The 115,343-nt window shown below is 71.6% G+C and carries 63 protein-coding genes and 1 pseudogene; 31 read left to right on the plus strand and 33 right to left on the minus strand.

The window, feature by feature from the left end:
* Nucleotides 1-176: 176 nt before the first annotated feature.
* Entirely contained in the window at nt 177-1,787 is a 1,611-nt protein-coding gene (locus tag BM362_RS23135) for an amidohydrolase (protein WP_208865307.1), read from the minus strand.
* Nucleotides 1,788-2,034: 247 nt separating this feature from the next.
* Here BM362_RS23135 and BM362_RS50000 point away from each other — a divergent pair, with 247 nt between their 5' ends.
* The 3 genes from BM362_RS50000 to BM362_RS23150 all read left to right on the plus strand — a co-directional run bounded on the left by BM362_RS50000 (nt 2,035) and on the right by BM362_RS23150 (nt 4,671).
* Nucleotides 2,035-2,952, plus strand: a complete 918-nt coding sequence (locus BM362_RS50000; protein WP_093574515.1) for a hypothetical protein — start codon at nt 2,035-2,037, stop codon at nt 2,950-2,952.
* A 96-nt stretch (nt 2,953-3,048) separates the two neighbouring features.
* Complete coding sequence (locus BM362_RS23145) at nt 3,049-3,654, plus strand: MBL fold metallo-hydrolase (RefSeq protein WP_208865308.1); 606 nt, start codon at nt 3,049-3,051, stop codon at nt 3,652-3,654.
* Nucleotides 3,655-3,864: 210 nt separating this feature from the next.
* Complete coding sequence (locus BM362_RS23150; RefSeq protein ID WP_093574516.1) at nt 3,865-4,671, plus strand: M15 family metallopeptidase; 807 nt, start codon at nt 3,865-3,867, stop codon at nt 4,669-4,671.
* Here BM362_RS23150 and BM362_RS23155 read toward each other — a convergent pair.
* The 4 genes from BM362_RS23155 to BM362_RS50325 all read right to left on the minus strand — a co-directional run bounded on the left by BM362_RS23155 (nt 4,668) and on the right by BM362_RS50325 (nt 9,132).
* Nucleotides 4,668-6,452, minus strand: a complete 1,785-nt coding sequence (locus BM362_RS23155) for a serine/threonine-protein kinase (protein WP_093574517.1) — start codon at nt 6,450-6,452, stop codon at nt 4,668-4,670. The genes BM362_RS23150 and BM362_RS23155 overlap by 4 nt on opposite strands.
* A gap of 167 nt (nt 6,453-6,619) precedes the next feature.
* Entirely contained in the window at nt 6,620-7,951 is a 1,332-nt protein-coding gene (locus tag BM362_RS23160) for an amino acid permease (protein WP_244287269.1), read from the minus strand.
* 510 nt (nt 7,952-8,461) lie between these two features.
* Nucleotides 8,462-8,905, minus strand: a complete 444-nt coding sequence (locus BM362_RS23165) for a phosphotransferase (protein ID WP_342029814.1) — start codon at nt 8,903-8,905, stop codon at nt 8,462-8,464.
* On the minus strand, nt 8,830-9,132 hold the full coding sequence (locus BM362_RS50325) for a phosphotransferase (protein WP_342029810.1): 303 nt from the start codon (nt 9,130-9,132) through the stop codon (nt 8,830-8,832). Before BM362_RS50325 ends, BM362_RS23165 begins: the two co-directional genes overlap by 76 nt.
* Nucleotides 9,133-9,167: 35 nt before the next feature.
* On the opposite strand from BM362_RS50325, the gene BM362_RS23170 reads away from it, so the two are divergent.
* On the plus strand, nt 9,168-9,941 hold the full coding sequence (locus BM362_RS23170; protein WP_093574519.1) for a type 2 periplasmic-binding domain-containing protein: 774 nt from the start codon (nt 9,168-9,170) through the stop codon (nt 9,939-9,941).
* On the opposite strand, the gene BM362_RS23175 is transcribed toward BM362_RS23170, so the two are convergent.
* The 3 genes from BM362_RS23175 to BM362_RS23185 form a co-directional block, all read right to left on the minus strand.
* Entirely contained in the window at nt 9,895-12,144 is a 2,250-nt protein-coding gene (locus BM362_RS23175) for a protein kinase domain-containing protein (protein ID WP_093574520.1), read from the minus strand. The two genes, BM362_RS23170 and BM362_RS23175, sit on opposite strands and share 47 nt — an antisense overlap.
* Before the next feature lie 81 nt (nt 12,145-12,225).
* Nucleotides 12,226-13,266, minus strand: coding sequence for an ArsR/SmtB family transcription factor (locus BM362_RS23180; RefSeq protein WP_093574521.1), 1,041 nt, complete (start codon nt 13,264-13,266; stop codon nt 12,226-12,228).
* Between the two features lie 508 nt (nt 13,267-13,774).
* Nucleotides 13,775-15,187 carry an FAD-dependent monooxygenase gene (locus BM362_RS23185; protein WP_093574522.1) on the minus strand — a complete coding sequence of 471 codons (1,413 nt, stop codon included), beginning with the start codon at nt 15,185-15,187 and terminating at the stop codon, nt 13,775-13,777.
* Between the two features lie 342 nt (nt 15,188-15,529).
* On the opposite strand from BM362_RS23185, the gene BM362_RS23195 reads away from it, so the two are divergent.
* The 7 genes from BM362_RS23195 to BM362_RS23225 all read left to right on the plus strand — a co-directional run bounded on the left by BM362_RS23195 (nt 15,530) and on the right by BM362_RS23225 (nt 53,880).
* A complete protein-coding gene (locus BM362_RS23195; protein WP_167545400.1) occupies nt 15,530-16,081 on the plus strand; it encodes a hypothetical protein in 552 nt (183 codons plus the stop codon).
* A gap of 52 nt (nt 16,082-16,133) precedes the next feature.
* Entirely contained in the window at nt 16,134-17,354 is a 1,221-nt protein-coding gene (locus tag BM362_RS23200) for an MFS transporter (RefSeq protein WP_208865309.1), read from the plus strand.
* A 993-nt stretch (nt 17,355-18,347) separates the two neighbouring features.
* Complete coding sequence (locus BM362_RS23205; RefSeq protein WP_244287245.1) at nt 18,348-19,592, plus strand: serine hydrolase domain-containing protein; 1,245 nt, start codon at nt 18,348-18,350, stop codon at nt 19,590-19,592.
* A 76-nt stretch (nt 19,593-19,668) separates the two neighbouring features.
* Nucleotides 19,669-37,212 (plus strand): non-ribosomal peptide synthetase, encoded by a 17,544-nt coding sequence (locus BM362_RS23210; protein ID WP_093574525.1) that lies wholly within the window; start codon nt 19,669-19,671, stop codon nt 37,210-37,212.
* Between the two features lie 8 nt (nt 37,213-37,220).
* A complete protein-coding gene (locus BM362_RS23215) occupies nt 37,221-52,019 on the plus strand; it encodes a non-ribosomal peptide synthetase (protein WP_093574526.1) in 14,799 nt (4,932 codons plus the stop codon).
* A gap of 402 nt (nt 52,020-52,421) precedes the next feature.
* Complete coding sequence (locus tag BM362_RS23220; RefSeq protein WP_067584138.1) at nt 52,422-53,663, plus strand: MFS transporter; 1,242 nt, start codon at nt 52,422-52,424, stop codon at nt 53,661-53,663.
* Nucleotides 53,664-53,682: 19 nt separating this feature from the next.
* The gene (locus BM362_RS23225; protein WP_067584135.1) at nt 53,683-53,880 is read left to right on the plus strand and encodes an MbtH family protein; all 198 of its coding nucleotides are present in this window, start codon (nt 53,683-53,685) and stop codon (nt 53,878-53,880) included.
* A 318-nt stretch (nt 53,881-54,198) separates the two neighbouring features.
* On the opposite strand, the gene BM362_RS49205 is transcribed toward BM362_RS23225, so the two are convergent.
* Nucleotides 54,199-54,558 (minus strand): trypsin-like peptidase domain-containing protein, encoded by a 360-nt coding sequence (locus BM362_RS49205; RefSeq protein ID WP_244287246.1) that lies wholly within the window; start codon nt 54,556-54,558, stop codon nt 54,199-54,201.
* A 322-nt stretch (nt 54,559-54,880) separates the two neighbouring features.
* A complete protein-coding gene (locus tag BM362_RS49210) occupies nt 54,881-55,138 on the minus strand; it encodes a hypothetical protein (protein WP_244287247.1) in 258 nt (85 codons plus the stop codon).
* 439 nt (nt 55,139-55,577) lie between these two features.
* On the opposite strand from BM362_RS49210, the gene BM362_RS23235 reads away from it, so the two are divergent.
* Nucleotides 55,578-56,273, plus strand: coding sequence for a S1 family peptidase (locus tag BM362_RS23235; RefSeq protein ID WP_067592133.1), 696 nt, complete (start codon nt 55,578-55,580; stop codon nt 56,271-56,273).
* Nucleotides 56,274-56,311: 38 nt separating this feature from the next.
* A complete protein-coding gene (locus BM362_RS23240; RefSeq protein ID WP_067591865.1) occupies nt 56,312-56,845 on the plus strand; it encodes a snapalysin family zinc-dependent metalloprotease in 534 nt (177 codons plus the stop codon).
* Between the two features lie 188 nt (nt 56,846-57,033).
* On the opposite strand, the gene BM362_RS23245 is transcribed toward BM362_RS23240, so the two are convergent.
* The 5 genes from BM362_RS23245 to BM362_RS23265 form a co-directional block, all read right to left on the minus strand.
* Nucleotides 57,034-58,428 carry a family 2B encapsulin nanocompartment shell protein gene (locus BM362_RS23245; RefSeq protein WP_425285729.1) on the minus strand — a complete coding sequence of 465 codons (1,395 nt, stop codon included), beginning with the start codon at nt 58,426-58,428 and terminating at the stop codon, nt 57,034-57,036.
* On the minus strand, nt 58,425-59,840 hold the full coding sequence (locus BM362_RS23250; RefSeq protein ID WP_067591871.1) for a family 2B encapsulin nanocompartment shell protein: 1,416 nt from the start codon (nt 59,838-59,840) through the stop codon (nt 58,425-58,427). The genes BM362_RS23245 and BM362_RS23250 overlap by 4 nt, the downstream gene beginning before the upstream one ends.
* Before the next feature lie 51 nt (nt 59,841-59,891).
* Nucleotides 59,892-61,004: a family 2 encapsulin nanocompartment cargo protein terpene cyclase gene (locus BM362_RS23255; RefSeq protein ID WP_093574529.1), complete on the minus strand. Its 1,113-nt coding sequence runs from the start codon at nt 61,002-61,004 to the stop codon at nt 59,892-59,894.
* Between the two features lie 10 nt (nt 61,005-61,014).
* Nucleotides 61,015-61,866 (minus strand): geranyl diphosphate 2-C-methyltransferase, encoded by an 852-nt coding sequence (locus tag BM362_RS23260; protein WP_093574530.1) that lies wholly within the window; start codon nt 61,864-61,866, stop codon nt 61,015-61,017.
* A gap of 371 nt (nt 61,867-62,237) precedes the next feature.
* Complete coding sequence (locus BM362_RS23265) at nt 62,238-62,420, minus strand: DMT family transporter (RefSeq protein WP_208865311.1); 183 nt, start codon at nt 62,418-62,420, stop codon at nt 62,238-62,240.
* An 89-nt stretch (nt 62,421-62,509) separates the two neighbouring features.
* Between BM362_RS23265 and BM362_RS47575 the strand changes: the two genes are divergently transcribed.
* Both BM362_RS47575 and BM362_RS23270 read left to right on the plus strand, forming a co-directional pair.
* Nucleotides 62,510-62,665, plus strand: a complete 156-nt coding sequence (locus BM362_RS47575) for a hypothetical protein (RefSeq protein ID WP_157905093.1) — start codon at nt 62,510-62,512, stop codon at nt 62,663-62,665.
* 93 nt (nt 62,666-62,758) lie between these two features.
* Nucleotides 62,759-64,582, plus strand: a complete 1,824-nt coding sequence (locus tag BM362_RS23270; protein ID WP_093574531.1) for a non-ribosomal peptide synthetase — start codon at nt 62,759-62,761, stop codon at nt 64,580-64,582.
* 417 nt (nt 64,583-64,999) lie between these two features.
* Here BM362_RS23270 and BM362_RS23275 read toward each other — a convergent pair whose 3' ends face one another.
* A complete protein-coding gene (locus tag BM362_RS23275; RefSeq protein ID WP_093574532.1) occupies nt 65,000-68,104 on the minus strand; it encodes a non-ribosomal peptide synthetase in 3,105 nt (1,034 codons plus the stop codon).
* Nucleotides 68,105-68,256: 152 nt separating this feature from the next.
* On the opposite strand from BM362_RS23275, the gene BM362_RS23280 reads away from it, so the two are divergent.
* The 3 genes from BM362_RS23280 to BM362_RS49215 all read left to right on the plus strand — a co-directional run bounded on the left by BM362_RS23280 (nt 68,257) and on the right by BM362_RS49215 (nt 73,376).
* Nucleotides 68,257-68,466 (plus strand): MbtH family protein, encoded by a 210-nt coding sequence (locus BM362_RS23280; RefSeq protein WP_067591886.1) that lies wholly within the window; start codon nt 68,257-68,259, stop codon nt 68,464-68,466.
* A 349-nt stretch (nt 68,467-68,815) separates the two neighbouring features.
* Nucleotides 68,816-73,138: a non-ribosomal peptide synthetase gene (locus BM362_RS23285; protein ID WP_167545401.1), complete on the plus strand. Its 4,323-nt coding sequence runs from the start codon at nt 68,816-68,818 to the stop codon at nt 73,136-73,138.
* 22 nt (nt 73,139-73,160) lie between these two features.
* Nucleotides 73,161-73,376 (plus strand): response regulator transcription factor, encoded by a 216-nt coding sequence (locus BM362_RS49215; RefSeq protein ID WP_009077456.1) that lies wholly within the window; start codon nt 73,161-73,163, stop codon nt 73,374-73,376.
* 193 nt (nt 73,377-73,569) lie between these two features.
* Here the strand turns inward: BM362_RS49215 and BM362_RS23295 are convergent, their stop codons facing one another.
* The 6 genes from BM362_RS23295 to BM362_RS23320 are packed head-to-tail and all read right to left on the minus strand — an operon-like array spanning nt 73,570 to nt 85,066.
* Nucleotides 73,570-74,157, minus strand: a complete 588-nt coding sequence (locus BM362_RS23295; protein WP_067591890.1) for a response regulator transcription factor — start codon at nt 74,155-74,157, stop codon at nt 73,570-73,572.
* Entirely contained in the window at nt 74,154-75,479 is a 1,326-nt protein-coding gene (locus tag BM362_RS23300; protein ID WP_093574534.1) for an MFS transporter, read from the minus strand. The genes BM362_RS23295 and BM362_RS23300 overlap by 4 nt, the downstream gene beginning before the upstream one ends.
* Nucleotides 75,480-75,484: 5 nt before the next feature.
* The gene (locus tag BM362_RS23305) at nt 75,485-79,834 is read right to left on the minus strand and encodes a non-ribosomal peptide synthetase (RefSeq protein WP_093574535.1); all 4,350 of its coding nucleotides are present in this window, start codon (nt 79,832-79,834) and stop codon (nt 75,485-75,487) included.
* Nucleotides 79,831-82,995: a non-ribosomal peptide synthetase gene (locus BM362_RS23310; protein WP_093574536.1), complete on the minus strand. Its 3,165-nt coding sequence runs from the start codon at nt 82,993-82,995 to the stop codon at nt 79,831-79,833. Before BM362_RS23310 ends, BM362_RS23305 begins: the two co-directional genes overlap by 4 nt.
* Nucleotides 82,992-83,702, minus strand: a complete 711-nt coding sequence (locus BM362_RS23315) for a DUF6875 domain-containing protein (RefSeq protein ID WP_067591902.1) — start codon at nt 83,700-83,702, stop codon at nt 82,992-82,994. The genes BM362_RS23310 and BM362_RS23315 overlap by 4 nt, the downstream gene beginning before the upstream one ends.
* Nucleotides 83,702-85,066, minus strand: coding sequence for an FAD-dependent oxidoreductase (locus BM362_RS23320; protein WP_208865312.1), 1,365 nt, complete (start codon nt 85,064-85,066; stop codon nt 83,702-83,704). The genes BM362_RS23315 and BM362_RS23320 overlap by 1 nt, the downstream gene beginning before the upstream one ends.
* Before the next feature lie 514 nt (nt 85,067-85,580).
* Here BM362_RS23320 and BM362_RS23325 point away from each other — a divergent pair.
* The 4 genes from BM362_RS23325 (at nt 85,581) to BM362_RS23340 (ending at nt 91,589) form a co-directional block, all read left to right on the plus strand.
* The gene (locus tag BM362_RS23325) at nt 85,581-88,136 is read left to right on the plus strand and encodes a helix-turn-helix transcriptional regulator (RefSeq protein WP_093574538.1); all 2,556 of its coding nucleotides are present in this window, start codon (nt 85,581-85,583) and stop codon (nt 88,134-88,136) included.
* Between the two features lie 133 nt (nt 88,137-88,269).
* On the plus strand, nt 88,270-89,013 hold the full coding sequence (locus BM362_RS23330) for an HAD family hydrolase (protein WP_167545402.1): 744 nt from the start codon (nt 88,270-88,272) through the stop codon (nt 89,011-89,013).
* A gap of 1,038 nt (nt 89,014-90,051) precedes the next feature.
* The gene (locus BM362_RS23335) at nt 90,052-90,873 is read left to right on the plus strand and encodes an IclR family transcriptional regulator (protein ID WP_167545403.1); all 822 of its coding nucleotides are present in this window, start codon (nt 90,052-90,054) and stop codon (nt 90,871-90,873) included.
* A 380-nt stretch (nt 90,874-91,253) separates the two neighbouring features.
* On the plus strand, nt 91,254-91,589 hold the full coding sequence (locus tag BM362_RS23340; RefSeq protein ID WP_280142739.1) for a sensor histidine kinase: 336 nt from the start codon (nt 91,254-91,256) through the stop codon (nt 91,587-91,589).
* An 81-nt stretch (nt 91,590-91,670) separates the two neighbouring features.
* On the opposite strand, the pseudogene BM362_RS50655 reads toward BM362_RS23340, so the two are convergent.
* Both BM362_RS50655 and BM362_RS46905 read right to left on the minus strand, forming a co-directional pair.
* Nucleotides 91,671-91,811, minus strand: a pseudogene (locus BM362_RS50655) (dsRBD fold-containing protein); the annotation flags it as partial.
* Between the two features lie 782 nt (nt 91,812-92,593).
* Nucleotides 92,594-93,103, minus strand: a complete 510-nt coding sequence (locus BM362_RS46905) for a hypothetical protein (protein ID WP_143132465.1) — start codon at nt 93,101-93,103, stop codon at nt 92,594-92,596.
* Nucleotides 93,104-93,632: 529 nt separating this feature from the next.
* Between BM362_RS46905 and BM362_RS23355 the strand changes: the two genes are divergently transcribed.
* On the plus strand, nt 93,633-95,255 hold the full coding sequence (locus BM362_RS23355) for a carboxylesterase/lipase family protein (protein ID WP_093574541.1): 1,623 nt from the start codon (nt 93,633-93,635) through the stop codon (nt 95,253-95,255).
* A gap of 49 nt (nt 95,256-95,304) precedes the next feature.
* Here BM362_RS23355 and BM362_RS23360 read toward each other — a convergent pair whose 3' ends face one another.
* On the minus strand, nt 95,305-95,949 hold the full coding sequence (locus tag BM362_RS23360; RefSeq protein WP_093574542.1) for an SDR family oxidoreductase: 645 nt from the start codon (nt 95,947-95,949) through the stop codon (nt 95,305-95,307).
* A gap of 93 nt (nt 95,950-96,042) precedes the next feature.
* On the opposite strand from BM362_RS23360, the gene BM362_RS23365 reads away from it, so the two are divergent.
* The 4 genes from BM362_RS23365 (at nt 96,043) to ligA (ending at nt 99,559) form a co-directional block, all read left to right on the plus strand.
* Entirely contained in the window at nt 96,043-96,405 is a 363-nt protein-coding gene (locus BM362_RS23365) for a winged helix-turn-helix transcriptional regulator (protein ID WP_338080426.1), read from the plus strand.
* 138 nt (nt 96,406-96,543) lie between these two features.
* Nucleotides 96,544-96,693 carry a hypothetical protein gene (locus BM362_RS47580; protein WP_157905099.1) on the plus strand — a complete coding sequence of 50 codons (150 nt, stop codon included), beginning with the start codon at nt 96,544-96,546 and terminating at the stop codon, nt 96,691-96,693.
* Nucleotides 96,694-96,724: 31 nt separating this feature from the next.
* On the plus strand, nt 96,725-97,234 hold the full coding sequence (locus BM362_RS23370; protein WP_093574543.1) for a hypothetical protein: 510 nt from the start codon (nt 96,725-96,727) through the stop codon (nt 97,232-97,234).
* A 333-nt stretch (nt 97,235-97,567) separates the two neighbouring features.
* Nucleotides 97,568-99,559 carry an NAD-dependent DNA ligase LigA gene (gene ligA / locus BM362_RS23375; RefSeq protein ID WP_093574544.1) on the plus strand — a complete coding sequence of 664 codons (1,992 nt, stop codon included), beginning with the start codon at nt 97,568-97,570 and terminating at the stop codon, nt 99,557-99,559.
* A 527-nt stretch (nt 99,560-100,086) separates the two neighbouring features.
* Here ligA and BM362_RS23380 read toward each other — a convergent pair.
* Entirely contained in the window at nt 100,087-101,037 is a 951-nt protein-coding gene (locus BM362_RS23380) for a ketopantoate reductase family protein (protein ID WP_093574545.1), read from the minus strand.
* Between the two features lie 213 nt (nt 101,038-101,250).
* On the opposite strand from BM362_RS23380, the gene BM362_RS23385 reads away from it, so the two are divergent.
* Nucleotides 101,251-101,772 carry a hypothetical protein gene (locus BM362_RS23385; RefSeq protein WP_093574546.1) on the plus strand — a complete coding sequence of 174 codons (522 nt, stop codon included), beginning with the start codon at nt 101,251-101,253 and terminating at the stop codon, nt 101,770-101,772.
* A 310-nt stretch (nt 101,773-102,082) separates the two neighbouring features.
* On the opposite strand, the gene BM362_RS23390 is transcribed toward BM362_RS23385, so the two are convergent.
* From BM362_RS23390 to BM362_RS23410, 5 genes are all read right to left on the minus strand, one after another.
* A complete protein-coding gene (locus tag BM362_RS23390) occupies nt 102,083-103,798 on the minus strand; it encodes an ATP-binding cassette domain-containing protein (protein ID WP_093574547.1) in 1,716 nt (571 codons plus the stop codon).
* Between the two features lie 262 nt (nt 103,799-104,060).
* Nucleotides 104,061-105,713, minus strand: coding sequence for an ABC transporter ATP-binding protein (locus tag BM362_RS23395; protein WP_093574548.1), 1,653 nt, complete (start codon nt 105,711-105,713; stop codon nt 104,061-104,063).
* A 282-nt stretch (nt 105,714-105,995) separates the two neighbouring features.
* Nucleotides 105,996-106,130, minus strand: coding sequence for a class III lanthipeptide (locus tag BM362_RS23400; protein WP_167545404.1), 135 nt, complete (start codon nt 106,128-106,130; stop codon nt 105,996-105,998).
* 32 nt (nt 106,131-106,162) lie between these two features.
* Nucleotides 106,163-108,697 (minus strand): class III lanthionine synthetase LanKC, encoded by a 2,535-nt coding sequence (gene lanKC, locus BM362_RS23405; protein WP_093574549.1) that lies wholly within the window; start codon nt 108,695-108,697, stop codon nt 106,163-106,165.
* Nucleotides 108,698-109,205: 508 nt separating this feature from the next.
* Nucleotides 109,206-110,099, minus strand: coding sequence for a LysR family transcriptional regulator (locus BM362_RS23410; RefSeq protein ID WP_093574550.1), 894 nt, complete (start codon nt 110,097-110,099; stop codon nt 109,206-109,208).
* 82 nt (nt 110,100-110,181) lie between these two features.
* Between BM362_RS23410 and BM362_RS23415 the strand changes: the two genes are divergently transcribed.
* A complete protein-coding gene (locus BM362_RS23415; RefSeq protein ID WP_093574551.1) occupies nt 110,182-111,078 on the plus strand; it encodes a DMT family transporter in 897 nt (298 codons plus the stop codon).
* 531 nt (nt 111,079-111,609) lie between these two features.
* Here the strand turns inward: BM362_RS23415 and BM362_RS47585 are convergent.
* The gene (locus BM362_RS47585) at nt 111,610-111,756 is read right to left on the minus strand and encodes a hypothetical protein (RefSeq protein WP_157905100.1); all 147 of its coding nucleotides are present in this window, start codon (nt 111,754-111,756) and stop codon (nt 111,610-111,612) included.
* Here BM362_RS47585 and BM362_RS23425 point away from each other — a divergent pair.
* Both BM362_RS23425 and BM362_RS23430 read left to right on the plus strand, forming a co-directional pair.
* Nucleotides 111,697-112,218 (plus strand): class II fructose-bisphosphate aldolase, encoded by a 522-nt coding sequence (locus tag BM362_RS23425; protein WP_244287270.1) that lies wholly within the window; start codon nt 111,697-111,699, stop codon nt 112,216-112,218. The two genes, BM362_RS47585 and BM362_RS23425, sit on opposite strands and share 60 nt — an antisense overlap.
* A 335-nt stretch (nt 112,219-112,553) precedes the next feature.
* Nucleotides 112,554-113,762, plus strand: a complete 1,209-nt coding sequence (locus BM362_RS23430) for an amidohydrolase family protein (RefSeq protein WP_093574775.1) — start codon at nt 112,554-112,556, stop codon at nt 113,760-113,762.
* Nucleotides 113,763-113,996: 234 nt separating this feature from the next.
* Here the strand turns inward: BM362_RS23430 and BM362_RS49220 are convergent, their stop codons facing one another.
* Nucleotides 113,997-115,145 carry a GntR family transcriptional regulator gene (locus BM362_RS49220; protein ID WP_244287248.1) on the minus strand — a complete coding sequence of 383 codons (1,149 nt, stop codon included), beginning with the start codon at nt 115,143-115,145 and terminating at the stop codon, nt 113,997-113,999.
* Nucleotides 115,146-115,343: the final 198 nt, after the last annotated feature.

A 115,343-nucleotide genomic window follows, 5' to 3' on the forward strand; every position in this document is an offset into this window, starting at 1 on the left:
GGATCAAGGAATGGAACGAAAACCCCAGGCCCTTCATCTGGACCAAGACCGCCGCAGAGATCCTTGAGTCACTGGCGAACTTCTGCCGACGAATTAACGACGCAGGACACTAGCTCGGTGCGCCGTGAGGGGAACCCTGCGGGAATCAGAGTCGCTGAGGGTTCCCCTCACGCGCGCTACGCCGACCAGACCCGCTCCCCGCCGACCCACGTTTCCCGTACCCGCACCCGGTCCAGCGCCTCCGGATCGGCCGCGAACGGATCCTCCGCCAGCACCGCGAAATCGGCCAGGAACCCGGGCGCGAGCTGTCCCTTGGTCGCCTCCTCCCCGGACGCATACGCCGACCCTGTCGTGTAAACCCCGAGCGCGGCCTCGACGCTGATCCGCTGCGAAGGCCCGAACAACTCCCCGTCCGGGGCTCGGCGCGTCACGCAGCTGCGCAGTGCGTACAGCGGCGGGAACGGGCCGCACGGATGGTCGGACGAACCGGCCACGGCGACCCCGGCGTCGAGCATCGAGCGGTGGGCGAACATGCGCTCGACGCGTTCCGGCCCGTAGTACTGGGTCAGTTTGTCCCCGTGCGCGGCGGCGTAGTTCGCGAACGGCACTGCGACCATCCCGTGGTCGCGCATGCGTTTCAGGATCTCGTCGTCAATGATGGAACAGTGTTCGATGCGGTGCCGGGGGTCCTCCCGCGGAGTGGCGGCTTGGGCCTGGTCGACGGCGTCGAGGACGCGGCGGATCGCGCGGTCGCCGTTGGCGTGCACGCAGACCCGCCAGCCGGCGTCGTGCACGTGGCGCACGGTGTCGGCCAGTTGGGCGGCGCTGACGCGCTCCAATCCGTAGCTGTCGGTGCCTTCGATGGGCTGTTCGACCAGGCAGGTCCCGCCGTTGACGGCACCGTCGGCGAAGGTCTTGACGCCGCCAAGGCGCAGCCGGGTTTCGGGAGTGAGCGGAGTGCCGGGGAGGGCGCGGAAGTAGTCGAAGTGGTCGTAGGCGGCCAGTGCGTTGACCCGGAGGGTGAGCTGGTTCTGGTCGGCCAGGTGACGGAGGACCTGCCATTCGGTGCGGCCGACGAGGGCGTCGCCGACCGAGGTGATGCCCGCGGCGTGCAGGGCGGCGGCGTGCCGGGTGAAGGCGGCGGCCAAGACCTCGGTGGAGGGGTCCTGCACGATCGTCGGGCGCGGGGTGAAAGCGGGAAATGCCAGGTCGTAGAGGGCTTGGTCGTGGATGACGCCGTCGAGACGGCCGGCGGCGTCGCGGCCGAGGTGACCGCCGGGCGGGGGTTCGCTCCAGTCGGTGAGGCCGGCGAGGGCGAGACCGGGGGAGTTGACGACGCCGGCGTGCAGCGTCACGTGCACGACCAGGACCGGGTGGTCCGGGCAGGCTTCGTCCAGTTCGGCGCGGGTGAGTTCGCGGCCGCCGTTGCTGCGGAACGAGTCGTAGCCGCAGCCGATGACCCATTCGCCGGGCGGCGTCGCGGCGGCTCGTTCGCGCAGCGCGGCGGTGAGATCGGCGGTCGAGCTGATCCGGGACGGCGAGAGGTCGACCTGCAAGGACTGCGCGGCGACGACGGTCGGGTGCTGGTGGGCGTCGTTGAAGCCGGGGATGACGGTGGCGTCGCCGAAATCGTGCAGCCGCGCGGCCGGGAACTCGCCGCGCAGGTCGGCGACGGCGCCGTGCGCGACGATCCGTTCGCCGCGCATCGCGAAGGCCGGGGGTTCGGCGCCGGCCATGGTCACGATGCGCCGGGCGGTGACGATCTGCACGGATTCCGGTGCGGACACGAGGTTCCCTCCAGGGTCGACGGCTGACCGCGCGGCGCTGTGTCCACAAAGGATGGTGTGGCCGCGGTGCCGCACCGCCGATTCTAGGGGCGCGGCGGGCGCGGGCGCATCGTCGAAGCGGGTTGCGGCAATCGGGTGATCTGGGTCCCGCCGGGGCGGACTCCGGAATGAGAACCGGCCCCGCGGCGGTGTATACGCTGGAAGCACCGGGCGCCCGGCCCGGCTCCCGCGGCGGCAGGAGGCTCGCATGTCCGGCATCGGTGGGGCGCGGGCCGCGCTCGGTGCCGCCGCCGAGCCGTGGGAGATCCAGATCGGCCGCGACCTCGCCGACCGGCTCGACACCAAACCGCCTTCCCACTGGTCCCGGCCGGGCGCGGCGGCGGACGACCTCGCGGACCTGGTCGGGCCGGGCGAGGTGGTCCTGGCCCCGTCGGCGACCCGGCCGTCGAGCGACGGCGTGGTGTGGACGCCGGAGCAGGCGCTGGGCGCGGGCGCGCGCGGGGCGGCGCTGTGGGTCGACGACCTGCCCTACCCGCGCATTATCGGTGCGATCCCGTACCCGGAGCTGATCGCGGTCGAGCACGCGATGGCGGGGAAGCACTCGTGCCTGGTGCTGACCGGCGTCCGGACGACACTGGTCTTCCGCTACCGCTCGTGGGCGTGGCCCGCGGTGGCCGACCTCTTGACGCACGTGCGGTCGCGCGCGCATCGCCCCGGCGCGGCGGAACCGGCGCACGCGGGCCCGCCTTCCCTCGGCTGGGAGCGGCTCCCGGCGTCGCCGTTGGTGGCACTCGGACATACCCGGCATACGCGCTACCTCGGCGCGGAACCGGAACTCCCGCGGCGGTGGCTGTGGCAGCAATCCCGGCCGGCGGCGTTCGTCGCGCTGACGCGGCAGGAGCTGGTGGCGGTCCGGCATGTGCTGGGCCGGCGCCCGCTGAGGCATGGTGTGCAGTTGCTGGCAGTGGCGCGGAACCGGATCACCGGTCTCGGCACGCGGGGCGATCGGTTGCGGATCGCAGTGCCGGCGGGGCGGTACGAGGTGGACCTCGGCGCCGAGCTGGCGGCGGAGGCGCGGTCGCGGTTCGAGCCGATGCTGCGCGCGGACGGGCGGCGGCGCGTGGTGCGGAAGGCCCCGCAAGCCCCGAAAGCCCCGCAAACCTGACTGCCGCGGAACCGGATCCTGGGCGAGTTGTCACAAACCGGGCGGCCGTCCGGTCTCAGCCGGCTATCTGGCCGCGCTGCTCCCGAGGAGAACCCCATGGGCTTGGCCCCTTCCGCCCGTCTCGACGAGGCGGTCCCTTCGCGGTCCGCGCTGAAGGTCGGCGACATCGCCATGCTGCCGATCACCGCCGTAACGCTGGCCGCCAACGCCGACCTGCCGGCCTGGCCGCGCGAAATGTTCCTGCCGCCGGAGACGATCGACTGGCCGCTGAACGTGGCCGCGGTGCGCAGCGGCGGCCGGACGGGCCTGGCCGATTCCGGGCTGGCCGCCGAATTCCCGGGCTTCCCGCGCGCCGGGCAGCTGGCGACGCGGCTCGTCGCGGCCGGGACCGACCCGTCGTCGGTGACCGACGTCGTGCTCACCCACCTGCACACGGACCACATCGGCGGGCTGCTCGTCGAGGGGCTCCGCGGTCGGCCGCGCGAGGATCCGCGGTTCACCTCGCCTCGGCGGAGGCGGAGTTCTGGCAGGCGCCCGGCTTTTCCCGCACTGTCCTGCCGGAGCCGATCCCGGAGGTGCTGCGCACGACGGCCACGCGGTTCCTTGACGTGTACTGCGGCCGTCCGAAACCGGGCACGAGGTGACGCCGGGCGTGCGGATCTGCCGGACCGGCGGGCACACTCCGCAGCATCGTCCGGCTGACTTTCGCCGGGGACGCGGTGTTCCAGCCCGGGTTCGAGCACGACCCCGGGGGAACCGGCCCGCGTCCGGGTCCGCCTTCTGACGGAGCTGGTGGCGACCTGCCGTTCCCGTCCGTCTGCCATGTGGCGGTCACGGGCACCGTGCTGGCGGTGTGGGACCACTTGATCGGCCCGGGGACTTCGGCGCGATCTTGTGGTAAGCAATCCGGCTATGCGCGGAAAGACGATGCGCGGCCTGACGATCGCCGCGATGAGCCTGCTGACCTGTCTCGTCGCCGCACCGCCGGCGCCGGCCGCACCGGAGCCGAAGGCACCGCCCGGATTCGTCGCCCTGCGCGACGTCGATCGGACCATCGTGCAGGAGATCCGGTACATCACGCCGCACAACTTCACCGGCGCGCGGGTCGACGGATACCGGCAGCCGATGTGCATCCTGACCAGGGACGCCGCTGTCGCCCTGCACAGGGCGCAACTGTCGTTCCTGCGCCAGGGCTACACGCTGAAGGTCTACGACTGCTACCGCCCCCAGCGCGCGGTCGACGACTTCGTGCGCTGGGCGGAGGACCTGTCCGACCTGCGGATGAAAGCCGAGTTCTACCCGCGCGTGGAGAAGGCCCGGCTTTTCGCGGACGGCTACATCGCGGCGAAATCCGGCCACAGCCGGGGAAGCACGGTCGACCTGACGCTCGTCCGTCTCCCGGCGTTCCCGACGCGGCCGTACCGCCCCGGTGAGCCGCTGACGCCGTGCTACGGCCGGAAAGCCGAACGATTCCCGGACAACTCGCTCGACATGGGCACCGGCTTCGACTGCTTCGACACCCTCGCGCACACGCTCGACCCGCGGATCGCCGGGAAACAGCGGGAGAACCGGATGCTCCTGCTGCACGGACTGGAGCGCGCCGGGTTCAAGAACCTGCCCGAGGAATGGTGGCATTACACGTTCCAGCCGGAGACGTTCCCGGACACCTACTTCGACTTCCCGGTCTCGCGGCGGTCGCTGAACTGCCGTCCGTTCTAGGGCAGGCGGGTCGCGACGACCGCGGCGACCGATTTCGCTGTGTCGCAGATGGCGGTGAGGTTTCCTTTGCTCGCTTCGTCGGTGATTTCGACCAGCACGACTTCGTCTCGCTGCTCCGGCGTGCCTTCGAGCGAGGGGAGTGCCGGCGAGTAGGTGCGATGGACGAGGGTGACGTCGCACGTGTCGCCTTCGCTGTCGTGCGGATCGACGTACGCGAGGCGTCCGCCGGCGGTCGTGCGCGTCTGGCCGTCCGGCGGATCCTCGGCCAGCGGCCACTGCCGGTCGTAGTAGAGGTCGACCGACTTCGCGTCGTGCCCCCACGAGCAGGCCCAGTCCGCGAAATGCCGGTCGACCGGGTAGTCCGGGCCGGCGGTCCGGCGGAGCGTGGCATCGTCGACCAGCGTGCAGGCGTCCGTCCGCGCCAGCGAACCCGGCTGGAACGGCTGGGCCCGGCGGGCGATCGGGCCGCGGGCGACGCGCGCGTAGGCGTCCCCGACGACGGCGTCCGCCATCGCGCACAGTTGCGGAGCGGCCGCGCCGTCGGAGCGGACCGAGCTCACCGTGACGACCGAGAGATCCGGCAGGGTGAAGGAGCGACGGCATTTCCCGGCGTCGGGGTTCGGCCGCCGGATCTCGCCGAGTTTTCCCCGGACCGGCGGCACCTGCGGATACTGCTCCGGTTCGGACAGTTCCAGGCTGGTCACGATCGTGCCGCTGCGGTCGGGCAGGCTCGTGTTGAGGTCGCAGCGCGCGAACGTGCCGAGGTTCGGTTCGAGGAACACTTTGCCGTACTGGCTCAGGGAATTCACCGACAGCAGCGAGCACGGATCAGCGGTGTGCGGGTCGCCTGACAGCTCTTGCGACGGCGGCGCGGCAGTCGCGTTCGCGGGCGGGGCGTCGTCGCGAGTGAAGACGAGAAACCCGGCGGCCAGAAGGACAACCGCGCCGAGCGCCGCGCCGATGATCATGGGCCGCTTGGGCCTCTTCGCCGTTTGCGGCACGGGCGCACCGCGCAGGAAGGCCTCGGCCTCGACCGCGGTCGGGCGCCTTTCCGGCTGACGGCTGAGCATCGCCCGCAACGCGGGCCCGAGCTCACGAGCGTTGCGCGGCGGTTCGGGAGTTCCTTCCGCGGCCCGGCGCAGTTGCGCGAACGGCCCGTTTTCCCCGCTGCCCCAAGGAGAACCGCCCTCGACAGCCGCGAACAGCGTCGCCCCGAGCGAGAAGACGTCCGACGCCGCGGTGGCCGCCTCGCCGTTCGCGACTTCCGGCGCGAGGTACCCGGCGGTGCCGCCGACCCGGGCTCCGTCGGTGAGCGTGGCCTCGTGGCCGCGGGAGATGCCGAGGTCGGCGAGTTTGGCGGTGCCGTCGTCGGCGACCAGGACGTTGCCCGGGGCGAGGTCGCGATGCACCATGCCGCGGGCGTGCATCGCGGCGAGCGCGGACGCGATCTGCCCGCCGATTTCCGCGGCTCGTCCGGGAGCGAGGACACCGTCGGCGTGCACGATCTCGGCCAAGCTGCGCGCCGGGAGGTACTCCATGACGAGCCATCGGTCGGTGCCGTCGGAAACGGAGTCGTACACCGCGACGATGTGCGGATGCTGCAGCGCCGCGCCGAGCCGGGCTTCGCGGCGGATCTGCGGTTCGTCGCCGTCGAGCGAGCGCTTGAGCGCGACCGTCCGGCGCAGTTCCAGGTCGCTCGCCCGCCAGACGACACCCATCCCGCCGGCTCCGAGGCGTTCTTCGAGTCGGTAACGTCCGGCGATCACCTGCGGAGCGGTCACCGCGACAGCCTAGAGCGCGCTTTCCCCGACTGTCCTCCGACCGCTCCCTCCGGCTCCCGATCGTGACGACCGGCCTGGGGTTCGGCTGCTCGTGCCGCGGTCGCCGCCACGACGGACTCCCGCTGGCCGACGACGCTGAACCACAAGACCAGCCCGCGCGGCAGGCCTCAGCTCTCCTTCGCCGCGCCCTTGCGCAGCTGCCTGCGCACCAGCGGCCAGAACGCCGCGATCACGGCCAGCGACACGATGCTCGTCCACACCTGGGTGCGGGCGGAGTCGTCGGTCAGCAGCATGACCACGATGATCGCCACGACGCCGACGACGGTCAGGATGCCGAGCCACGGGTGCAGCCACATCTTGAGCTTCAGCCCGGCGCGTTCCTCCGGCGTCATGTTGTGCCGCATCCGCATCTGGGTGAACGCGATGAACGAGTACACGAACAGCGCGACCAGGCCCGCGGAGTTCATGATGAAGTCGAAAATGCCGGAGCCGGGCGCGACGAAGTTGACGAAGACCGCGATGTACCCGCCGATCGTGCAAGCGACCACCGCGACGGCGGGCACGCCGGACTTGCTCTTCTTCGCCACTGCGCGCGGGGCCAGTCGCTTCTCGGCGAGCGCGGAGAACATCCGCCCGGCGGAATAGAGGCCGGAATTGAGCACCGAACACGCGGCGGTGAGCACGACCGCGTTCATCACCAGCCCGGCGCCGGGGAGCCCGAACAACGTGAAGGCGTGCGCGAACGGCCCTTCCTGCTTGGGATCCGGCAGCTGGTTCCACGGGACGATGGTGACGATCAGCAGCACCCCGCCGACGAAGAACAGCAGGATCCGCCAGATCACCGTGACGACGGCCCGCCGCACGCCCTTGGCCGGATCCTCGGACTCGGCCGCGGCCATCACCGCGATCTCGGTGCCGAAGTAGGAGAAAATCACGATCGCGACGCCGCTGAGCACCGGCCACCAGCCCTGCGGCGCGAACCCGCCGTGCTGCCAGAGGTTCGGGATCGAGAAACTCGCCTTCGGCCAGAGCCCGAACGCGAACAGCGCGCCGACCGCGAGGAACACGATGATCGCGGCGACCTTGATGCTCGCCAGCCAGTACTCGACCTCGCCGAACGACCGCGCCGACACCAGGTTCGTGGTGGTGAAGAACAGCAGCAGCACCACCGAAAACACCCACTGCGGCACGTCCGGGAACCACCCGCCGAGCACCGACCCGCCGACGACCGCCTCGAAGGCGATCACACCGATCCAGTAGTACCAGTACAGCCACCCGACGAGATACCCCGCCCACTCGCCGAGCCCGACCCGGGCGTACTCCATGAACGACCCGATCGCGGGCCGTGCGGCGGCCATCTCGCCGAGCATGCGCATCGCGAGGAAGACGAGCAGGCCGCCGATGAGGTAGGAGATGACAGCGGCGGGACCGACTGCGCGGACTACGTTGCCGGAACCGACGAAGAGGCTGGCTCCGATGATTCCGCCGAGGGCGATCATGGTGATGTGGCGGGAGCGAAGCTTTGCGGGGTCGCCGGCGGGGGTCGCCGCTGTTTCGGCCTGGGTCGCGTTGTGCGGGCTTGCTCCGGCTGGAGTTGCCGTGCGTTGGGCGGTCTCGGCTGCGGCAGTCTTGCCTGAGGTCGCCGCGCTCGCGGCCGCCTTGCCCCGGGCGGTTTCGGACGGGGTCGCCGTGCGCTCGGCAGCCTCCGCCGGAGCCGCCTTCTCCGCGGCCGCCTCGCCCGGAGTGTCCGGGCCGCCCTGGCCCTGCTCGGTGATCCGATCAGCCATCGATCGATCTTCCTCTCGTCCAGCCGTGCTGCCCCGGCCGGCGACGACGTCGGAACCGGCCGCGGAGCCGGGCCTCGCTGCCGGGGGACAGTCCGCGGCCGCCGGGTCCGTCGAGGCTAGGTGCGACAGGGGGCGGATGCCGGGCGAGAAAGTTGTCGATCATCCGAATGGAGCAACAGTGTGCGCCGGATTTGTCGGGTATCGGCGAGCTGGGGTGCGGAATCAGGCGCGCTGGAAGTTCGCCAGCGTCTCCGTGATCTGGTGCCTCGTGCTCGCCGCCACCCGGGGATTCGTTGCCGCATAAGCGGTGTACGCGCTGAGTCCGGTGTTCAGCGCGTATCCGCGTCCGCGTGTCCAGGTGTCGTCGTCGAGACCGGACACGGCGCGGAAGGTCGCCCGCGCGCAAGGCGGGAGGGGCCGCGCGATCAGTGCGTCGCACGCCGGATCGCCGACTCCGAGCCCGCCGAAGCCGAGGACGGCGCTGACCTGTCCGGCTGCCAGCAGGAGGTTGCCGGGATGAAGGTCGCCGTGCACCCACGCCGGCGGATGCGGCCACGGCGGTGCGGCGAGTGCGGCGTCCCAGACCGCAGTCAGCGCGGCTCGGTCGAAGACGTCGGCGATCGCTGCGCGGGTTTCGGCGCCGCGGCGAGCGAGCGGCGTGCCGATGAACCCGTTTGTGCGCGTCGTCGGCGAGCGGGGAGCTGGTGGAGAGCCGCGACGAACCGGGTCAGCTCGGCCGCGGTCGGGCCCGGCAGCCAGCGGGACACCGGCCAGTGCCACGGATAGCCTTCGCCCGGCGATCCGAGCGCGACCGGCCCGGGAATCGCCAACGGCAGATGCGGCGCGAGCCGGAGGAGCCACCGGGGCTCCTTCTCCGGCCACCCGCCGCCCACTCGCCGCGCGCCAGGCGCTGGGGCGGCGGCTCGGCGTGCAGCTGGTCACCCGCAGCACGCGTCGGCTGAACCTCGTCGACGAGGTGGAGCGCTACGCCGCCGGCACCGCGCGGCTGCTGCCCGAGATCACCGACTTGGAGGACGAGGCCGGCCGCCTCCGCCACGGCGTGCGCGGGCGAGTCGCGGTGCGTTCGACCATCGGGCTCGGCCGGGCGCACATCGCGCCGGTGCTGGGGCAGTTCCAGCGGCGGCATCCCGGTGTCGAGATCGATCCGGAGCTGTCGCACTTGCCGCCCCACATCGCGGGCACGCCGTTCGACTTCGCGATCCGGGTCGGCAGGCGAGGGATTCCAGCCTGCGCGCCCGGAGCATCGCCGGGACCGGGAGCCGCCGCGGTCCATTCAGGACGAGTGCATCGTCCTCCGCGAAACGGCTCGGACTACGCGATCTGGCGCTTTGGCACGGACGGCGACGAGGCCGCGGTCAAGGTCCCCGGCGCGATGATCAGCAACGACGGCGGGATCGCGACGCACTGGTGTCTGGCCGGGCACGGGCTGTTGACGCGGTCGCGGTGGAAGGTCGCGCCGATGCCGCGGTGCGGCGAATTGATCCAAGTCTCGCTGACATTCCCGCTCCGGACGCGCCGATCTACGCGGTTTACCCTTCCGCGCATTCGGTTCCGCGCCGGGCGCGGATGGCTGTCGGCTGTCTCGCCGGGAAACTCGCGGGCCGTCTCGGCGGCGGTACGGCGAATTCCTGAGATCAGTGCGGCTGGGACAGGTCGCCCGGACGGAAGGCTTCCACGGTAGTGCTCACCGGCGTGTCGAGTTCGGCTTTGTGCTCGCGCGGATAGACCCAGCGCAGCGAGGCCGTCGACCCGGCTCCGGAGAAACCTCGCTCGTAGAAGATCTTTCCGTCGCTTTGGTAGCCGGAAATCGAGTAGTGGCCGCCCTCGTCCTTGCGATAGGTCACCCGGCCGCCGTTCGCCTCTGCCGCGGCGGCCGCGTCGGCCAAGGCCGCCGCGGTGGTGCGGCCGCCGGAGTTGGTGCCCCAGACGGTCAAAGTCGCGTCGAGGGAGGTGTCGGTGAACGTCATTCCGTCGCCGTTGTCCGGGCTGTAGGGCGCTGCGGTGTAGCCCTGGGGAACGCGCGTGGTGAAGCCGAACCGGGGGTTGGTGTAGGTGTTGCTGACCGCCGGGGAAGACGAGGCCGGCGGTGTGGGGGCCGAAGAAGGCGCGGTGACGCCGAGCATTGTCACGAGCTTCGGCCGCAGCAGGTCGGCGATCTCGGCGTACGGAACGGTCGCTGTTTCTTTTCCGGAAGCCATGTCGCAGCCCAGGTCGTACCAGAGGATTTCGAATTCGGCCCCGGTCTTGGTGAAGCCGACCGACGCTCCCGGGACGTGGTCGCGGGCGGGGACCCGGTCCGCGGCGTCGATGGTGGCTGTGCGGCCCTCGTCGTCGACGGAGACTATCCGGCAGAAACCGTTCCTGGTGTGCGGTTCGATGCGCTCGGTCAGCGTTTTCATCCCGGCCGCGGTCAGAATTTCCGGCCGGAACATGTCCTGGGGGCCGAGCGGGTTCCCCGTGGCGAGATCGACGGTCACGGTTTCCGGGAAGCGCCACGTCGTGTGGGACAGGACGTTCGAATCGAGATCATGGTCGTAGCGAACGGAAAGCAGGGTGGGGGTCTGCACCAGGATCCGGGCGGTCGATCGGGCGGCTGGTGTTTCCCCGGCTTCGGCGAACTGCGGCTGCCAGCCGGGATTGGCGCGTGCGTCGCGGATGGCCTTCAGCCGCTTGTCGACCGGGGCGCGCAAGGCGTCGTTGACGCGTTTTCGCACCGCGGCGTCCGGTCCGCCGGACACTTGTGGATACTGCAGGTCGTAGGTGATCGGAAGGGCCTGATCGCGGCCGGAATCGGTTTGGATCGCGACGGTGAGCGCTGCGGGCGGCGGCGGATCGTCCTGGCGATTGAAGACCAGTATTCCACCGGTGACGAGCGCGCCGACGACCACCAGCACCGCGACGGCCTTGCCGACGATCACCGCGGTCGCCCCGGCCCCGGTGCCCGTCGCAGTCGGCACCCCGGCCGCGACCGCGCCTGCTCCGATCGGCGCGGCGGCGGTGCCGGCGGTGGCCAGAAGGGCCAGCGGGGTGAGCGCGGTCAGTGCGGCGGACGCGACGGCCAGGCGCTTCCAGCCGCGTTTCTCCCAGTCCTTTCCGTAAGCCGTGCGGGCGATGGTTTCCAGTTCGGACACGAAAGCGTCCGCTGTGGACGGTCGCCACGCCGGGTCCTTGGCCATCCCGCGCGCGATCAGCGGACGGAGTTTCTCGGGCACCCCGTCCAGCGGCACGGGCGCCATCTGGTGCAGCGAGCGCAGTTCGTCGGCGGTGGTCGCCTCGAACGGCTGATGCCCGGTGATGCATTGGTAGAACACGCAGGTGGCGGCATACACGTCGGTGGCGGGCTGGCCCGGTTGCCCGGCCCACTGCTCGGGTGCCAGGTACGACGGGGAACCGGCGGTCAGCCCGTTGCGGCCGTCCAAAGTGGCCAGTCCGAAGTCGACCAGTTTCGACTGGCCTTCCCGCGACACCAGCACGTTTCCCGGCTTGTAGTCGCGGTGGACGACCCCGGCGGCGTGTGCGTCGGCGAGACCGAGCAGCGAGCCCTTGAGGACGGCCAGCGCGGATTCCGGGGCGAGGACGTTCTCCGCCGCCAGCAGCGCGCGCAGGGACACGCCGGGCACGGCCTCCATCACCAGCGCGGCGCCCTGCGGCGTTTCGATGAAGTCGAACAGCTGGACGACGTGCGGGCTTCGGACCCCGGACAGCAGCCACGCCTCGCGACGGAACCCGGCCGCGATGTCCGGGTCGGCGAGGTACTCCGCGAGCAAGTACTTGATCGCCGCCATCCGGCCGGATTCCTGGTGCTTGGCCAGCACGACGCGCCCGAAGCCGCCCACGCCGAGCACGTCGACCTCAGTGAACCCGGGCACCCGCCAGTCGCTCATCCCCGCCGCTTCCCCTCTCCGCGAGGCCGGTCGCGGTCGGCGAGATCGTACTCCGGAAATGTGGCACCCGGAGTGGAGTTGTCACAGTTGTGCCTCGGTCGTGGGATCGGAGCCCGGCTGCGCGTCATGGCGCCGAGATATCGGCGAGCCGGGGCTCAGAAGACGGATTCCTTGCTCGGTGGTGCGGTAGAGGACCGCGCGGCCGGACCGTTGCCCGGTGACCAGGCCGCTGTCGCGCAGAACCCGGAGGTGTTGCGAAACCGCGCTTGGCGAGACGTGCAGGGCTTCGGCGAGGCCGGTGGTCGTGGCGGGGGAGCGCAGTGTCTCCAGCAGTTCGGCGCGACGTCGGCCTAGGAGGCGGATGGCGTGTCCGGCGGGGCGACGCCCGGCGGCTGTCCACAGTGCACCGCTGCCTCGCGCTGGGTAGCGGATCGTGGTCTGGGTGGTGGTGTGCAGTTTGATCATCACCCACGGCGGGCCGAGCACGACGGGGGAAAGCACCAGCCCGCCGGCGGGGCGTCCGGGCGAGGAGCGATGGTCGCCGTCGAGGGTCAGGCGGCCGTTGTGCCAGTTCAGTCCGGCGTGCAGGTCGGTGAACAGACGGCGCGCGCCGCCGTCTGCCCATTGTTTGGCGCGGTAGGCGATGTCGGCGTCGAGGACGGCGCGCAGCCGGGTCCAATGCGGTGCGATCAGACGGTCGTGCGCTCGCCGCAGTTCGGCGGCGATGGCGCGAAGCCCGGAGGCGGGGTCGTCGGCGAGCGCGCGGGCCGGGGCGGGCAAGCGGTCGCCGAACACGCCGTGCAGGCTTCGCCGGACCTCGCGCGCGGTGGTCCGGCACATCGCGGCGAGCGCCTCGTCGATCGTGCTCGCCGCGCGGGCCGGGGCGGGCAGCAGGAACTGCGGCCAGCTGGTCCGGCCGGTGACGAGCAGCGGCCAGGTCCGCGACAGGTCCAGCGGCCGGACGGCGAGTTCGCCGGCGGCCCAGCGGGTCCAGTGCCCGTGCCGCGTCCGGCCCCAGCACCCGGCCAGAGTCTGCAGGCCGGAGACGGTTTCGGACAGCGGCGAGACGGCGAGCCTGGTGCCTGCCAGGTCGCCGGTGCTCAGTTCGAGGGTGAGCGGCACGTCGCGATTATGCGGCAGACGGCGGGTGTTCCAGGGCAGCGGCAGGCGAGTGAGGGTGAGCTGGTGCCCTCGCCGGTCCGGTGGCGGTTTTCGGCGGGCGGGCGAGGTTTTGCGTTCGTCGGTCTGGTGGCGGTTTTCGGCGGGCGGGCGAGGTCTTGCCTTCGCCGGTCCGGTGGCGGTTTTCGGCGGCCGAGGTTGTGCGTTCGTCGGTCTGGTGGCGGGTTTCGGCGGGCGGGCGAGGTCTTGCCTTCGCCGGTCCCGGCGGCAGGTTTTTCGGCGGCCGGGGCGGTTGAGGTCCTGCGTTGTCGGTCTGGCGGCAGTTTCGGGCGGGCGGGGGCTTGCCTTCGCCGGTCCCGGCGGCAGGGTTTTCCGCGGCCGGGGCGGTTGAGGTTTTGCTGCTTCTCGTCGGTTCGAGCGGGTGCGCGGCAGTGCGGTTGCCCAGGGGAGCAGCGGCTTGCCGAACCGGCGGGCGCGACTCCCGGGTCCCGCTGGTTCGGCGAGGTCCTGGTTATCCGGCACTCGGGCCGAACCAGCGGGCGAGCTGGCGGTTCAGCTCTTGCTGGTCCTCGCCGATCCAGGCGACGTATCCGTCGGGGCGGAGCAGGACGGCCGGGGCGTCCAGGGCGGCGGCGGGGTCGGTGCGGAGGTCGACCCGGTCCGCCCAGCCTTCGGCGGTCAGCTCTCCGGTGCGGTCGAGCACCAGGCCGCGGCCCTGACGCAGGCGGTCGTAGAGGCGGCCTTGCTTGAGGTCGAGGTCGGGCAGGCGGCGGCCGAGCAGGCCGGGGCCTTCGCCGAGGTCGTAGCGGAGGTCGATCGCGGTGATTTTCCCGATCAGGCGGCGGTTGACCTCGTCGACGTCCATCAGTTCGGCGAGCAGCCTGCGCACGGCCCGCGGTCCCGCTTCGGCGGACGACAGTTCCATCTGGGCGCGGGTGTTGTCGAGGACGTCCGCGGCGACCGGGTGGCGTTCGGCCTGGTAGGTGTCCAGCAGGGTCTCGGGGGCCCAGCCGCGGACCTGTGCGGCCAGCTTCCAGCCGAGGTTGAACGCGTCCTGCACGCCCAGGTTGAGGCCTTGGCCGCCGGTGGGCGGGTGGATGTGCGCGGCGTCGCCTGCCAGCAGCACCCGGCCGACGCGGTACCGGTCGGCCAGCCGGGTGGCGTCGCCGAAGCGGGACAGCCAGCGCGGGGAGTGCACGCCGAAATCGGTTCCGGCGAGGGCGCGCAGTTGTTCTCGGAAGTCCTCGATAACGGGCGGTTCGGAGCTGAGTCCCGCGGCGGGGACCACGACGCGATAGACGCCCTCCTCGACCGGCCCCAGCATGAAACGCTTGGTGGCCTGCCGGACCTCGGCCACCTTGGCGGCGATCTCCTCCCGCGGCGCGGCCGCGGCCATCTCGCCCATGAGGGTCTCGGTCCGCGAGGGTTCGCCCGGGAAGCCGACGCCGAGCAGTTTGCGCACAGTGCTGCGCGCACCGTCGCAGCCTACGAGGTACTTCGCTCGCAGCCGTTCGCCGTCGGCCAGCTCGACGGTCACTCCGTCCTCGTCCTGCTCGAAACCGGCGATCGCGCAGCCGTGCCGGACTTCCGCGCCCAGCCCGGCCGCGTGCTCTTCGAGCAGGCGGACGACGACCGGCTGGGGGATGCCCAGCAGGTACGCGGTGGCGAGGTCCTCGGGCGCGGGTTTGGCGATGCCGGCGAAGACGCCGCCGACCGGACGTCGCCGTCCGCGCTGGAGGAGCGGCTCCAGCAGCCCGCGCATCGCGAATTGTTCGAGGCTGCGGATATGCAGGCTGACGATGCGGGCGAGCGGGACCGGCTCGGTTTCCTTCTCCAGGACGAGAACCCGCACGCCGTGCAGCCGGAGTTCGGCGGCCAGCGTCGCGCCGGTCGGACCGCAGCCGGCGATGATTACGTCGATCATGAAGCATCCGTTCGTTCAGGTGTGGTGCGGTTCGTTGCCGGGGGTTCGGCTGCTGCGCGCTGCGAGGCGGGGATCAATGCCCAGGGCCCTAAGGCGGCGCTGCCGCTGCGGTATGAGGTCTCTGTCCTGAGCGCGGGGTTGGCGAGGCAGGTGCGGGGTGTGCTGTCCGTGAGGGAATCAGAGTCCCTCAGGGTTCCCCTCACGGACGCGAGCAAGCGGTCGTGAGGGCGTGGAACGGGCATTTCGGCGAGCGTGGCGTCCCTTGTGGACGGTTGGCATGGTGAAGCCGCGCAGGTTAAGTCCCTGGCATTGCCGCGGCGGGGTGCTCCAGGGTGCTTGGCTGTGGCGAGTACGGCCCCGGCGTGCCTGGTTGTCGCGGTGCGGCTGGTGGTGGGTGTGGTTGTCGCGGCGCTGCTGGTGGCGTGCCTGGTTGTCGCGGTGCGGCTGGTGGTGGGTGTGGTTGTCGCGGTGCGGCTGGTGGCGCGTCTGGTTGTCGCGGTGCGGCTGGTGGTGGGTGTGGTTGTCGCGGTGCGGCTGGTGGCGCGTCTGGTTGTCGCGGTGCGGCTGGTGGCGCGCCTGGCCGTCGCGGTGCGGCTGGTAGTGCGCCTGGCTGACGCGGTGCGGCTGGTGGCGCGCCTGGCCGTCGCGGCGCACCTGGCCGTACAGCTCGCCGTCGCCCGCTCGGCCGTCCGTTCACCCGCAGCGATCGCGAGCGCGGCGCATCCAGGCGTCGTGGCCCCACGACGGCAGGCACGCCCTGGTACGGACGCGTCGGGCTGGTTCTGGATTCGCGCAGGACTTGGCATCGGCCGCGCCAGTCTGCGGTGCCCGCGATCCTGCGGCAAGCGAAATACCAGGAAGCCCGACCACCGCACAGCGAAACATTCGATGTAGCTCCAGCCTACATCATGGCGAACACATGTTCGACCCGGGAAAGCTCCGGACCATGAAGCAACGCGACCTCAAGACCAAGCTCCCGGCCGCGTACTGGCGGTTGTGGTGGGCCTCGGCGGTGGACAACGTGGGCGACGGGATCTTCTCGGCCGCCGTGCCGTTGCTGACGGTCGCGCTCACCCGCGATCCGGTGCTGGTCTCGGTCGTCTCGGCCGCGACCTACCTCCCCTGGCTTCTGCTCTCCTTGCCCGCGGGTGCGCTCGTGGATCGGCGCGACCGGGTCGGTCTCCTCTGGCGGTCGCAGGCTCTCCAGGCGGCGATCGTCGCGGTGGCGGCTGTGCTGATCGGGCTGGGCCGGATCGGCATCGCGGGGCTGGCGGTCACGGGGTTCGGGCTCAGCGCGTGCGAGGTCGTGTTCGCCACCGCGTCGCTCGCGGTGGTGCCGGATCTCGTCTCCGAGGCGCAGCTGCACCGGGCGAACGGCAGTCAGTACGCGATCGCCAGCGCCGGGCAGTTGTTCGTCGGTCCGCCGATCGGCAGCCTGCTGTTCGCGGGCGCGGCGGCGTTGCCGTTCGGCGTGGACGCGGTTTCGTTCGCGGGGTCCGCCGCGTTGCTGGCGGCCTTGCCTCGCCGTCCGGTGCCGCGAGGGGTGCGGCCGCCGGTCCGGGTCGCGGTGGCGGAGGGGGTGCGCTGGCTCGGGCGGCACCGGCTGTTGCGGACGTTGGCCGGGCTGCTGGCGGTGAACACGTTCTGCTACCAGCTCGGCAATGTCACGGTCGTGCTGCTCGCGACGCAGACCCTGCACGTCAGCGAGCGCGGTTACGGCGTGTTGCTCGCGGGGGCCGCGGCGGGCAGTGTGCTCGGCGGGACGGTCAACGCGCGGGTCGTGGCGAAAATCGGGGCATTGCCGGCGTTGCTGACCGCGTTGATCGCCAATGTGGTGATCTTCGTGCTCATCGGCGCCAGTCCGAACGCGGTCGTTCTTGGGGCACTGCTGGGGGTCAACGGGTTTGCTACGACGCTCTGGAGCGTGGTCACGGTCAGCCTTCGGCAGCAGGCGGTGCCTACGGACCTGCGCGGGCGGGTGCACAGCGTCTACCGGATGCTGGGCTGGGGTTTGATGCCGCTGGGATCGCTGGCGGGGGGACTAATCGCGGACGTGCTCGGCATCCGGGCGGCGTATCCGGTGGCCGGTGCGGTGCGGGGGATCGCGCTGGTCGCGGCGCTGCCGGTGCTTCTTTCGGCGATGCGCGCCGGGAAGCCCGCGCGGTGAGGTGCGCAGTCTGCGGTCCTTAGTGGACAGACGTGGCCGGGGGCGAAGGTCAATTCGTGGGCAACCGGCCCTGTGGTTCCCTTTACCGATCTGCGCGGCCGGGCACGCTGCGGAATGTGCATCTTATTGGCAGTTTGCCGATAGCGGGCATTTGCGCCGCACCGTCCGGGAAGAGGGTTCCGCTGTTCGGATATTGGTTGCGGAAAATCTGCAACGTTTCCGGCGGCGGAGGCGACTGTGCGGGCGGAGGTGCTGGTGACGGAATCGGCAGTGACGGCGGGAGATCGAGTTACCCGGCGGTACGGGCGACTGTCGTCGCGCGCCATTCGTGTGGTCGTGCGGGGAACGGCGAATTCCGCGCGGCGGGGATCCGGCGGAATTTTCCGGTGATCGGGTGAGGTTTAGCGGAGCGAATCGCCGTTTTTCCTGATCGACTTGTCCCGCCAGCTGTTCGGGGGCGTTTCCGGGAAGGCGGAAGGTGATCTTTTTTCCGGGAAGCGGCGGAAGTCCGGTTCGCGGCGGGGATTGTGCTGCGGTCGGGGCAGCGGCAGCGGCTGTTGGCACCACTTCGCTGGTGGCGATCATTGATCCGGCGGCCCGGAGAATGGCCGGTGTACGCTGGTCGGAGCAGCGGGAAACGGTGCGGTGCGCGGGCCCTTCGTCGGCCGAATGCGAAGGCGGACTGTCCGCTTATCTGCGTGCCAACCCGAGGTGTGAGTCCGTTGTTCATATTTTGGAATGCTCTCGGCAATGTGTGACGCTGGGTGTGAACCGGCGTATGCGGGGGTCCTTCGTTTGGCGGTTGCTGGAGTGCAACCGAGCTAGGCAGGGTATGGATTCCGGCGCGGGTCTGGACTTGAAGACGCCCGCGCTCTGCTGGGGCTAGTGCCGCGCGGGCAGGGGGGCAATTCCCCGGGCGGCTCCTACGAGTATTCGAAAGGCATGGTCATGCACTCCCGGAAAGAAAGATCCGCTGTCCCGAGACCGCGCCCGGTGCCTGGGGCCGGCGATGCGGACCGGCTCGCCGCCGTGCTTCCGCGGCTGGCCGCCCGGCATCGGGTGCCGGGAGCGCAGGTCGCGGTCTGGTCCGGCGGCGAGACCGTAATGGTCCAGACCGGTGTCGCGGGCGGCGGCAGGCCGATGCGGGAGGACTCGCGGGTGCCGATCGGCTCGATCACCAAGGTGGCGACCGCGACGCTGGCGATGATGCTCGTCGCCGAGGGCGATCTCGGCCTGGACCAGCCGGTCGGCGAAATCCTGGGCGAGCCCGTGCTGTCGGCCGGGCTGACCCTGCGCAGGCTGCTGAGCCACACCGGCGGGCTGCCCTCGGACCCGGCCGACGCCGCCGGGTCCTGCCGGAAAGAGGTGCGGGCCGCGGAGTTCGTCTGCGAGCCGGGTGCCGCGTTCTCCTATTCCAACCTCGGCTACGCGCTGGCCGGCCTGCTGATCGAAGAGGTCACCGGGATGGGCTGGCGCGAGGCGGTCGAGTCGATCCTGTTGCGGCCCTTGGAGATCGAGCCGGTCTACGTCGACAGTCCCGGCGTCGCGACCGGGCACGCGCGCGACGGCGAGCGCCCGCTCGCGCAGGTGCTGCCGCCGATGCTGGACCCGGCGGGCGCGCTCGCGCTGAGCGCCCGCGACCTGGTCGCGCTCGGGCGGGTCCACCTCGGCAAACCGGGACTGCTCGACGTCGTCACCGCGAGCGACCTGCACCGGCCGGTGCCGGTCGCCGAGCCGTTCGGCCTCGCCGAGGGCTGGGGGCTGGGGCTGGCCTGTTTCGGCGACGAGGACTTCCGCTGGCTCGGCCACGACGGGACGGCCGACGGCACCTCGTGCCACCTGCGGATCGACCAGGCTGGAGCCTGCGTGCTCGCGCTCACCGCCAACGGCGCGGGCGGCACCGATCTCTGGCACGACCTGGCCGGGGAGCTGCCGGAACTCGGTCTTCCACCGCACCGCGTCCAGAGTGCGGAATCCTGCCCGATTCCGCTTCCGGACGGCGATTTCGGCAGTTATCGCAACGGCGCCATCGGATACACGGTCCGGCCGGACGCCGCCGGCGGCGCGTGTCTCGACGTGGACGGCGACGTCTTCCCGGACCTGACCCGGTACGCCGACGGCTCGTTCACCGTCCGCGACCCGGCGACCGGCCGTGCCGCCCCGTGCGGGCGGTTCCGCGGCGAACCCGGAGCGGCGACCGCCGTCGAAATCGGCGGCCGGCTCGCGCGGCGGTGCTGAGCCCGCCCTCCGAACTTCTCCTCCCCACCCGCGCCAGGCGGGATCCCTTGGTGTGCCCGGAAGGTAGCGAACAACGATGACCGCCCAAGACAAACCGGCCGAACCGGACCCGGTCGCGACCCTGCCCGCGCTGTTCGCCGCACAGGTGCGGCGGGCGCCGGACGCGCTCGCCGTGGAGGGCGCGGAGACCCGGCTGACCTACGCCGAACTGGCCGGCGAGGCAGGCAGGCTCGCCGCGCACCTGCTGCGGCTGGGGTTGCGCACGGAGGACCGGGTCGGGGTGCTGGCGGAGCGGTCGGCCGGGCTGATCGTCGCGGAGCTGGCCGTGGTCACGGCGGGCGGTGCGTATGTGCCGCTCGACCAGCGCGCGCCGGACAGCCGGTTGCGGACGCTGCTGGCCGAGGCCGGGGTCACCGTGCTGCTCGCCGAGGACCCGGCCCGCGCGGCGGAAATCCACAGTGGACAGATCGTCGCGCTCGGCCGGGTCTTGCCGGCGGCGGAGGTCCCTTCGGTGACAACGCATCCGGACAATCTGGCGTATCTGATGCACACGTCCGGCTCGACCGGAACGCCCAAGGGGGTCGCGGTCCGGCATCGGGACGTCGCGGCGCTCGCGGCGGACCGGAGATTCGCCGGGGACGCGCATCGACGGGTGCTGTTGCACTCGCCCGCGGCGTTCGACGCCTCCACCTACGAAATGTGGGTGCCGCTGCTGACCGGCGGGACCGTGGTGGTCGCGCCACCCGGCGACCTCGACGTCGAGAGTCTCCGCGAGGTTCTGTCCCGGTACGACGTCGGTGCGATCTGGCTGACGGCGGGCCTTTTCCGGGTCGTCGCGCACGAAGCGCCGGACTGCTTCCACGGCGTGCGAGAGGTCTGGACCGGTGGCGACGTCGTCCCGCCCGCAGCGGTGCGGCGGGTGCTGCGGGCCTGTCCCGGCGTCACGGTCGTCGACGGGTACGGCCCGACCGAGACCACCACCTTCGTGACGGCCCACCCGGTCCAGTCGGCGGAGGTGACGGCGATGCCGATCGGCCGCCCGCTGGACGGTGTGCGCGCGTATGTCCTGGACGACGCGTTGAATCCGGCCGCGTCCGGCGAGCTGTATCTGGCCGGTGCGGGGCTGGCGCGCGGTTACTGGGCGCGACCCGGGGCGACGGCGGAGAAGTTCGTCGCCGATCCCGGCGTGCCGGGCGAGCGGATGTACCGCACCGGCGACGTGGTCCGCTGGAACGACCGGGGCGAGCTGGAATTCCTCGGCCGCGCCGACGACCAGGTCAAGATCCGCGGGTTCCGGGTGGAGCCCGGCGAAATCGAATCCGTGCTGGCCGCGGACGACACCGTCGCCGAGGCCGTGGTCCTCGCGCGCGAGGACGGGCCGGGGGCGAAGCGCCTGGTCGCCTACGTCGTGCTGGTGCCGGGCGCACCGCGGCAAGACCTGAAAGCTGTTGCCGCGGCGGCATTGCCGAGCTACCAGGTTCCGTCGGCGATTGTCGTGCTGGACGAGCTTCCGTTGAGCACCAACGGAAAGGTGGACCGGAAAGCGCTGCCCGCGCCGTCGGCGGAACCGGAGGGCATCGAGCCGGGAACGGACACCGAACGCGCCGTCGCCGAGATCGTCGCGGAAGTGCTGGGCCTGGACCGCATTGGCGTCGAGGACGATTTCTTCGCCTTGGGCGGCGACTCGATCCTGGCGGTGCAGGCGTTGTCCCGCTTGCGCCGGAAGCTCGGCGCGGACCTCTCGGCGCGGGCGCTGTTCGACGCGCCCAGCGTGGCACAGCTCGCGCGGCTGCTGGAAAACGGCCCGCGAGCCGAGCAGGCGATCCCCGTCGGGTCGCCGCGGGAACTGCTTCCGCTGTCTCCGGCGCAGCGGCGGTTGTGGCTCCTCGACGAAATGACCGGCGGCAGCACCGAGTACAACACCGGCGTCGGGATCCGCCTGTCCGGGCCGCTCGATCCCGGCGAGCTGCACCGGGCGCTGGCCTCTCTGTGCACCCGGCACGAATCGCTGCGCACGACCTTTGAGTCCGTTGCGGGACAAGGCATGCAGCGGATCGCGCCGACCGGGGAAATCCCCTTGCGCAGAGCGGATTCCGCCCCGGACGACGAGACACTGAAGGCTGAACTGCGCGAACCGTTCGACCTCCGGACGGGCCCGCTGACCCGAGCCGTCCTGTTCCCGCTCGCCCCGGACGAGCACCTGCTTCTCCTGTGCCAGCACCACATCGTCACCGACGGCCGGTCGATCGCCGTGCTCACCGGCGAACTTCTCGACCTCTACGGCGGCAAGCCGCTGCCCCCGCTGCCGCTCGGCTACCAGGACTACACCCAGTGGCGGCTGGAGTCCGAACGTCTCGACCAGCTCGGCTACTGGCGCGAAACCCTGGACGGTCTCGAACCCCTCGCGCTGCCGACCGACCGCCCCCGGCCCGCGCAGCGCGCCACCGAAGGCGCGGTGCACCGGCACGACCTGCCCGCCGGTCTGGTCCGCGGCATCGCGGAAGCGGGCCGCGCGCAGGGCGCCACGCTGTTCATGACCCTGACCGCGGCCGTCCAGGTGGTCCTGGCCGCCTACAGCGGGCAGCGGGACATCGCGGTCGGCACGGCGGTCTCCGGACGTGACCGGGCCGAACTGGAGCAGCTGACCGGATTCTTCGTCAACACCCTCGTGCTGCGGTCCTCAGTGGACGGTGCGCAGCCGTTCGAGCGCTTCCTGGCGGACTTCCGCGAAACCGTGCTGGCCGCGTTCGCGCACGGTGACGTCCCGTTCGACCGCGTGGTGGAGGAACTCCAGCCCGAACGCGACCCGTCGCGGACGCCGTTGGCGCAGGCCGTGGTCGTCCTGCAGCGCCCGCTGGTATCGGACCGGACGGTCGCCGGGCTGCGGGTCAGCGAGTACGCCCTGCCGCGTCCTTCGGCGCGCTTCGACCTCGTGGTCGAGTTCTGGCCGCAGCCGGACGGCCTGCGCGTCACCGTCGAATACGCCACCGCGCTTTTCGACGCCGCCACCGTCGAAGGCCTCGCGCAAAGCCTGGAAGTCCTGCTCGCCGGCATCGCCGCCGACCCGGCGCGGCCGGTGGGGGACCTCCCGCTGATCACCGCCGAGGACCGCCGGTTCCTGCTTCCGGCACCGGCCGAACGCACGCCCGCCGAGACGGTGCCCGAGCTGTTCGACCGACGCGCGGCGCTCCAGCCCGGCCAGACCGCGGTAGTGAGCGGCGACGTCCGCCTCACCTACGCAGAACTGCACTCCCGGGCAAACGGCCTCGCGCAGCACCTGGTCCGGCGAGGCGTCCGCCCGGAGGAACGGGTCGGCCTGCTGATGGACCGCTCGGCCGACCTCGTCGTGGCCGTGCTGGCGATCCTCAAGGCGGGCGCGGCCTACCTGCCGCTGGACCTGCGCGCCCCGGCCGACCGCCTGCGCCGCGTCCTCGACGGAGTTTCGCTGGTGCTCACCGACCGCACCTGGCATGACACCGCCGTCACTGTCCACAAGGGAACGTCGCTGATCGTGGCGGACGTCGACGGACCGGCCCCGGAAATCACGCTGAGCGACCAGAATCTGGCCTACGTCGAGTACACCTCGGGTTCCACCGGCGTCCCGAAGGGCGTAGCAGTACGCCATGCGGACGTCACGGCACTCGCGACCGACCCGCGCTTCGCGAGCCACGAACGCGTCCTGCTGCATTCCCCGCTGGCCTTCGACGCCTCGACCTATGAACTGTGGGTGCCGCTGCTGGGCGGCGGCACGGTGATCGTCGCGCCGCCCGGCGACCTGGACGCCGATGCGATCCAGGAGCTGGTGGCGGAGCACGACATCACCGCGCTCTGGCTGACCGCAGGACTCTTCCGGCTTTTCGCCGAGGAGACGCCCGAGTGCTTCGCCGGGCTCCGCGAGGTCTGGACCGGCGGCGACGTCGTGCCCCCGGCCGCGGTGCGAAGGGTCCTCGACCGCTGCCCCGGGATCGCCGTCGTAGACGGCTACGGCCCGACCGAAACCACCACCTTCGCCACCTCGTTCCGGATGTCGGCCGAGGTCCCGGACGTCATCCCGATCGGCACGCCGCTGCGGGAGGTCCGGATCCACGTCGTCGACGACCGGTTCCGGCTGCTGCCGCGCGGCGCGGCAGGCGAGGTCTGCATCGCCGGCGCCGGGCTCGCGCGCGGGTACTTCGGCCAGCCGGGCCTGACCGCGGAGCGGTTCGTCGCCGACCCGTTCGGCGAGCCCGGGGCCAGGATGTACCGGACCGGCGACCGGGGCCGGTGGCGCTCCGACGGGCCGCTGGAATTCCTCGGCCGCGTGGACGACCAGGTCAAGATCCGCGGCTTCCGGGTCGAACCGGCCGAAATCGAACGCGCGCTGGCCGCCGAGGAAGAGGTGGCGCAGGCGTTCGTGACGATCCGGACCACCGGCGGACGCAAGCAGCTGGCCGGTTACGTGGTCCCGGCGAACGTGGACACCGAAGCGCTCCGCCGAGCCGTCGCACGCACGCTTCCGGACTATATGGTGCCTTCGGTGCTCCTCCCGCTGGCCGAGCTGCCGCTCACCGCCAACGGCAAGGTCGACCGTCGCGCGCTGCCGGAGCCGCGGGCCGCCAGCGAACGGACGGCGGCCCCGCGCACCGAACGGGAGGCCGTGCTCGCCGGGATCTGGGCTGACGTGCTCGGCCTGGACCGCGTCGGCGTGGACGACAACTTCTTCGCCCTCGGCGGCGATTCGATCCTGAGCATCCAGGTGAGTTCCCGGGCCCGGCAAGCGGGGCTCAGCGTGAGCACCGCCGATCTGTTCCGCCACCAGACGATCGCCGCGCTCGCCCCGGTCGTCGGCGAAGCGGCGGCGATCCCGGCGCGCGGTCCGGAAAGCGGCGAGGTCGTTCTCACCCCGATCCAGCATTGGTTCTTCGGACTGGGCGCGGACCGCTTCGACCAGACGATCGCCGTCCAGTTGCCCGCCGACGTCGACTTGACCGCGCTGATCCGCGCGCTGGCCGCGTTGTCCGAACGGCACGACGCGCTGCGGATGCGGTTCACCCACGACCGCGAGGCTTGGCGCCAGCACAACACCCCGGTCGGCGAAGGGCACACGCAGCTGCGATGGTCGCTGACCGGCGAGCCGCGGACCCTGCACCTGGCCGCGCACCACCTGGTGGTCGACGGCGTGTCGTGGCGGTTGCTGCTCGAAGACCTCGACCGCGCCTGCCGGCAGGCCGTGCGCGATGAACCGATCGACCTCGGCCCGAGGACGACGTCCTTCCGCGAGTGGGCGGGAAGGCTCGCCGAGCACGCGGCAGCGGGCGGCTTCGACGACGAACTGGCGCACTGGTGGGAGCTGCCCGCGCCCAGCCCGCTTCCGGTCGACGGCACGGCGGAGAACACCTTCGGCCGCGCTCGCGTCGTCACCGCCCGGCTCACCGCGGAAGAGACGCACGCGCTCCTGCGCGAGGTGCCGCAGGCGTACCGGACGCAGGTCAACGACGTGCTGCTGGCCGCGCTGGGCCGGGTGCTGGGGGACTGGACCGGGCACCGGCCGGTGCTCGACCTCGAAGGGCACGGCCGCGAGGAGCTGTTCGACGGGGTCGACTTGTCGCGGACGGTCGGCTGGTTCACCACGGTCTTCCCGGTGGCGCTGGACGTTCCGGACGGCTGGGGCGCGGCGCTCAAGGCGGTCAAGGAGCAGCTGCGCGCGGTCCCGCGACGGGGGATCGGCTACGGCGCGCTGCGGTATCTCGCCGGGTCCGCGCCGGTGATCGAACCGCAGGTGAGCTTTAACTATCTCGGCCGGTTCGACCTGCCCGGCGACCTGACCCCGCACCGGGAACTCGCGCTGGACGTCTCGCCGGACACCGTCCGTCCGCACCTGCTGGAGGTCGTCGGCCGCGTCGAGGGCGGCGAGCTGGAACTGGCCTGGCACTACGCCGAGGGCGTCCACGAGGAATCCACTGTGGACCGGTTGGCCGCGGCGACGGCCGAAGCACTGCGAGAGATCGTCCGGCACTGCGCGGAGCCAGGTGCGGGCGGGCGGACGCCGTCGGACTTCCCGCTGGCCGGGCTTGATCAGTCCGCAGTGGACGTGCTGGCCGGCGACGGCCGCGACGTCGAGGACAGCTATCCGCTGACGCCGATGCAGGCCGGGATGGTGTTCCACGACCTCGCCCAGCCCGGCGACCGCGTCTACTTCGAACAGGTTTCGTGCACTGTGGACGACGTGCCCGATCCGCACCGGCTCGGCGAGGCCTGGCGGCGGATCGTCGAGCGGACCCCGATCCTGCGCAGCCGGATCGTGTGGGACGGCGTGCCCCGGCCGCTGCAGGTCGTGCACCGCGCGGTCGAACTGCCAGTGTCCTATCTGGACTGGTCCACTGTGGATTCCGAGGAAGCGCTGAAGCAGCTTCTGGAACAGGATCTTGCGGAGGGATTCGATCTCGCCCGGGCCCCGCTGGCCCGGCTGGTCATCGCGAAGGAGTCCGCCACCAGGGTGCGCGTGCTCTGGACCTTCCACCACGTCCTGCTCGACGGCTGGAGCGTTTTCGGCATTCTCTCCGACGTCGTCGCCCTGCTGCGCGGCGAAGAACCGCCCGTCCGCCCGCCGTTCCGCGACTACGCGGCCTGGCTCGCCGCCCAGGACGACGAGCGCGCCGGGGAACACTGGCGGGCCGAACTCGCCGGGGTCACCCCGACTCCGTTGCCTCTCGAACGCCCAGCCGTCCGCACGCACACGTCGAGTTCGACCGGCCGGATCCCCGTCGAGCTGGACGACGAGACCTCCGCCGCGGTGTACGCCTTCGCACGGCGGCACCGGCTGACCGTAAACACCGTCGTCCAAGGCGCGTGGGCCGCGTTGCTGGCGCGCTACAGCGGCGAAACCGAGGTGTGCTTCGGCGCGACGGTATCCGGCCGTCCGGCGGAACTGCCCGGCGCGGACGACATTCCCGGCATCTTCATCAACACCCTGCCGGTGCGCGTCCGGCTCGACGGCACCCGCGCGGTCCCGGACTGGCTGCGCGATCTCCAAGCAGCGCAAGCGGAATCACGCCGGTTCGGGCACATCGGCCTGACGAAGCTGCAAGCGTGGAGCGGCGGCGGGAGCCTGTTCGAGAGCATCGTCGTCTTCGAGAACTACCCGATCGACGAGGTGTCCGGGCTGCGGGACGTCCGCGCGGCCGAACGGACCAGCTACCCGCTGGGCGTCGTCGCCTACCCCGGGCGGAAGCTGTCACTCGTTCTCACGCACGACCCGGAGAGGATCGGCGCTCCAGCGGCGGCAAGGCTCGCGGCGCACCTCGAAGCACTGGTCCGGGGCATGATCACGGCCCCGCACGAGCCGGTGTCCCGGGTGCCGATGCTCTCCGGGACCGAGATCGAGCACCTGCTCGCCGAGCGGAACGAGACTGCCCGCGCGCTCCCGGCCAAGGCGGTGCCCGAGCTGTTCGAGGCCCAGGCCCGGCGGACTCCGGACGCCGTCGCCCTGGTGACCGACGACGAGCAGATCACCTACCGCGAACTCGACGCCCGCGCGAACCGGCTGGCGCACCGCCTGATCGCCGCGGGCGTGCGGGCCGAAGACCGGGTTGCCGTCCTGATGAACCGTTCGCCGGAACTCGTCGTCGCGGAGCTCGCGATCGTCAAGGCCGGTGGCGCTTACCTGCCGCTGGACCTGCGCGCTCCGGCCGAGCGGCTGAGCCTGCTCCTGGAGGAAGCCGAAGTGTCGGTGCTGACAGCTGACGCGGCCTGGCTGGCGACTGCGGAGGAAGTCCACACCGGCGTCATTGTCACCGGCGAGAGCGACGCCCCCGATACGCCGCCGGCCGTGCGGGTCGATCCCGAACAACTCGCCTACGTCATCTACACGTCCGGCTCCACCGGCCGTCCGAAGGGCGTTTCGGCGCGGCATCGCGACGTCGTGGCGCTCACGATCGACCGGCGGTTCGCCCGGCACGACCGGGTTCTGCTGCACTCGCAACAGGCCTTCGACGCCGCGACCTACGAACTGTGGGTGCCGCTGCTCACCGGCGGCACCGTCGTGCTGGCCCCGCCGGGAGACGTGGACGTCGAGACGCTCGGCCGCTCGCTCACCACGCACGGCGTGACCGGCGCGTTCCTCACCACCGGCTTGTTCCGGCTGGTCGCGCAGGAATCGCCGGAGGTCTTCGCGGGCGTGCGGGAAGTCTGGACCGGCGGCGACGCCGTCCCCGCGGCCGCTCTCCGCCGCGTCCGGGCGGCCTGCCCGGGCACCCTGGTCGCCGACGTCTACGGCCCCACCGAGACCACCACGTTCGCGACCGTGCACCCGCTGCCCGGCGAGGTCCCGGACGTCGTCCCGATCGGCGGACCGCTCGACCACACCCGCGCGTACGTCCTCGACGGCGACCTCCGGCTCGCCCCGCCCGGCGCGCCCGGCGAACTGCACCTCGCCGGCGCGGGCCTGGCGCGCGGCTACCTCGGCCGCCCCGGCCTGACCGCCGAGCGGTTCGTCGCGGATCCGTTCGGCCCGCCGGGGGAGCGGATGTACCGCACCGGCGACCTCGTGCGCTGGAACGAGGAAGGCGCGCTGGAGTTCGTCGGCCGGGCGGACGAGCAGGTGAAGATCCGCGGGTTCCGGGTCGAACCGAGCGAGATCGAGGCCGCGCTCGGCGAACATCCCGCCGTCGCGCAGGCTGCCGTGCTGGCCCGCGAGGACGGCGGCGTGAAGCGGCTGGTCGCCTATGTCCTCGGCGAGACCGACGGCCTCGCGGACTTCCTCGGCCGGACGCTGCCGGACTATATGGTGCCCGCCGCGTTCGTCCGGCTGGAGCGGTTCCCGGTGAACGTCAACGGGAAGCTCGACCGGCACGCGCTGCCGGCCCCCGAGTTCGGCGCGCGGGACCACGTCGCGCCGCGGACCGGGCGCGAACGCGCCATCGCCGAGATCTGGGCCGACGTGCTCAGCGTCGACCGTGTCGGCGCGACCGACGACTTCTTCGAGCTGGGCGGCGATTCGATCCTCAGCATGCAGGTCGTCTCCCGCGCCCGCCGGGCCGGGCTCGAACTGCAGCCCGGCGACCTGTTCGCGCACCGGACCCCGGCCGCGCTCGCCGCGGCGGCCCGCATCGCGACGACGGCGGTCGAGCGCGGCCCGGTCCACGGCCCGGTGCCGCTCACCCCGATCCAGCGCTGGTTCTTCACGGCGCAAACCGCCGAGCCGGACCACTTCCACCAGTTCGTCCAATGGGGAGCGCTCGACCCGGACGCGGCGAACGCGGCCGTCGAGGCGCTGCTGACCCACCACGACGCGCTCCGGATGCGCTTCGCCCGCGGCGAAACGCACTGGCTCCAGGAGAACGGCCCGGTCGGTGCTGAGGCGCCGCTGGTCCGGTTCGAGCACGATCGGCTGTCCGTGCATCACCTCGTCGTCGACGGCGTCTCGTGGCGCGTGCTCATCGAGGACTTCGAGCGCGCCTACGATCAGGCCTTGCACGGCAAACCGATCGACCTCGGCCCCCGCACGACGTCCTTCCGCGACTGGGCGATCCGGCTCGCGGAACACGCTGCCGGCGGCGGGTTCGACGACGAACTCGGCTATTGGCGTGGGGTGTCCGGCCGGACCACGGTGCCGGTCGACGGCCGAGGCGACGCGACCGTCGCTTCGATGCGCTCGGTGACCGCCCGGCTGTCCGCGGCGGAGACCGGCGCGCTGCTGCGGGACGTCCCGAAGGTCTACCGCACGCAGGTCAACGACGTGCTGCTCACGGCGCTGGGCCGGGTCCTGCGCGACTGGACCGGCGGGACCGCCGTGGTCGATCTGGAGGGCCACGGCCGTGCGGACCTGTTCGACGACGTCGACCTCTCCCGGACGGTCGGCTGGTTCACCACGGTCTTCCCGGTGGCGCTGGACGTCCCGGACGACTGGGGCACGGCGCTCAAGTCCGTCAAGGAACAACTGCGCGCGGTACCGCGGCGCGGGATCGGCTACGGCGCATTGCGGTACTTGACGGGTACTGCGCCGGAGATCGATCCGCAGGTGAGTTTCAACTACCTCGGCCAGTTCGGCTCCGGCCGCCTGGAGTCCGACGAAAGCCCGCGCTCGGCTCGCGCGCACCTGCTCGACGTCGTCGGCCGGGTCGAGACCGGCGAACTGGAATTGACCTGGTACTACGCCGAAGGCGGCCACGATCGGTCCACTGTGGACACCTTGGCCGTCGCGATGACCGCCGCGCTGCGCGAGATCATCCGGCACTGCGGCGACCCGGCGGCGGGCGGCCGGACGCCGTCGGACTTCCCGCTCGCCGCGCTCGATCAGTCTGCTGTGGACGAATTGGCCGGCGACGGCCGCGAGGTCGAGGACGTCTGCCCGCTGACGCCGATGCAGTCCGGGATGGTGTTCCACGCGCTGTCCCAGCCCGGCGAACGGGTCTACTTCCAGCAGGTCGGGTTCGTGCTCGACGGCGTCGAGGATCTGGCCGCGCTGGAACGGGCGTGGCGGCGAGTGGTCGACCGGACGCCGGTGCTGCGGACGCGGATCGCCTGGGAGGGCGTGCCCGAACCGGTCCAGGTCGTGCGGCGGCAGGTCCCGGTCCCGATCGCCCGGCACGACTGGCGCGGCCGCACCCCGGACGAACGCGACCAGGCGTGGCGGGAACTCCTCGCCGCGGACCGGGCCGAAGGGCTCGATTTCACCGAGACGCCGTTGCTGCGCCTGGCTTTCGCCCGGTTGTCGGACACGGAGGTCCGCGTGCTGTGGACCTTCCATCACGTCCTGCTCGACGGCTGGAGCGTCTTCGGCGTGCTGTCCGACGTCCTCGCCGCCTACTCCGGTGCCGAACTGCCCGAGCGACCGCCGTTCCGCGACTACATCGCCTGGCTGGACCGGCAGGACGACGCGGCCGCCGAGGACCACTGGCGGCGCGAACTCGGCAGTCTCGTCGCACCCGCCCGGCTGCCCTACGACCGGGCTCCGGCGCAGGCGCACACGAGCCGGTCGTCGGAATGGCTGCGCGTGCCGGTCGAAAACTCCGGACGGTTGCGCGACTTCGCCCGCCGAGCCGGTCTCACGCTCAATACCGTCTTGCAGGGTGCGTGGGCGCTGGTGCTCGCGCGGCTCAGCGGCGAGCGCGACGTCTGCTTCGGCACCACGGTTTCCGGCCGTCCGGTAGACCTGCCGGGCGCGGACGACATCACCGGCATCTTCATCAACACCCTGCCCGTGCGGACCACCGTGACCGGGGCCGACGTGACCGAGTGGCTGGCTGAGTTGCAGTCCGCGCAGGTCGAATCTCGTCGCTACGGCCACCTTCCGCTGACGAAGCTGCAAGCGTGGAGTGGTTGCGGCGGAAGCCTTTTCGACAGCATCGTGGTCTTCGAGAACTATCCGATCGACAACGCGTCGACGCCCGGGCTGCGGCTGCGCGACGTCGACGCGGCCGAGACGACGAACTATCCGATCAGCGTCGTCGCGTCGCCAGGAGAGCAGCTGACCCTCGACGTCGGCTACGACCCCGACCTGTTCGACACCGGCACCGCCGAGCGGATCACCCGGCAGCTCCTCACCGTGCTCGACGCCTTCGGCGCGGGCCCGGGATCGCTGGAAGACATCGAACTGCTCACCGAGGCGGACCGCCACCGGGTGCTGGTCGAGTGGAACGACACCGGCCGGCCGCTCCCGGACGAGGACCTGGCCGGACTGTTCGCCGAGCAGGTCCGGCAAGCGCCGCAAGCGGTGGCGGTGGTGGGCGACGGGATCCGCTTGACTTACGCGGAGCTGGACCGGCGATCCGACCGGCTCGCCCGCTACCTGGTTTCGCTCGGTGCGGGGCCGGAGACGCTCGTCGGCGTGCTGATGGACCGCTCGCCGGGCTTGGTCATCGCCGAGCTGGCGATCGTCAAAGCCGGTGCGGCCTACCTGCCGCTCGACACCCGCGCGCCGCAACCGCGGCTCAAGACCCTCCTGGACGGCGTGAAGATCCTGGTCGCCGACGACACGTGGCGCGATACCGCAGCGAAGGTCCACAGTGGACCCACGGTCGTGCCCGGCGAGCACACCGCGGCCGCGCTGCTCCCGAAGGCAGACCCGGCCAACCTGGCCTACGTCATGTACACCTCGGGCTCGACCGGAAAGCCGAAGGGCGTCGCAGCCAGCCGCCGCGACATCGTCGCGCTCGCGGCCGACCGGCGCTTCGCTGGACACAGCCGCGTCCTGCTGCACGCGTCGCAGGCCTTCGACGCCTCGACGTACGAACTCTGGGTGCCGCTGCTGGGCGGCGGCACGGTCGTCCTCGCCCCGCCCGGCGATCTCGATCTGGCCACCATCGGCCGCCTGTTCGCCGAGCACCGGGTCAACGCCGCCTTCCTCACCACTGGTCTGTTCCGGCTCGCGGCGCGGGAAGCCCCGGAGATCTTCCGCGGGCTCCGGGAGGTCTGGGCCGGCGGCGACGCGGTCCCGTCGGCTGCCGTGCGGCGCGTGCGCGAAACCTGCCCGGACACGACCGTCGTGGACGTCTACGGCCCGACCGAGACCACGACGTTCGCCCTGTCGCATCCGGTCCTCGGCCCGGTGCCGGACGTCGTGCCGATCGGGAAACCGCTGGACAACACCCGCGCCTACGTCCTCGGCCCGGACCTGCGGCCGGTGCCGCCGGGCGCGCTCGGCGAACTCCACCTCGCCGGCGCGGGCCTGGCGCGCGGCTACTACGGCGCGCCCGGCCTGACCGCCGAGCGGTTCCTGCCCGACCCGTTCGGGCCGCCGGGGGAGCGGATGTACCGCACCGGCGACCTCGTCCGCTGGACCGCGCGGGGCGAGCTGGACTTCGCCGGTCGCGTGGACGACCAGGTCAAGATCCGCGGGTTCCGGATCGAACCCGGCGAGGTCGAGGCCGCGCTCGCCGCGCACCCCGGCGTTTCCCAGGCCGCCGTGCTGGCCCGCGAGGACCACGGCGTCAAACGGCTCGTCGCCTACTACACCGGCGAAGCGGACGAGCTGCCCGCGTTCCTCGGCCGGACCTTGCCGGACTACCTGGTCCCGGCCGCGTTCGTGCGACTCGGCCGGTTGCCCTTGACCGGCAACGGCAAGCTCGACCGGCACGCCCTGCCCGCCCCGGACTTCGCCGCGGCAGGCGCCCGCACCGCACCGGCGACGGAAGCCGAACGGGTCCTGGCCGGGATCTGGTCCGAGGTGCTCGGCGTCGAGGACGTCGGGGCCGAGACGAACTTCTTCGAACTCGGCGGCGACTCGATCCTCAGCATCCAGGTCGTCTCCCGGGCCCGCCGCGCCGGGCTGGTCCTGGTGCCGCACGAGGTGTTCCGGCATCCGACGCTGGCCGCGCTGGCCGCGCACGCCGGCGGCGACCGCGGGCCGAAGGCCGAGCAAGGACCGGTCGTCGGCGAGGCACCGCTCACGCCGATCCAGCGCTGGTACTTCGAGACCCAGCCGGAGCGGTTCGACCAGCGGGTCGTCCTGGAATTCGCCGAGGAGGTCGACGAGCCCGCGCTGCGACGGGCGCTGGCCAAGGTCTGGGCGCACCACGACGCCCTGCGCCTGCGCTTCGACCGGACCCAGCACAGCGACCCGCCCGGCCCGGTGGAATTGCTGGTCGGCGAGCCCGCTTTCGACGTCAACCGCGGCCCGCTGCTGAACGCGGTCCTCGACGGGCGACGGTTGCTGCTGGCCGCCCACCACTTGGTCATCGACGGCGTTTCGTGGCGGATTCTCCTGGAGGATCTGGAAACCGCCTACCGGGGCGAGGATCTCGAACCGAAGACGACGTCGTTCCTTGCCTGGGCCCGGCGGCTGGCCGAACATGCCGCGGCAGGCGGTTTCGACAACGAACTCGCCCACTGGCAGTCCCTCCCGCCGGTCGCGCCGGGCGAGCCGGGCGTCGTCGCCGACACCCGCGAGGTCACCGTCCGCCTCGCCGCCGAGGAAACCCGGGCGCTGCTGCAGGACGTCCCCGAGGTCTACCGGACGCAGGTCAACGACGTGCTGCTGACCGCGCTGGGCCGCGTCCTGCGGGACTGGACCGGCGAAATCCCGGTGATCGATCTCGAAGGCCACGGCCGCGAGGAGCTGTTCGAGGGCGTCGACCTGTCGCGCACGGCCGGCTGGTTCACCAGCATGTTCCCGGTCGCGCTGGACGTCCCGGACGAGTGGGGTCCCGCGCTGAAGTCCGTGAAGGAACAGCTGCGCGCGATCCCGCGGCGAGGCATCGGCTACGGCGCACTGCGCTACCTGACCGGCACGGCACCGGCGATCGACCCGCAGGTGAGCTTCAACTACCTCGGCCAGTTCAGCGCGGCCGAAGGCGGGCTGTTCCGTGTCGGCAGCCTGGATGCCGACGTCGACCCGGAGGCGCCCCGCACCCATGTGCTCGACGTCGTCGGCCGGGTCGAAGCGGGCGTGCTGGAACTGACCTGGTCGCACGCCACCGCGGGGGACGTCGTAGAAACCCTGGCCGGGCGGATGCTGACGGCGCTGCGGGAGATCATCGCGCACTGCGCCGAGCCGGACGCGGGCGGACGCACCCCGTCCGACTTCCCGCTCGCCGCGCTCGACCAGGCCGGAGTGGACCAGCTGGTCGAGGGGCGGGCAATCGAGGACATCTACCCGCTGACGCCGATGCAGGGCGGGATGGTCTTCCACGGCCTGTCCCAGACCTCGCAGGGCATGTACTTCGAGCAGGCGAGCTTCGTGCTCGAAGGAGTCACCGATCCGCAGCGGCTCGGCCGGGCGTGGCAGCAGGTCGTCGACCGCACGCCGGTCCTGCGCACTTCGTTCGTCTGGGCCGGCGTGGACGAGCCGGTCCAGCTCGTGCACCGCGAAGCCGAGCTGCCGGTCCGGCACCTCGACTGGAGCGATCTGGAAACCCACGATGCGGAGCTGGCGCGGCTGCTGGCCGAAGACCGCGCGCAGGGCCTGGACCTGGCCCTCGCGCCGCTGGCCCGGATCGCGCTCGCCCGGCTGTCCGGCACGGAAGTCCTGGTGCTCTGGACCTTCCACCACGTCCTGCTCGACGGCTGGAGCGTCTTCCAGGTGCTCTCGGACGTCTGCACCGCCTACGCCGGGCAGCCGCTGCCGTCCCGGCCGCCGTTCCGCGACTACCTCGCCTGGCTCGGCGAGCACGACCAGGCCGCTTCCGAAGAGTTCTGGCGCGCCGCGCTCGCCGGCATCGAAGGCCCGACACCGCTGCCGGGCGACCGGACCCCGCCGTCCGGACACGCCCCGTGCTCGGCCGAGTGGCTGCCGGTCCGCCTGGACCGGCCCGCCACCGCCCGGCTGGACGCCTTCGTCAAACGCCACGGCCTCACGCACAACGTGGTGCTTCAGGGAGCGTGGGCGCTGCTGCTGTCGGTCTACAGCGGACAGAAAGACGTCGTGTTCGGGGCGACCGCTTCCGGCCGCCCGGCCGAGGTGCCCGGGGTGGACGACATTCCCGGCATCTTCATCACCACGCTGCCGGTGCGGGTCGCTGTCGACCGGAGTGTTCCCGTCGCGGACTGGCTCGCCAGGTTGCAGGCGGCGCAGGCCGAAGCGCGCGGGCACGGGCACGTCCCGCTCGCGAAGGTCCAGGGCTGGGCAGGTCTGCCGGGAGGGGTGAACCTCTGCGACAGCCTCGTGGTGTTCGAGAACTACCCGATCACCGAGGCAGCGGCCGGGCGCGGCTTGACCGTGCGCGACCTGTCCGCCCGGGAGACGACGAACTTCCCGGTCACCGTCGTCGCCTCGCCCGGTTCGGAGCTGTCGGTGGACGTCGGCTACGACCCGGCGCTGTTCGACCCCGCGACGGTGACCGGCCTGGCCGCACGGCTGCTGGAGATCCTCGGCGGCCTGACCACGGACGGCGAGCGCGCGCTCGGCGCCGTCCCGGTCATGACCGCGGCCGAGACCCAGCTTCTCGCCGAACGGGCCGCCACCTGCGACGAGCCGGAGCCCCGGTCGCTGCCGGACTTGTTCGCCGAGCAGGTCCGGCTCCGGCCGAACGCGCTCGCGGCCGTCCTCGGCGGCGAACCGGTCACCTACGCCGAGCTGAACCGGCGGGCCAACCGCCTCGCGAACCGGCTGGCCGGGCTCGGGCTGCGGCCGGAAGAACCCGTCGGGCTCGCCGTGGACCACACGGCCGCGGTGATCGCCGAACTGGCCGTGGTCAAGGCGGGCGGCGCGTACCTGCCGATCGACGCGCGCGCTCCGATCGAGCGGCAGCGGGCGCTGCTCGGCGGCGTCCGGTTCGTCGTTGCCGCGGAAGAGCATCCGCTCGGCCAGACCGTGCTGCTGTCCTCTGTGGACGACGAGCCGGACAGCGACCCGGAGATCGCCGCCGACCCGGACCAGGCGGCCTGCGTGATGTACACGTCCGGGTCCTCCGGGGTGCCGAAGGGCGTGGTGGTGCGCCACCGCGACATCGCGGCGCTGGCCGCCGACCACCGGTTCCGCGGCGGAGCGCACGAACGGATCCTGCTGCACTCGCCGCTCGCGTTCGACGCCTCGACCTACGAGCTGTGGGTGCCGCTGCTCACCGGCGGCTGGGTCGTCACCGGCCCGGACACCGGCCTCGACGCGCCGCTGCTGCGCGGCCTGGTCCGCGAGCACGGCCTGACCTCGGTCTGGGTCACCGCCGGGCTGTTCCGGATCCTCGCCCAGGAAACGCCGGAGTGCTTCGCCGGCCTGCGCGAGGTCTGGACCGGCGGCGACGTCGTCCCGGCGGAGGCGGTGCGGCGGGTACTGGCCGCGTGTCCCGGGCTGCGGGTCGTCGACGGCTACGGCCCGACCGAGACGACCGTGTTCGCCACCGCTTACCCGATGGACGCGCCGCCGCCGGACCGGATCCCGATCGGCCGCCCGCTGGACGGCGCCCACGCCCGGGTGCTCGACCCGGACCTGCGCCCAGTGCCGCCCGGCGTGCCCGGCGAACTGTGCCTGGCCGGAGCGGGCCTGGCCCGGGGCTACCGGGACCGGCCGGGGCTGACCGCGGACCGGTTCGTCGCCGACCCGGAAGGCCCGCCCGGGGAGCGGATGTACCGCACCGGCGACGTGGTCCGCTGGCGGCCCGACGGCGCCCTGGAATACCTCGGCCGCCGCGACGACCAGGTCAAACTGCGCGGGTTCCGGGTCGAACCGGGCGAGGTCGAGGCGGTGCTGGCCCGGCATCCGGACGTCGCGCAGGCCGCGGTGCTCGTCCGGGAGGACCGGCCGGGCGCGAAGCAGCTGGTCGCCTACGTCGTCTCGGCGGCCGGAGAGGACACGCTCAGGCAGTTCCTGGCCCGGTCCCTGCCGGACTACCTGGTGCCGTCATCGATCGTCGCGCTCGACCGGCTTCCGGTGAACGCCAACGGAAAACTCGACCGGCGTGCCCTGCCCGCCCCGCAGGCGGCGGAAACCGGGCACGTCGAACCGGCTACCGAGACCGAGCGGGCGCTCGCCGGGATCTGGGCCGGGGTGCTCGGCGCGGACCGCGTCGGCGCCCAGGACAATTTCTTCTCCCTCGGCGGCGATTCGCTGCGCGGCCTGCACATTTCCGCCCAAGCCAGCGCGCTGTTCGACGTCCGGCTCACCCCGGCCGACGTGCTGGCCGCGCGCACCGTCGCGGCGCTGGCCGAAACCGTCGAAGACCTCGTGCTGAGCGAGCTGGAACGGCTTGCCGCAGAACTGGAATCGTGAGGACCCCCATGACCTCGTCCCGTGCGGACCGCATCGCGGCGCTGCCCGCTCACCTGCAGGAAGCGCTGCGCCGCCGGATGGCCGGAACGGCCGGCCGCGCGCCGGAGATCCCGGCGGCCGCCGGCCGTTCCGGTCCAGTCCCTTTGTCGTCCGCGCAACGCAGGCTGTGGTTTTTCAGCCAGCTGCGCCCGGACGATCCCGAGTACAACAGCGCGTTCGCCTTGCGGCTGACCGGTGAGCTGGACGTCGAGGCGTTGGCGACGGCGTTGCGGCTGCTGGTCGCTCGGCATGAACCGCTGCGCACGACCTTCGAAGAAGCCGGCGGCGAACCCCGGCAGGTCATCCGGCCGCCGTACGAGGTGGCGCTTGCAGTGGCGGACGCCGCGCCGGAAGACCTCGACGCTGTCCTGAAGGCGGAGTATTCGCGGCCCTTCGACCTCTCGCACGGGCCGTTGCTGCGCGCCGTGCTCGTGCGGCTTGGTCCGGCCGAGCACGTGCTGCTGGTGTGCGTGCACCACATCGCCACCGACGGCGCGTCGATGGGCGTGCTGACCGAAGAACTCGGCCTCCTCTACCGCGACGGCGAGCGCGCGGACCTGCCGCCGCAGCCGTTGCAGTACGCGGATTTCGCGGTGTGGCAGCACAATCGCCCGACCCGTGCGGCCGGGCTGGAGCACTGGACCCGGCAGCTGGCCGGCGTGCCCCCGCTCGACCTGCCGACCGACCGGCCGCGTCCGGCTGCTCGCGGCACAGCGGGTGCGGTGCGCGAGTTCGCCGTTCCCTCCGACGTGGCGCGCGGGCTCGCGGACCTGGCGCGCACCTCGGAAACCACGTTGTTCACCGTGCTGCTCGCGGCCTGCCAGGCGCTGTTCGCGCGCTACACCGGGCAGGAGGACATCGCGCTCGGCACCGTCGTCTCCGGCCGGGACCGCCCGGAGCTGGAGCGGGTGGTCGGGTTTTTCGTCAACACCGTCGTCCTGCGCTGCGAAGTAGACCGGTCGGCTCCGTTCGCCGACCACCTGGCCGCGGCTCGGCAAACCGTCCTCGACGCCTTCGCCCACGACGACATTCCGTTCGAGGAAGTGGTCGACGCGGTGCACGCGGGCCGGGACCCTGGCCGCAACCCGTTGTTCGACGTCATGGTGCTGCTGCACAACGCCACCGGGACCGGGCCGGTGTTCCCGGACCTGGCCGCCGAACCGGCCGGGGTGGCACGGGATTCCGCCACCTTCGACCTCACTGTCGAGTTCGAAGAATCCGGCGGCCGCCTGGCCGGGCTCGTCGAGTACAGCACCGAACTGTTCGAGGCCGGGACGATCGACCGGCTGATCGCCCACCTGCTGCGGCTGCTGGCCGGGATCGCCGCCGACCCGGGCCGCCGCATCGCCGACCTGCCGCTGACCACCGGGACCGAGGAAGCCCGGTTGCTCGGCTGGCGCGGCCCGGTGCTCGACGTCCCGGACGGCACGATCGTCGACCTCCTCGACCACCAGGCCAGGACCCAGCCGGCGGCGACCGCGCTGGTGTGCGGCGACGTCCGGCTGAGCTTCGCCGAACTCGCCGCGCGCACCGACGTGCTCGCCGCGGATCTCGCCGGCCGGGGCGCGGGGCCGGACCGGGTGGTGGCTGTGCTGCTCCCGCGCTCGGCCGACGCGATCGTCGCGCTGTTCGCCGTGCTCAAAGCCGGGGCGGTGCACCAGTCGATCGATCCCGGCCTGCCCGCCGAGCGGATCGAGACGCTGCTGGCCGACACCCGGCCGGCGGTGGTGCTGGACCGCATCGGCGGCTTCACCGACGGTCCGCGCCCGCCCGCGCCCAAGCCGTCGGACGCGGCCTACGTGATCCACACCTCCGGGTCGACCGGCACGCCCAAGGGCGTCGTGGTCGAGCACGCGGCGCTGGCGAACCTGCTGGCCAACCACCGGTCCGCGTTCGGCCGCGAACGGGTGCGCGCGGCGCTCACCGCGTCGCTGTCGTTCGACACGTCGTGGGAAGGGCCGCTGCTGCTGGCGGACGGCCACGAACTGCACCTGATCAGCGACGAAACCCGGCTCGACCCGGCCGCGCTCACTCGCTATGTCCGCGAGGAGCGCATCGGCTTCCTCGACGTGACCCCGTCCTACCTGCGGCAGTTGCTGCCCGCCGGACTGCTCGACGGCGAACAGCGGCCGCGGTTCCTCATGGTCGGCGGCGAGGCCATCGGGGCGAGCCTGTGGCACGAACTCGCCGGATCCGGGGTGGCCGCCGGAAACTACTACGGCCCGACCGAGTCCACTGTGGACTCGACGTGGGCTCCGGTGACCGGGGACCGCCCGTCGATCGGCCGCCCGCTGGGGAACGTCGGCGCGTACGTTCTCGACGAACAGCTCCGCCTCGTCCCGGCCGGGGTCCCCGGCGAACTCTGCCTCGCCGGAGCCCAGCTCGCGCGCGGCTACCTCGGCCGGCCAGGCCTGAGCGCCGACCGCTTCGTGCCGAACCCCTTCGGCGCGCCGGGAACCCGCCTCTACCGGACCGGCGACCGCGCCCGCTGGACCGCCGAGGGTCAGCTGGAACACCTCGGCCGGACCGACGACCAGGTCAAGGTCCGCGGCTTCCGGATCGAGCCCGGCGAGGTCGAGACCGCGCTGCGCGCACAGCCGCAGGTGGTCGATGCCGCCGTCGACGCGCGTGACGGCAGGCTCGTCGCGTATCTCGTCGGCGACGCCGAGCCCGCCGAACTGCGCGCCGCGCTGACCCAGTCGTTGCCCGCCCACCTGGTGCCGTCGGCGTTCGTCCGCCTCGACCGGCTGCCGCTGACCCGGCACGGAAAACTGGACCGCCGGGCGCTGCCGGAGCCGGAGGTTTCCGCGTCAGCGCAGTACCTCGCTCCGCGAGACGAGCGCGAACGGCTCGTGACCGACGTCTGGGCCGAGGTGCTCGGCCTGGAGCGAGTCGGCGTCGAAGACGACTTCTTCGCCCTCGGCGGCGATTCGCTGCTCGGCATCCGCGTGGTCGCGCGGTTGCGCGCCGAACTGGGCGCCGACGTGCCCGCCCGGCTCGTTTTCACCGCACCGACCCCGGCGCTGCTGGCCGCGCGACTGCCCGCCGCCTCCGCGCCGCAGGAAGCGATCCCGCTGATCCCGCGCGGCGAAGGACCGTTCGAAGCTCCGCTTTCCTTTGCCCAGCAGCGACTCTGGTTCCTCGACGAATTCGACCCCGGCAGCACCGAGTACGTCTCGCCGACGGCGCTGCGGCTGCGCGGCGACCTGGACGTGCGTGCGCTGAACCAGGCGCTCACCGCACTCGTCGCCCGGCACGAATCGCTGCGCACGACCTTCGCGACAGCCGAGGGCCGGGGCGGGCAGATCGTCCACCCGCCCTACGCCGTCGAACTCCAGATAGCCGACGGCGATCTCGCCACCGCGCTGGCCGCCGCGACCGGCCCGGTCGACCTGCACACCGGCCCGCTGCTGCGCGCCGCGCTCACCCGGCTCGGCCCCGACGACCACGTACTCACGCTGGTGCTCCACCACATCGTGACCGACGGCTGGTCCGCCGGCGTGCTCCTGAGCGAACTCGCCGCCTGCTACACCGCGTTCACCCGCGGCGACGAGCCAGGGCTGCCGCCGCTGCCCGTGCACTACGCCGATTACGCGGTCTGGCAACGGAACCGCACCGACTTCGACGGTCAGCTCAGCTACTGGCGGCACTGCCTCGCCGGTCTGGAGCCGCTGGAACTGCCGACCGACCGGCCCCGCCCGGCCGTCCGCACGAAGAACGGCGCCCTGCACGAGTTCAGCATCCCGGCCGGCACCACCGCGCGGCTCGCCGAGCTGTCCCGGCACCAGGGCAGTACGCTGTTCATGACTCTGCTCGCCGCCTGCCAGCTGCTGTTCGCGCGGTGGTCCGGACAGGACGACGTCGCGGTCGGCACTGTCGTGTCCGGCCGGGAACGCACCGAGCTGGAAGGCCTGATCGGCTTCTTCGCCAACACTCTCGTCCTGCGGTCCACAGTGGACTTGAACCGAGGTTTCGACGCCTTCCTCGGCGAAGTCCGGGACACCGTGCTCGACGCGTTCGCGCACCAGGACGTGCCATTCGACCGCGTCGTCGACGACGTCCAACCCGAACGCGACCCCAGCCGCACGCCGTTGTGCCAGGTCATGGTCGTGCTGCACAACACCCCGGACGCCCGGCCCGCGCTGCCCGGGCTCGCCGTCGAGGAGGTCGCGCCGCCGATCGTGACCGCCGGCTTCGACCTGGCGATCCACTTCCAGCAGACCGCCGGGCGGCTCGACGCGGTCGTCAACTACAACACCGACCTGTTCGACGCGGCCACCGTCCAGCGGCTGAGCGGCTGGCTGCGGATCCTGCTGGCCGGAATCGCGGCGACGCCCGCGCAGCCGCTCGGCCGCCTGCCGTGGATCACCTCCGCCGAGCGCGACCGCGTCCTGCGCGAATGGAACCCGGTCGCCGTCGCGCCCCCGGAGCCGACGCTGCACCGGCTGTTCGCCGCGCAAGCCGCCCGCACCCCGCACGCGGTCGCGGTGACCTGCGAAGGCATCGACCTGACCTACCGCGAGCTGGAGCGGCGAGCGAACCGCCTGGCGCACCGGCTCATCGGCGAGGGCGCCGGGCCGGAACGCCTGGTGGCCCTGCGGCTGCCGCGCTCGCCGGACCTGGTCGTCGCGATCCTCGCGGTGCTGAAGTCCGGTGCGGGCTATCTGCCGATCGACCCGGATTACCCGCCCGCGCGGATCGAGGCGATGCTCGCCGACGCGCAGCCGGTGTGCGTCGTGGACACGGTCGCCGCGGACGACCAGCCCGACACCGAGCCCGGCGTGCGAGTCCGGCCGGAGAACACCGCGTACGTCATCTACACCTCCGGCTCCACCGGCGTGCCCAAGGGCGTGCTCGTCCCGCACGCGAACGCGACCCGGCTGTTCTCCTCGACCGAGCACTGGTTCGGCTTCGGCGACCAGGACGTCTGGACGCTCTTCCACTCCTACGCCTTCGACTTCTCGGTCTGGGAACTGTGGGGCGCGCTGCTGCACGGCGGCCGCCTCGTGGTGGTCCCGTCCGGCACCGTCCGCTCGCCGGAAGAATTCCTGGCCCTGCTGGCCGAACAGCGGGTGACCGTGCTCAACCAGACGCCGTCGGCGTTCTACCGGCTCGGCTCGCTGCCGTCCGCGCCGTTGAGCCTGCGGTACGTGATCTTCGGGGGCGAGGCACTGGACCCGGTGCGCCTGGAGGAATGGCGACGGCGGCATCCCGACGGCCCGCGGCTGGTCAACATGTACGGCATCACCGAGACCACCGTGCACGTGACGTACCGCGAACTGGACGACCGCGCGACCGTCGGCGTGCCGATCCCAGACCTGCGCGCTTACGTCCTGGACGCCTGCCTCGAACCGGTGCCGCCCGGGGTCGCCGGAGAGCTGTACGTCGCGGGCGCGGGACTGGCGCGCGGCTACCTGAACCGGCCCGGCCTGACCGCCTCCCGGTTCGTCGCGGACCCGTTCGGCGAGCCGGGCACCCGGATGTACCGCACGGGAGACCTGCTGTGCTGGACCCCGGACGGCGAACTCGCCTACCGGGGCCGGGCCGATCACCAGGTCAAGATCCGCGGTTTCCGGATCGAGCCGGGCGAGGTCGAGGCGGCCCTGTCGGCGCATCCGGACGTGACCGGCGCGGTGGCTGTCGCGCACGGTGCCGGCGACGCCCGGCGGCTGGTCGCGTACCTCACCGGGACCGTGCCGGGAACCGCGGTGCTGCGCGAATTCCTCGCCCGGTCGCTGCCCGCGCACATGATCCCGGCGGTGTTCGTCGCGTTGGACGAACTGCCGCTCAACGCGAACGGGAAGCTCGACCACCGAGCCCTGCCCGCGCCCGGCGCGCGAGCCGAAAACCGTTATGCGGCCCCGCGTACCGAGACCGAGACCCTGCTCGCCGAGGTCTGGTCGGCGGTGCTCGGCGTCGACCAGGTCGGCGTCGAGGACAACTTCTTCGGCCTCGGCGGCGACTCGATCCTCAGCATCCAGGTGGTGTCCCGCGCTCGCCAGGCCGGGCTGACGGTGTCGTCGAAGGACCTCTTCCAGCACCAGACGATCGCCGAACTGGGCCGCGTCGTCAGCACCGGCGGACCGGTCGCGCAGCTGCCGGAGCAGGCCGGACCCGCACCGCTCGGGCCGATCCAGTCGTGGCTGTTCGCGCATCTGGCCGCGCCGTGGCGGCTGACCATGTCCGTCCACCTTGTACTGTCCTGCGTGGACGTTCCGCGGCTGACCGCCGCGATCGCTGAAGTCACCGCTGGCCATGCCGCACTGCGGATGCGGTTCTCCGAAGCGGGCGGAAGCCGGCAGCAAGAACCTGCTGCCGCGGAACCGGCGGCCATCCTGCGGCACGCCGATCTGTCCGAAGTGGACGACGTGGTGGCCGCGATGCACGCGGAGGCCCTGCGTGCGCAGACCTCTTTGGACGTCGTCAACGGCCCGGTGTGGCGCGCGGTCCTGTTCACCTTCCGCGACCGCTCCCCGCAGCTGTTCCTCACCGCGCACCACCTCGTCATGGACGGCGTGTCCTGGCGCGTCCTGCTGGGCGACTTGGAACACGCCTATCAGGGCGAACCGCTGGAACCGGCGGGCAGTTCGTTCACCCAGTGGGCTCGGACGCTCGCCGGCTACGTCCGCTCCGGCGGGCTCGACGGCGAGGCGGAGTACTGGGAGCGCGCGCTGCGCGGCGTCGAGACCGGGCTCCCGGTCGACCGCTCCGGGCGCAACACCGCGGAGTCGGCGCGCTCGGTGTCGGTTTCCCTGGGCCGGGCCGAGACTTCCGCGCTGCTGCAAGACGTGCCCGGCGCGTACCGGACCGAGGTCAACGACGTCCTGTTGAGCGCCGTCGCCCGCGTGCTGGCGCGCTGGACCGGCCGGTCGCAGGTCGTGCTCGAAATGGAAGGCCACGGCCGGGAAGACATTGCCGCGTCGCTCGATCTGTCCCGGACGATCGGCTGGTTCACCGCGCAGTACCCGGTCGCGCTGACCGTTCCCGGAGACGGCTGGGACGCGATCCTCAAGTCGGTCAAGGAACAGCTGCGCGCCATCCCGAACAAGGGCGTCGGCTACGAAGCACTGCGCTACCTCACCGAGTCGCCGCTGCGGAACGACCCGACACCGCAGATCTCCTTCAACTACCACGGCCGCTGGGACGTCGGAACCGCCGAGGACGGGCTGTACCAGGGCCGCGGGGAGAACCTCGGCCACGACTGCGCACCCGGCAGCATCCGTCCGTACCTGCTGGACGTCGTCGGCGTGGTCGAATCCGGCGAACTGCACCTGACCTGGGAATACTCCGCCGAGGTGCACGAGGAGACGACCGTCCGCGACTTGGCCGGGGCAACCGTCGAGGCGCTGCGCGAGATCATCGCGCACTGCGCCGGGGCGGGCGGCCGCACGCCGTCGGACTTCCCGCTCGCCCGGCTCGACCAGACGACGGTGGACCGGTTGGCCGGGGACGGCCGCGAGGTCGAGGACATCTACCCGCTGACCGCGCTGCAGGCGGGCATGGTCTTCCACAGCCTGGTCGACACCGGGTCGAGCGCGTACTTCGACCAGTTCCGGCTGCGGCTGGCCGGCGTCCGGGACCCGCGCGCGCTGGCCGAGGCCTGGCAGCGCGTGGTGGACCGGACGCCGATCCTGCGCAGCAGCACGGTGTGGGACGGTGTCGACGAGCCGGTGCAGCGCGTCCATCGCGGAGTCCGGGTGCCGGTCGGGCAGCACGACTGGCGCGGCCTCGCTCCCGGAGAGCAGCAGGCTGAGCTGGCGAAACTGCTCGAAGCCGACCTGGCCGCGGGCATGGACCTGGCGACGCCGCCGTTGATGCGCCTGGAGATCGCCCGGGTCGCCGACGACGAGGTGCAGCTGCTGTGGACCTCGCACCACGTCCTGCTCGACGGCTGGAGCACCGCCCAGGTCTTCGGCGAGGTGTGCGAGCAGTACACGGCGATCGTCGAAGGCACGCCGGCGAAACTGACGCCGCGACGGCCGTTCCGCGACTACCTCGCCTGGCTGGCCGGGCAGGACCGGGCCGCGGCGGAGGAACACTGGCGCGACGTGCTCGACGGGTTCGCCGCACCGACGCCGCTGCCCTACGACCGCCGTCCCACGGAGGCGCATCGCGCGGAATCCGGGGCGACGGTGCTGGTCGAGCTGTCCGCCGAGGAGTCGGCGGGGCTGCGCGACATGGCGAAAGCCGCCGCGCTGACGGTCAACTCGGTCGTGCAGGGAGCGTGGGCGCTGCTGCTCGCGCGCTACAGCGGCGAGCCGGACGTCTTGTTCGGCACCACGGTTTCCGGACGGCCGCCCGAGCTGCCCGGCGTCGAGGTGATGATCGGCATGTTCATCAACACCGTCCCGACGCGGGTGGAAGTCCGGAATGGACAGCCGACCGCCGAATGGCTGCGCGCGATTCAGGCCGAGCAGGCGGACGCGCGCCGGCACGACTTCCTGGCGCTGGCACAGCTGCAAACCTTCACCGGGGTGCCGGCGGGCTCGTCGTTGTTCGACAGCGTGGTGGTCTTCGAGAACTATCCGATCGAAGACAGCGGACAGGACGGCGTCCGGGTGCTGGACGTCGAATCGCTGGACACCACGAGCTACCCGCTGAACCTCACCGCCTATCTCCACGACCGGCTCGGGCTCGAACTTTCCTACGACCCGAAGCTGTTCGATGCTTCGACCGCGCACCGGCTGGCCGGACACCTCGCTCAGCTGGTGCGCGCGATCGTCGACGACCCGCAGCGTCGCGTCGGTTCGCTCTCGCTGCTCACTGCCGGCGAGCGCGACCAGGTGCTGGCTCTGGGACACGGCGATACCGCCGACCTTCCCGCGGAGACGGTGCTGGACGTGTTCGACGCGACCGTGGCGCGGATGCCGCACGAGACCGCGCTGATCTTCCACGACACCGTCCTGGACTACGCGGAGGTCGACGCCCGTGCCACGCAGCTGGCGGAGGAGCTGATCGAGCGGGGCGCCGGGCCGGAGCGCGTGGTCGCCGTCATGCTGCCGCGGTCGGCCGAAGCCGTCATCGCGGTCCTGGCGATTTTCAAGGCGGGCGCGGTGTATTTGCCGATCGACGCGGACCTGCCGGAGGAACGCGTCCGCTTCCTGCTCGACGACGCGCGCCCGGTGGTCGTCCTGGGCAGGCCGGACGAGAGCTACGCGCCGCCAGCGCGGCTCTCGAAGCGGCCGGACGCGGACACCGCCGCGTACGTCATTTACACCTCCGGCTCGACGGGCACGCCGAAGGGCGTCGTCGTCGAGCACCGCGCACTGGTGAACCTGCTGGTCGCGCACCACGCGATCTTCCTCGACCGCGGGCGGGAACGGGCGGCGCTCACCGCGTCGCTGGCCTTCGACGCGTCGTGGGAACCGCTGCTGGCGATGTTCGACGGCCATGAGCTGCACGTGCTGGACGACGACACCCGGCTCGACCCGATCGCTCTGGTCCGGGCCGTCCGCGCGCACGGGCTCAACCTGCTCGACCTCACCCCGGCCTACCTCCAGCAGCTGCTGGAGGCCGGGCTGGCGACCGGCGACGTCCGGCCGCGCACGGTGATCACCGGCGGCGAGGCGGCCACCGAAACGCTGTGGCGGCAGCTGGCCGCCGCGGACGTCGCCGGGCACAACTACTACGGGCCCACGGAAGCGACCGTCGACTCGATCCACGCGCCGGTGACCGGCGACCAGCCGCTGATCGGCCGTCCGCTGACCAACTTCCGCGCGTACGTCCTCGGCGACACCGGCGAACCCGTGCCGCCCGGCCTGCCCGGCGAACTGTTCCTCGCCGGACCGCAGCTCGCGCGCGGCTACCTCGGCCGGCCGGGACTGACCGCGGACCGGTTCGTCGCGGATCCCTTCGGTCCGCCGGGGGAGCGGATGTACCGCACCGGCGACCAGGTCCGCTGGACCGCCGAGGGCTCGCTCGACTACCTCGGCCGGGTCGACGACCAGGTCAAGATCCGCGGGTTCCGCGTCGAGCCGGGCGAGATCGAAACGGTGCTGCGCCGGCATCCGGCGGTCGCCGACGTCACCGTCATCGCCCGCGAAGGCCGCCTTGTCGGCTACGTCGTCGGCGAAGCGCGGGGCTTGCGCGAGTGGACGCGAGAACGGCTGCCGGAGCACCTGGTCCCGTCCGCGTTCGTGTCGCTGGACACGCTCCCGCTCACCCGGAACGGCAAGCTCGACCGCCGCGCGTTGCCCGCACCCGGCCGCGCCGGAACCGCCGAGTACGTCGCGCCGCGGACGACCGAGGAACAGCGACTCGCCGCGATCTGGGCCGACGTCCTCGGAATCGACCGCGTGGGCGCCGACGACAGCTTTTTCGAACTGGGCGGCGATTCGATTCTCAGCATGCGGATCACCTCCCGGGTGCGCGCGGAGTTCGGCGTCGAGGTGTCGCCGCGGATGCTGTTCTCCGCGCCGGCGCTCAGCCAGTTCGCCGCGGAACTCGCGGTCGGGCAGGCTGCGCCCGAGGCGATCCCGGTGGTCGCGCGGGACGGTGCGCTGCCACTGTCGTTCGCTCAGCAACGCTTGTGGTTCCTGGACGAATTCGAACCCGGCGGCCTGGAGTACATTTCTCCCACCGCGTTGCGCTTGCGCGGCGAACTCGACATCGCCGCCTTGCGGAAGGCGCTGAACACGGTCGTCGCCCGGCACGAATCGCTCCGCACCACCTTCGACGCGATCGAAGGCCACCCCGTGCAGATCGTCCACGAGCCCGCGCCGATCGACCTCCCGGTGGAGGACTTCGACGAGGAAACCCTGGTGCGCGAAGCACTCCGGCCCTTCGACCTGCGCACCGGACCGCTGCTGCGCGCCCGGTTGTTCCGCGAGGAATCCGGTGCGCACGTCTTGCTGCTGGTGCTGCACCACATCGTCACCGACGGCTGGTCGGCCGGGGTGCTGGCCGCCGAACTGGACACCTGCTACTCCGGCTACCTCCGCGGCGAGGAGCCGCAGCTGCCCGAGCTGCCGGTGCAGTACGCGGATTTCGCTGCCTGGCAACGGGATTTCCTCGACAGCCCCGACCTCGACGAGCAGCTCGGCCACTGGCGGGACCGGCTCGCCGGGCTGGCGCCGCTCGAACTGCCCACCGACCGGCCGCGTCCCGCCGTCCGCGCGAACGAGGGGGAGTGGTTCGGCTTCGCCATCCCCTCCGAGGTCGCCGCGAACCTGCGCGAACTGGCCGGCGCACAGCACGGAACCCTGTTCATGACGCTGGTCGCGGCCTTCCAGGTCGTGCTGTCGCGGTGGTGCGGGCAGGAGGACGTCGCCGTCGGCACCGTCGCCGCCGGACGCGAGCGGGCCGAGCTGGAAGGGTTGATCGGCTTCTTCGTCAACACTCTGGTGTTGCGGTCCACAGTGGACTCGCGCGGGTCGTTCCGGGAGTTCCTCGGCGGCGTGCGCGACACGGTGCTCGACGCGTTCGCCCACCAGGACGTGCCGTTCGAACGCGTCGTGGACGCCGCTCAGCCAGTCCGCGACCCGAGCCGGACGCCGCTGTTCCAGGCGATGGTCGTGCTGCAGAACACCGGCGACCGGCCGGGCGGCGGCGCGCTGGTCGCCGAGGAGGTCGCCCTGCCCGCGACGACCGCGACCTTCGACCTGCTCGTGCAATTCGAGGCGGACGGCCGGTCGCTGCACGCCGCGATCAACTACGCCACCGGCCTGTTCGACGCCGCGACGATCGAGCGTCTCGCCGATCGCTTGCGGACCGCGCTGACCGTTCTCGCCGAGCTGCCGGACCAGCCGATGTCTTGCCTGCCGCTGCTGCCGCAAGCCGAGCTGGACCAGCTGCGGGCCTGGAACGACACCGCGGTGGCCGTCCCGGCCGCGTCGATGGCCCAGCTGTTCGAAGCCCAGGCCGTACGGACGCCCGACGCTCCGGCTTTGGTGTCTGCTGCCGGAGAAATCACCTTCGCCGAACTGAACGCGCGGGCGAACCAGCTGGCGCGCCTGCTGGTCGATCGGGGTGCCGCGGCGGAACGGATCGTCGCCGTCCGGCTGCCGCGCTCGACCACGCTTATCCTCGCCGAACTGGCGGTGGCGAAGACCGGGGCCGCGTTCCTGCCGGTCGACCCGGGCTACCCCGCCGAGCGCATCGAGTTCATGCTGCGCGACGCCGACCCGGTCTTCGTCGTGGACGGCGAACTCGACGCCGGGCAGTACGCCGACACGAACCTCGACGTCCCCGTCGACCCCGATCAACCCGCGTATGTCATCTATACGTCGGGTTCGACCGGGCGGCCCAAGGGCGTCGTCGTGCCGAACGCGGGCCTGGCGTCCTTCGCCGCCGCCGAGATCGAGCATTTCCGGATCCGGCCGGGCGACCGGGTGCTGGCGTTCAACTCGCCCAGCTTCGACGCGTCGGTCTCGGAACTCTGCATGACCCTGCCCTCCGGCGCCGCGCTCGTCGTGCCGCCGGAGGGCCCGCTGCTCGGCACGCAACTGGCCGATCTGCTGGCGGAGCACCGGATCACGCACGCGCAGTTCCCGCCCGTCGCGCTGGCGACCGTGCCCGAGACGGCGCTGCCGGACCTGCGGACCGTCGTCGTCGGCGGGGACGTCTGCCCCGCTGAGCTGGTCTCCCGCTGGGCGCCCGGGCGGCGGATGGTCAACGCGTACGGGCCTACCGAGTCCACCGTCGTGACCTCGTGGAGCGAACCGCTGGCACCGGGCGGAACGGTGCCGATCGGCAAGCCGATCCGGAACACCGAAGTGCGCGTGCTCGACGCTGGCTTGCGCGAGGCGCCGATCGGGTCGGCGGGCGAGCTGTACGTCCGCAGCGTCGGCCTGGCGCGCGGCTACCTGTCCCGGCCCGGCCTGACCGCCGACCGGTTCGTCGCGGATCCCTACGGCCCGCCCGGGGCGCGGATGTACCGCACCGGCGACGTGGTCCGGCTGACCGCTTCGGGTGAGCTGGAGTTCGCCGGGCGGGTGGACGACCAGGTCAAGATCCGCGGATTCCGGGTGGAACTCGGCGAGATCGAGTCGGCACTGCGGCGGCATCCGGCGGTTCACGAGGCCGTGGTGGTGGCTCGGGAAGCCAACGGGCACAAGCGGTTGGTCGCTTATGTGGTCGGCGAAACCACGGAGCTGCGCGCCTTCCTGGGCGAGACGCTGCCGGACTACCTGATCCCGTCGGTGTTCGTGCCGCTCGATTCGGTTCCGGTGAGCCCCAACGGCAAGATCGACCGCATTGCCTTGCCCGCGCCGGATCTGTCGGCGCTGCGGACCGCCGGGTACCTCGCCCCGAGCACCGGCTTGGAGGAACTGCTGGCGACCGTGTGGGCCGAGGTGCTGGGAATTCCGCGGGTCGGCGCCGCGGACAACTTCTTCGAACTCGGCGGGGATTCGCTGCTCAGCATCCAGGTCGTGCACCGCGCCCGGCAGGCTGGGCTGGCGATGCGGTCGAAGGACCTGTTCACCCATCAAACGGTCGCCGAACTGGCTCAAGCGGTCCAGCCCGCCGATGCGGCCGAGGACGATCGCGAGGCCGTGGTCGGGGCCGTCCCGCTGACGCCGATCCAGCGGTGGTTCCTGGATGCTTCGCCGGTCAACCCCGCGCATTTCAACCAGTCCGTGCTGATCGAGCTGAACGGCCCGGTCGACGAAGAAGTGCTGCGCCAGGCCGTCGACGCGCTGGTGGCTCACCACGACGCGCTGCGGTTGCGCTTCGAGCGGACCGCTGAGGGGTGGATCCAGCACAACGACCCGGCCGGCTCCGGGTCCGTCTTGCGCCGAGTGTCCACTGTGGACCTGGAGCGAGCCGCAGGCGAGGCCCAGGCGAGCTTCGATCTGGCCCGGCCTCCGCACCTGCGTGCGCTCGTGTCGGATGCTGCCGAGCATCCGTGCCTTTTCCTGGTCGCGCACCACTTGGTGGTCGATGCGGTCTCGTGGGGCATCCTGCTGGAGGACCTGGAACGGGCTTACCGGCAGATCGAAGCCGGGGAAAAGCCCGACCTTGGCCCGAAGACGACGTCCTTCCGGGACTGGGCACACCGCCTGCGGGAGTTCGCGGAATCCGGTGCGCTGGACGACGAACGCTCGCATTGGGCCCGCGACCTGCCCGGCTGCGACATTCCGGCGGACCGGAAGGGTGCGGCCCCCGAACCGCAGGAATCGGTGTCGATCCGCGTCGGCGAACGTGACACCGATGCCCTGTTGCACCTCGCGCCCGGTGCCTATCGAACGCGGATCAACGACGTCTTGCTGACCGCGCTGGCCTGGACGCTCACGCGCTGGACCGGCGAGTCAGCGGTGGCGATCGACCTCGAAGGCCATGGCCGGGAGGAAATCCTGGACGACGTCGACCTGACCCGGACGGTCGGCTGGTTCACGACTTTGTTCCCGGTCGCCTTGGCGGTGGATCCGGCCGCGAGCTGGCGAAACCAGGTCAAGTCGGTCCGGCGGCAGTTGCGCGCGGTGCCCGGGAACGGTTTCGGGCATGGGGTCCTGCGGTGCTTCCGGTTCCCGGACCTGGGCCGGGGTGCCCCTCGGGTCGCCTTCAACTACCTGGGCCAGGGCGAGAACACCGGCTCGGGCGACGGGCTGTTCCTGCGCTCGCTTCCGCCGCTGGGCCGGGACCAGGACCCGGCGAACCGCTCGCCGCACGCGCTGGAGGTCGTCGGCGGGGCGCGGGAGGGACAGTTGGAGTTTTCCTGGTACTACCAGCCGGATCAGCATTCGCGAGAGACGGTGGCCGGGGTGGCCGCGGGGTTCGCGGACGCGTTGCGGGCTATCGCGGCGGATTGCCGGGGTGATGAGGCGTGAGCGGGTCTCTCGGCAAGGGGCGTGGCCAAGCAGGTTCCGAGGCTTGGTTCGCCGCGTCCGGTGTGGCGGGTGCGGTGCGGGCCGCTGTGGCGGATTGCCGGGGCGTGAGCGGGTTTGCCGCTGTGGGCTGTTGCGGGGCTTGGTTCGCCGCGTCCGGTTCGGCGGGTGCGGTGCGGGCTGTTGTGGCGGATTGCCGGGGCGTGAGCGGGCTTGCCCCTGTGGGCTGTTCCGAGGCTTGGTTCGCCGTGCCCGGTGCGTTGCCCGCCACTGCCGCTGACCGTCGGAGGGACGAAGGATGAGCCGGACAGCCGGCCACGACTGGCCACGGCGGGCCGGTCAGCCGGGGTCCGTCGCTGGGGGCGCCACTGCGGCTCGTCCTGAGGGAGCTGGGGGAGGAGGGGCATGAGCGGGATCGCGGGCAATCGCGACTATCGGCTTCTCTGGACCGGCCAGGTCGTTTCCGAGGCCGGGTTCAGCACGACCACCATCGCTTTTCCGCTGCTGGTGCTGGCGCTCACCGGGTCGGCCGCGCAGTCGGGGCTGGTGCTCGGGGCGGTCGCGATCAGCCAGCTGGTCGCCGGGTTGCCCGCGGGGGCGCTGGTGGACCGGTGGCCGCGCAAGCGGATCATGCTCGGGTGCGAGGCAGTGCAGGCGGTCGCTGCGGGCGGATTGGTGCTCGCGTTGTACCGCGGTGCCGCGGAGGTGTGGATGCTCGTCGTGGTGGCCGTCGTGATGGGGTTGAGCCGGGCGTTGTTCGAGCCGGCCGAGGAGGCCAGTCTGCCGCGGTTGGTGGCTGAAGAGCAGGTTCCCTCCGCGGTGGCGATGAATGCCGCCCGGACCAGTGCGGGGCAGTTGTCGGGGACTGCGCTCGGCGGGTTTCTCTTCGCGGTGGGCCGGGCGGTGCCGTTCCTCTTCGACGTGGTCGCGCACGTGTTCGCGTTCGTGTCGTTGCTGTTCGTGCGGTTGCCCCGGCGGCCGGAGCGGGCGGAGGACAGGCCGCCGAAGCATCTGGGGCGGGAGATCGCCGAGGGACTTCGGTGGGTGTGGACCCGGCCGCCGTTGCGGGCGACGGTTTTGTGCGTGGTCAGTTTGAACCTGTTCTTTTCCGCTTATTACCTCGTGATCATTGTGCTGGCCACTGAGCGGGGGGTATCCTCGGGGGAAATCGGCGTGATGGCGGCGATGTTGGGCGCCGGGGGGATTCTCGGGTCGCTGGCCGCGCCTTATCTGCATCGGCGGATTAGCGCGTACGGTCTGGTCATCGGGGTGTTCTGGGCCTTGACCGTGCTGACGCCGCTTGCCGTGTTCGTCCACAATGGATATGTGATGGGGGCGTTGTTCGCGGCTGTTGCGTTTTTGCCGCCCGCGGCTAATACTGCTATTGCTACTTATCAGTTGCTGTCCACCCCGGACGGACTGCGGGGGCGGCTCGGGGGAGTGCTTGGGGTGACTGGCGGGTTGGCCGCTGCCGCCGGGCCCGCGCTGGGCGGGTGGTTGGTCGAGGCGTTGCCCGCGGTGTCTGCTGTGTTGACGTGTACCGGCTCTATCGCGGTGGTCACTTTGGCGACGACGTTCAGCCGGACTTTGCGGGGGTTGCCTGCCGCGCCTCGGGTTCGTGAGCTTGAAGAGACTTCCGGTCAGTGAATGGTGAAAGGGAGAATCGATGGACGACAGTGCTGTTTTTCAGGTTTTGGTGAATGACGAGGAGCAGTATTCGCTGTGGCCTGCGGACAAGGAGGTCCCGGCTGGGTGGCGGGCCGACGGGACCCGGGGGAGCCGGGAGGAGTGCATGCGGCACGTGGACGAGGTGTGGACGGATATGCGGCCTCGTTCTCTTCGGGAGCGGATGGCGGCTGAGTAGTTCGGGGGCGGTAGTTCGGGGGCGGCTCGTCGCCTGGGGGCGACATTGCGCCCGGGTGGTGGGGCGGGCACCCCGAAGGGTGAGTGTGACTACGGCGCGGGGGTGCTTGTCAAGGCGGGAAAGATGCCTTGACAAGCACCCCCGCGCCGTGTTTTTGGCTTCGTATCGGGGGGCGGGGGAGTGTGGCTGCCTGGGTGGGTGGGTGCGCTGGCTGCGGTGGGGGGCGGCGGGGTTGCGTGGGGTTCGCGGGCGGCGGTCTAGCGCCCCACTGTGGCATTGGGTGCGCGCGGCGCGCGGGACCGTACAAAGGGGGGAAGACTACGGCAGAACCAGTCCGTAGGCGCTCAGCGCGGCGGGAACCGGCTGGAAGAAGGTTGCGGTGGCTTCGTCGAACAGCGAGCTGCCGCTGTCGCCGGGTTCTGCGCGGACTGTGGTGTCGATCAGGCTGCTCACGCTGCCCTCTTGGTAGTTGAGCGCGGTGACCTGGCCGTCGTGCACGCTGGTGGTCGAGCCGCTGCGGGTGACGGTCGCGTCGCCCGCTGCGGTGATTTGCTGGCCGGTGTTCACGGTGCCGGGGGCGTCGACGCCGGCGTCGTAGGTGGCGTAGGAGTAGTCGGTGCCCGGGAAGTTCGCGGCGGACGTGCTGGCGATGTGCTGCGAGTTGCCTGGTCGGCCCACCAGTCGTTGGTGGTCACGCCGCAGTGCCCGGCGGTCAGGATCGCGGGCTGGCCGCTTGAGGTGTGCACGTTGAAGCCTGGCGAGCAGCGCAGGCCCTGGCCCCGGATCGCGTCTCCGCCGCTGATCAGCGGGCGCAGTGTGCCTTTCGTCTGCGCGAAACGGGCCTTGTCGCCGAAGCGGTGCACAGCGCTGGTCACCTGGGAGAGGTTGGCTCCGGTCACGGTCGAATCGGCGGTGACGAGCACCTGTCCGGGCCGCGGGTCGACCCGTCACGCGGTGCCGGGGACGCGCGCCGTGCGGGCCAGTTCCGCGGTGACGGCTTTCAACTGGGACGCGCGGTATTCACGAACTTCGGCGTCGCTCCTGCCGCGCGGACCTGGTCGGTGACGGTGACTGTCAGCCGCGAACCAGCCTGGTCGTAGAACGAGCCGGCGGCGCGGTCGCCGAGCGAGTTCGCGATGCTGGCGGACCTGGCGGTCGCGACGCCCGCGGCGGCGAGAACTGATCCAGCGGCCAGAACCGCCGCGGCGAAGGCGATGACGCCCTGTCCGCCGTGTCGTTGACTGAGTGCTGGGATCATGCGCATCTCCGGTTCTTGCGAATAGGACGATGGCACACTGCGGTCAGCGAATGCGTGCGCAATTCGCAGTTTAGGGACGCTTGACGATCTCTTATACCCACGAAAGTCGCGAATCCCGTTCGGCGTTGCTGTTCAGTGGCTCCCGCCATCCGCTCAACGTCGCCGCATCCGAGTCATTAGCGGCTCGTTGAACAGCGCGGACGCCGAACCGGACCACGTTATTCCGCGTTCGGTTCATCCCGGTAATCGAGGTTCGTGCCGCCGCGCACGGTTCGGCATCCGGCCGTATCCCTCCTTTCGACGGTGTTCGGACTCCGGCGGCCCTGGGACTCTGTGGTTTCCGTCGCGGGCCCGGCGCCCACGATGTCGTCCCCGGCCGTATCCCGGCCGAACTCCACTCCCGCGATTGGCGGGATTGGCTGCTATGGAAGGGAAAGCGATGCGGAAAACAATGCTGACGGTGATGGGCGCGGCCGCCCTGTTGTTCGGGGTCGCCGCACCGGCGGTCGCGGCGCAGCCGGCCATCATCGGAGGCAGCGACGCCACCGAAACATACTCGTTCATGGTGTCCCTGGACAACGGCTGCGGCGGGAGTCTCGTCGCGCCCCAGTGGATCATCACCGCGCACCACTGCGGCCAGGCTTCGCAGGCGCGGATCGGGTCCACCGACATCAACTCCGGCGAAGTCGGCCAGATCGACAACGTGACCACCAATCCGGGCACCGATCTCACCATGATGCACCTGAGCCAGCCCGCCCAGTCCGCGCCGGTCGCGATGGCGCAGAGCAACCCGTCGCCGGGAACGGGTGCGCGGCTGCTCGGCTGGGGCTGCACGAGCTGGCCCAACTGCCAGACGCCGCAAACCCTGCAGCAGATCGACCTTCAGGTCCTCGACAGCAACGCCTGCGCGGAGGGCGGCGGCGGTTCGGGCGACGTCTGCATCTCCGGCGACTACTCGCATTCGGCCTGCCACGGCGACTCGGGCGGTCCCGCGATCGTCGGCACCACCGGGAACTGGACGCTGGTCGGCGAAACCCACGGCCCCGGCGACAACGGCGGCGAATGCGCCACCAGCACCCTCTACACCGGAATCGCCCAGTACGCGTCGTGGATCCAGCAGCAGATCGGAAGCTGAACCCTGACCAGGAAACCCTCCGTCGGAGAGGAAAAACCATGACCCTGCAACGCTTTGGCCGACTGGCCGCAGGCGCGGCCGCCGCGTTAGTACTGCCGCTGACCGGAGCCGGCACGGCGTCGGCGGCACCGCTGGACGCGGTCGAGCTGTACTACGACGCGAGCGGTCTGCCCGACTATCAGGCCGAGGCCACCCAGGCCGCGGCGAACTGGAACAACTCCGTGCACAACGTGCACCTCAACAGCGGCGGCGCCGCGACCATCATCATGCACGAAACCACCGGCGGCGGTTCCTACACCCAGACCGACGGGCACGGCAACGGCGACATCTACATCGACACCCAGCAGGTCGCCGAGGGCAATGACCCGACCAGGATCATCGCCCACGAGATCGGCCACAACCTCGGCCTGCCCGACCACTACGAGGGCCCCTGCTCGGAACTGATGTCCGGGCACGGGCCGGGGATCACGTGCAAGAACGCGATGCCCGACGCCCAGGAGTCGGCTCAGGTGGAGGCGAACTTCGCGAACGGGTTCGCGACGGTTCGCTTGCCGAAGCACGTCTACCGCTGATCCGCCGATGCTCGCCGGGAGCGCGTTGCTTCCGGCGAGCATCGCCGGGTCCCGGGCGTGTCCGGTGCTCGCGGCGGTGTGGTGTGCGCTGGGCAGATTTTGGTCCGGTTCGCTTGCCCGGCAAGCACATCTGCTGATCCGCCGATGCTCGCCGGAAGCGCGTCGCTTCCGGCGAGCAGCCACATGCCTCAGGCGCGAGCCACCTCGACGTCGTCCAGGATCCCCAGCGCGTCCGGCACGAGAACCGCGACAGAGTGGTAAGCACTGACCACATAGGACGAGACAGCGCGGTCGCTGATGCCCATGAATCGCACATTCAGGCCCGGCCGGTATTCGTCGGCGAGGTTTTCCGGCCGCAATCCGATGACGCCCGCGTCGTCTTCCCCGGTGCGCATGGCGAGCACCGAGGTGGTTCCTGCCTCGGTGACCGGGATTTTGTCGCACGGCAGGATCGGGACCCCGCGCCACGCGGTGACGCGTTTCCCGTCCACCACGACCGGCTCCGGGTAAATGCCCGCCCTCGTGCATTCGCGCCCGATTGCCGCGATCGCCCGCGGATGCGCGAGGAACAAGCGCGTTTTGCGGCGCCGGCAGAGCAGTTCGTCCAGATCGCCCGGCGTCGGCGGGCCGGTGCGCGTGGTGATGCGGGATGTGAGGTCTGCATTGTGCAGCAGGCCGAAATCCGGGTTGTTGACCAGTTCGTGTTCCTGCCGTTCCCGCAGCGCCTCCACGGTGAGCCGCAATTGCTGCTCGAACTGGTTCATCGGGTCGTTGTACAGATCAGTGACGCGGTTGTGCACCCGCAGGACCGTTTGCGCCACCGCGAGGTCGTACTCGCGCGGCGAGGGCTCGTAGTCGACGTACGTTCCGGCGAGGATCGGTTCGCCGTCGTGGCCCGAGGACAGGGCGATGTTCGCCTCGCCCTTGCGGTTGTGCGGTCTCCCCGGCTGAGACGCGGCCTGTGCGACGTGCGCGCGCAGCGAGTCGAGCCTGCCGTTGAGCCGGGCGTACGGGCCGGCGGGCAGCACCAATGCGACCACCCTGGTGGCGGCCCGGGCGGTGAAACCCCAGGCGGCGTCGTCGCCGGAGAGGAGTTCGCCGCCGAAATGATCGCCGTCGGTCGCGGTGCCGAGGTGGGTTTCCGCGCCGTACTGCCCCTCGCCGTGCCGGGTGACCTTGCCGTGCACGACGAGGACGAGCTGGTCCAGCGGTTGCCCGGCGGTGACGAGCGTGCTGCCCGCCTCGTATTCGCGCTGTTCGAAGGCGTCGGCCAGCGCGCCGAGCGCGGTTTCGTCGGCGAAGCCGCGCAGCAGGTCGATTTCGGTCAGCTCAAGCGGGACGACCTGCACCCGCGCTCCGGTCTGGAAGAAGCTGACCTTGCCGTCGCCGACGGTGTAGGCGAGCCGACGGTTGACCCGGTAGCTGCCGCCGGGCACCTCGACCCACGGCAGCTGCGACAACAGCCACCGCGTGGTGATCGAGCGCATCTGCGGCAGCGACTTGGCGGTCGTGGCGAGAGTGCGGGCCGCCTTGACGCCGAGGGAGAGCTGCTCCTGTTGTTCCGTGCCGGGCACCGGGCTCAGCCCTCCCGGCCGATTTCGGCGGCTTCCAGCACGGCGAGCGCGTCGGGCACGAGGACGGCGGCGGAATAGTAGGCCGAGACCAGGTAAGACAGGATGGCCTGCTCGCTGATGCCCATGAACCGCACGTTGAGGCCCGGCTGGTATTCGTCGGGCAGCCCGGTCTGGTGCAGCCCGACTACGCCTTGGGCCGGTTCGCCGGTCCGCATCAGCAGCACCGAGCTGGTGCGGGTCTCGGTGACCGGGATCTTGTTGCACGGCAGGATCGGCACCCCGCGCCACGCGGGCACCTGGTGGCCGCCGAGGTCGGCCGAGCCGGGGTAGATCCCGGCCTTGCTGCATTCCCGCCCGAACGCGGCGATCGTCTTCGGGTGCGCGAGGAAGAACCCGGGGTCCTTCCACACCAGCGAGAGCAGTTCGTCGAAATCGTCCGGTGCCGGCGGGCCGGTGCGGGTGGGCACGCGCTGGTCGAAGTCGACGTTGTTCAGCAGGCCGAAATCGGCGTTGTTGACGAGCTCGTGCTCTTGCCGCTCCCGCAGCGCCTCGACGGTCAGCCGCAACTGCTGCTCGGTCTGGTTCATCGGTTCGCTGTAGAGGTCGGCGACCCGGCTGTGGACCCGCAGCACGGTCTGCGCGACGCTCAGCTCGTACTCGCGCGGAGAGGTGTCGTAGTCGACGAAGGTGCCCGGCAGCCGCGGTTCGCCGTCGTGGCCCGCGGCGAGGGCGATCTCGGCCTCGCCGTGTTCGTTGCGGGCCGTGTCTCCGCCCGCGATGAAGGCGTCAAGGTGCGCGCGCAGCGTTTCCGAGCGGTTCAGCACGCCTTCGAATTCCTGGCGCGACAACGTCAGCACGGTCGCGGCGGTGACCGCTTTCGCGGTGTACTCCCAGATCCCGTCCGAGGTGGTGAGGACGCTCTCGCCGAAGTAGTCGCCGTTCAGGAGCGTGCCCAGCACGGTCTGGTCGCCGTAGGCGCCGACCCCGGCCTTCGTGATCTTGCCGTGCGCGATGAGGAACACCTGGTCGGCGCGGCTGCCGAATTCGGCCAGCACGTCGCCCGGCTGGTATTCGCGCTGCTCGAACCGGCTGGCGAGCTCGGCCAGCGCCGCCTCGTCGTCGAATCCGCGCAGCGGCGCGAGCTCGCCGAGCTCGGGCGGGATGACCCGGATCTCGGATCCGCTGGTCACGAACGTGACCCGGCCGTCGCCGACGGTGTAGGACAGCCGCCGGTTGACGCGGTACGTGCCCGCGGACACCTCGACCCACGGCAGTGCCTTCAGCAGCCACCGTGTGCTGATGCCCTGCATCTGCGGCACGGACTTCGTGGTCGTGGCCAGCTGCCGCGCCGCCGCGCGGCCTAGGCTCAAGGGTTCCTGGTCTTCCACGTCCGCGGAGTCGACCGGGTCGGTGACAGTCACAGCGAAACCACCTTGTCTGGGTTTGCGAAGCCTGGGATCAGGGGTGTGGGATCAGGATCGGTAGCGAGGGTTCGTGGCGTGCCATTCGAAGCCGCCGCCCATCCAGTCGCGGAGGCCGGCGAGGAAGCGCCGCAGTTCCGGCGACGGGATCGCGAGCAGGGCGCGGTGCCCCTCCTCGAACTCGCGCACGATCCGGTTGTGCAGCGCGACCGTGGCCTCGACCGCCTCGGAGACCGGGCAGTTCCGGTCGGCGGCGATCTGGAGCGCCATGTTGCAGACCGGGTTCTCGTCGGCCGCTTCCTTGGCCACCGAATGGAGGTCGTTGACCAGAACCGTCGCGGTGCCCGCGCGCATCATCGCCTCCCGCACGCGCGGCTCGTAGTAGAACGGCGCGGGCAGTTCGTACCCGCCGACCGGGTCGATGAGGGTCATCGACGCGGAGAAACTGTCGTGCTGGCGGGCCGCCAGGTATTCCCAGGCCGGGGGACAGCGGCCGGTGTGGCGCCACGCGGCGTAGGCGTCCCAGCTGACGAACATCGCGAAGGTCGAATAGCAGACCCGCTGGACCAGCACCGGCGAACCGTGCCTGCCGAGATGGCCGACCGCGGAGCGGAACCCGACCCGGATCGGATCGGCCCGCAGCGCTTCTTCCCGCGGCGCGGAGAACTCGCCCGCCGGCGCGACCGGGTCCATCGCGGCCATGACGAGCGCCAGCCGAGGCGGGAGCTCGGTCGGCGAGGCGCCGAGGGAGCTGTCGTCGGCGTAGTAGTCGTCGGCCGCCCACCACACCGCGTTGAGCTGCGCGGCGACCAGCAGCCGGTCGGGGTCGGAGGTGTCCGGGTGGGCGAGCATCACCAGCCTGCCGAAGCCGGCGTGCGCGATCTGGTCCAGCCCCGCGCTCTCGAACCCGCAGTCGCGCGCCCACGCGACGAGCCGCCGGTCCACCTCCTCGGCGAGCGGGTCGTCCACCCGCCGCACGACCGGGCAGTACAGCGGCGACGCGCTGCCCTCGTCCCATTCCCGCTCCGCGTAGGCCGGATCCGTGCCGTGCGGCGGCGCGAACTGCGCCGCGATCCGCGCCGCCGAGGTCCCCAGCCCGAGCGGGCCCGCCCACAGCGGGGACGGGCAGGCGAGGCCGGGCCGGGTCGCTGCGATTCCGGACATGTCGGCCCGCTCAGACGCGGTCGGCGGCGATGAGCAGGTAGTGGAAGCTGCCCTCGCGGCAGGCGGTCAGGAACGGCCCCTCGATGCCGGTCGCCACGGACGACTGCTCGCGCAGCTCCCAGTACGGGATGGTCGCCTCGGTCAGGTCCACGACGGTGATCGGGACGAATCCGTTGGCGGCCAGCGCGGTGAAATAATCGCCGCGCGAATGGATAGTGCAGATGTAATGCTGGTCGATCTGGCTCACCGCGCGCGAACGCCCGCCGGTCAGGTCGTTGTAGCACCCGGTGATGGTCACGAATCGCCCGCCCGGGGCGAGCTGTCGCGCGTGTTCGGCGAAGAGCTCGTGCAGATCGACGTACCTCGTGCTTTCGTTGTTCCAGATTCCGGCGAAATCGCCGCTTTCGAATCCGGTGTCGAGCATGTTCCGGAGATGGAATCGGACCGAACCGTCGATTTCGCGCAGCCGGGCCTGTGCATTGGCGAAATCGACCTGCTGCTCGGAAATGGAGATGCCCTCCACCCGGCAGCCGAACCGCTGGTGCGCCTGCACGCTCGTGCCGCCCCGGCCGCATCCGGCGTCGAGCAGCCGGGCGGCCGGGTCGATGTCTCCGAGGTGCTGCAACAGGAATTGCGACTGCGCGGTCTCCAGCCGGTGCATCTCGGCGATGATCGCCTTGTCCCGCCTTTCCCCGCGTCCGTCCAGGACGGACGCATCGTAGTCGCCGATGCCGTAGTGGTGGTGGTAAAATCCGTCGACGTCGCCGAGGCGCAGATTGACCGGATCCTTTTCGGCGTTCCAGTAGTCGGCGACCGACTGCTGATACGCGGTGCGCGCAACCGGACGGGCAACAGACGTCATCATGTACTCCCTTTTCGGGTCGCAATTTCCGGTCGGCACGCGGTGAACTGTGCCGGCGCGCACCGGCTCGGTGCGAGGCGCTCGGCTTTTCTCCCTCTGCGTCCGAGGCTAGCGAGGATTCTTTTCCCCGGACAAGACGATTCGCGGGAATTCACTCGCGGGCTGGCGGGAGCGCTCCGGCGTGCCTCTTCTGGCCTAGGAAGCCACTGCTGCGAGGTGTTCGCGGGCCGGTCGCCGGGCCACGTTCGATGCCGCCGCGGACACGGGCGGATGACGGCAGGCGACAGCCCGTGGACGATCCTGGCAGACGGGTGACGCCCGATGGGCCGAAGCGGTTCCGGGCCGCGGAACTCCGGGGACCGGCCCGGCCGTCACGCCGTCCGGGAGGTCAGCTGGAGCGGGTCGCCCCCGCCGGCGATCAGCGCGAGCGCGGGGATTCGCGGCACGCTGACCGGTTCGCGGAGCCAGGCGATGCCGACGACCGCGGTGCCTGACGCGCCGATCCCGACGAACATCGTCCCGGCCGGGACGGTGTTCAGGCCGATATCGAGCACGAGCACCCCGCAGGCGGGTCGGGATGTCCGTGCGGGTCATGGCTGAGGGAATCAGATCTCAGGGTTCCCCTCACGGACCGCTGAGGGTGATGGCTGAGGCGACACAGCTCGCGGTGGTGGTCGTCGTGGCCGCACATCGCCCGGACGAGCTGGATCCGGATGCGCCGCCGGTCGACTTGCCGCTGCTGGCCGGATTGTTCGGGCGGAGCGCGTGGCTCGGGGTCCGGCGGCCGCTGGAACGCTGACTCCGCGGGCATGTCTGCGCGTTCGTCTCTGGCCCGCGCGCGGGGTCCTGGTCATGCTCCAGTCGGAACCGTTCGACGCGGGAGGACGCCTTCATGACCATGCAGCCTGAACGCGGCGCGGACGTGCCGCTGCCCGACCTGTGCGTGCACGAGCTGTTCGCCCGGCACGCCGCGGCGGCACCGGAGGCCGCGGCCGTGTGGTATGGCGAAGAGCGGCTCGGTTACGGCGAGCTGGACCAGCGCGCGAACCGGTTCGCGCACTTGCTGCGGGCGCGGGGAATCGGGCCGGAGACGCCGGTCGTGCTGTGCCTGGAGCGCGGCACGACGCTGCTGGTCGCGATGCTCGGCATCCTCAAGGCGGGCGGCTATTACGTCCCGCTCGACCCGGGTTATCCGCCCGAGCGGCTCGCGTTCATGCTCGGCGACTCGGGCGCGGCGGTCGCGGTGACCGAACGGGCGCTGGCGGACCGGGTCCAGGCCGCGCCGACGGTCGTTCTCGCCGACGAGGCCGACCTCGGCGGCTGGCCGGACACCCCGCCGGACGCGGATGTGGTGCCGGACAACCTGATCTACCAGATGTACACCTCCGGATCCACCGGCCTGCCGAAGGGCGTGCAGGTGACCCACCGCGGGGTCGTCCGGCTCGTGCACGGTTCCGGCTTCGCCGATTTCGGTGCGGGAGAAGTGTTCCTGCTGCTGACGTCGTTGTGCTTCGACGTCTCGACGTTCGAGTTGTGGGGCGCGCTCGCCACCGGCGCGGCGCTGGCGGTGCTGCCGCCGGGCGTGCCGGCCGCGGCGTCGATCGAGGCGGCGGTGCGCCGGTTCGGGGTCACCACGGTGTGGCTCAGCTCCGGGCTGTTCGGGCACGTGGTGGACGACCGGGTCACCGCGCTCGCCGGGGTGCGGCACGTCATCGCGGGCGGCGACGTCGTGCCGCCGGTGCAGGCGCGGCGGGTGATCGAAGAACTCGGGGCCGAGATGAGCAACGGATACGGCCCGACCGAGTGCACCACTTTCGCTTGCGTGCACCGGGGGATGACCGTCGCGGACACCGCCGGGCCGATTCCCATCGGCAAGCCGATCGCGAACACGCACGCGTTCGTCACCGGCGCCGACGGCGTGCCGGTCGAGCCCGGTGAGCGTGGCGAATTGCTGCTCGGCGGGCCCGGTCTCGCACGCGGCTACTTCCGTCGTCCCGCGCTGACGGCGGAACGGTTCGTTCCCGATCCGGCTGGCGGCGGCGGACGGCTTTACCGCACCGGCGACGAGGTCGCCCTCCGGCCGGACGGGACATTCGCCTTCTTCGGACGGCTGGACCAGCAGGTCAAGATCCGGGGTTTCCGGGTGGAACCGGGCGAGGTGGAAGCGGCGCTGACGGCGCATCCGCTCGTGCGGTCGGCAGTGGTGGTGCCCTGCGAACGCGACGGCGGCGACCGGGTGCTGGCGGCGCACGTGGTGGCTTCGCGGCCCGCGGCGGCCGAGCTGCGGGAATTCCTGCTCGTCCGGTTGCCCGCGCATCTGGTGCCCTCGTTGTGGTCCTGGCCCGACGAGTTGCCGATCACGCCCAACGGCAAGGTGGACCGCGCGGCGTTGCCGGAGCCGGAGGAGGCCCGGCCGGCGGGGGAATTCGTGGCGCCGCGCACGCCGGTTGAGGAAGCTGTCGCCGAGGTGTGGCGGGAATTGCTCGATCTCGAACGCGTCGGCGTGCACGACGACTTCTTCGCCGACCTTGGCGGGCATTCGCTGCTGGCGACGCGGGTGGTCGCGTTGCTGGGAGAGCGGTTCCCGGTGGAATTGCCGGTGAGCACTGTGTTCGAGGCGTCGACGGTGGAGCTGCTGGCGGCCGAGGTGCACCGGGCGGTGACGGAGTACGTGGCGGCGCTGTCCGATGTGGACGTCCAGCGCGCGCTCAGCTGAGCGCCGTCAGGGCTCCATCGCGATGAGGACCGGGCTGATGCTCGTGATTTCCTCAAGGAGGTGTGTCGCGCCGCGTCGCGATCGCGGGAGTCGATGCCCAAGAACTCGCTGATCGCCGGGTAGATCCAGCCGGCGTGGTCCGGATGCGAGCGCCGTGGCCACCAAACGGAGGCCGACGGTGTCGAATCTCCGGAGCAGGGCTTCCGCGGTCGCGCGGGTGACGGCGGTGTCCCCTGTTGCCCAGCACGAGGCTCACCAGTGCCGGTTGCACCTCCGCGACCTCGCCGAAGCGGGCCAGGCCCCATCCTGGTAGGCCGGGCTGCTCGCCAACGCCAGCAGCGAAGCCACGCACGCCTGCCTCGTTCCCGTCGTCACGAGTACAGCTTCCGCCGGCGGCCGCCGCGGAGCAACGGATTTTCAGGCTCGTTCGATGACCGTGGCCAGTTCGGCGACCGTCCGGGCGGCGAAGAGATCCCGCAACGAGACGCGGACGCCGAGCTTCTTCCTGATCCGCGCGAGCACCCGGGTGGCCAGCAGGGAATGCCCGCCGATGCGGAAGAAATCGTCGTGGACGCTGATGTCCTCCACCCGCAGCACCTCCCGCCAGATGTCGGCCAGCGCGTGCTCGACCGCGGACGTCGGCTCGGCGACGGGTTCGGCGCGGACCGCGTTGTCGGCCGAGGGGTCCGGCAGCGCGGCGCGGTCCACCTTCTTGCTCGGTGTCAGCGGCAGCGCGGGCATCGCTACCCACTGCGCCGGGACGAGATAGTCCGGCAGCTGCGACCGCAGACTTGCCCGCAGCGCGGCGAAATCCGGCTCTCCGGCAGCCGCGACGACATAGGCGACCAACGTCCGCTCCGGCAGGTCCTTCACTACGACAGCCGCCGCGCGCACCGCGGGATGGGCGTCGAGGACGGCTTCGATCTCGCCGAGTTCGATCCGGAAGCCGCGGATCTTCACCTGGCGGTCGAGCCTGCCGAGGAACTCGATGGTCCCGTCCGAGCGGAAGCGGGCGCGGTCGCCGGTGCGGTACAGCCGGGCGCCGGTCGAGTACGGGTCCGGCACGAACTTGTCCGCGGTCAGCGCGGGACGGCGGAGGTAGCCGCGCGCCACGCGCAGGCCGCCGAGGTGCAGTTCGCCGGGCACGCCGACCGGAGCAGGCGCTCCGGCGGGGTCGAGCACGTACGCGCTGGTCGCGGCGACCGGACGGCCGATCGGCAGGCTCGGAAGGTCGAGATCGGCGTCGTCGGCCCAGTGCAGCACGCTGGAGATCGTCGCCTCGGTCGGGCCGTAGCAGGCCAGGAAGCGGCCGGGCAAGCGCAGTTCGCGCCAGCGCCGGGCGTCTTCGGCGGTGACGACGTCCGCGCCGACGTTCACCATGTTCAGGCACGCGACCCGCGGATCGCGCGGCGTGAGCACGCCGAGCAGTTCGCGGTAGTAGGCCGGGGTCAGGTTGACGCTCGTGATCCGGTGCCGGCTGAGCCGGCCGGCGAGTTCCTCCGGTTCCCAGAACAGCGGATCGCTCAGCACCACCGACGCGCCGGCCAGCAGCGGGCCGCCGATCTGCTCCAGCGAACCGTCGAAGGCCAGCGAGGCGAGCGAGAGCACCCGGTCGGCCGCGGTGATCCCGTATTCGCGGGCGATGATCTGGGCGTGTTCGGCGTAGGATCCGTGCTGGATCTGGACGCCTTTCGGCCGTCCGGTCGAGCCGGAAGTGTAGATGACGTAAGCGAGATGATCCGGTTCGACGGTCCAATCCGGACTGTCCGAAGAGGAATCCGCGGTCTGTTCGAGGGAGATGACGGGGCAGCCGGTGCCGGCGAAGAGCCCGGCGTAACGTTCCTCGGTGACAACAGCGGCGGCGCGGGCGTCCTCCGCAAGATAGGCGAGCCGGCCGGGCGGGTTGGCCGGGTCGAACGGGACGTACGCCGCGCCGGATTTCAGCACGCCGACCAGCGCGACCACGGCGCCGACGCTCCGTTCGAGGCAGACTCCGACGGTTGATTCCGGGCCGAGCCCGCTCGCGCGCAGGTATCGGGCGAGCCGGTTGGCTGCCGCGTCGAGCTGGGCGTAGGTGAGTTCCTGGCCGCCGCAGTGGATGGCGAGGCGGTCCGGGGTTTCGGCTGCTCGCTGGGCGAAGAGGCCGGGGAAACAGCCCGGGGTCACTTCGTAGCCCGGGGTCCGGGCCCAGCCGGTCAGCAGCGCGAGTTCCGCGTCCGGGGTCAGCGCCAGTTCGCTCAGACGCTGCGCCGGATGGTCGGCGATGCTCTCCAGCAGGCACTGGAAGCGGGCGGCCAGCCGGTGTGCGGCGGCGGGCTCGAACAGGGCGGTCGGATAGGTGAGAGTGCCGGTCAGCGAGCCGTCCGGGCGGTGTTCGAACTGCAGTCCGAGGTCGAACGACGCGGCCGTCCAGTCCACATCGGACTCTTCGACGTCCAGTCCGGGCAGCCGGAACCGGTGCCCGGGCACCTCGTGCAGGCCGAAGAACGCCTGGACCAGGGGGTTGCGGGACAGATCGCGGTCCGGTTCGAACTCGCCGACGAGCCAGTCGAAGGGGACGTCCTGGTTGTCGAAGGCTTCCAAGGCGGTCCCGGCCACCTGGTCGAGGAACGTCGTGAACGCGGGGTCGCCGCCGAGGTCGGCCCGCAGCACGAGGGTGTTGACGAAGAATCCGGCCAGCCCCTCGACCTCGGCCGGGGCGCGCCCGGCGACCGGGCAGCCGACGGCGATGTCCGTGCCGCCGGTGTGCCGGGCGAGAAAGACCTGGTAGGCGGCCAGCAGGACCATGAACGGCGTCGCCCGGCGGGACCGGCCGAGCGCGGTGAGCCGGTCCGCGAGCGCGGCGGGGACCTCGACCCGGACCGCCGCGCCGGCCGGATCCCACACCGGTCCGCGCGGACGGTCAGCCGGGAGCTCCAGCGGCGACAGCCCGGCGAGCCGTTCGCGCCAGTAGGCGAGCTGGCCCGCGAGCCGAGTGTCGGCGTCTTCCCGCTGCCAGAGCGCGAAATCGGCGTACTGGACGGGCAAGGCGGGCAGCTCGGGCAGGGTGCCGGCGTGGAACGCGCGGTACAGCTCGGCGAGTTCGGCGGCGAGGACGTCCCAGGACGCGCCGTCGAAGGCGATGTGGTGCACGACGATCAGCAGCACGTGCTCGCGCGCGCCGAGACGGAACAGCCGGGCCCGCAGCGGCAGGTCGGCCGCGAGGTCGAAGGGCACGGTCAGCTCGGCCGCGACGACGGTGTCCAGTTCGCTTTCCGCGACACCCTCGATCGGCAGCGGCACCGGTTGCGGCTTCCCGACCACCTGGACCGGCACGCCCTCGCGGCTGCGGTACCGCGTCCGCAACACTTCGTGGCGGGCGACGAACGCGTCGAGCGAACAGCTCAGCGCGGCGACGTCCAGCTTGCCGCGGACCCGCAGCGTCAGCGGGAGGAGGTATTCGGTCCCGCCGGGCCGCAACTCGTCGAGGAACCACAGTCGTTCCTGCGAGAAGGACAGCGGCAGGTCGCCGGGCATGGTCATGGCGCCAGGGTGGCCGTTCTCTCCCGGCGGGCCCAGAGCCGGGACGGTGCGCTCGTTGCTGCGCGTTCTTCTCTGTCGCGCCGCCGCCCGCGCGGGAAGGCTCGGCTCGCGACGGGACGGGTGTGCCCGGCGCGAGGACGAGGAGGACCCGGATGAGCGAGGACGAACGCACCTACGGCGTCGTGCTCAACGACGAGGAGCAGTACTCGATCTGGCTGGTCGGCCGCGAACTGCCGGCGGGCTGGCGGTACGAGGGGAAGCGCGGGCCCAAGCAGGAATGCCTCGACCACATCGACGAGGTGTGGACGGACATGCGGCCGAAGAGCCTGCGGGAGCGGATGCGGGCGGACGCTCCGGCCTAGCGTTCGTCCGCCCGGTTCGTGAGGGGAACTCTGAGGGAATCAGATTCCCTCAGAGGGTGTTGTGGAACCCGGTGGCGTGGTCGGGCGTTGACTGTGATGTCGGCGTGGCGCGCCGTTCGCTGGACGGTTGTGTGCAAGCTTCCGCCTAACACACGGATTCAGCGACTGACCACGCGGGTTTCGAAACACCCTCTCAGGGTTCCCCTCACGAACCGCACACCGGGCTTGCCTCGCCTTCCCCGCGATCAGCCCGGACATACCTCGAACGCGGCCGCGGCGCCTCAAGTCCCATCAGAGTCGGTGAGGGCCCCTTCACGGCATGCCCGCCGATCGACCCGCAGGGGGAGCGATGACCACCGAACAGTCCCGGCGCGACGAGCTGCTGGAGCGCTACCTGTCCGCAGCTCCGGCCCCGGCCGCTCCGGCATCCGCGATCCGGGCCGACCGCAGCCGTCCGCTGCCGCTTTCTCCGGCACAGCAACGGGTCTGGGTGCTGGACCGGCTCCGTCCCGGCGGAACCGAGTACGTGGTGACCGCGGCGTGGCGGCTGCGCGGCCCGCTCGACGTCGAGCGGCTGCGGACGTGCTGGCAGACGATCGTGGAGCGGCACGAAATCCTGCGTACCACCTACGTCGAACGCGCCGGCGTGCCGGAACAACTCGTCGGGGAACCCGGGGTCGATCTGGCCGTCCAGGACGTCCCGGCGGAGGACGTCGAGGCGGTCACCCGGGAAGCGGCGTCGGCGCCGTTCGACCTGGCGCGGGACCGGCCGTTGCGGGTTCGGGTGCTGCGGCAGTCCGCGACCGAGCACGTTCTTTTGCTCGTCGTGCACCACATCGCGTACGACGGATGGTCGACGTCCGTCGTGGCACGGGAACTGGAGGCGCTCTACGCCGGGGAGGCCTTGCCCCGGCTGCCGGTCCAGTATGCCGATTTCGCCTCCTGGCAAAGGAAGCACGCGGCCAGTGAGCGAGTGACGGAGCAGGTCGAGTTCTGGCGTCGGCGCCTCGACGGGGTCGTGCCGCTGACTCTCCCGACGGACCGTCCCCGTCCGCCGGTGCACGACCCGCGCGGGGACATCCTGCGATTCACCGTGGACGCCGGACTCGGCACTGCGGTCGCCGCGCTCGGCCGGACGCATCGGGCGAGCACTTTTATGGTGCTGCTGGCCGCGTATCAGATTCTGCTGAGCCGGTATTCGGGGCAGGAAGACGTCGCCGTCGGCACTCCGGTCGCTGGACGCACGCGTGCCGAGGCGCAGGATTTGGTCGGGCTGTTCCTGAATACCCTGGTACTGCGGGCCAGGGTGGACGGTTCGGTGCCGTTCGCGGATTTCCTCGACGTCGTCCGCCGGGACACCCTCGACGCGTATTCCCGTCAGGACGCGCCGTTCGAACGGCTGGCCGACGAGCTGGTGCCGGACCGCGATCTGTCCCGCAATCCGCTCTTCCAAGCCATGCTCGTGCTCCAGAACACCGCTGACGCCGGGTTCGAGGCGGCCGGACTGCGCGGCGAGCAAGTCCATTCTCCCTGGCACAGTGCGAAATTCGACCTGACACTGGAAGTGACCGAGCGGCCGGACGGTGCCTTGGACGGCGTGCTGGAGTATCCGGTCGCGCTGTTCGACCGGTCCACTGTGGAGCGGATCGGCGGGCATTTCACCGAGCTCCTGCGCGGTATCGTCGCGAATCCCGGTGCACCGCTGGCGGATCTTCCTTGGTTGAACGCTGCTGAAAAGGCCGAGCTGGCCGGGTGGAACGAAACTGACGTTCCTTTCGAGGCCGGGACGTTGCTGTCGCTCATCGCCGAGGGGGTCGCTGCTGGTGAGGCAGCGGTGGTCGCTGGTGGTTGTGAAGTGTCTTATGCGGAGCTGGACGAGTTGTCGAATCAGGTGGCGCGTTGGCTTCGGGCGTGTGGGGTGGGGCTGGAGTCGGTGGTGGGGGTTCGGCTGGAGCGCGGGGTGGAGATGGTGGTCGCGTTGGTCGGGATTCTCAAGGCGGGTGCGGCGTATCTGCCGCTGGATCCGGATCATCCCGAGGACCGGTTGCGGTTCATGGTCGAGGATTCCGGCGCTGAGGTGGTGATTGAGCCAGGCGATCTCACGGCTCTCGATCAACCACGGTGCCCGGTGGATATCGTTGTGCGGCCGGAGAACGCGGCGTACGTGATCTATACCTCGGGGTCCACCGGCAAACCCAAGGGCGTGGTGGTCGAGCATCGCGGGATCGTGAACCGCTTGCGGTGGATGCAGGATGAGTACGGCTTGACGCCGCGGGATCGGGTGCTGCAGAAGACTCCCTTTGGCTTCGATGTGTCGGTGTGGGAGTTCTTCTGGACGCTGTCCGTCGGTGCGACGCTCGTGATGGCCCGGCCGGGCGGCCATCGCGATCCCGAATATCTCGCGGAAGTTCTCGTGGCGGAAGGGATCACGACGGCGCATTTCGTGCCGTCGATGCTGCGGGCGTTTCTGTCCGGACCGGTGCCGAGGTTGCCGGTGCGGCGAGTGTTGTGCAGCGGTGAGGCGTTGCCGGACGAGCTGGCGGAGCGGTTCCACCGGCTGGTCGGCGCTGAGCTGCATAATCTCTACGGGCCGACCGAGGCGTCAGTGGACGTCACGGCGACCCGGTGCCTGCCGGGGGAGGCGGTCACCATCGGTCACCCGATCGCGCACACTCGCATCCACCTTCTGGACGGCGAGTTGACCATCGCGGGGGTGCAACTGGCGCGCGGCTACCTGAACCGTCCGGCGTTGACGGCTGAGAAGTTCGTGCCCAATCCGTTCGCGGAGACGCCGGGGGAGCGGCTGTACCGCACCGGCGACCGCGCGCGGCGGCGGGCGGACGGGGCGTTCGAGTATCTCGGCCGGTTCGACCACCAGGTCAAGATCCACGGCAACCGGATCGAACTCGGCGAGGTCGAGGCCGCGCTGCATTCGCATCCGATGATCGCCGCGGCGGCTGCCGCGGTGCACGACGACCGGCTTGTCGCCTACTGCGTTTACCGTGCCGGAGCCGCGCCGTCGACGTCCGAGTTGCGGGCCCGTCTCGCTCGTACTCTGCCGGAGTCGATGCTTCCTGCGGTGTGGACGTCGCTGGCCGCGCTGCCGCTCACGCCGAGTGGCAAGATCGACCGCAATGCGCTGCCCGCGCCGGACGGCACCCGTCCGGCGCTGGCGGCCGGCTATGTCGAGCCCCGGAATGCGGCCGAGGCGGCGATCGCCGAGATTTGGGCGGACGTGCTCGGGATCGGCCCGGTCGGCGTCCATGACCCGTTTCTGGAGCTTGGCGGCCGTTCGCTGGCTGCTGCCCGGATCTGTGCCCGGGTCTCCCGCGGCACGGGGCGGCGGTTGTCCGTCGCGGATCTGTTCACCGCGCCGACGGTCGCGGAGCTGGCCGAAGTGGTCGCGGCGGCGCCGCCTATCCCAGAAGTCCATAGTGGACATAGCGCGGTTTCCGCGGCACAGCACCGGATGTGGTTTCTCGACCAGTTGTCGGGACCGTCCGCGACGTACACGATGTACGAGGCCTACCGATGCACGGGAGAGCTGGACGTCGAGGCATTGCGGCGCGCGTTGGCCGAGGTGGTCCGGCGACACGGGACCTTGCGGACGACGTTCCGGAGCCGTCGCGGCGAACCGGAGCTGGTGGTGTCCGCCGAGGGTGAGATTCCGGTGACGGTGGCGGACGGGCCGGCGGAGGAGATCGTCGACGCGGAGCTTCGCCGGCCGTTCGATCTGGCTCGCGGGCCGTTGCTGCGGTGCACGGTGATCCGCGGCGAGCCCGGGCGGTTCACACTGCTCGCGGTGATCCACCACAGCATCGCCGACGACACCTCGATGGAGATCTTCTGGCGCGACCTCGCCGAATGCTACGCGGGGCGGGCGTCCGCGCTGCCGGAGCTGGCGGCGTTGTATGCCACGCCGGGCCAGGGCGGTCTCGAGTACTGGAAGTCGGCGTTGGCAGGTGCGCCGCCGGCGCTCGAACTTCCGGACAGCCTTCCGCGACCGGCCCGTCAAGCGCAGCTGGAAGGCACCGTCGAGTTTTCCGTGCCGCAGCACGTCATTAGTGCGCTCGAAGCCGTGGCGGCCGAGGCGGGCGCGACGGGGTTCATGGCTTTGCTCGCCGCGTTCGTCCTCGACTTGCGCCGGACGACGGGGCGAGACGATCTCGTCGTCGGCACCTTCGCAGGCAACCGGCCGTCGGTCGAGGCGGAAGACTTGATCGGGCTCTTCGTGAACACGCTCGCGTTGCGGGTGCGCGTACCTGGCGATCCGGCATATCCGGAGGTGCTCGCCGCGGTGCGGGAGGCGGTCGTCGGCGGGTTCCGGCATCAGGACGTCCCGTTCGACCAGGTCGTGGCAGCGCTGCGGCCGCCGCGCGACCTGAGCCGGAATCCGGTGGCGCAGGTGGCGTTCCAGTCGCTCGGCTCGCTCTCCGGCCGGCTCCGGCTCGACGGCATCCGCGCCGAGCCGTGGCGGGCCGGGCAGGGCGGGAATCCGTTCGACGTGCTGGTGACAGTGCGCGAGCATCCCGACGGGCTGGCCGGGACGCTGCATTACGACCGGGCGCTGTTCACCGAAGCCGCGGCGAAGACGATGGCCGACCGGTTCGTCCAGGTCGTGCGGACGGTCGCGGCGGCCCCGGGCACGCGCGGCTCGGAGCTGCCTGGATGAGCGGATCTCCTACACTGGACGGGTGGACGGCGAGGCGGCGTACCGGCCGCAGCTCGGCGAACGCGAGCTGCGGGTGCTCCGGCTCGTCGCCGAGGGGTACAGCAACAGCGAGATCGCGGCCGAACTCGGCTGGTCGGAGCACACCGTGAAGAACGCGCTGTACGACCTGATGGCCCGGCTGGGAGTGCGGAACCGGGCGCACGCGGCGGCTTACGCGGTGCGGAACGGGCTGATCTAGGGCAGCGCTGGGGACCCGGCGGCCGGGCGGATTTTCCTGGCAGGGGACGAGGGGTTGGCTCGTCCGTGCCGCGGTGCCGCGGTGCCGCGGTGCCGCGGTGCCGCGGTGCCGCGGTGCCGCGGTGCCGCCGTGCCGCCCGGTGCGGACAGCGGGCAGCGGAAATCACGCGACGATGCCGACTCCGGCGCAGCCCCTAAATCAGCCCTTGCCGCACCGCGAACGCCACCGCGTGCGCCCGGTTCCGCAACCGCAGCCGGTGTGTGATGTCGTGCACGATCGTCGTCACCGTCCGGGCCGAATAGGCCAGCGCGGAAGCGATCTCGGCGGTCTCATGCCCGTCCGCGACCATCCGCAGGACGTCGCGTTCACGCGCGTCCAAGGTCGGCGCGGCAGGGGCCGCCTGCCGGGCGTCGAACAGGTCGCTCAGCAGATCCGGCGGCATCGTGCCGTGGCCGGTCGCGGCCGCGCGGACAGCGGAGACCAGCGTTTGTTCGCACGCCTGCTCCCGCCGCAACACCCCGCAAGCGCCCGCCTCGATCGCGCGTGCCGCGCGGGGTGCGTCGACTTTGCCGGTCACCACCAGCACGGTGGCGTTGCGTTCCTTGGCCGTCCGGATCGCCTCGACGGCCGCGTCGTCGACCTCGTCGACCGCCAGCACCGCGACTCCGCCGTCGGCGCCGGCGAATTCGCCGCGGCCGTAGAGCGCGCTTTCCAGTCCGGCGCGCAGGAACGGGTCGGCGGCGAGCACGCGCACCGGGACGGTTCGTTCGAGGGTGGTCATTTTCCCTTTTCCTCTCGGCTCGCCGCCACCGCGACGGGTTCTTCGAGCAGGTCCGGCAGGTCTTCCGCGCGCCGCAGCGAGGGGCGGGCGGCCAGGCAGCCCAGCACGACCAGCAACAGTCCGGCGAGCAGGAACATCAGGGCCATGCCCCGGCCGGGGCCGGTGCCGATCAGCCGCCCGACCGAACCGGCCAGTGCTCCGTCCGGGCGCATGAGCGGTTCGAACACGCCGTCGGCGAGCGGGCCGGCGACGAGGTACGCGACCGGGCTCGCGGCCTGCGACACGGCCCGCGAGGTCGCCATGACCTTGCCGAGGTTCGCCGGGTCGACCTTGCTCTGCAGCACGGTCTGCGCGGTTCCGGTGATCACCGGCAGGGTGAACAGGAAGAACGGCCCGATCGCGATCACCAGCGCCAGCGACGGCGCCAGCGCGTGGACGGCCAGCGCGATCCCGCCGAACGCCATGAACGCGGCGATCCCGCGCATCCGCTTCCTGGGCCCGCCCCAGACGCCCATCACGAGGCTTCCGGCGAACAGTCCGCAGCCGCCCGCGAACACCTGGAAGCCGAGTCCGGCGGGGCTGGCGAAGGACAGCACCAGCGGCCGCACGAGCGTCCCGGCGATGCCGAAGCAGAAGTAGAACCCGGCCAGGACGCCGAGCAGGCCGGTCAGCCCGGGGCGGCGGCGCAGTTCCGCCCAGCCCGCCGGAACCTGCCGCCAGATCGACGGGCCGCCCGGTTCGGGGGCGGCGGTGCGCACGGCGGCGCCGGGGAGCGGGACCAGCGCGACGACCAGCAGCGACGCGGCGAACGTCACGAGGTCGATCAGCACCACCCCGCGCAGGCCGGTGAGCGCCAGCAGCGTCCCGGCGACGACCGGTGCGGCGATCTGCGCGCTGAACACCACCTGGGACAGCCCGTTCGCCCGGCTGAGGTGCTGTTTCGGCACCAGCAGGGGAATCATCGCGCTGAAGGTGACCTGCTGGAGGGTTCCGCACATCGCGGTCAAGGCGGTCACGACGTAGACGTGCCAGGCCCGCAGCTGGTCCGCGTCGATCAGCAACGCCAGTGCGCCGAGCGAAGCGAGCGCGACGCAGTCCGCGGCGACGAGGATCCGGCGGCGGTGCCACCGGTCGGCCAGCGCGCCCGCGAACGGCGCGATCAGCAGCGCCGGGATCGCGCCGGACAGCATGATCAGCGCGAACTGGGTGGCCGAACCGGACCGCTCGTAGGTCCAGACGCCGAGCACGAACCCGGTCAGCGCGGAGCCGACGATCGAGACCAGCTGGGCCGACCAGAGGAGGACGAATCCCCGCGTTCCCATCGTGGTCAACGGTGCTCCTTCCGGGGGGCGGCGGGAAGGTGCCCGATGCGGACGTAATGCGCCAGATACCGTTGCAGCAGCACGCGATCCGCGGCCGGGCACACCAGCCCGCCCGCCGCGACCACCACCTCGGTGTGCGAACAGTCGAAGACCGTCCGCCGGGGCGGCGACGTCCGTTCGATCATCGCCGTGATCGCGCTCAGCGCCGGGTCCGCCGTCTCGGCGGCAGCCGAGGCCAGCGCGGAGTGCCACGCCTCGAACGGAATCGCCTCGATCGGGTAGCCGAACTCGCGCAATCCGGCGACGACCTCGCCGAACCGCATCGTGCGCTGGTTGTGGAAGTGGAAATCGCAGCCGTATCCGGCGCGCCGCCGCGAAAGATGGCCGATGGCGGCGGCGACGTGGTCGACCGGAGCCATGTCCTCCTCGACGGCGAAGTCCTCCGCCGGCGCGGAGCCGAGCAGCACCAGGCAGCGCAGCAGGTTCGCGAACCGGTCGCCGAGCGGGCCGATGCCGGTCCGGCTGTGCCCGGTCACCCGGGCGGGGCGATGGACGGTCACCGGCAGGCCGCGTTCGCGCGCGGCCCTGGCCAGCCGGTCGGCGGCCCATTTGCTTTGCTCGTAGCCGCGGTCCAGCCCGGCGGGGTCGTCGGGCGGGATGTCTTCGGTGATCACCGCGTCGCGCTCCAGCGGGTAGACGCCCAGCGACGACACCAGATGCACTGGGGTGCCGCCTCGGCTGGCGAGCCGCAGCAACTCGGTGGTGCCGAGGACGTTGCCAGGTCGCAGCTGCGCGTATGGGCGCAGGAAGTTCGCTTCGCCGCCGCAATGGAAGATGACGTCGAGGTCCGCGGCGACCGCATCCAGTTCGGCCGCGGGCAAACCCAGCCGCGGGGCGCCGAGGTCGCCGGGGACGGCGATGATCCGGCGGCGGAAGCGCTCGTCCCACAGCAGGTGGTCCCGCAGCACCTGCTCGATCCGGGCGGCGCCTTCGGCGGCGCCGGCGGCCCGGACCAGGCAGCGCACCACGACGTCGCTGTGCCGCAGCAGATCGGCGAGCAGGTGCGGCCCCAGGAACCCGGACGCCCCGGTGAGCAGGGCGATCCGCGGGGCCATCGCGCGCTGGATCGCGACCTCGGCCTGCGCGGGAGTGCACCGCGTGTCGATGTCGGCGGGCAGCACGGCGTCGGCGAGCACCTCGGCGAGGCGGTCGTCCTCGCGGTAGCCGGGCGCGCGGACGGCCTCGGCGAAGGCGGCGAGAGTGCTGGCTTCGAAGAGAGTCCGCACGGGGACCTCGACGTCCAGTTCCGCGCGGACCTTCGCCATCAGCGTCCCGGCCAGCAGGGAATGCCCGCCGCGCAGGAAGAAGTCGTCGTCGCGGCCGATGCGGTCCACGTCCAGCACCGCGGCCCAGATCGCGGCCAGCCGCTGTTCCAGTTCGCCTTCGGGTTCGGCGAACGCGGACGTCGTGGTGCCGGCGGGTTCGGGCAGCGCGCGGTGGTCGACCTTGCCGTGGGCGTTCAGCGGCAACTCCGGGAGCACCGCGAAAGCGTCCGGGACCAGGTAGCCGGGCAGCGCGGCGCGGAGCGCGGAACGGACGGACAGCGGATCGACGTCGCCGGCGAGGTAGGCGACCAGCCGGTCCGCGCGGGCGGTGACCAGGACGTCCCGGACCCCGGGGTGGCGCCGGCAGGCCGCTTCGACCTCGGCCGGTTCGATGCGGTGGCCGCGGACCTTCAGCTGCCGGTCGACGCGGCCGAGGAACTCCAGCCGTCCTTCGCCGTCGAGGCGGGCGAGGTCGCCGGTGCGGTACATCCGCGCGCCGGGGGCCGGGGAGAACGGGTCCGGGACGAATTTCTCCGCGGTCGCGCCGGGCCGGTCCCGGTAGCCGCGGGCCGGGGCGTCGCCGCCGAGGCAGAGTTCGCCGGGGACACCGGGCAGCACCGCACGCAGCAGGTCGTCGACGACGTAGGCGCGGACGTGGGGGAGCGGATCGCCGATCGGCAGCTGCACCCGGCCGTCGAGTTCGTCGGCGTCGAAGGTGAGATAGCTGGTCGCGCAAACGGTTGCTTCGGTCGGGCCGTAGTGATTGTGCAGTTCGACGCGGCCGCCGGTGAGTGCTGCCCACGTCTGCGCAACGGTCGTCGGGACTGCTTCGCCGCCGACCATCATCGTCCGCAGCGGACAGTCGAACGGGGTGTCTTCCACGGCCAGTTCGGCCACCCACTTCTGCCACAGCGCGGAAGCGGTGTCCACCATGGTGATCCCGTGGTCGCGGCAGAGCCGGACGAGGCCCGGGCCGGTGAGCGACGCCGGGTCGCGCCAGGGCAGGACGGTCGCGCCGGAGACCAGCGCGGGGAAGATGTCGCCCGCAGCGGCGTCGAAGGTCAGCGGCGGGATCATCAGCACCCGTTCGCCGGGGCCGAATCCGTGCAGCTTCCGGAAGGATTCGGCCAGTTCGGCGAGCGCGCCATGGCATACGGCGACGGGTTTCGCGGCGCCGGTCGAGCCGGAGGTGTAGATGACGTAGGCCAGGTCGCCCGGTCCCAGCGGGAGTTCCGGCGCGGGACTGGCTTCCGGGAGGCGGTCGGGGTGCAGCACCGGGCCGTCGAACGGGAGGTCGTGGTCAGTGATCAGGGCGGCTGGAGCGGCGTCGGCCAGGAGCCCGGCCAGCCGCGCGGGCGGATGCCCGGGGTCGAGCGGAAGGTACGCGGCACCGGCCAGCAGGACGCCGAGCAAGCCGGTGATCGCGCCCGTTGACAGGCCGAGTGCGACGAGGTCTCCGCGCCGGACGCCGGAAGCGTGCAAGGCAGCGGTGATGCGGCGGGCTTGGGAAACCAGTTCGGCATAGGTGAGGCGGCCGTCGTCCTCGACGGCGATGGCGTCCGGAGTCCGCGCGGCCTGGCCGGTGATGAGCGTGGTGACCAGAGTGCCGTCGGAGACCACCGGCGGGGCCGGATGGCCGCCGTTGCGCAGCCGGGTCCGCTCCTCGGCGGACAGTGCGTCCACTGTGGACACGGGAGCGTCCGGGGCGGCGAGCATGGCCCGCAGCAGGTGTTCGTACTGGCCGGCGAACCGGGCGACGGTGGCGGCGTCGAACAGGTCGGTCGCGTAGTCGAGCCGTCCTTCGATGCCGTCGGGAGCGGTCGCCAGCGCGAGGGTCAGGTCGAAGCGCGCGGTGGTCACCGGGAGGTCGAGCCAGTCCGCGCGGATGCCGGGCAGTTCGAGCCCGGCTCCGGCCGAGTTGAGCACGAACATCGCCTGGAACACCGGGTTGTGGCTGAGATCGCGGGCAGGCCGCAGGTCTCGCGCCACTCGTTCCCAGGGATAGCTCTGGTGCTCCAGCGCGCCGAGGCAGGCGTCCTGCACCCGCGCGAGCACTTCGGCGACGGTCGGATCGCCGGTCAGCCGGGTCCGGACGGCGACGGTGTTGGCGAACATCCCGACGCACTGTTCGATCCCCGGCACGGTCTCGTCGCGCATCGGCATGCCGACCACCACGTCGTCCTGACCGGCATGGCGGGCCAGCAGGAGCACGTAGGCGGTCAGCAGCACGGTGTTGGCGGTGACGCCGTGCCGGTGGCAGAAGGCGGCGAGGTCGGCGGACAGGTGGAAGGAATGACCGTTGCCGCGAAAGGATTCGGCGGGCGGACGCGGTCGGTCGGCCGGCAGTTCCAGCAACGCCGGGGCGTCGTGGAGTTGTTCGCGCCAGTACCGCTCGCCCGCTTCCAGCGGTTTGGTCGCCTGCCAGGCCGCGTAATCGCCGTACCGCACGGGCGGTTCGGGCAGGGCCGGAGCGTTCGCCGGGTAGAGCGCGGACAGTTCGCGCAGCAGGACGCCGACAGACGCGGCGTCGGCGACGATGTGGTGCAGCGTCAGCACGAACAGGTGCACGTCGTCGGCAAGGGCGACCAGCAGGCCGCGCACGAGCGGGGGCCTGGCCAGGTCGAACGGGCGGGCTCGTTCATCGGCGAGCACCTGGTCCGCGGACTCCGGCGCTCCGCGGAGGTCGGCATAGGACAGTTCCGGTGCGGTTCCGGGCAGGGCCGGAATCTGTACCGGCTCGCCGCCGGATTCGGCGAACCCGGCTCGCAGCGCCTCGTGCCGCTCGACGACCGTCGCCAGCGCCCGGCGCAGCGCCTCGACGTCGAGTGGGCCGGCAAGCCGCCACGACTGGGAGATCGTGTACACGCCGTCGCGCGCGCCGAGCCGGTCCAGGAACCACAACTGCCGTTGAGCGGGCAGCAGCGGGACGGGGGCGTCGCCGGTCCGGCGGGGGATCGAGCCGGTCGCGGCGCCGAGGCCGTCGCGCGCGGCGAGCAGCCGGAACAGCTGCTCTCGCTCGGGGTGCGTCATCGATGCGCTCCTGGCGGGGAATCGGTTTGGAGCAGGGCGAGAACCTCGTCGTCGGGCAGCGCGGCGATCCGTTCCCGCAGGAGCGCGATCTCGTCGGTGACCCCGGGGCCGGACTCGGCGGCCCGCAGCGCCGCGGCGAAGGCGGCGATCGTGCGGGCGGCGAACAGCGTCCGCAGGCCGACGCCGGACTGGAAGTGCTCGCGCACCTTCGCCAGCAGCCGCGCGGCGAGCAGCGAATGGCCGCCGAGATGGAAGAAATCGTCGTGCACTCCGAGGTCTTCGACCGCCAGCACCTCCCGCCACAGCCCGGCCAGTTCCCGTTCGACGGCGTCGCGCGGGGCGACCCGGCCGGTTTCGCGGGACTCCCAGACGGGTTCCGGCAGCGCGGTCCGGTCGGTCTTGCCGTTCTTGGTCAGCGGCAACGCGGGGAGGAACACTGCGGTCTGCGGGACCAGGTACGCGGGCAGCTGGCCGGAGAGCCGGTCGCGCAGCGGTGCCCATTCGGTGTTCTCGGACACGACATAGGCGACCAGCCGCACGTCGTCCGGACCGGCCGAACGGGCCAGCACGACGGCGTCGGAGACCTGCGGATCGGCGCGCATCCGGGCTTCGATCTCGCCGGGTTCGATGCGCAGGCCGCGGATCTTCACCTGGTGGTCGCTCCGGCCGAGGAACTCCAGACTTCCGTCGGCGCGCCGTCGCGCGAGGTCGCCGGTGGCGTAGAGGCGGCTTCCGCCGGCGGCGAACGGATCCGGCACGAACCGTTCCGCGGTCAGGCCGGGACGGCCGCGGTAGCCGCGGCTGATCCCCGCGCCGCCGACGAAGATCTCGCCCGCTACGCCGGGCGGGACCGGGTTCAGCCCGGCGTCCAGCACGTGCAGCCGGGTGTTCGGCAGCGGCGGGCCGAGCGGCACCACGGGTTCCCGCGAGCTGACGGCGCCCGCGGAAACGATCATCGTCACTTCCGTGGGACCGTAAAGGTTCCAGACCCGGCCGCCGGACAGCGCGTCGACGAGTTCCCGGTCGAGCGCCTCCCCGCCGCACAGCCGTTCGCGCACGTTCGCGGGCACCCCGCCGGAGGCGAGCAGCATCCGCCAGCGCGTCGGCGTGGCCTGGAGGATCGTCGCGCCGCAGTCCGCCAGCCGCCGCGCGAGCGCGACCGGTTCGGCGCAGTCTTCGGCGCTGATCACCGCGACCGTGCCGCCGCGGATCAGCGGGATCAGCAGTTCCCGCACCGACATGTCGAACGCCAGCGTGGTGACGGACGCCCAGACGTCGTTCTCGGTCACGCCGAGCCGGTCCGCGAAACCGGTGAGCAGGTTGACCACGCCGCGGTGCGGCACGGCGACGCCCTTGGGCCGGCCGGTCGAGCCGGAGGTATAGATGAGGTAGGCGAGGTCGGCCGGGTCGTGCGCCACGTCGGGCGCGGTGTCCGGCTCGGCGTAGTCCAGGTCGACGTCCAGCACAGTCTCGAACCGGGGCAGCCGTCCGGCGTTTTCGCGGTCGACGACGGCGATCCGGACACCGGCCTCCTCGACGACATAAGCGTGCCGTTCCAGCGGCCATTCCGGATCGAGCGGGACGTACGCGCCGCCGGCCTTCCAGACCGCCAGCAGCGCCACCACCATCTCGGCGGAGCGGCGGACGCAGAGCCCCACCGGGACGTCCGGGCCGACGCCGCGGCGGCGCAGGGCGTGCGCGAGCCGGTTCGCCCGGGCGTCCAGTTCGCGGTAGGTCAGTGAACCGGCGATCGCCGTCGCTGAGCCGCGGTCCCGGACGTGCGGCGCGATCAGTTCCAGCGCGGTGGCCGCAGCGGGCAGCGGACGTGTGATGCCGTTGTCGAGGGCCGTGCGGCGTTGTGTGCTGTCGAGCAGGGAGACCGCGCCGATCTGCTGGGCCGGGTCGGCGGTGACGGAGGTCAGGAACGTGCACAGGTGCTCGGCGAAGCGGACGATGGTGGCTTCGTCGAACAGGTCGGTGCGGTACTCGACGTATCCGTGCAGGCAGTCGCCTTCGTCGCGGACGCCGAGCATCAGGTCGAGTTTCGCGGTGCCAGTGTGCGGGCCGGCGAAGTCGGTGACGGCCAGACCGGTCAGCTGCGGCAGCGCGCCGTCGCCGTGCCCGTTGAAGCCGACTTGGTAGATCGGCGAATGCCCGAGGCTGCGTTCGGGACGGACGGCCTCGACCACGCGCTCGAACGGGATCTCGGCCCCGCCGAGCGCGTCGACCAGCGCGTCGCAAACGTCGAGGAGCAGCTCCGCGAAGGACGGGTCGCCGGCGGTCGAGATCCGGACCGGGACCGTGTTGACGAAGAAGCCGATCAGCCGCTCGGTGTCGACCTGCGAGCGTTGCCCGACGACAGTGCCGACCACGACATCGTCCTGACCGCTGTACCGGGCGAGCAGCGCGTGGTAGGCGGCGAGCACAGTCATGAAAACTGTGGCTCCGGAGGTCTCCGCGAGCGCGCGGACGGCCTCGGTCAGCGCGGGCGGGAACCGGAACTCGTGGACGGTGCCTTCGGAGGTCGCGGTCGCGGGCCGCGGGCGGTCCGTCGGCAGCGTGATCAGCTCCGGCGCGCCGCGCAGCCGGTCCGCCCATTCCTGAAGCAGCTCGGCGCCTTCCGGACCGTCGAGGTGTTCTCGTTGCCACCGCACGAAATCCGGGTACTGCATCGGGAGCGGCGGCAGGTCCGGTTCGGCGCCGGACAGCTCGGCGCGGTAGCTCTCGGCCAGTTCGTCCAGCAGCAGCGCGACCGACCAGCCGTCGGCGATCGCGTGGTGCAGCGTGACGACCAGGACGTGCTGGTCCTCGGCCCGGCGCAGGAGCAGGACCCGGGCGAGCGGCCCGGCGGTCAGGTCGAACGGGGCGCGGATCTCCGCCGCGGCCTCCTGCGCGACCGAGTCTTCGCCGGCCGAGCGGACGGCGAAGGAGAAGCCGTTCTCGGTGACGACCTGCTCCGGAACGCCGTCGCTCTCCCGGAAAACCGTGCGCAGCGCGGCATGCCGCGCCGCGATCGCGGCGAAGGCGCGGCGCAGCGCCTCGACGTCGAGCGGCCCGGAAAGCCGCAGCACCGTGGGCACGTGGTAGACCGGCGAGCCGGGGTCGAGCCGGTCGAGGAACCACAGCCGTTCCTGGCCGGGCGAGCACGGGAAGACGTTCACGGCGCCCCGATTCCGGCCTGGTCAGCCTCGGTTTCGACCAGCTCGCGGGACAGCCGGTCGTGTTCCACCAGTTCGCGCAGCTGGACCGGCACCTGGTCGCCGAACAGCCGCAGGTAGGCGCGGGCCTGGTCCGGATCGGCGCGCAGGAACGGGTAGTCGGTCGGCACCATGTGCCGCACCACCAGCATCGGCACCGGGCTGCGCAGCGGGCGGAACGCGGGATTCCACAGCCCGCCCTTGTCCGGCGGGCCGTTGTGGAACTCGCCGAGCATCAGGCCGTCGGCGACGTACTCCGACTTCAGCGCGTGCTGCACGGTGTCGACCACGTCGCAGCGGTCGTCCGGCGGCGCGTCCGGGAACAGCAGCAGGATCGTGGTCAGCTGCGCGCTCGGATGCCCGCGCGGTGCGAGTTCGAGGAACCAGTCCCGGTAGCAGCGCAGGGTTTCGGCGAGCCGCGGGCCGGCGGCCGGGATGCCCGGTTCGACGGCGAGGTAGAACCGGCCGCGCTCGAGCGACGGCTGCGCGAACGGGCAGACGTTGCCGCCGCGGCCGAGGTCGGGATGCGGGCCGGACAGGTAGCCGCGGCCCCAGTCGAAGATCGCCCGCAGGTGGATCTCGTACCGCAGCAGGCGTTCGGGCAGCGCGAGCGGGTCGAGGTCGTGCCGCTCCACCAGGACGCGGCCGGGATCGGTCGGATGGATGAGCATCAGCTTCGGTCTCCAGGCGAGTGCGGTCCGGCGGCCCGCCCGCGGGCGAGCGCGCCGCCGGTCAAGGCGAGGGCGAGCGCCGCGGCACCGCCGCCCCAGGCCAGCGCGGCGTGCTGGCGCCGGGCGCGGCGCAAGGCGTCCGCGTACGGGATCGTGGTGTGCGAAACCATGGTGTAGAGCGGCATCCAGCGCTTCGGGAAGACGCGGCTGAGCACCAGATCCGCCTTCTTGCGGGCCAGGAACAGCGGCGAGGCCACCCGGGTGCGCAGCTCGTCGAAGTTCTCCTCGGAAAGGTCCGCGAGGACGTCGGTGTGCGGTTTGCGTCGCTGTTCGAAGGTGCGAAGCGCTTCGGCCCAGTCGTCGTCGGCGAGGCATTCGCGCAGTACCGCGCAGTCCTCCAGCGCCGAGTTCATGCCCTGGCCGTAGAAGGGATAGACGGCGTGCGCTGCGTCGCCGATCAGCACCACGCGGCCCTCGTGCTGCCACGGCGAACTCCGGACGGTCACCAGATGCCCGGTCGGATGCGAGAGGAACTGCTCGACGATGTCCGGGACCAGCCGCCGCACGTCGGGGAACCGGGTGTCGAACAGTGCTCGAACCGATTTCTCGGTGGTGAGGGTGGCGAAGCTCCGCTCGCCGGCCAGCGGGAGGAACACGGTCGCGGTGAGGGAACCGTTGACATGGGGATGGGCGACGATCAGCCCGTCGTCTCCCGGCCAGACGTGCAGTGCGTCCGGGCTGCTGCGTACCTCGCCGGACGGGCCCGCGGCGATCGCGAACTCCTTGTAGCCCCAGGGCAGGACGCGCTGCCGGAAGTCGGCGGGCAGGCCGCGCAGCAGCCGGGTGCGCACGGCCGAGAACGCGCCGTCCGCGCCGACCACGAGGTCCGCGGAGGCTTGGTATGGACCACTGTCGCCGGCGAAAGAGCAGACGGGTCCGGCGCTCGCCGATCCGCGGTCGAGATCGGTGAGCGTGACGCCGAAGCGGGCGCTGACGTTCGGGTACTCCAAGGCTTCGGCGAGCAGGATCCGGTTGAGGTCGTCGCGCAGCACCGAGCGCAGGATCTGGTCCTCGTGGCAGCCGTAGGGCTGGAAATCCAGCTCGCCGTCGCGCTGGTGGATCACCCGCCCGCGCATCGGAGCGGCCGCGGCCAGCACCGGGCCGAGCAGCCCGACCTGGTCCAGCGCCCGGATTCCGCGCTGGGAGAGGCCGAGGTTGATCGACCGGCCCGCGCCCGCGCCGGTCCCGCGCGGATCCGGACGGCGCTCGTGGATCTCCACCTGGTGCCCGAGCTGCGCGAAGTGGATCGCGGCGAGCGAACCGGCCAGCCCGGCCCCGGCCACCAGAACCCGTCTGGCGTTCATTCCGGCCGCCGCCGATCCGCGTGAGGGCAATTGTGCCGTCGCCGTTCGGAGCGCTTTTCCGTTGAGCGGCAATTGGCGGACGGACGCGCAATTCGGCCGATCGGAGCAGCATTGCACGCACTTCCCCGGGACTGCTCACCAGTGGTGATCCGGAAGAACTCCGGAGTAATCGCGGGCGAGGCGTATCCGTTCGGCTGCGGAAAGTGTTCGGACCATTCCGGTAACGTTTCCCCCGGGTGATCCGATCGATCGTCCGGCCTTCGTCCCGGTCGCGGTAAACGCCCAGGTCCGCTGCTGCTCACCGATCCTCCTGCGAGATTCGTGGCCTGCCCGGCACGCGGCCGAGGTTCTCCCTGTTGGCCGATAGCCCGGGGCGGGGTGCGGGCACTAGCCTGTTCCCGCTTGCCCGGCTGTTTTACCGGGTGTGTCCCGGGCATCTAATAAACCGGAAGATATCGGGTGCCAGCATCCGTAGAATTACCGCAATTCGCTGGTCGGGCGAAGGGGGAGAAGCATGGTCGAGAAGGAGTTTGTCGGAAGGTCGGCGGAACTGGCCGCGTGCCTGGACCGCCGCGCCGCGGTGACCGTGGTGGAGGGACGGCCGGGGATCGGGAAAACCCGGCTGCTGGCCGAAGTCGCCCGGCGGGCGCCGGATCCGGTGTGCGCGGTGCCCGGGGGCGCGCCGGAGTTCTCCCGCCGCCTGGCGCACGCGCTCGGCCCGGAATCGCTGGTGGTCGTGGACGACGCGCAATGGGCCGACGAAGCGTCCCTGCGGCTGTTGACGGCGCTGGTGTCGGGACCGGGGAACGACCGGCGGCTGGTGCTGTCGGTCCGCGACGGGCAGCGGCAGCCCGCACTGACCCGGCTGCTGCACTCCGAGCGCGTCCCGGCCCGGTACGTGACGCTGCCCGCGTTCACTGACGACGAGGTCGCCCGGCTGTTGCCGGGGCACGACGACGCCGAGCGGGCGCGGATCGCCGCCGCGGCCGAGCGCATCCCGCTGTACCTGTTGCTGCTGGCCGATTTGCCGCCGCACGAATGGCCGGGCCGCGGCGACGGCCCGGCGGCCGAAGACCGGCCGATGCTGCCGGCGGAACGGGTGCTGTTCGCTGAAGTGTCGGCGCTGCCGGAGCCCGAGCGGCTGGTCGCCCAGGCCGCGGCGTGCGGCGGCGCGAACCTCGACGCGGATCTGGTCCAGGCGATGACTGTGCTGCCCCGGGACGAGGTCGGCCACGCGATCGAACGGCTGCTGTGCCGGGGCGTGCTGACGGGCGGAGCCGCGGGGCTCCGGTTCCGGCACCCGCTGGTCCGTGCCGCCGCCGCGCGGCTGTCCGGACGCGGCTGGGCGGCGGGCGCGCACCATCGGGCGGCGGCCTACCTGCGCGAACTCGACGCGCCGCTCACCTTGCGCGCGGATCACCTCGAGAAGTCTTCCTACCGCCACGATCTGGTCGCGGTCGGCGAACTGGCGTCGGCGGCAGAGGAAGTGCTCGGCACCGATCCCGCGGCGTGCGCCCGCTGGCTCGGCGCGGCGGTGGCGAACCTGCCGGAACGGATGCGCGGCGGGCACGAGCACTGCCGGCTGTCCGTGCTGCGGGCCGAAGCGCTGCTGGCGTCGGGGAAACCGGCAGCGGCGCGTACGCTGCTCGTGACGCTGCCGGAGTCGCCCCGGGTGCTGGCGTTGCTTTCCCGGTGCGAGCACACGCTCGGCCGCACCCGGCGCGCGCGGTCGATCGCCGAGGCCGCGATCGCCGCTTCGGGCAAGGCTGACGCGCGGGCGCAACTTGAACTGGCACACCTGGAATTGCTGGACGGCGACACCGTCGGAGCGCAGGAGCGGCTGCGCCGGACCGCGGCCGACCCGAGCGCGGGGCCCGCTGTGCAGTCCGCGATCGCCGCGCTCGCCGCCATCGGGCTGGCCTGCGCCGGGCGGACCGCCGAGGCCCGGCACGCCCAGCAGGCCGCGGCCGACGGATTCGACCTGCTCGACGACAGCGAACTGCGTTCGGTCCTCTACACCGTGCCCGCGCTGTGCTGGGCCTCGTGCTTCCTCGACGACGACCGGCGCGCGCTCGCCCTGCTGGACCGCGCGTCGCACCTCAGTGCGCCCGGGCTGCGGCAGATTGTGCCGTTCCTGTACTCGGCGCGCGGGTATGTGCTGTGGAAGCTGGGGCACCTCGCCGAGGCCGCGGAGGCCGCCGCGGAAGCGGAAACCGCGGCGGCCCGCTTCGGCCACCACGACGTCGTGCCGATGGCCGCCGCGATCCGGCTGCGGGTGCTGCTCGCGACCGGAGACCGGTCGGCGGCCGAGCAACAGTGGCGCGCGGTCGAGAAACTGCCGCGGCCTGCTGTCGAATGGTGGCGGCGAACGGTGGAGCACATCCTCGCCGAGGCCGGTCTCGAACTCGGCATGTTCCCCGGCGCGGTCGAGCAGCCGGCGGAGCGGACGGCGAATCCGTTGCTGGTAGCCAGATTGGCGCAGGACTGCCGGGCCGCCCTCGCCGAGGGAGCGGCTGCGGAGGCGCGCCGGTGGGCGGCGGATGCGATGGAACGGGCCGCGGCCACCGGGTTGAAGAGCGACCTCGGCCTCGCGTTGCTGGCGCGCGCGACGGTGTCAGCGGCTGGCAACGACCTCGTTGCCGCGTTGACCGACGCTTCCGCGGCGGCCGTCGCGTTCGGCCGGGCGGCGATGGTGCTGCATCGCGGGCGTGCGGTGCTGCTGGTCGCGGAAGTGCTGGGAAAGCAGGGAAACTTCGACGCCGCGACCCAGCGGATCGGCGAGGCGCGGGAGGTGTTCCAGAGCGCGGGGGCCGGCGCGTTGCTGAGGGAGACGACGAAGGTGCAGCGGCGATTGGCCGGGCGGCGGAAGCTGGAGTCGCCGCCGGGCGCGCGGGCGCTTTCGCGCCGGGAACGGCAAGTGGCGGAAATGGTGGTGCGCGGGTTGACGACGAAGGAAATCGCGGCCGAGTTGTTCCTGAGCCCGCGGACAGTGGACGCGCACGTGGCTCGGGTGCTGAACAAACTCGACCTCGCCACCCGCGCCGGGATCGCCCGCCGGCTGATCGGCTGACCCGGCTTTCCCCTCGTCGCCGGACCGGGGCAGCGGTGTCCCGGGACATGGAACAAGCTGCTCTGCCCGGACGCGCGCCGCTGTACCGTCAGCCCGGACAATCGGTGGAAGTGCGCACGGAAGGGCTGTTTTCGTGGCTGCGAAGAATCGGTGCGGCAGGGACCCCGCGGCTAAGTACGCCATTCTGGACTTGGCCGGGACGCTGCTTCCCGGGCACACTTCGCGGCATTATCTGCAGGCCCTCGTCGACGACGGCTCCTGCGACCGGCGGGCGGGGCTGTCCTGCCTGGAAGCGATCGGGCAGTTCGCGGCCGCGGAAAAAGCGCCTCCCGGGCTGCTGGACGAGATCTACCGGCGGTACGCGCTCGCGATGAAAGGCGCGACGGTCGCGCAGGCCCGGTTCGCGGCGGAGAAGACCTGGCGGGCGAACCGCGGGAACCTGTTTTCCTTTGTCCCGGAACTGCTTTCGCTGCTGCGGGCGAGCGGGCACCGGATCCATCTGCTGTCCGGCGATCCCGATTTCCCGGTGCAGGAGGCGGCGATCGACCTCGGTCTGTCCGGCGGGCACGGCACCGTGGCAGAGGTGGCCGACGGCCGGTTCACCGGACGTCTGCTGTCCGCTCCCGGCGCGGCCGGGGGCAAACTCGCCTTCGTGCGCTGCCTGGCCGAAGCGGCCGGATTCGACGCGGAGAACTCCCTCGCGATCGGGAATTCCGCCTCGGACGCGGAGATTTTCGCTTCGGTAGGCAAGGCGGTGGCCTTCGAACCGGACGCGGAGCTTCGGCGGCTCGCCGCTGGCCGGCCCTGGCACGTCGTCAACCGGCGCACGATCCTGCGGGTGTGCGCGCGGCTGACCGCCCGCGCTGCAGCAGCCTGACCGGCGCTTCACGGCCGCTGCTCGGTGGACGTTTCACTGCCGCCGCCCACTGAGCTGCACTACTGCCGCCGCTGCCCGCCGGACGCTGCACTACCGCCGCTGCTCGCTGGGCGTTTCACCACCGCCGCCGCTCGCTGGACGCTTCACCACCGCCGCTGCTCGCTGGGCGCTGCGCTACCACCGCCGCCCACCGGACGCTTCACCACCGCCGCCGCCCACCGGGCGCGGCGTTGTGGCTGTCCCCGCACGGACTTCTCGGTCGTGCGGGGAAGTCTCGTCGTGCGTCAAGGCCTCGTTCCGCGCGCTGGAACATTGCTCTGCGTCCACGTTTGGTCGCTCGCCGTCTACCGAGTGCTGGTATCGTCTTCCGGCGGAGGAGCGGCATCCGCTGCTTCTCCCGCGGCCGGCACGGACGGCACCAACCCGTCGTCGTGGCCGGCCCGGTCGATCGTCGCTTCGGAACCGGCGGCGCCCGCCGATCGCGGGGCGCCGGGACCGCGGCGACGGCGGCGCTGCCCGGAGTCCGCCGACGCGCTCCGGCGGAAACGCGGGATCGCCGGGAATATTCTCGGGCCTGGCCGATGATGTGCCGGATTTCCGCGCAGGTTCTCCGACGGACGAAAAGCGGTGGAAAGCAATTGTCACGGCGTGCGACCACGACGGCGCGGGAACGCGGGACGGCGACGCAGAGTGACCGTCCGCGACCGTTTCCGGGCAAGGACCCGTCGCGCGACGAGGCGGGCGGGCCGCCGCGCTGCGCCACTGGGGCGATCTGTTTCAGTGAACGGGTGCGACCGGTTGTGCCGGACGCGTCACTGGGCAAACATGAAGGCGCGAGAGCAGGACTGTCTCGGGAAAGACGCGGGTGGCGAACGAATCGGGCGGCAGCGAGGCGCGGCGCCGCCCGCGAGCGGCGGGGCGCCGGGACCGCGCGGGGCAGCGGTCGCCGGGCCGCTCCGGGGCACGCGGGGCGGAGGTTCCCGCCGGCGCTTGCACGAGAGGGACGTTGCGGATTCGGTGGAGGTTGCGGTCGTGACTATGAGCGACGACAACGGACGGTGGGCTTGCACGAGCGTGGTGCCGCGCAGGCCGATTCCCCGGGCGCTGTCGATCCTGAGCGCTATTCGCGATTCGGGCGGGATCGAAACGCTGAGCGAGATATCGCGATCGACGCGGCTGCCGAAAAGCACGGTGCACCGGCTTCTCGCCGAGATGCAGGGATACGGAATGGTCGTGCGGGCGGGGTACCATTACCGGCACGGGGAAGCAGTGTGCCGGCTCGCCAAACCCGGTTCGACGCAGGAACTGCAACGGCTGCGAAGAGGCATTCTCCCGTCCCTGATGGACATCCACTGGCGGACCGGCTACCTGGTCGGCCTCGGCGTGGCCAGCGGGAATGTCGTCGATTTCGTGCATTTGATCTACAGCAGCGGCTACTGCTCGCTGGCCGAGCGCTTAGAAAACGATTCGCAGCTCGCCGGAAGCGCGGCGGGGCGGGTGCTGATGGCGTTCGACCCGGGTCTCGCCGCGCGCTTCGCGGTTTTCGCAGGTTACCGCGGCGAGGACGAGAACGGAGGCGGCCTTCCGGCCTGGCTGAGTGCGGAACTGCGCGAGATCAGGCAGCGCGAGGTGTCGTTCAACCCGCGCGTCCCCGGCGCACTGCTCGCCGCGGCGGTCCCGGTGTTCAACGTGACCGGCACGGCGGTGGCCGCGCTGAGCGTGGCGGCCCCGCGGCGGGTATTCAATTCGCGGGAAGCGCATTCGTCGCTGCAGGCGACCCGGATGACCGCGCAGCGCATCCTCCGCGAAACGGTGGCGGCTGATTGGCGGAGCGCGAAATCCGGCCGTCCGGTGGAATAGCGGGAGTACCCGGGGGCGGCCGGAAGGCGGAACGTTTCCCGGGGAATGGCGCAATTTCGCTGGGGTGCGCTGAGCGGCGGGGCAGGTTCGCCGACCGGCCAGCGCGTCGGGGCCAGGTGTGCCTGCTGCGGGGTAGCCGGACCGCTCCCATCGGCCTCCGGCCGGGGCAGCGGAACTGGCGAGTTCTGCCGCTCCCGGAAGGCTTTCGCCGGCTGCGGCAGCTCAGAGCGCCGCGCCTTGTCTGCTGCCCGAGAAGGCGGACCGCTGTGCCACGCGAATTTCCGCTCCGCTGATCGGAGCAGGCCGTGCCGTCGCGCGGGGTCTTCGCCTGCCCGTCGAGCGGCGGCGGGCGGGGTGCGATTGCGGAACCGGTTGCGGAGTTGACCGACGACGCGCCGTTGCATCCGGCGGTCAGCATGGCCGGTCCGCTGGACGCGGTGCCCGCCCAGCTGGCCGAGCAGGTGGAAGCGGTGGTGCGGGAGGCGGTCAGCAACGCGGTCCGGCACGCGGGGGCGTCGGCGCTGTCGGTTTCGGTCGCGGTCCGGGACGAGGTGGTGCGGATTTCGGTGACCGACGACGGGACCGGGCTGCCCGAGGACGTTTCGCCGAGCGGGCTGGGGAATCTGCGGGAACGAGCGGAGTCGGCCGGCGGGACCTTCGCACTCGAATCGCCCCCCCCGGCGGCGGGGTCCGGCTGGACTGGTCGGCGCCGCTGAGCTGAGCCCGCCCTGGGACCTTGCCGGGCTCGGGCGGCCGGGGCCGCCGCGCTGAGCTGGCTCATCTACGACCGCCTCCAGCAGTTCCTGCGAAAGGTCGCACAACGCCCGTCCGGCGGCGAGATAACCGGCCACGTGCGTGAGCCCGCGGTCCTCGGCCGCGCTGTGCGCGAGGCCCACGCCGGAGAATTCGTCGCCGTCGCCGGTCCGCAGCACGGCCCGGGCGCGGGGTGTAGTGCCCGGTCCGGTCGAACGCGACGGCCAGGGTCCACTGCCGCGGGGTCTCGGTCATGTCGGCTCCGTTCGGGTACACTGTCGCGGACCCGGCCGGGAGAGGACCGGGCCGGAAGTCCGCTGCGCGCCTTCGCATTCCGTCGCTGGAACCAGCCGCTTCTTCGTTTCGCACGCCCGGGCCGATCGTGCGCGGGCGGCGCTAGGGCCGGAGGTCACCGGCGCTCCGGCGGATGTCCGTTTCCGCGCGGCGGGACCGGTCTACTGCGGACCATAAGATTCCCGGCGGACGGCCGGTTTCCCGACTGTCCATTGCGGACCGTGCCGGGTGCGGCGGGGAAACCGGCCGGCGCAAGCGCTTCCGCCGCGGTTGCGCAGGCAGGCGATCGGCACACTGAACCTGTTCGGCCAGGTGGGCGAGCCCGCGTGCTGGCGGACATCGCGACCATCGGGATCCTCCAGGAGCGCGCGATCCGGCGCGGGGAGCTGCTGACCGAGCAGTTGCAGCACGCGCTGAAGCAGCCGGGTCGTCGTCGAACAGGCTTGCCTGTGCCGGCGGGCTGGAAATGGACGTTGCGCGCGCCTCAGCCAGGTGGCCGAGGCGGTCGGTCGCGGAGAACTGAGTCCGGAGCAGATGCTCGGCGACGCGAGCTGAGCGCTGGCGTCACCCGCCGCGGCCGGGAAACCACCCGTAATGGCCCCGCTTCGTGCACCGTCCGGCGGCGCGAGCGGGCAGCCCGGACGGACGTCTCGGCAAGGTCCGCGAGCCGCCGTTACTGTGGGTTTTCCCGGGAGGGACGCCTCCTGGGCAAGTGCAGATGCCGCGTGCCCGGCCCCTGGCGTTCTGACATCTGTGACACCGAACCCGTGCCGACCGTCCTCCGAAGCGATTCTCCGATTCCTCGCGCGTCGGTCGCGCCGGCCACGGCCAGTGGCTCGTCCATGCGTGCGGCGACGAGCACATGGCCCAGCTGGTCGAGAAGGCCCGGCGCGACGCGGCGATCGAGCGGAACCACGACCGCGAGCACCCGCTGCGGTGCTTGCCGGGCGGGCAATCCTGCTGACCGCGGGCAGCTTCGGGCGAGGGCTGCGCGCTGCCCGGAGAACCGCGCGGTCCGGCTGATCAGCAGCACCACGATCAGGAAACCGGCCGAGGCGGCGGTCCGCAGCTCGGGTTCGCGGAAAGGCCTTCCCGGACGGATCACGCACACTACGACCGCGCTGGCCGAGAGCGCCAGCACCAAACCGAACAGCCGCGCGGGGAGCGCGCACAGCAGGAACACGCAGCTGCGGAGCAGACGCCATTCGACGCGAGCGGATACGGCACATTTCGGTGTGCCGGGTTTTGCCTTCGAGGCGCAGACCACGGTAGGCGCGCCCCGTTCCCGTCGGGCAGGGCCGGAGGAGACTGGAGGCCCGAATCGGACGGAACACCGGCAGGGTCCGCGTTTTTCCGCGGATTCCGTCCCCGCTGCCGCGAAGAATTCACCGCATTCGCCGAGCGGGTCGCCCGCCGGGCCGCCGCGGCCGGTCCGGCGGGCGAATCCGGATCCCTGACAAAGACCATTCTGCCCGGGAATTTGACAGTTTCGGCGCGACCGAACGGAGGTTGTGTCTTTTCCCGCCGAGCCCAGACTGGAGTCAGGCGGGAACGAGCGGTCCGTGCCGTTCTCGTGGCGGTGGCCGGGAAACGGCCATCGGTGATGTCGAGCCCATGCCGGCAGGCCGCCTGTTCGGTGCGCGGATGCCGCTCGTCGTGTCCCGCGCCTTTCCGTCCGGCTCTCCCGGCGAGGCGGGAGCGAAGGAGGACGGATGAGACTTGACGGGAAGGCAGGCGTCGCGGTGGCGGCGGTCGCGCTGGCGGCGTCGCTGGCCGGTTCGGCGGCCGCGGCAGGCGACCGGGCCGAGGCCGCGCCGCCGCCGGCGTGCTCGCCGGACACGACGGTGATCACCGACGACGGCCCGGTGTGCGGGATCGCCGGTCCGGACGTCCGGTCGTGGGAGGGAATCCGGTTCGGCGCGCCGCCGGTCGGCGACCTGCGCTGGGCCCCGCCGCGGCGACCGGCGAAGCGGACCGAGCCGTTCGCCGCGACCGCGCCCGGCAACGCGTGCCCGCAGCTGCCCGGCCTCGGCCCGGGATCGGAGACGGAGGACTGCCTGAACCTGAACGTCCGCGTGCCCGCCAACGCCGGGCACAAGAAGCTTCCGGTCATGGTGCAGCTGCACGGCGGCGGATTCCTGGTACTGCAGGCGCAGGACGCGAGCCGGCTCGTGACCGAAGGGCACGTGATCAGCGTCGAGGTCAACTACCGGCTCGGGATTTTCGGCTTCCTGGCGCACGCGGCGTACGGCGAGCACGCGGGCGATTACGGGTTGCAGGACCAGCAGGCCGCGCTGCGCTGGGTGCAGCGCAACATCGCGAGGTTCGGCGGAGACCCGCACAACGTCACGATCTACGGCGCGTCCGCGGGCGGGTCGAGCGTTTGCGACCACACCGTTTCGCCGACCGCGGCGGGGTTGTTCCAGCGCGGCATCTCCCAGAACGGCGAGTACAACTCGTTGCTGGGCAACGACATCCAGTGGCAGGCGCAGGACTGCAAGGCGGATCTGCCCGGCGAGGAGCAGGCTCAGCAGGCCGGCGCGCGATTCGCCAAAGCGCTGGGATGCGAGTCGAACGCCGGGGCGTGCTTGCGCGAGGCGCCCGTGGCGGCCCTGCTGAAGCAGGCGGGCAACGGGATGAAACCGGACAGCGGCACGATCGCGCCGATCGTGAACGGGACCACGCTGCCGATGTCGCCGGGGGAGGCGTTCGCCAAGGGGCGGGTCAACAAGGTCGCGTTGATGCACGGCGTGGCCCGCGACGAGGTCCAGTTGCCGTCCGCTTCGACCCCGGAGGACTACCGCGCAATGGTGGCGCAGCAGTACGGCGAACACGCGAAGGAAGTCAGCGAAAGCTATCCGCTGAAGCGATTCCCGAACCCGGCGCCGTTCCTCGCCTACCGGACCGCCGTGGCCGACTCCAATTCGGTCTGCCCCGCGCTGCTGAACGACGAGCGGCTGTCTCGGCATCTTCCGGTTTACGCCTACGAAATGGACGACACTGACGTGCCGCCCGCGTTCTTCCTCGATCCCGCCAAACCGAACGGCGCGTACCACGTCTCCGAGGGGATGCTGCTGACGCCGCCGCCGGGAGTTCCGCTCGACCCCAACCAGAAGGTGCTCTCCGATCAGCTGGTGGCGCAGTGGACCGGCTTCGCGCGCACCGGGAACCCCACCGTGGACGGCACTCCGCAGTGGGATCGCTTCACCGAGCGCAATCCGGTCGTCCTGTCCCTCAACGCGGCCGGGGACAGCCAGCTCACCACTGAGATCCCGCGGCAGCACCGGTGCGACGGGCTTTGGAACCCGTTGGCTCCGTTCGCGCGGCATCGGTGAGGTGCCGGTGCCGACAGGGTTTCGCCTGCCGGCACCGGTTTCCCGGGGTTCAGGGGCGGCCGCCTTCGAGGTGGATGGTTTCGCCGGTGAGGAAACCGGCGTTCAGCATCCACAGCACGGTGCCGGTGATGTCGGCGACGGTGCCGGTGCGGCCGGCGAGGGTTCGCTTCGCGGCGTTCGCGAGGACATCCGGTTTGCTGTCCCAGACGCCGGAGTCGACGATGCCCGGCGACAGCGCGTTGACTCGGACCGGTGCGAGTTCGGCGGCGAGGTGTTTCGCGGCGAAGGCGGCGGCCCCGTTGGTCACGCCCGTCACGACGCTTCCGGGGGCCGGACGCCAGCCGACCTGACCGGAGAACAGCAGCAGCGACCGCCGGATCGTGAAGTGTTTCGCGAGCAGCAAGGGGCCGATGACCTTGGCCGCGAAGGCGTCGACGGTCTTGTCCCGGTCGAGTTCGCCGATCCGCGCCGCGTGCGGTGCCGCCGCCGTGTTGACGAGGTGATCGACCGGTCCGAGTTCGGCGGCCGCGGCCGCGATGGTCGCCTCGTCGCGCAGGTCGATGTGCAGCCCGCCGGGCCGATGGGACGCGACGCGCACCTTCGCACCCTCATCGGTCGCGGCCTCGGCGATCGCCGCGCCCAGATGCCGTCCGCCCAGCACCAGCACTGTTTGTCCGGCCAGCCGGTTGCTCATGGTCCTTCTCCGTTCTGTCGGTTCGCCGTGGCCGAAGTAGGCTATGGAAAAGTAACCAGGTACTTCAACGTAACCGGAACCGGAGGAATCGCCGTGGACTACGACGTCATGTCCGCCCGCTGCCCGTCCCGGGTGGTGCTGCACCGGATCGGGGCTCGGTGGACGGTCTTCGTGGTCAACGCGCTGGAGCACGGGCCGATGCGGTTCACCGCGCTGGTGGACCGGATCCAGGGCGTCACCCCGAAGGTCCTGACCGAAACGCTGCGCGCGATGGAGGAGGACGGCCTGCTCGCCCGCGTCGAGTACACCGAACAGCCGCCGCGCGTGGAGTACGGGCTGACCGACCTCGGCCAGTCGCTGCTGGTGCCGCTGCGCGCCGTCCGCGAATGGGCCGAAAGCCACGTCCCCGAAATCCTCGAAGCCCGCGAACGCGCCCAGGCCGCCCGGCAGCACTGAGTTTCGTCCGGTGCCGGCCGGTGCGGCCACGAGGAGTTCCGGGGGAGAAATTCGGTCACCGTCCGCGTCCCGGCGCGCACAACCTCCGGCGCGTGATCGACAGCGGACCGTATCGGCGAGCCGGAAAGGCTGCGGATCGTGACACTGCGGGAAAAGGTCGAGAGCCACCTCGCCGGAGAGCTCGCGCCGGGGGAGCGCGTGCTGGTCGCGTTCCGCGCCAGCGGCGTGCGGAAGACGATGGTCGCCGCGCGGCAGGCACCGCCGCGCTCGCGGGTGCGGCCGGCATAGCGCTCGCCGCGGGCTGACCGAAGCCCCTCAAGTGCCGATCTCGACGGCGGGCCGGTTCGTCTTCTCGTTCATCCTGCACCGCGTCGCGCTGTCCGCCGTCCGGGTCGCACCCGGGAAGCCGCTGCGGTCGCCCGGCCAGCTCGCCTGGGTCTCGGAACCCGAACTGAACTCCGGTGTGGCGCAAGCGCTCCGGGGCCAGATCGGCGTCGCCGGCGAAGGCGTCCTCGGCTGCGAATTCGCCCCCTCCAGGCCGGCGCGGGTCCATGATCACGCGACTGGCCCGCGCCGTGACGGAACTCGAAGCCTGGCCAGTTCACCGCCCGCGTTCCCGCACCCGGGCCAGCTCGCCCGGCACGAGTCCAAGATGGACGATCCCTGCCCGCCGGGTCGCGCGCGTCATCGCGATGCGGCGGTCGTCGCGCCTCGCGGAGCTTCGGGAATCCGGGCCGGACCGGACTCCAGCTCCTTGGCCTCGGCGGGCGGGAGCACCACCGTCGCGCCGCCCGCCCGCAATGACGTGAGTCGCCTGGTGGAGCGGTGACCGCACCGTCGTGCCGCCCGCAATGACGTGAGTCGCCTGGTGGAGCGGTGACCGCACCGTCGTGCCGCCCGCAATGACGTGAGCCGCCCGGCGGGGCGGTGACCGCGAACTGCCCGCCACGGTGCTCCTGGGCAATCCCGCCGAGGACCCGCCTCCGCACCCGCCACGGCGATTCCCCCGCCGCCCGCACCGATCCTGGCCTCGGATGCGTGGCTGCCGCCTCGGCCGGGCAGCCGCGTGATCCGGGGGTCACCCGATCGGCAGCCCCGCGGCGGCCGCCCGGTTTGCGTCGCAGTCCGGTTTTGTCGGTGGGGCCGGGTAGCGTTCCGGTCCGTGGACGTTCGGGAACGTATTCAGGAGCTGGCCGATCAGGTCGTAGTGCTGCGCGACGCGTACTACCGGGGTTCGCCGGCGGTGGCGGACGCGGAGTACGACGCGATCGAGGACGAGCTGCGCGGGCTGATCGAGGCGAGCCCGGAGCTGGCCCCGGACCCGAACCCGCTGGACCAGGTGGGCGGGCCCGCGGTGCTGCACGCGCCGATCCGGCATTCGCGGCCGATGCTGTCGCTGGAGAAGGCGACGAAGCCGGAGCAGGTCGAGGCGTTCTTCGACCGGTTCCCCGGCCAGCCCGTGGTCGTGATGCCCAAGCTCGACGGCCTGTCGCTGGCCCTGGTGTACGAGGACGGCCGCCTCGCGCGAGCGGTGACCCGCGGCGACGGAACCACCGGCGACGACGTGACCATGCTGGTGCGCGCACTGACCGACGGCATTCCGCATCAGGTCAGCGCGCCTGGCCGGGTCGAGGTGCGCGGCGAGGCGGTGATGCTGCGCTCGACGTTCGCCGCCTACAACACCGCGCACCCGGACAAACCGCTGATCAACCCCCGCAACGCCGCGGCAGGCACGCTGCGCGCGAAGGACCCGGCCGCGGTCGCCGAGCGCCGGCTGCGCTTCTTCGCTTTCGACCTGGACACCGAACCCGGCAGCGCGGAAACCGACCTGGACAACGGCCTGCTGGCGCTCGGTTTCACCGCGGCGGACATGCGCCGCTGCGCCGGCGCGGCCTCCGCACAGGCCGTGATCACCACGATCGAGCAGCAGCGCAACGACCTGGACTACGACATCGACGGTGCCGTCCTGCGGCTCGCTGACCGCGCCGCGTACGCCGCCGCGGGCACCCGTTCGAGTTCGCCGCGCGGTGCGCTGGCCTACAAGTTCGCCGCCGAGGAGAAGACGACCGTACTGTCCGATGTGGTCTGGGACGTCGGCAAAACCGGCAAGATCACCCCGGTCGCGTGGCTGGAGCCGGTCTTCGTGGGCGGGACCACGGTCACCCGCGCGACGCTGGCCAACCAGGAGGTCATCCGCGCCCGCGGCATCAAGATCGGCGACACCGTGCTGGTCCGCCGGGCGGGCGACGTCATCCCGTTCGTCGCCGGCGTGCTCGACGAGTCGCAACGCACCGGAGCGGAGCGGGAGATCGTGCCCCCGTCGACGTGCCCGTCGTGCGAGCAGCCGCTCACCGAACAGGGCAACAGCCGGGAACTGTTCTGCACCAACGTTTCCTGCCCCGCCCAGACCGTGCGGCGGCTGATCCACTGGGCGTCCCGCGCGGCCGCGGACATCGACGCGATCGGCGGCGTGTGGATCGAACGGCTGGCCGAGGCCGGAATCCTGGAGCACCCGTCGGATTTCTACCGGCTGACCAAGGACCGCCTGCTGGAGTTCGACCGCATCGGCGAGGTCTCGGCGACGCGGATGATCGAGTCGATCGACGCCAGTCGCCAGGTCGGCCTGCGCCGGGCGCTGATCGGGCTCGCGATCCCGATGGCCTCGGAAGGCACCGCCGCCCGGCTGTGCCGCGCCGGATTCGCTTCCCTGGAAGCGGTGCTCGACGCGGGCGCCGACGGACTCGTGGCAGTGGAAGACATCGGACCGAAGGTGGCCGCCTCACTGGTCGAACACCTCAGCCGGCTGCGCCCCGAACTGGAGCGCCTGCGAGAACGCGGCGTCTCCCTGGACGTCCTGGAGGAAGACCTCCCGCCCGCGGTCGTCGCGGGCGCGCCGCTGGAAGGCAAGACCGTGGTGGTCACCGGCGCGATCAGCGACCCGCGATCCGGGGAGAAGGTGCCGCGCCCCACCTTCCAGCGCCTGTGCGAGACGGCAGGCGCGACCACCGCGTCCTCGGTCTCGGCAAGCACCGACCTGCTGATCACCGGTGCCGACGTCGGCGCGAGCAAGCTCACGAAGGCCGAAAAACTCGGCGTCGAGGTCGTGGACCAGGGGGTGATCTGGGAACAGCTCATCGCGGCCGGAGTGGTCTGAGCCCGCCTCGCCGGAACGGGCGCCCGCCCGGTGTCCGGGGAAAGGCGGGACAGGTCGCCGGATCGTGGCGACGGCTCGTGCCGGCGCACGCTGAAACGGCCGGGAATCCTTTGCGCGGCATCGGATTCGCCTGAGTCTTCCGGCGGCCGGACACCAGGTGCCGGGAACGTTCGGCGGCGGCCCGGCAGCGCGCTCGCGGCGCGGCGCGGCAAAAGCCGGACCGTGCGGCGAGTGTGCGGTGTGGTTGTGGGGGGTGGTCCGGCCGCGTGGCGAGTGTGCGGCGTGGTTGTGGGGAGTGATCCGGCCGCGTGGCGAGTGTGCGGTGTGGTCGTGGCGAGTGACCCGGCCCGCGCGAATGGCTGGTGTCCGGGGCAGCGGACCATCGGGCTCGCGCGAACCGCCGGGACCCGGCGCGGCGATCAGCCGAGGCTTCCGCCGGCGTCCGGCGCCCGATCCTGCCGGGGCGGCTTCTCGCCACGCCTCGCCCGCCAAGCGATCCGCGGGCACCGGCAGAAAACCCCCGAGGCTCACTCCGTCCTTTCCAGACCGAAGTACGGTTCCGCCGCCTCCAGCCGCGGCACGGGGACGCCCAGCCGCCGGGCCTCGGCCAGTACGTCGCGGCAGATTTCGCGCGGCTCGCGGGCGTCGGGATCGGAGTGCGCCTCAAGATTCACGCGCGCCGGGGGGAAATGGGCCAGCACCCATCCGAGCACCGGGACCGTCAGCCAGGTCGGTGCCCGGAACAGCAGCAGCGCGCCCCGATGCCGCCGCACGTCGATGCCCCGGGCTTCGAGAAGCGGCACAAGCTCGCGACCGGCCAGCAACGCCTCGCGCAGATCGTCCCGGGACCTTGCCAGCGAACCCAACGAGCCCACCCGCACGCCCTGCGAGTGCAGACCCGCGTCCGAGACGAAGTGAACCCACGACCAGCCGCGGAAGTCAGGCCGCTCCCGGACCCGGAACCCCGCGTCGCGAAACACCTGGCGGACGATCCGCTCGCGTTCGGTCGGAGGCTCGCCGAGGGTTCCGAACACGGCGAGCGGCAGCAGCATCCCGCGAAGCACGCCGTCCTCGCCGAAACCGCCGCCGCCCTGGGGAAAGCCCCACGCGATCTGCTCGACGGGAAGATCGCCGATCGCGGCCAGCGGTTCGGACCAGATGTTCCCGAAAACCAGCACCGTCGCCTTCCCGACGCGCGGCGCCAGAAAGGCCGCTGCCTCCGCGAGCCGGTAGTGCTGGACACTCAGCACGATCAGCTCGAACCCGTGGTCCGCCTCCAGCTCCTCGCGGTAACGCACCGGCCAGGTCCCGCCGCCCCGCCGCCGCGCCCGCAGGTCGCGAACATCGAGGTCGATCGACTCCCCGTAGTCCGCCGCGCGGCCCGGACGGACATAGAACTCGACGTCGTGCCCCGCCCGTTCCAAGGCCCAGCCGTACATCGCGGCGATCACGCCGCGTCCGAACATCAGGATCTTCACTGCCGCACCTCACCGGACACATTGGAAATGGAGACAATCTCCACTTGTCAAGATATGGAGACGATCTCCAGTTGTCAACGTGCGGCGTCTTCCTGACCGAGGCCGTGGGCAGCGGCACCGCGCTTCCCCGTCCGGGAGGCGACGGCCGCCTTCCTCCGCGGGGCGATCGGCACCACCGGGGGGCAGCGGGCACGGGAAGGAGCGGTCTCCGCCGTGGCACTGGCCAACGTGATCAGCGGAGAGGAGCAAGCCGTCATCGAGCCGACCCCGGAATTCCCGCATAATCCCGCGGCGACCGCCGCGGCACAGTACGATTCCGCCCAGCATCGAGCATCTCCGGGGGACATCATGAAACGCATCGCCGTCAGTCTCGCCGTGTCCGCGGTCGCCGTTCTCGGCGGAACGGGGGTCGCGAGCGCGGCGGGCCACCCGACGTCGAACTTCGGCGACCGCATCAGCGGCGGGGCCGTCGGAGGCACGCTGACCTGGTACAACCGCTCGGTCGGCGTCAGCGGTTACGTCCGCGACGACGCCGGGTCCGGAAACACCACGGTGACCTTCGAGTTCCGGCAGGCGGGCACGCTTTTCGACGTCCAGACGCGGACGGCGGCGAACGACTACAAGACCTTCGGCTGGACCGAACCCGGGCCGTCCGGCGGGTTCAGCAGGGTGGACATCTACCTCGGCCACGGCACCGGCAAGATCCTCGTCGCCTCGGTGCCGCGCAAGGTCTGAGCCGGGGCGTTCACCGGCACCGGAAGCTCCGGAATCCTTGCTGCGCAGGGCTTCCGGAAGGAGCACGGCACCGCCGGAAGGCTGGTCGGCCAGCATCAGGTCCGGCCGGCCGGGACCGGCCGCGAGCCCGGAAAGGCGACGTGGCCGCTGACGGGGCGGGTGAACCCGACCGGCAGTGCCCCGATCGTCGCGGCCGCGGTGATCGCCGGCCGGGCACCTGCGTTGCGGAGCGACCCGCCCGCCGACGGAGCACCGGCGGCAACTGCACGGCTTGCCGCTCCGGCCCTTCACCGGTGTCGGTCCCTGCCGTTCAGCTGGCTTCGAGGCGCGATCGCTCCGGCAGCCAAGCCCGCATCATCTCGGCATACCGCGGCGACGCGGCGAGAAGTTCCTCGTGCCTGCCCAGCAGCGTCTCCTGTCCGTCCATCAGGAGCACGCGGTGCGCCCGGACCGCGGACGACAGGCGGTGCGCGATCACGATCAGGGTGCCTCCCCGGGCGGCGAAGGCGCGTTCCGCATGGACCTCCGCTGCTGGGTCCAAAGTGGACGTCGCTTCGTCCAGTACGACGACTCCGGCCGGCGAGGCATAGGCCCTTGCCAGCGCGAGGAGCTGGGCTTCCCCGGCGGAAACGCCTTCCGCGCCAGGGCCGAGTTCGGCGTCGAGACCGCCGAGGCGGGCCAGCAGCGGGGCGGCGCCCACGGCTTCCGCGGCTGCGGCGAGGCGGCGGTCGGCGGCTTCGGGGTGGAACAGGGACAGGTTTTCGCGCAGGGTTCCGGCGAAGAGGTAGGCCTGTTGCGGGACCAGCACCAGATGCCGGGGGCGGTCGGCCAGTTCGCCGGCTCGGACGCCGCCCAGCCGGACTTCGCCGTGGTGCGGTGCCAGCAGACCGGTGAGCAGACCGGCGAGCGTCGATTTTCCGATGCCGCTCGGGCCGACGACCGCCAGGTGTTCGCCGGGGCGCAGGTCGAGGTTCAGGCCGCGGACGACCGGTTCCGGCGCCGCGCCCCAGCGGAAGGTCAGCTCGCGCACGGCGAGGCCGAGTCCGGCGGGGCTTTCGGTCGCCGGACGGCCTTCGGGCGGGGCGGTGGTCTCGGCGAGCCGGCGCAGTGCGACGAGCAACCGGAGGACGACCGTGGACGCGGTGGCGGCGAGCCCGCGCAGCGCGGGTTGCAAGGTGGTCGCCAGGTAGACGAGCGCGCCCAGCGCGGCTCCCGCGGTCAGGTCGCCGCGGGCGACCATCGACGGCGCGAGCGCGAGCGCGAGCACCAGCGGGGCGAACCCGCCGAGCGCGACGATCGTCGACCGCAGCGCCGCCGACCTTGCTGCCCGCACCGCGGCCGCGGCCTGCCGGTCCACCGCGCGGTCGGCGGCCAGCGCGGCGACCGGTTCGGCTCCGCAGGCGACGACGTCGCGCATCCCGGCGAAGATCGAGCCGGTGGCGGCCGCGGTGCCTTCGTCGGCCAGCGTGAGCGCGCGTTGCCGCCGGGCGAGGGAGGGCAGCAGCGCGCCGAATCCGGCCAGCGCGAGCACCACCGGGACCACGACCGGCAACGCCAGCGACCCCGCGACGGTCACCAGCCCGGCGATCGCCGCCGCGGTGGTGACGATCATGCCGCGGGCCTGGACGAGGAGCCCGCCGGTGGCGTCGCGCACGACCTCGACGTGCTGGGTGATCCGCGCGACGCCGCGAGCGTCCGGCCCGCTCCGCGGCGGCGCGGGATCGTGCAGCACCCCGCGCACGACGGCGGTCACCAGCGCGTCGCGCAACGGCTCGACGACCTTGCCCAGTTGCCGCCACACCAGCCGCGAACCGACCGCGCCCGCGAGCGCGGCGAGGCCGAACACGCCGAGCCAGCCGAGGCCGGCGCCGGGCTTGCCTGCCGCGAACCCGCTGTTGACCGCCAGTTCGACGAGTCGTCCGGAGAAGAACGCGGGCAGTCCTTCGAGGACCGAGCAGGCCAGGAGAACCAGCCCGCCGCGCCATTGCCCGGCGAGGGCATTCCAGTAGAGGCGGCCGACGCTCATGGCCGCTCCGTGCGGTCGCGGAGGCGGGATAGCTGCGCCGCGAGGCAGGTGTGTCGTCGCGCGGCGTTCGTTTCGTCAGTGCGGCGCGGCAATCTGGGTGCGGTAGGTGGTGCGGACGTGGGTGGTGCGGGGGGATCGGTGCGCTGTGGTGCGCCGTTCGTGGTTGCTTCGTGAGCGTGGAGCGTGCGGGCTGGCTGCGCCGCGAGGTGACGGCACGAACCCGCCTCGCCCCGGTGTCCGGCGAAGGCCCACCGCACCCTGCTCACGTTTCCTCCGTGAACACCGCGCGATACCCGGGCATCTGCCACAACCGCGCATGCGGCCCGACCGCCCGGATCTGCCCCGCCGCGAGCCACACCACCACATCCGCCCGCGCGGCCATCGCGGCCCGGTGCGTCACGACCACCCGGGTCCGGCGGCCCAGTTCCGCCGTCACGGCGCGTTCGGTGATCGTGTCCAGGCTGGCGGTGGCGTCGTCGAGCAGGAGCACCCGCGGGTTCCGCGCGAGCGCCCGGGCGAGGCCCACCCGGGCGCTTTCCCCGCCGGACAACGGAGTTTCGGCAAGAAGAGTGTCGTAACCGTGCGGCAACCGCGCGAGGATGTCGTGAATGCGCGCGGTCCGGCAAGCCTTGTCGATCGCCGGGACGCTGGCCCAGGAACCGTAAGCGACAGCGTCGGCGACAGTGGCGCCGAGCAGCGCGGGTTCGGCGGAGGCGTACCCGACGACGGCCCGAAGCTCGTCCGGACGCACCACGGCGAGGTCGCGGCCGTCGAGCAGCACCTGTCCGGCGTCGGGGCGGCGAAGACCGGCCAGCAGAGAGACCACAGTGGACTTTCCCGAGCCGGAACTCCCTACCACCGCGGCGAAACAACCGCCGGGGATGGTGAGGTCGACGTCGGCGAGTGCCCCGTGCACGGTGGCGCCGCGGAGTTCCAGGGCGCCGTTTCCGGGCAGCAGTCCGAGGGTGCCGCGAGGAGGGGGTTCGGCGTCGAGGACTTCGGTGATCCGGAGCGCGGCCGAGCGGATCCGGGAAAGGGTGGTGAGCAACGGGATCTGCGTGACCAGGCCGAGTCCGAGCGCGACGTAACCGAGGGCGGCGAGGACGTCCCCGGCGCTCAAGCGTCCGTCCAGGACGCCGAAACCGGCGGCGGCGAGGGCGAGGATTTCCACGGTGGGGAGCAAGAGGCCGGCTCGCCACACCATCCTCGCCTGGGTGCGCCACATGCCTTGGCCCGCCAGGTTCAGCCGAGGCAGCGGACGCAGCACCCGGGCGGCTTCGGCGTCGGCGGTGCCGGACGCGGCGATCGTCCGCAGCCCGGCGACGGCGTCGAGCAGCCGGGCGGACAGTTCCCCGGAAACCCGTTGGTAGGCAAGCACGTCCTTGGCCGTGCCGCGCAGGTGCGACCGCGCCAGCAGCAAAGCGAAGGGAAGGCTGCCGAGGAAGACCAGCGCGAGCCGCCAGTCCAAGAGCGCGAGCAGGACCACCGCGCCGGAGGACATGAGCCCGGTCGCGGCTAGCCGCACCACGACCGCGGCGACGCCGCCGGCGGCCGCGCAGTCGCCGCTCACCCGGCTGACCGCGTCACCCGGGGCGAACGGGGAGCCGGTGCCCAAGGCGAGCAGGCGGTCGGTCACCCTGCGGCGCAGCCAGGCGCTCGCGTTGCCGGTCAGGCGGGCGGGCAGGACCACGATGACGGCGTCCGCGGCGATCTCCGCGGCGCCTATGGCGAGCAGCCGCACCACCGCGCCGGTGCTGCTTCGGCCGCTGAGCACCGCGTCGGTGGCGGTGGCGAGGGCACCGGGCAGCAACAGTCCGGCGCCTGCCGAGACCAGCGACGCGACGATCAGCGCGACGAGCCGGGGACGGTCCAGGAGGGCGGCCGAGATCAGGAGGCGATCGGCGGGTCCGGCCATGTCGCTCCCTTCGCGTGGCGGTCCTGGCTGAGAGATCGGCGAGGCGCCGATGGTCGCGGCGGGCCGGAGAGGCGGTCGAGACGAGGTCAGGTACCTGACGAGGACCGAGGCGGGTCCGGCGAAGGCTCCGATCGGGCTCTGCCGGGTCCGCGACGTCGACCTCGCCTCGCCGGTCGACTCCCGGCATCCAGCCTCGCCGCGACCGCCGCGAGCGGGCGGGGCAGAATGAACGGGGCGGGAACGGCGCACTTGTCCTGCGCCGTTCCCGCCCTGCCCGCGCGGTCAGGCGCAGAGAAGCAAGCTGAGCGTGCTCTCGCCGCAGTCTGTGCTGCAGTGGCTGTGGCCGTGGTGGTCCAGTCCCTGGCCTTCGAGGGCTTCGGGGGCCTCCAACGCCTGCAGCTCCAAGACGTGTTCCATGGGTGTTCCCTTCTCTCGGGGTCCGCCGGCGCTCATCGGCCGGAGGTGTGCGGGGACGGTGCGGAGCCCAGGAAGGGCAGCAGTTCCGCGCCGTCCAGTAGTGCGGCGAGCGTGCGGAGGACCCCCGCGCTGCCGGTGCTGACGTCGGTCGACAGGCGAAGCAGCTGGTTGCCGGGGAAGGCCAGCCCGCCGCGGTACGGCACGCCGTGCCAGGACAGCCGCGCCAGGTGCAGGTCGAGGGCTTCCCGATCGGGCTCGTCGGCGAAGGACAGCGCGGCGGCGAGCCCGCACCGGCCGTAGAGCAGGCCCGGGTGGATCACGAACTCCCCGCGGCAGGCGGCCCGCAGCCCGGGCAGGCTCCGGGCGGCCGCGGAGTCCGGCAGCCGCCGGGCGACCTGCTCGGCCACCAGCAGGATCCCGGCGCTGCCGATCGCGGCGTAGGGGAGCAGGCGCAGGGTGCCGTCGCGGACCTGCAGCGACCCGTCCGGCGCGGGAGCGCATTCCTCCAGGTCGCGGGCCAGCACCCGGTCGGCCAGGGTGAGCCAGGACGGCTCGCCGGTGTGCTCGTGCAGGCGCAGGAACAGCAACGCGGGCCCGGACCAGCCGCTGAGCAGTCCGGCCCTGGCGAAGCGGCCGGGCGGGTCGGCGGTCTCGAACGCGGTCGCGAGCTTGAGGGCGACGTCCAGCGCTTGGCGGCCGAACTCGTTGTCGCCGCGCGTCGTCGCGAAGTGCAGGCGGGTGAGACCGATCCCGGCGAGCCCGCTTTCCAGGCCGTGGTCGGTGGTCTGGTCGACCAGCGGCTGCGACGCGGCGAGCAGTTCGCCGGCTTCTGCCGCGTAGCCGAATTCTTCGAGGACGTACGCGATGCCGTGGCTGCCGTCGAAGAACCCGGGCCGCGAGGGCGGTTGCCGCCGGACGGCCGCCAGCAGCCACTGCTCGTACTCCGGATAGCGGCCGGCTCCGGCGACGTGCAGCGAGTGCAGCACGCCCGCGGCGCCGACACCGAAACCCGCGCCGCCGGAGCGGAACTGCTCGATGTCGCCGGGGAACAGCCGGTCGGTCCGGTCTGGAGTGGCAGTGGCGAGGATGGCTTCCGCGATCTGCTTGCGGACCAGCGACCAGTCCGGCCGCGGCTCGTCGAGCGCGGTGTGCGTCGCGGGCGGCGCGGTGCGCGGGGCGAGCACGGAGACCACGCGGTCGGCGTACCCGTCCGGCAGGCCGAACCGCTGCTGCGCGAAGTCCGCGAGCCCGCGCAGCTTGCCCGGCGCGAGTTCCAGCAGCATCACCAGCGGAAGGAAGAGCCACAGCCGCAGCGCCGCGAGGGCGTGCTCGTCGATCTCGAAACCGTTGCGGTCGGCGGGTGCGCGGAAGCCGGGGGCTCCCAGCCCCGGGCGGTCGCCGGAATCGGCGTCGACGGCCAGTTCGAAGTCGATCAGCGACACCCGGTCCTGCTCGTCGACCAGGATGTTCTTCCCGTGCAGGTCGCCGAACACGATCCCGTGCCGGTGGATGTCCGCGACGATGCGCTCGACCTGGGCGAGCACGGCCAGAGCGCGTTCGCGGAAGGCCGCGAGCCCGCTTTCGGCCCGGGTGCCGCTGGTGAGCGGGTAGTGCCGGGCGAGCCAGCTGCTCAGCGCGATGCCGGGCAGGTGCTCCATCGCCAGGTAGTGGTGCTCCCACACGGTGAACTGCTCGTACACGCGCGGGATGCCCGGAACGTCCGCCAGCCGTTCGAGTACCTCCCGCTCGTGGTTCAGCCGGGCGACCGCGTCGGCGCCCTCCCGGTCCAGTCCGGCATGCGGCCGGGCCTCCTTCAGCACCACGGTCTTCCCCTCGGCCCCTCGTTCGGCCAGATAGACGCCGCCGCCATTGGAAAAGTGCAGGGAGCCGGTCACCCGGTACGGGAATCGGGCTCCGTTCTTGCGCGCGGCCAGGCTCTCGGACAAACAGGACGGAATCGGCACCCAATCCGGCACGGAAAAGGACGGTTCCCGCCGGTCGGGCACGAGCGTGCCATCCGGACGGCGGATTGCCAGCACCCGGGTTCCGGCGTGTTCGGTCCACTGTTCGGCGAATCCGCCGTACCGGACGTAAAGCGGGCCTTCGCGGTAGCGGAGATCGCTCAGAATATACGCGCCGTGCTCGCCTTCCAGTTCGGCGGAAAGGTCGGCCAGTATCATGGCGAGCGCCTCTTCGGAGTGCGGGTAAATCGTGACGAGCTTGCCGCTTCCCGCGCGGGGCGCGTATTTCGAATTGCGGCTCACCAGGGTCGCCCGGGAACGCAGATGCTTGTACGCGATCCGCCGCTCCACGCAGTACTGATGCACGCGGGACAGGACGTCCGCCGCGTTGTCCAGGCCCGCGGAGACGTGGATTTTCCAGCCCTGGGCGGGAAGTTTCCGCCCCGGCGGGCGCAGCGACCGCCAGATCCCGCGCGCCTCGTCCGTCCACCCGGGTCCCGGCCGGGGCAGCCCCGCGGCCAGGTCGCCTGCCGCGCCCGGGGTTTCCCGCGGTTCGTCGAAGAACAGCGGATCGGCGAAGCAGAAAGCCTCGTACCGGACGTCCATGAAAACGAGCCCTTCCCTTTTTCCTGAGGAAAACCGGGCGACTTCGATGTCGGACGGTGACACCATTGCCGCACGAGGGGGGTGTCCCGGCCAATCCGCCAACCCGGGGGTTCGCGGCTCCTCGTGAGGGTGACGGACGCGGGTTTGGGTCGCAAAAATGGGGACTGCGCGTGAGTCATCCCTACCCGATCGGGGTGTAACGAAGATGTTTCCCGGCCGCTCGACCCAGGTCGGCGCGGAAAGAGCCGGAGAAATTGGCGGAAGGTCATCAACCCGTTCCGGTGACCTGGCTTCCGTCCGTCGTGCGGCGCGAACCCGGTGCGGATTGGTCCATTCGGGGTGGCGGCGGCGCATTCGCGGCGGGAATGTGCCGCATTCGTTACCGGAGAATCGGGGTGCTGCCCGATTCTCGCCTCCGGCTGCCGCGGCCGTGAAGGACTCCTTGAGGGAATCCGATTCCCTCAAGGAGTCCTTCACGGCGTTCCGGCGCCACCCCGGCCCGAGTGCCTCACCCGGCCAGCGTCTTCCCCGAACGCACCAGGCCTTCCAGCAGCTCCACCGCACGCCGGGCGGCGGGATGCGCCGCGATCGGCTTCTTCACCGCCAGGCTGAGATGCCGGACCGGGGCGGGGGAGGCCAGCGCCACGGTGGTGAGGCCCTCCGGCAGTTCGCCGATGCCGAGTTCCGGCACCACCGTCAGCCCGATTCCCGTTGCCACGAAAGACATCGCGGTCCGGTAGTCGTGCGTCTCGACGACGAAACCCGGCGAGAATCCGGCCTGCGTGCAGGCGTTGAGCAGCACCTGACGGCACGGGCCTTCGCGCAGGTCGTTGTCGACCCAATGCCGTTCGGCGAGTGCGGCCAGCGGCACTTCCGCCAGTCCGGCGAGCGGGTCGTCGAGGCGGACGACTGCCAGGTACGGGTCCTCGGCCAGCCGGTGCACGACGACCGACCCGGGGTGCTCGGCCCCGGTTTCCTCCACGAAGATGTCGATGTCCGGGTCGCCCGGCGTGAACTCGGTCAGCATCAGGTCCAGCCGCAGGCCGGGGAACTCGGTGCGGAGCGCGGCGACGGTCGGCGCCAGCCACGTGGAGCCTGCCGAGCCGAAGTAGCCGATCGACAGGCGGCCGACGCGTCCGGCGCGCAGTTCGCTCACCACCTGCTCGACCCGGCTGAACGCCTCGAACAAGGCCTCGGCCTCGGCGGCGAGGGTGCGCCCGGCCTCGGTGGGCTCGATGCCGCGGCCGGACCGTTCGAACAGCTGCAGCCCGGTCTCCCGGTGCAGCGTGGTGATTTGCTGGCTCACCGCGGACGGCGTGTAGCCGAGCGCGGCGGCGCTCGCGCGGATCGACCCTGACGCGACGACTGCGCGCAGCACGCGGAGCCGGGGAATGTCCAGCATGCGGCGAATGTACAGCACTCCTTAACGGAGGTACAGAACTCATCGCTTGTGCTGTACAGCTGGCTGAGGCGACGATGGCTGAGTGACCGATCTCGTGGAAACCGTCCCGCCCGCCGGCAAGTCCGACTTCGGCAAGATCGCGGCCGCCGCTGGGCTCGCCGTCGTGCTGTGGGCCTCGTCGTTCGTCGCTATCCGCAGCGTCGGGCACGCCCTGTCTCCGGCACCGCTGGCACTGCTGCGGCTCGCCGTCGCGGCCGTCACGCTCACCGTGTTCGCCGTGGCCAAGGGCGCGGCTCGCATCCGGCTGTCGCGCAAGGCGTTCCTGCTGGTCGCGGCCTACGCCGTGCTGTGGCTGGCCGCGTACACCGTCGTCCTCAACGCGGGGGAGCGGCAGGTCGACGCCGGGACCGCGGCGCTGCTGGTGAACCTCGCGCCGCTGATGGTCGCCGTCGCGGCCGGGAAGTTCCTCGGCGAAGGCTTCTCGCGCTCGCTCGTCATCGGCTCGCTCGTCGCGCTGGGCGGGGCCGCGCTGATCGCGACCGGCGCCACCGGGAGCAACGACTGGGCCGGCGTGCTGCTGTGCTTGCTGGCCGCCGTGCTCTACGCCGCCGGAGTCATGGTCCAGAAGGTGACGTTGCGCCACGTCGACGGGCTGACCGCGATCTGGCTCGGCTGCGTCGTCGGCACCGTGGTCCTGCTGCCCTGGACACCGCAGCTGGTCAGCGAACTGCGGGTGGCTCCGGCGGGCGCGGTGCTCGGCAGCGTCTACTTGGGAGTGTTCCCCACCGCGGTCGGCTTCACCGCGTGGGCGTACGCGCTCCGCCGCACGGACGCGGGCCGGCTGACGATGGTGTCCTACGCCGTGCCCGCGGCGGCCGTGCTGCTGTCCTGGCTGCTGCTCGCCGAAACCCCGACCGCGTACGGCCTCGTCGGCGGCGTGCTGTGCCTGGCTGGCGTAGCCATCTCCCGCCGTCGTTGACCGCGTCCCCACCCCGGCACGGGGGGTAGGACGACACGGTGAACCGCGGATTGGCGAGCACCCGGCGGAACTGCTCCGGCGGCACGCCGTCCGCGGCCGGCTTTTCGGCCAGTTCCACCGAATTCGCGGCCGGCAACCGGATTTCCGGCCCGCCGCGCCACCGGGTCGCGACCCGCGCGCTGCCGACCGCGCGCAATCCAGCGCCTGCCCGGCCCCTGCGACGTCACCGTCCGCTCGTTCGAGCAGGTGCAGGATCCGGCCTCGCACGGAACGGAAAACCGCCGCGCTCGCCTCGCCGGGCGCGGCGAGCGGGGTTTGCCCGCGCGGCTTGAGTTTCGCGCGATTGCGGGAGAAATCCGACCAGGGAGCGACTGCATCTGGTGACTCCGGCGATGGTGAGTACGGCCCCGCCTCGGAAGGTGCGAAGACGTCCTGGCGACGGGGCTCGCGGGCACATCCGCTTTCCCGGCTGGGTTTAGCGGATCACCGCGCCGCGCGGTCAAGAAGAGACGTCGTGAGTGGCTATTCCGGTTAGAACCGGGATAGCCGCTCCCGCGCTGCCGCCGGGCGCACCACGAGTTCGGCAGTGCTCAGGTAGGTGCGGTTGAGCGCGGCCAGCTGCGGCGGAAGCGCGTCGACCCGCGTGGGGCGGATGCCGGCGGCAAGGACGGGGTACACGCGCCCGATGCCCGCACCGACCCGGCCGAAGCGGCGGACTTCGTGACCGCGACCGGAGCGGACGCCCTGGCGGTGGCCGCGGGGACGTCCCGCGCGATGGTGGGGCGGACGGCCCAGGCGGGCCGTGCGCTGGTGGCCCGGCTGCGAGACGCGGTACTGGTCCCGTTGGTATTGCACGGTTCGTCAGGACTGCCGGACGAGGAACTGCGCGGGGCCGTGGTGAGCGGGACGGCGAAGGTCACTATCTCGACGCATCTCAATGGCCTGTTCACGCGGTCGGTTCGGCAGTTCCTGGAGGAGCAGCCGGACGCGGCGGATCCGCGGAATTACCTCCGGTTGGGGATGGCTTCGGAGACTGCTCGGCTTCTGCGTTCGCTGGCTGAGCTCCGGCGACGCGCGTGGAGGGAAGTCAACGAGTCCGGTATCGACCATCTCGTCGACGGCCGTGCGCGGGAGACGTAGGGCGCTCCGCACTCGAACACGAAGGCGCGATCGCCGTGCGAGAGACAGGAGACAGCGGCGGGGCCGAATTGGCCGGCCGCGATGAGGACAACCTGCGAGTACTCCACCGCGACTGTCCGTTCGCCGGATTCGGCGACGCGAATCCGCCGCTGTCCGCCGTCGAACGCGGCCGTCTGCGGCACGGGGCCGGTCAGCGCACCGGCGGGAGAGGCTGGCCCGATCCGGATCCAGCCGGTATCGCTCGGCTGTCGGCGTCTCCCGGTGGCTGTCCCGGCCGAACCGGCCCGGGGTAGTCTTGGTATACCAAAGCGCTCCCGTTGAGAAAGGTGCTCTCCGTGTTGATCCGTGACGTCCGTCCCTGGGGCGGTCAGCGCAGCGACGTCGAGGTGGCCGGCGGCCGGATCGCCGCGGTTCGCCCGCATGATCCGGCGGCGTCCGGAGGGGAGGCGGTCGAGGGGCGCGGGCGGCTGCTGTTCCCGTCGTTCAGCGACGTGCACGTGCACCTCGACTCGACGCGCATCGGCCTGCCGTTCCGGCCGCACACCGGGGCGCCGGGCGTCTGGGCGATGATGCTGAACGACCGCGAGAACTGGCGGAACGCCGAGGTGCCGCTGCCGGAACGCGTCGCGGGCACGCTGGAGCGGATGATCGCGAACGGAACCACGCGCGTGCGCACCTACGCGCAGGTCGACGTGGACTGCCGGCTCGAAAAACTCGACGCCGTGCTCGCGGCCAAGCAGCGCTTCGCCGCGCACGCGGACGTCGAGGTGATGGCATTTCCGCAGGCAGGGATCCTGCGCGAGCCCGGCACCGCCGACGTGCTGGAGGCCGCGCTGCGTTCGGGCGCGTCGGTGGTCGGCGGGATCGATCCGTGTTCGCTCGACAAGGATCCCAAGGGGCACCTGGACGTCGTGTTCGGGCTGGCCGAGAAGTACGGCGTCGAGGTGGACATCCATCTGCACGAACCGGGGCATCTGGGCGTGTTTTCGACGGACCTGGTGATCGAGCGGGTCCGCGCGCTGGACATGCGCGGCAAGGTGACCATGTCGCACGCGTACGAGCTGGGCTCGGTTTCGGAAGCGGTGAGCCGCCGGCTGATCGACACGTTCGCGGAGCTGGACATCGCGATGGCCACGGTCGCGCCGTCGGTCGACCGGCAGTTGCCGCTGGCGGAGCTGACGACCGCGGGCGTGCGCGTCGGGCTGGGGGAGGACGGGCAGCGGGACTACTGGAGCCCGTACGGCAACTGCGATCTTCTCGACCGCACGTGGCAGCTGGCCTTCACGCACGGGTTCCGGCGCGACGAGCTGATCGAGATGGCGCTGGCGGTCGCGACGATCGGCGGCGCGTCGATCCTGAGCCACGACGTGCCCCGGCTGGCGGGGATCGCCGACCGGCCCGGCGTGGCGGCCGGCGATCGGGCGGATCTGGTGCTGGTGGACGGCGAGACGCCGACCAGCGCGGTGATGGACCGCGGCAAGGACCGGACGGTGCTGCACGACGGCGTCGTCGTGGCGGACGGGCTGGCGGTCGCCGACCTCTGACGGGCGAAGTCCGGCGGGGCCGGGAGAGGCCGCCGGGCCGGCGCCTCGGCCGCGATGGGGTTTCTGATCGACGGGCGCGGTCTCGCCGGCGCGAGCGTCCGTGAGCGGAACCCTGAAGGAATCAGATTCCCGCAGGGTTCCCCTCACGGACGTCAGCGGGAGCGGGGAGCCGCACCGGCGTTCGGCTCCCGGCGCCCAGCCTGGCTGGGGAAGCTCCGCGCTCACGGGCGCGGCTCAACCGGTCGAGGCTTCCCCCGCTGGATGCCGCCGCGCCGCCTCGCTGGTGCCCGTCGCGAGATGGGCCAGCACCAGCCGTTCCACCCGCTCGACGTCGCGGTCCACGATCGCCTCGTACAAGAGCTCGTGCTCCGCCGCCATCGCTTCCAGGTCGTCGTGCTGGCCGAGCAGCCACCGCATCCGGCTGCGCAACGTCCGCTCCAGTTCGCCGAGCAGTTCGTTCGCCGACAGCGATGTCACGACCTCGTGGAAGTCCGCGGCCGCCCGGCGGGCGGAGACCGCGTCGCCGGCGCGGGCGGCGCGCAGTTCCGTGTCCAGCACCTCCCGCAGCCGCGCCAGGCCCTCGCGGGTGCGGCGCTGCGCGGCGAGCCGGAAAGTGAGGCCCTCGAACGCGGTGCGCACCTCGTTGAGGTCCGCGACATCCGACGCGGTGAACTCCCGCACCACCGACCACGACCGCGGCCGCGGCGTCACCAGGCCCTCGTTTCCCAGCGCGCGCAGGGCGTCCCGCACCGGTACCCGGCTCACGCCCGTCTCCGCGGCCAGATCCCGTTCGACCAGCTTGCTGCCGGGAGCCCGCGTGCCGTCGAGGATCTCGTTCCGCAGCCGTTCGGCGACGCGGCCGGACTCCGACGCGAAACCCGGCTCCATCCGGCCCCCTCCCGCCGCTGTCACCGACAGGATCGGCGAATCTCCTCCCAGGTTCCCGGAAAGACCCGCACCCGGCAAGGTCTGGCCGCCAGGTTCCGCCGTTTGGTATACCGCAACGCACCGAGCGGAAGGACCCCGATGCGCGCTCGCTGGCGTGCCCGCCGTGTGCCGGCCCATCAGAACGGGCGGCACGCCCTGCTGGAGAACGGCGAGGTCGCCGGGGAGGACGACGTCGCCGCCCACGTTGGCCCGCAGTACGCCGGAACGACCGGCCTGGACGTCGGCCTCGGCGAATCGCTCGTCCTCCCGGGCCTGATCGACCTGGACGCGCTGCCCGATGCAGACCATCTCGTCCTCGATTCCTGGGCCGCGGCGGACCGTGCGGCCGGTCTGCAATGGTCGGAGGACTACTTCGCGCACCGCCGCCGCGACGTCTTCACGCCGGAAGAACGGCAGACCGTTCGCGAGTACGCGCTCGTTCAGCTGGCGCCGCACGGAATCACGACCTTCATGCCGATCGCGTCGGAGATCCATTCGTCGTGGGCCGAACCGTACGACGAACTCGTCGCGATGGCGGACTTCTCGCGGAACCTCGGGCTGCGCGGATATCTGGGCCCGGCTTACCGTTCCGGCGTCAACGTGGCCACTGTGGACGGTACCCTTCGCCGAACCCCGCGGCGACCAGGGGCTAGC

The organism is Amycolatopsis rubida (assembly GCF_900115345.1).
GTDB lineage: Bacteria > Actinomycetota > Actinomycetes > Mycobacteriales > Pseudonocardiaceae > Amycolatopsis > Amycolatopsis rubida.

Excerpts from the sequence above, each read along its gene's own strand:
- BM362_RS50000 (WP_093574515.1), top strand. The coding sequence starts at position 2,035 with ATGTCCGGCATCGGTGGGGCGCGGGCCGCGCTCGGTGCCGCCGCCGAG.
- BM362_RS23145 (WP_208865308.1), top strand. The coding sequence starts at position 3,049 with ATGGGCTTGGCCCCTTCCGCCCGTCTCGACGAGGCGGTCCCTTCGCGG.
- BM362_RS23150 (WP_093574516.1), top strand. The coding sequence starts at position 3,865 with ATGCGCGGAAAGACGATGCGCGGCCTGACGATCGCCGCGATGAGCCTG.
- BM362_RS23160 (WP_244287269.1), bottom strand. The coding sequence starts at position 7,951 with ATGATCGCCCTCGGCGGAATCATCGGAGCCAGCCTCTTCGTCGGTTCC.
- BM362_RS23175 (WP_093574520.1), bottom strand. The coding sequence starts at position 12,144 with ATGAGCGACTGGCGGGTGCCCGGGTTCACTGAGGTCGACGTGCTCGGC.
- BM362_RS23185 (WP_093574522.1), bottom strand. The coding sequence starts at position 15,187 with ATGATCGACGTAATCATCGCCGGCTGCGGTCCGACCGGCGCGACGCTG.
- BM362_RS23200 (WP_208865309.1), top strand. The coding sequence starts at position 16,134 with ATGAAGCAACGCGACCTCAAGACCAAGCTCCCGGCCGCGTACTGGCGG.
- BM362_RS23210 (WP_093574525.1), top strand. The coding sequence starts at position 19,669 with ATGACCGCCCAAGACAAACCGGCCGAACCGGACCCGGTCGCGACCCTG.
- BM362_RS23215 (WP_093574526.1), top strand. The coding sequence starts at position 37,221 with ATGACCTCGTCCCGTGCGGACCGCATCGCGGCGCTGCCCGCTCACCTG.
- BM362_RS23220 (WP_067584138.1), top strand. The coding sequence starts at position 52,422 with ATGAGCGGGATCGCGGGCAATCGCGACTATCGGCTTCTCTGGACCGGC.
- BM362_RS23225 (WP_067584135.1), top strand. The coding sequence starts at position 53,683 with ATGGACGACAGTGCTGTTTTTCAGGTTTTGGTGAATGACGAGGAGCAG.
- BM362_RS49210 (WP_244287247.1), bottom strand. The coding sequence starts at position 55,138 with ATGATCCCAGCACTCAGTCAACGACACGGCGGACAGGGCGTCATCGCC.
- BM362_RS23235 (WP_067592133.1), top strand. The coding sequence starts at position 55,578 with ATGCGGAAAACAATGCTGACGGTGATGGGCGCGGCCGCCCTGTTGTTC.
- BM362_RS23240 (WP_067591865.1), top strand. The coding sequence starts at position 56,312 with ATGACCCTGCAACGCTTTGGCCGACTGGCCGCAGGCGCGGCCGCCGCG.
- BM362_RS23255 (WP_093574529.1), bottom strand. The coding sequence starts at position 61,004 with ATGTCCGGAATCGCAGCGACCCGGCCCGGCCTCGCCTGCCCGTCCCCG.
- BM362_RS23260 (WP_093574530.1), bottom strand. The coding sequence starts at position 61,866 with ATGACGTCTGTTGCCCGTCCGGTTGCGCGCACCGCGTATCAGCAGTCG.
- BM362_RS47575 (WP_157905093.1), top strand. The coding sequence starts at position 62,510 with ATGGCTGAGGCGACACAGCTCGCGGTGGTGGTCGTCGTGGCCGCACAT.
- BM362_RS23270 (WP_093574531.1), top strand. The coding sequence starts at position 62,759 with ATGACCATGCAGCCTGAACGCGGCGCGGACGTGCCGCTGCCCGACCTG.
- BM362_RS23275 (WP_093574532.1), bottom strand. The coding sequence starts at position 68,104 with ATGACCATGCCCGGCGACCTGCCGCTGTCCTTCTCGCAGGAACGACTG.
- BM362_RS23280 (WP_067591886.1), top strand. The coding sequence starts at position 68,257 with ATGAGCGAGGACGAACGCACCTACGGCGTCGTGCTCAACGACGAGGAG.
- BM362_RS23285 (WP_167545401.1), top strand. The coding sequence starts at position 68,816 with ATGACCACCGAACAGTCCCGGCGCGACGAGCTGCTGGAGCGCTACCTG.
- BM362_RS23295 (WP_067591890.1), bottom strand. The coding sequence starts at position 74,157 with ATGACCACCCTCGAACGAACCGTCCCGGTGCGCGTGCTCGCCGCCGAC.
- BM362_RS23300 (WP_093574534.1), bottom strand. The coding sequence starts at position 75,479 with ATGGGAACGCGGGGATTCGTCCTCCTCTGGTCGGCCCAGCTGGTCTCG.
- BM362_RS23305 (WP_093574535.1), bottom strand. The coding sequence starts at position 79,834 with ATGACGCACCCCGAGCGAGAGCAGCTGTTCCGGCTGCTCGCCGCGCGC.
- BM362_RS23315 (WP_067591902.1), bottom strand. The coding sequence starts at position 83,702 with ATGCTCATCCATCCGACCGATCCCGGCCGCGTCCTGGTGGAGCGGCAC.
- BM362_RS23320 (WP_208865312.1), bottom strand. The coding sequence starts at position 85,066 with ATGAACGCCAGACGGGTTCTGGTGGCCGGGGCCGGGCTGGCCGGTTCG.
- BM362_RS23325 (WP_093574538.1), top strand. The coding sequence starts at position 85,581 with ATGGTCGAGAAGGAGTTTGTCGGAAGGTCGGCGGAACTGGCCGCGTGC.
- BM362_RS23335 (WP_167545403.1), top strand. The coding sequence starts at position 90,052 with ATGAGCGACGACAACGGACGGTGGGCTTGCACGAGCGTGGTGCCGCGC.
- BM362_RS23355 (WP_093574541.1), top strand. The coding sequence starts at position 93,633 with ATGAGACTTGACGGGAAGGCAGGCGTCGCGGTGGCGGCGGTCGCGCTG.
- BM362_RS23360 (WP_093574542.1), bottom strand. The coding sequence starts at position 95,949 with ATGAGCAACCGGCTGGCCGGACAAACAGTGCTGGTGCTGGGCGGACGG.
- BM362_RS23390 (WP_093574547.1), bottom strand. The coding sequence starts at position 103,798 with ATGAGCGTCGGCCGCCTCTACTGGAATGCCCTCGCCGGGCAATGGCGC.
- BM362_RS23395 (WP_093574548.1), bottom strand. The coding sequence starts at position 105,713 with ATGGCCGGACCCGCCGATCGCCTCCTGATCTCGGCCGCCCTCCTGGAC.
- BM362_RS23400 (WP_167545404.1), bottom strand. The coding sequence starts at position 106,130 with ATGGAACACGTCTTGGAGCTGCAGGCGTTGGAGGCCCCCGAAGCCCTC.
- lanKC (WP_093574549.1), bottom strand. The coding sequence starts at position 108,697 with ATGGACGTCCGGTACGAGGCTTTCTGCTTCGCCGATCCGCTGTTCTTC.
- BM362_RS23410 (WP_093574550.1), bottom strand. The coding sequence starts at position 110,099 with ATGCTGGACATTCCCCGGCTCCGCGTGCTGCGCGCAGTCGTCGCGTCA.